The sequence below is a fragment of the Amycolatopsis ultiminotia genome (assembly GCF_039536925.1).
Taxonomy (GTDB): Bacteria; Actinomycetota; Actinomycetes; order Mycobacteriales; family Pseudonocardiaceae; genus Amycolatopsis; species Amycolatopsis ultiminotia.
In genome coordinates this window covers 1-115,343 of record NZ_BAAAZN010000006.1, presented here as the reverse complement: position 1 = coordinate 115,343, position 115,343 = coordinate 1, and the positions used below count along the sequence as shown (strand labels likewise).

Below are 115,343 nucleotides of genomic sequence, written 5' to 3'. Positions count from 1 at the left end.
ATCGCACTGGTCACGCCCTATCTTCGGCCGCTCGCCGAACAGGTCGTGGCCTACCTCGATGCCGAAGGGTTCGCCGTCGTCGACTGGGCCGCACTCGAGGTCGGGGACAACGCCGAGGTCGGCTGCATTCCCGGGGACCGGGTCATGGCGGCCGCCAGAGGGCTCGACCTCAGCGGTGCCGACGCGCTGGTCATCTCCGCCTGCGTCCAGATGCCGTCGCTGGACCTGATCGCGCCTGCCGAAGCGGAGTTCGGGCTCCCGGTGCTCTCCGCGGCCACCGCCGGTGCCTACGCACTGCTGGCCAGTCTCGGACTCGACCCGGTGCTGCCGGGAGCAGGCCGGCTGCTCGACGGAACGCGCTGAGCACCTTCGCGGATGAGCGACACCGAGAGCGGACGCGCCAGGCAGGCGTTGCGCGGCGTCCTCGACCGCTGAGCGCCGCTGCCTTCGGGTGGTCGCCACGCTTTCGTGCAGTGCAGTGCAGTGCAGTGCAGTGCAGTGCAGTGCAGACACCGAATCATCGCAAGCGTCAAACTGTTGACCTATTCGTCAATTCACGCGTAGGGTCGGAAGTGCGAAACCGACCGAGATTGTTCCCTGGAGGCCTGTGATGACCGAGCTGGAGCACCGGGTGCAGGGGGTCGACCACGTCGCGTTCCCGACGTTCGACCCCGCGGCCACCGTGCACTTCTACCGTGACGTGCTGGGGTTCCCCGTCGTGCACTCCATCTGCGCGGCAGGCTGGGGTCCCGAGGACCACCCGGATTTCATCCACTTCTTCTTCGACATCGGCAACGACGACCGGATCGCGTTCTTCTACTACTTCGGCACCGAGCAGAGTGTCGGCGGTGCACCGGGCGCGAAGGGTGACGTCTACGCGCGCTTCGGCGCGGACGTGCCCGAGTTCTTCGTCCGCTCACGCCACCTCGCGATCCACGTCGACAACGAGGCGGACCTGCTCGAGTACCGGCGTCGCCTCGATGCGAGCCAATGGCCGGTGGAGATGCAGATCCAGCACGAGACCATCGAGTCGATCTACACCCACGACCCGAACGGCTACATGTTCGAGATCACCCGCGCGATGCGCCCGGTGACGCCGCAGGAGGACCTCGACGCGAACCTCACCATCGACGCCTTGCTCGACGTCGTCGGCGAACCCGAGCCGAGCTTCGGGAAACTGCTGGCGCGCAAGGCCGAACTGATCGTCGGACGGGCCGCCGACTGGGAGCCCGCGCGATGACCACCCTGTTCGTCCTCGACGTCCCCGAGAACACGTCCGTGGCCAAGGTCGCGGCCGAGGACCCGGCCGTCACGGTCGGGCAGATCGGGCCGTACTTCCGGATCCACGCCGAAGAGGCGATCGTGATCGACCGCAGGGCGACCGGATGCCGGCACGCCGTCTGGTACTCGTGCATCGCCGGCGTCGCCCGCGACAGCCGGATCACCCAGCACGACAAGAACGCGCTGCGCGTGGAGCCCGGGTGAGCGCGCCCGGCCGGGCCACCGGGCTGGGTGCGGGCCGCTACCTCGCCGCGGGGCAGCGGCCCGGGTCCACCGTCACGACTGTGCCCGAACTGTCCACAGCGGACGGTGCGACCGTTCGCGGGGTACTGGCCACGGTGCCCGGTGCGCGCACCGTCGTGTGCCTCATGCACCCGCGCCAGGACCTGACCCACCATCCGCTGGTCCCGCTGCTGCTGCAGGCGGGCGTCGCGGTGTGGACGCAGCACACCCGCTCGGTCAACAACGACCTGACGCTGGTGCACGAACAAGCCCTGCACGACGTCGCCGCCGGACAGGTCTTCCTGCGGGACCGGGGTTTCGAGTCCGTCGTCGTACTGGGTCACTCGGGTGGCGGCACGCTCTACGCCTTTTACCTCCAGCAGGCCGCGCTCGCCCCGGCCGACCGGATCGCCAGCACCCCCGGCGGCCGTCCGACGAGGCTGGCCGAAGCCGTCATGCCGGTCGCCGACGGCGCGGTCTTCCTCGCCCCGCACCCCGGTCCGGGCAGGCTGCTGCTGGGCTGCATCGATCCGTCGGTCGCCGACGAAAGCGACCCGCTGTCGGTCGTTCCGGAGCTGGATCCGTTCTCGCCGGCCAACGGCTTCGCCGCACCACCCGCCAGCTCCGGCTATTCGGCGGAGTTCGTGCAGCGTTATCGTGCCGCGCAACGGGATCGCGTCGCCCGCATCGACGCGGTGGCCCGCGGGCACCTCGCCCGCACGGCGGAGGCACGCGCAGCGTTCAAGAAGACGGGCGACGCGGCGGATCGTCGTCGTTCGCTCGACCCGCGGATCATCACCGTGTACCGCACCGACGCCGACCTCCGCACGGTCGACCTCACCCTCGACCCGAGCGAACGGCCGTACGGATCGCTGTTCGGCAAGCGCCCCGACCTGATCAACTACGGCCGGACCGGCTTCGGCCGCTTCACCACGCCCGAAGCCTGGCTGTCCACCTGGTCCGGGCTGAGCACCAACGCGGACTTCGTGCGCTGTGCGCCGGGTGTCACGGTGCCGACCCTGTTCCTCGAGCTCACCGGCGACCAGGGCGCTTTCCCCTCCGACACCCGCCGGATGATCGCTGCGCTGGGAGCCGGTGACGTCACCGTCGCCACCGTCCACGGCCTGCACTTCGGCAACGCCATCGCCGAGGGAGAACCGACCGGCAACGAACTCGCCGCCGCCGACATCGCCCGGTGGCTGGAGCAGCGCTTCCCGCTCGCACCTGCGGTTTGAGGTGCCGGGAACGCCACGCGGGCAGAGACGATGCACGGGCGATCGTGCGGTCCCGCCGGGTTCAGGCGGCCGGCGGCGCGGCGAGGTGCCCGTCCGGCCGGACGAGTCCTGCTTCGGTCTTCACGTGCTCTCCGGTGCGCAGCTGCTCGAAGAGGGTGGTGCCCTCCGGTAGCGGCAGGTTTCGGACGCGCTTGCCGGTCGCGTAGGCGACGCTGAGTCCGGAGAGCCGCTCGGCGAGGTGCCGGGACATGTCCGGCGCCGTGGCGATGAGTCTGCTCAGTACCGCGCGCAGCGCCTGCCCTTCCGGGGAATACGTCGTCATCAGCGCGGTCTGTGCCCTGGTGTGTTCGAGCAGCTCCGCGCCGACGGGATGGCGTTCCTCGTGGTAGGTGTCGAGCAGTGCTTCGTCCGCGCGCCCGGTGACCACGGCGGCGAGCTTCCAGCCGAGGTTGTGCGCATCCTGGATGCCGACGTTCATACCGACGCCACCGGTCGGGAAGTGCATGTGCGCGGCGTCCCCGGCCAGCAGCACGGGGCCCGCCCGGTAGGCCACCGCCTGCCGGGTCGCGTTGCCGAAGCGGGAAAGCCACACCGGATCGCGCATGCCGAAGTCGGTGCCGGCGATCCGGCCGACCGTCGCCCGCAACTCGTCGAGCGTGAGCTCCCCGGGCCATCCGGGACGGTTGGTGGCGGGATCCCCGCCGACCAGACGGTGGATCCCACCGGGCAGCGGCACGATCATCAGGCCGCCCTCGGCGGTGGCGACGTTGGCGAAGCCGTGTTCCGGCGGTTCGTCGAGCCGCACGTCGCCGAGCCAGCCCCACGTCGTGGCGTCGGTGCCGGGGAACTCGATGCCCGCCGCCGCCCGCACGGTGCTCCGGGTCCCGTCGCAGCCGACCACGTAGCGAGCTGTGACGACTTCTCCTTCCGCCAGCTCGACACCGTTGTGCGTCCGGCCGGCCACCCGGCAGCCTCGCCGGATCGTCGCGCCCATCCGCCGGGCTCGCGCCTCGAGCAGCTGTTCCGTACGGGCTTGCAGCAACGCGAGGGTGAACGGGTACGGCGTGTCCAGCGCGGAGAAATCCATCCGGTCCGGCAGCCCGCCGAAGTGCCCGTTCGGAATGCGGATGCCCTCGGCGAGGAACGGCTCCGCGACGCCCCGGCAGGCGAAGATCTCGATCGTGCGCGGATGGATGGTGAGCGCCTTGGAATTCGGATCCCGATCCGGTCTGGCCTCCAGCACCGTGACCGATGCCCCGCCCAGCCGCAGCTCGCCGGCGAGCCACAGTCCGGTGGGCCCGGCGCCTGCGATGACGACGTCTTCCATACCGCCTCCCTTGGTCACTGACCAACTACACTGCCCGAGTACACTAGGTCAGTGACCAATAGTCAAGCCGATGTGCTGCGGGCCGCCCTGGAGATCCTCGACGAGCGCGGTGCCGGCGGGGTTTCCCTGCGCACCATCGCGCAGCGGCTCGGGGTCCGGATGAACACCGTCCTCTGGCACGCCAAAAGCAAGGCCAGGCTGGAAGAGCTGATGGCAGACGCGATCGTCGCCGGTGCCTCGCTCGACGAACTGCCCCGGCACTGGCGCGAACGGGCGACCGAGATCGCCCGCCGCTACCGGGCCGCCCTGCTGGCCCACCGCGACGGCGCCACGGTCGTGGCCGGCACCTACGCTGCCGAGCCGGCCACTTTGGACCTGGCCGAGGTGCTCGCCGGGGCACTGCTCGACGGCGGGATGTCCGCGCGCGAGGCCGCCTGGACCTGCTGGAGCCTCATCTATTTCATTCTCGGGCTGGCCCAGGAGGAACAGGCACTGCCCGACCGGGCACTGCCCGGACTCTCCGTGGGACAGCGTCCCGCACTGCAGCGGGTGTTTCCGTTCTTGGCCGAGGATTCCTTCGAAGAACGATTCGAGTTCGGCGTCGCGAAGCTGCTGGCGAAACCCGCAGGGAACCGGAAGCGCTCAGCTGCCCGCGGTTGATCACCCGGAATTTCCGCGGTAATGCCGGACGAGTTCGGCGAGGCCGTCGCGGTAAGTGGGAAACCGTGGTACCCAGCCCAGTTCGTGTTTTGCCTTGGCATTGGCCACCCGGAGTCCGCCGGTCAGCATTGCCTTGGCGTACGGCATGGGCGTGAGCAACCAGGGCGGGACCGCCCGCGGCTGTGCTGTACCGAGTTCCGCGGCCAGCGTCCTGACCAATTCGGAAAAACTCACCGGCTCGTCGTCGGCGATGTTGTAGGCCGAATCGGCCGTCCCGCTTTCCAGTGCGGAGACGGTTGCCGCAGCAGCGTCGTCGACCTGTACCCACGGCTGCACTCCACCACCGTTGAGCACCGGGAGGCGGCGCCGGCGCAAACCGTCCACCATGGTGTCCCCGGCCGGGCCCGGCCCGTAGAACAGGCCGTACCGCAGCGCAATTGCCTCGACGTGCGAAGCTTCGAACACCTGCTGCTCGGCGGAGCGCATTCCGGCGAGGTGTTCCTCGAAACGGCCATGGCCCGCCGGGGCGAACGGATCGTGCTCGGTGAGCACCCGGCCACCGAAATCGCCGTATCCGTACCCGAAAACCATCGACTGGGTCACGAACCGGCCGGCGCCGATCCGTTCGGCCGCGGCCAGCAGGGCGGCGGTTCCCTCGATCCGGAGCCGGTTGGTCGCCGCCATGTCCTGATGCCGCAGCGGTGTCTTCTTCATCGCGGTCAGCTGCGAGATCACCGCGTCACACCGCAGCCCGGCAACGGCTGCGCGCAGCCCGTCCGGATCGAGCACGTCGACCTGCAGTGGCGTCGCACCTGCGGTGCGCAGGATTTCCCCGCCCGCCGCGGCACGATGGATGGCCACCACCCGGTGCCCGGCCGCCCGCAACTGCCGCACCACGGGCAACCCGATCGCGCCGGAACCGCCTGCCAGCAAAACCTTCATCGCGCCCTGCCCTGGTCGTTGCCGGACGAGCCGGCCCACCGGTACCCGGCGGCAACCGTGCCGACCCGGGCACGCTGCTCACCGCGTTTTCCGTACCACGCACTCCACCAGATGGCCAGGCAGATGCTCAACGGCAACATGATCGTGGACGCCGGGACGGCCGCGTCCATCGGCAGCAGGTAGATCAGCGGCAGGCGCAGTGCCGATTCACCCAGCAGGACCGCTCCCCAGACGGCGGTCATCACGACGTAGACCCGCCGGAACGCGGGGGCGCTCCGGTAGAGCCGATCCCAGCTTTGGCGCTCCTGCTCTTCGCGGGCACCGAACCGCTTGGCCGCCCCGAACGCGGCGGGCCTGCCGACGGCGACACTGCCGAGAAGCACCACCCCCAGTACCGCGGTGACCACCGATTTCGTGGCCAGCAACAGTTTTTCGTCACCGGTGACGAAGGACAGGGCCAGGCCGGCGCCGAAGACGAGGCACATCGTCGCGGAGAACCCGTCGAACGATCGGCGGCGGATCATGACGTATCCGGTGCGCAGCAGTGCCACGCTGGTTGCCGCGACCAGCGCGAGATAGTCGCCCGCTCCGGCCAGCCGGGAGCCGAAGTAGGCGAGCAGCACGAGGCCGACGTCCCACAGGGCGATGGCGGCCATCGGGTGCAGTCGAGCATTAGACATGGTTTCCTCCCCAGGAAAGCGTGTGGTCGAGCCAGTCGGAGACCGCGCTCATGGTCAGCCGTGCGGCGCCCGCCTGGCAGTGTTCGCCCGCGCCGAGTTCGTCGGTGAATTCGAGGAAGGTTTTCCGGCAGGTGAGCCGCTGGTAGAGCGTTTCGGGCTGTCCGGAGAACAGCCGGTCGCTCGCGCCGGAGCAGACGAGCGTCGGGCAGCCGATCTGCTCGGCGACGCCGTCGGCCAGCCGGAAATCGAGCAGTCGTGCGGCGAATTCCGCGGGTGAGGGGGTGCCGGTCGCCCAGGGGCCGTGCCCGAGTGCCCACCGGACGGTCGGGTTCCGCTCGGCCTGTGCGGCGAGTTGTCCGGCCACCACCGGGTTGTTGCGCAGGGCGTGCTGCACCTCGGTCCGGCTGTGGCCCTGCTCGAGCACGAGTGCGCCCATGTCGGTGACGCCGTCGAGTGCGACCAGTGCGGCGATGCGTTGTTCGAAGGCTGCCGCGCGAGGTGCGAGCAGTCCGCCCATGCTGTTGCCGAGCAACGCGATCCGGCTGCCGTCGACGCCGGAACGGGACAGTGCGAAGTCGAGCACCGGCGTGACGACGTGTTCCCAATCCGGCCGGAACACCAGGCCGTGGTCGTGCCTCGCGCCCGGCTGGCCGGGGCCGTCGAAACTCAGCACGTGATAACCACGTTCGACGAGTGCGGCCGCGGCGACGAAGTGCATCTCCTCGGCGGAGCCGTCGAACCCGTTGTGCACCAGCACGGTCGGCCGCAGCCCCGGGCCGGCCCGATAGAAGTAGCCGGGCAGTGCCGTGGCTTCGTAGGGAATCCGCACCGGCGAGACCTCGACGTCCAGCAGCCGCGCCGCTTGCCGGAAGCTGCCGACGCTCGCCCGGTAGGCAGCCTCGACCCGGGGATCGTCCGGATCGGCGTGCAGGAAGAACTCCGCGTTGCGGTAGTAGTTGGACGCGCGCAGGTAGCCGTCCCGTGCGCTGACCCGGTGCCCGCCGGCGAGGCTGCGATGTGCCCGCGTCGCGACCCGGTCCGCGGTCAGCAGCCACTCGTCGTGCCAGCTGTCGTAGTCACCGCTGACGATCCGGCCGGCCGTGGTCACCACCTCGCCGAAATCCGCGCCGCCATAGGCGATGTGCCCCAGCGAACGCAATGTCTCGTACCAGAACGCCGGGTCCTTCTCGAACAGGAGCCGCTGCACAGTCCCCCCACTCATGACAGTCGCCACTAATGCGAAATTTTTCGTGTCTGGCCAGATTAGCCATCCTGGATGGCTAATGCAAGCCCGTTCGCGTTAGAGTGCGGTATGGCCGATCCGCAACCCGCCCGGCGACCCGGTGGCCGAACCGCCAGGGTCCGCGGCGCCGTGCACCGGGCGGTCACCGAACTGCTGGCCGAGAAGGCTCCGGACGAGGTGACGATCGCCGCGGTCGCCGAGCGTTCCGGTGTGCACCAGGCCACGCTGTACCGCCGGTGGGGCACGATGACCGGGCTGGTGGAGGACGTGGTGGCCGAGGTGCTCAACCGCGGTTCACCGATCCCCGACACCGGCTCGCTGCGCGGTGATCTGAGCGCGTTCGCGGTCAACGCGGCGGCTGGCCTGGCGAGCCCGATGGGCACCGTCTACCTGCGCGCGATCGCTCTCGGGGTCGGGCCCGCCGAGGGGGCACCGGACGGCGGCCATCCCGGCTTCGATGCCAGGGCGCAGCAGCTGCAAGAGATGCTGGACCGGGCCACCGCCCGCGGTGAGCCCGTACCGACACTGCCGGACCTGCTCGAAGTCGTGCTCGCACCGATGTACTTCCGCGCCCTGCTGCTCAAGCAGCCACCGGACGAGGAACAGGCGCACGCCGTGGTCGACCGCCTGCTTGCCCTCACTCGGGGCTGAGCGGCCGTGCCGCCGGGATGGATCGGCACGTCTCGGATCTTGGCGCCGGCCTGGCATTCGGCGAAGGAGACGCCGAGCAGGCCGTTGAGCTTCCCGCCGTGGCCGAGCGCAGCGCCTGCCGGTCCCGTCGGCGCCGGCTGCGATGACGAGTGTGTTCACTTCGCCTCCCGGAGACCGGCGGGCGAACCGGCCGGGGCCGGGCGGCCGGGGATCAGCGGGCTCACCAGCAGGGTCACCGTCAGCGCGGCCACGATCCACCAGTACGCGGTCCGGAATCCGGTCAGCGGGGATGCGGCGTTCTGCACGATCAGCGCGACCAGTGCGATGCCGATCGAGGCGCCGAGCTGGTTGAGCATGTAGAGCACCGAACTGCCCTGGGCAACCTGCGCGGGTGGCAGGGTGCGGTAGAGCGAGCCGATCGTCGGTGCGCCGACGGAGCCGAGGCCGAATCCGAGGGCGAATGCGAGGACCGCGAGCCACGCGTGGTTCGTGTCGGCGGTGAGCCGGCCGAAGCCGATCGAGCTCAGCAGTGCGATGCCGGCGCCGATCCGCACCGGCACGCGGGAACCGAACCGGTCCGACAGCCGTCCGGACAGCGGCATCGAGATCGCCGAGCCCACGCCGAGCGGGGCGAGCAGCAATCCGGCCGCGAACACGCCGTGGCCGCGGACCTGCTGGTAGTACAGCGGGATCAGGAACAGGCTGGCGAACGTGGCCAGGCCGGACAGCGCGCCGGTGCCGACGCTGGCACTGAACGCGCGGCTCGCGAACATGCGCAGCTCGATCAACGGGGGAGCGGACCGGCGGCGCAGGGCGTGTACCGCGTAACCGCCGAGCAGTACCACGGCGGCCGTCAGCGACAGCAGAACCGGCCAGGCCGCGAACGTCCCGCGCTGGGCGCTCTCGGACAGTGCCAGCACTCCGGCCGCCACGCCGGGCCCGACGAGCGCGACGCCCAGCACGTCCAGCGGCGTCACCGTCCGCCCGGCCGCCGCGTCCGGGGGCAGGATTCGCCGGGAGAGCGCGAAAGCGGCGACCACGATCGGGACGTTGACCAGGAACATCCAGCGCCAGTCCAGGTACTGCAGGATCATCCCGCCCAGGACGGGGCCGAGTACCGGTCCGGACGAGCCGGCCACTCCCATCACCCCCATCACCCGGCCCACCCGCGCCGGACCGGCAGCGCGCGCCAGCAGTGTGAGCATGAGCGGATCGAGGATGCCGGCCCCGATGCCCTGTACGACCCGGAAAACGATGAGGCTGCCGATGCCCGGGGACAGCCCGGAGGCGACCGAGCCGATGAGGAACAGCACGAGCCCGGCCAGCCACAGCCGGCGCGCGCCCATCCGGTCGACCGCCCACGCGGTGACCGGGATGGTCACGGTGAGCGCCAGCAGATAACCGGTGGAAACCCAGCTGATCGTGGCGAGCGAGCTGTGGAAGGTGTGGCGGAGGGCGTCGATGGCCACCGCGGCCATCGAACCGTCGAGGATGCCCATGATCCCGCCGAGCAGGAGTACCGCGATGAGCCGCCGCAGTGCGGGGTCCAGCCCGTTCTCCGATGGATGCTGCGTCATTCCGGTCTCCCCGGTCAACGTCTGATTGAACTTGCCGGTTCAAAGTAGTGGTCTGCTGGATAAAGTTACAAGCGGGTTCACCATGCTGGACCGGTGAGTTCAAAAGCGGGGTGCTCGGGTACCCTGCGACGGTGACCGGAATGACGGACTCGGCCGGGCGGGCGACGGCCCGTGGGCGGATCGACAAGCGACAGGCCATCCTGTCGGCGGCCTTCGACGTGTTCGCCCGCCGCGGGTACGCGCCGGCGAACGTCGCCGAGGTCGCCGAGGTCGCCGGCGTCGCCAAGCCGACCGTCTACAACCACCTCGGGGACAAGGAAAACCTCTTCCGCCGGGCGATGGAGGCCGCGGCCGACACCGTGATGGAGCGGAACCTGCGTGACGTCGAACGCCTGCGCACGCTGGAGGGGGACCTGCGTGCCGGTCTCGGCGACGTTGCCTACCGGATGGTGCAGACCTGCTGCGGCGAACCGTCGCGCGCGCTGCGGCGGCTCGTGCACGCCGAGGTCGGGCAGTTCCCCGAGCTGGTCGAGCTGGTCCAAGCGCGTACCGCCGGGCGGCTGGCCGAGGCACTGGCCGACCGGCTGGCGCGGTTGTCGCTGGAAGGCCGCCTGCGTGCGGCCGATCCGGCCGTCGCGGCGGAGCAGTTCCTGTCGCTGCTGACCGGACCCGCGGAGGCGCGATCGCGGCTGGGCACCAGGAAACTGCCCGCGGCCGAGTTGCGGGCGATCGCCGAAGCAGCCACCGACACGTTTGTGCGCGCCTACGCCGCCTGATTACCCGGGCCGCCGCGAGGGGAGGTTCGCGGCCGGACGCCTCGTGCACCGAACTGCTCGAGCGCCCGGCGTGCTCCGGGAATCACGCGGAATGTGCGGGAAGCACCGGTTGTGCCCGCGACGCTCGGCAATCCGCCGGCCCGCCTGCGTGCGGACCCAGCCATCGTGTCCGTAGCCGGCCCGCGAACGTGCTGCCCGGCCTTTCCCGGTTGGTGTGCACGTGCGGGGGTCCCATTCCTGGTGACCCCGGGGTGGGATTCGGCTACCGTGGAGATCGTGCCGGAGTTCAAGATGCCGCTCTACGGAGCTGACCCCGATCGTGGCGACCTCGCTCCCTGAGCCGCCGCGGTTTTCCGTTCGTCCGTCACCTTTTTCCCGATCAGGGAGTACCCCGTGCCCAGCGAAAGCCTGCGCGCCTTCATCCATGCCCTGCCCAAGGTCGAATTGCACGTTCACCTGGTCGGCTCAGCGGGAATCGAAACCGTTCTCGCGCTTGCCCGGCGTCATCGGGAAGCCGGTGTGCCCACCGGCCGTGCCGAGCTGGAACGGTTCTTCACGTTCCGCGACTTCGACCACTTCCTCCGGGTTTACTGGGCGGTGCAGTCGATGCTGAAAGACCGCCACGACATCCGCACGCTCGTCACCGGACTGGCCGCCGAGCTCGCCCGGCAGAACGTCCGCTACGCCGAAGTGACCGTCACTCCCTACAACCACATCCTCGACGGCATGCCCGGCGATGAGCTGCTGGCCGGGCTCGCCGAGGGCCGAGCTGCCGCCGCCGAACGCGGTGTCGAATTGGCCTGGTGCTTCGACATCCCCGGCGAGAAGGGGGTACGGGCCGGACGGGAGACCGTGGTGTTCGCCGTGCGGGAGCGGCCGGAAGGGCTGGTCGGCTTCGGACTCGGCGGACCGGAGGTCGGCGTCGGCAGGGCGCAGTTCGAACCGTTCTTCACCGCCGCCAGGGAAGCCGGCCTGCACAGCGTGCCGCATGCCGGGGAAACCACCGGCCCGGCCACGATCTGGTCCGCCGTGCACGACCTCGGCGCGGCGCGGATCGGCCACGGCACCAGCTGCACCGCCGATCCGGCGCTGCTGGACTATCTTGCCGGACAACGCATCCCGCTCGAAGTGTGCCCGACCTCCAACGTCCGTACCCGGCAGGTCGGCTCGATCGCCGCGCACCCCGTCCGGCGCATGCTCGACCACGGTCTCGTGGTCACTCTCAACACCGACGATCCACCCATGTTCGGCGCAACCCTCGAAGGCGAATACCTCGCGGTGGCCACCACGCTCGGCCTGCAGCCGCCCGAACTGGCCCGGCTGGCGAAGAACGCGGTGCACTCCTCGTTCCTGGACACCGCGGGAAAATCCGCCCTGCTCGCCGAAATCGATTCGATCACCCGCGGCGACACCGCCGCTGTGCCAAGGAATGGCGTGCAGGCCGAATAGGGTCGTCGGGCCGGTTCCTGCCCAGGAGTACGCCGGCCGCACCAGCGGAAAGGATCAGCATGCCGGCGGCAGCCAGACCCGCGACGGCCAACCCCTGGGCGAAGGCTTGTTGTGCGGCATACCGGACCGGCTCCGCGCGCGTCCCGAGGGTGTCCGCGAAGTCCAGGGTGGCGCCGAGTGAATCGCGAGCGCGGGCGTCGGCGCCGTCGGGCAGTCCCGGCAGCAGCAGGCGGTAGGCGACGGCCAGGACCGACCCGAGCACGGCGATACCCAGTCCGGAGCCGAGTTCGAAGGAGGTCTCCTGGATCGCCCCGGCCTGGCCCGCGCGGTCGGCGCTGGCCGTGGTCATGATGGCGTCGGCACCGAGAGCCATGACCATGCCTGCGCCGAGTCCGGCGAGGATCAGCAACGCCGCCGAGGCCGGGGCGCCGGGCCGGGCAGTGCTCAGGAGCGTGCCGGCCAGTCCGGCGAACGCCGCGGCGAACGCGGCCAGCGAACCGGCGATCACCCAACGATGGGTCCACCGGGCGGCCAGCCGTGGCGCGACGACAGCACCGAGTCCGCTGGCAACGGCGAGCGGCGCCAGCGCCAGGCCCGCACGCAGTGGCGAGTAACCCTCGACGAGTTGCAGCAACTGCGTGGCGAAGTACAACAGCGTCGCGTAGCACCCGAAGCAGACGAACACGGCCAAGGTGGCCGCAGAGAACCGCCGATCCGAGAACAGCGAGAGCTCGAGCAACGGGTGGGTCGAACGGCGTTGCCGCCGGATGAACCACCCGAGCAGAACCAGCCCCAGCACCCCGCTCGTGGTTCCCAAAGCGTCCGGCGTGCCCGGTTCGGCGAGCCGTTTGAGACCGAATACGAGCGCGCCCAGGCCGAGGATCGAGATCGCGGCACTGAGTCCGTCCCACCGGCGCGGCGCCGGGTCGCGGGATTCGGGGATGAGCCTGGCTCCGGCCGCGAGCGCGAGGACGACCACCGGCACGTTGACCAAGAACACCGCGCCCCACCACCAATAGCGCAGCAGTAGTCCGCCCAGCAGCGGGCCGAGCGCGGCACCGGCACTGTTGGCCGAAGTCCACAGGCCCAGCGCGAGGGTGCGCTCACGCCGGTCGGGGAACACGTTGCGGAGCACGGCCACGGTCGCTGCCATCATCATCGCCGCGCCGACGCCCAGCGCCGCCCGCGCCACGATCAGCTGGACCGTGGTGGCCGAGGCAGCCGCGCCTGCCGAGGCGAGCCCGAACACGGCGAAGCCGCCGAGGACCATGCGTTTGCGTCCCCAGCGATCGGCGAGAGTGCCGAAGGTGACCAGCAGGGCCGCGACGGTCAAGGGATAGCTGTCGACGATCCACAGCAGCTGCGTGGCGTCGGGGAGCAGTTGGCGACTGATCGTCGGCACCGCGATGTGCAGCACGGTCAGGTCGATGCCGACGAGCAGCAGGCTGGCACACAACACTGCCAGGACCGCCCAGCGCCGCGCCGTCGAATGCCCGTGCAGTGTCCTCGACGATGCTCCGGTACCCACGCGGGTCATGCTCGCCAGCCCCGGCCGACCACGGCAAGTAGGGTCTTTCTTGTGGCGTAGTACCACTTTGTATCCCTATCCAGCGCATCGGGCATCCGGCACGATGAGGCCATGCGCGAAGATGTCGAGCAGCTGCCGGACTACTGCGTCATCGAGGCGGTGCTGACCGTGCTCGGCGGCAAGTGGAAACTGGTCATCGTCAGGTACCTCTTCGCCGGGCCGATGCGCTTCGGGGAGCTGAAACGTGCGCTTCCCGGCGTCACCCAGCGCATGCTGACCCGGCAGCTGCGCGAGCTCGAGTCCGACGGTCTGGTGCTCCGGACGGTCTACCGCGAGGTCCCGTCGAAGGTCGAGTACTCCCTGACCGCCATCGGCCGGAGCCTTGAAACGATCGCCGACCAGCTCGACGCCTGGGGACGCTGGTACCGCGACATCCGGTCGGCGGACGCGTCCCCGTAGCCCGAGGCCGGCGTCCGCTACGACTGCGCCACGGCCGGTCGGGTTCGCAGGGTCCGGGCCGCCAGGGTGAGGACGGTGAGCACCAGGCTGACGCCGATCATGATCAAGGCGATGAGGTGTATGCCCTGGTCGCTGACCTGCCGGTGGAAGACCATGCCGGTGATGGCGGAGGACGCGATCGAGCCGACGTAGCCGAAGGTCCGCAGCAGCCCGGAGGCGGTGCCGAGCTGATCCGGCGGCGCGTGCGTGTAGAGCGCGGTCTGGTAGCCCGCAACGGCGAAACCGGTGGAGGCGCCGAACAGGAAGGTGAGGACGGCGACGAGCCCGATCCACACGCCGGAGTTGAGCAGGAGCACCCCGGCGGAGCCGGCCAGTGCGATGACCGCGGCGGCGATGACCGGGCCGCGCACCATGTTGCGGCGTGAGACCACCGCGATGACGACTCCGGAGACCAGCGTCATGGGCAGGAGCAGCAGGCCCGATTCCGACTCGCCGTAGCCGCGTACCGCTTCGATCCACTGGGTGACGCCGTAGAGCACCACGTACTGGCAGAGCATGACGAGCCCGAAGAGCACGTAGGTGTTCGCCAGCGCCGGGCGTGCGGCGAGCAGGCGTACGTCGAGGAACGGACTGGCCGCGCGCAGTTCCCAGAGGATGTCGGCGATCCACAGCGCGATCGAGAGCGCCAGGATCCACCAGTGGGCGGTGGGGAGCTCGAAGAGGAAGACCAGCAGGGCCAGCATCGCGGCGGCGAAGCCGGCGATCCCCGGCACGTCGAGACGGGCGGCGATCTCGCGGAGGCCGCGTCGGCGCAGTGGTCCGTCGGCTTCGACCCACCCCAGCGCTGCGACGAGCGTGAGGAGCGCGACCGGGAGGTTGACGAGGAAGACGGCTCGCCACCCGAAGCCGCTGACGAGCAGACCCCCGATGGGCAGGCCCAGCGACGCGGTCGCGACGCCGGCGATCTGGAGCCCGCCGAGCACGAGCCCCGGCGGTTGCTGCATACCTGCTGCGCGGGCGCGCTTGCGGATCAGCAGCATCGCGGTCGGGTAGGCGCACGAGGTGCCCAGTCCGATCAGCACGCGGCTGATCAGCAGGGTGAGCAGATCGTGCGCGACCCCGCCGACCACTCCGCCCGCAGCCACCGCCACGGCGCCGAGGACGAGCACCCGGCGCGGACCGAAGACCTCGGCCGCCTTTCCCGCGGTGGGCTGAGCCACCGCGCTGGCCAGGTAGAGCGCCGTCACCAGGGTGGCGGTCTGCCCGATCGACACTCCGATGCCGTGCGCGATCGGCACCAGTGCGGTGGCGATCAGCGAGCTGTTGATCGGGTTGAGGATCGAGGCGAGATACAGCGGGGTGGTGAACCGCCACGAGAACGGGCGTTCGCGCACCGTCCCGTCCGGCGTCGTCGCCGTCACCGGGGGGTCGCGGCGAGCAGCGTCAAGAGGTCTTCGGTGCTGCCGGTCTCCGCGCGCTGCGGGAAGTGGCGGGTCACCGAGAATTCGTGGCGGTCCGGATCGGGATCGCTCATCGCGTCGATCGGGGTCGTCACGTGGAAACCGAGTTCGAAGGCCTGCTGGACGGTGGCGGCCACGCCGTCGCCGGTCGCGGCACCGGTGACGATCACCTGCGTGACGCCCTGGCCGCGGAGGTAGTCCTCGAGGTCGGTACCGGTGAACGCGCCCGGTGTGCGCTTGGTGATCAGCTTGTCGGCCGCGCCCAGCTCGGGCACGATCGGCAACGCCTGTTCGGGCAACGCGAAGGGCGTGCCGTCCGGGTTCCGGTCAGTGCGCAGGCCGGGTGCGGCGGCAACGTTGACCAGGACGACCGGCAGGCCACGGCTGCGGAAGGCGTCGGCGAGCCGGGCGGAGCGGGCCACGACGTCCGCGGCGGTGTGCGGTGCCAGGTCGATCCCGACGACGCCGGCCTGCAGATCGATGACGATCAGGGCGGTAGTGGGGTCGACGGTGGTGATGGGCATGGGGCTCCTTAGGGAAAAAGCCGATCGAGCAGCGCGTGCGCCTCGGCGAGGGTCTGCTGCTCGGCGGGTGTGAGCGTTTCGAGCTGCTTCGCGAGCCAATCGGTGCGGAGGCTGCGGCCCTCCTCGACGAGGGCACTGGCCTCGTCCGTGCCGGCGACGACCTTCTGCCTGCCGTCGCGGGGGTCGGGTGTGACCGTCACCAGCCCTTGTTCGAGCAGGACGCCGACCGTGGCGCCCATGGACTGGGAACGGACGTGTTGCCGGTTCGCGAGCGCGGTGATCGTCATCGGGCCCTCCCTGAGGACGTAGCCCAGCGTTTCGGTCTGGCTGGCGGTCAAACCCCGCCGGCCGCCCTGTTCACGCAGTGCGCGCTGGGCTCGCCCGAGTACCTCGCGCAGTGATTGGGCCAGGTCCGCAGTGTCGGTCACGCACTCCACGCTAGCAGATACGAAGGTAACCTACAAAGTTTTACTTCGTATTCGGGTCGCCAGGCCCGGTGCGCGCGGGACCGCCCGGCCGCGAGCCCGGGTGCCGGTCGTTTCGTCGGCCTGCCGGTAAGAACCGCCTCGCCGTACCGAAGCCGGTTGTCGCCGCCGCTCTCGACGTCCAGGGGTTGGCGGTCGGCGAGCTCAGGATGCCGGCACCGGCCGGCCGGCTGCCCGGTGCGCTGGCCGAAATCCGGACGCGGCCGCGCGGTTGCCGGGAACCGATGTCGCGTCACCGTTGCCGGGCTTCGGGCGGTTGCCGCGGGGAGAACGTCATTCGGCGGCACGGACGGCGTGGTCGGCGCGGTACTCGTGGATCCAGCCGATTCGCCGTGGGATGTCCGCCAGGTCGCGGTCGCGTCGCGGCACGGCCGGGCCGCCGAGTTTGATCAGCTTGCCCGACATCCGGGAGTAGTGCTGCACCCGGCGGGTGCGCTTTCTGCGCAGCCGCCGGTAGGTGTCGAACGCGCGCTGGTAGCCGTCCGGCCCGGCCGCGGCTCCAGCTGCTCAGCCCCGGCAAGTCCTGCAACGCCCGGAAATGCATGTCGCCCTCGACGGTGCGGATGAGATCGAGCATCGGGTCCGCCCATCCGGCGCCGGAGAACACCGCGAGTGCTTCGGCGCGGCTCGCGGGCACCCGGCTGACCGAGCAGGTCCACTCCGGAATCTCGTCGGGTACCGACACGGCCGGCAGGTTGATCAGCCTGCCGTCGTCCACGCCGTAGGTGATCGCATGTGTGCCGGGACCGCACCACACCTGCATCGACCTCGGATGGGGCAGATTCGGTGAGACGTCCGCCGGGATCACCCCGCGGAACCCGATTTCCCCCGAGCAGACCGGGGACACCGCACCGGCAACGTGGCGGCGGACCGCCGAACGGATGCCGTCGACGCCGACCACGACCTTGGCCGGCACCTCCGGCGCGCAGGCGCACCGCACCGCGTTCCTGGACGAGATCGACCAGCTGGTGGCCGAGGCGGACGTGCGCATCCGGCACTTGCCCGGCGAGCATCCGCTGCAGCGTGCCCCGGTGCATGGTGACGATCGGTGCCCCATGCGGTCCTCGTACCGGCGCCCGAGTTCGTGCGCGGAGATCAACCCGGCGTCGTTCCAGCGGCGGAACTCCAGATGTGGCGGGATGTTCCCGGCGGCGGCCGGCTCGACCCCCAGTTCCCGCAGCAACCGGGTCGCGTTGGCCGCGATCGCGACACCGGCGCCGATTTCGCGCGGTTCGGCGGATTGTTCGGATACCTGCACCGAAACGGATCGGCGCAGCAAGCCGATCGCAAGGGTCAATCCGCCCAGCCCGCCCCCGATGACCGCGATGTCCACATCTGTGTGCATGGTTGTGCACCCCGCCCGGGAGCGTACTCGTCGACGCGGCCCGCAGATGCCTCGAATTCGCCCCGCTGGACACGACGACAGACCGGCCATAGGGTCGGCGATATTCGAGCACGTCAAGCGAAACGGGGAGGGGCTGTGCCGACCTTCCGCGAGGCCGTCGAAGCACACGACCTGGCTGCGATCGATGCTCTGCTGGCCGAGGACGTGGTGTTCCGCAGCCCGGTCGCGTTCAAGCCCTACCCGGGCAAGGCGATCACCTCGGCCATTCTCCGCGAGGTGATCGAGGTGCTGGAGGGCCTGCACTACATCCGCGAGATCCGCGATCCGAACGGCGTCGACCACGCACTGGTCTTCGAGGCCAAGGTCGAAGGACTCGACGTCACCGGCTGCGATTTCCTGCAGTACAACGCCGACGGCCGGATCGCCGACTTCATGGTGATGGTCCGCCCGCTGCGCGCGGCCGAGGCGCTGGCACGGCAGATGGGCGCCCGGTTCGAGCAGATCAAGGCAGCCGCCGACGGCGCGCACTGAGGCGGTTCACCGCCGGGTCACGGGGAGCCCAGCGGAGTTGTGCACCAGGCGAACCTGCGCACTGGGCGGAACCGGGCCTTCAGGCGCCGTCGAACCGCCGCGCGAGTCCTCGGAGACCGCTGGTGAGAATATTGTCGCGAAAGGATGTCGTGAGTGCCTCGGTGTCGTCGGGATCGCAGTCGAAGGTGATCGACCACCTGACGAGCGCGCAGGCCGGTGTGCCGGTTGTGACGACGTGGAGGGTGCCGCGGTAGAAGCGCACGGGGTGGGGCGAGTCCACGATCTCGTAGACCAGTTTCCGCGTATGGTCGTCGAGCACGGTGAGCACTTCCGCGACAGCCGACCCATCGGCCATGCCGAGGTGCCGGATCGCGCCGGGCCGGTCGGCAGCGCCGCCTTCGAGCGCGGAGGTGGTGACCGCGGGCTGCCAGCCGGGCAAGCCGTCGAAATCGCGGACCACGGCCCAGACTGCTTCGGCCGGGGCGGGGATGCTGGAACTAGCGAACGTTTCGGGCACGTACCGAGCATCACCCGCTCCGCCGGCCGGTGGGAGGGAGCACTGCACCCATCCACTTCGCGTCCGGCCGCGCTTATCGTGGCTGCCGTGGACGATCGCAACGAACTCGGTGACTACCTGCGGGCTCGCCGCAACGCCGTGACGCCGGCCGTGGCCGGGCTGCCCCACGACGGGCTGCGGCGGGTGCCGGGGCTGCGCCGGGACGAGGTGGCGTTGCTGGCCGGGGTCAGCACCGACTACTACCTCCGCCTGGAACAAGGCCGGGAGCGTCGTCCGTCCGAGCAGGTGCTGCGCGCGATCGCCAGGGCACTGCTGCTCGACGAGGATGCCGCCGCGCATCTGTACCGGCTCGGCAAACCCGAGTTGATCACGGGTCCCGCGCCGGTGGTGGAGGTGGCGCCGGAGCTGGTGCGGCTGATGGCAGGCCTGCGTGACGTTCCTGCGTTCGTGGTCGGCGCGGCACAGGACGTGCTCGCGGCGAACGCGCTGGCGGAAGCGCTGTACTCCGGTTTCCGCCGGTTCGAAAACCTGGTGCAGATGATCTTCCTCGACCCGTTCGCGCGGAACTTCTACGGCGATTGGGACCGGGCGGCGCAGACGGCCGTGGCCAACCTCCGTGCGTCGGCGGCGCAGTTTCCCGGCCACCCGCGCCTGGAAACCGTGCTGGGCGGGCTCAGCGCACGCAGCCCGGTGTTCGCGTCGTTGTGGGCGGAGTACGAAATTTCCCCGCGCACGCAGGAGGACAAGCACTTCCGCCATCCGCGCGTCGGGGAGCTGCATCTGCACTTCGAGGCGCTGGCCGTGACCTCGGCGCCCGGACAGCATCTGTCCGTGTACACCGCCGAACCGGGCAGTGCGAGCGCCGACGGACTGGTCCTGCTGCGCCGGCTCGCCGCCGCTCCGGCGGCCGAACATCCTGATATCGAAGGGAAAACCCATCCGTGACCGGATCCGCAGACACATTGGAAATCGCCGGGAAGCAGGTGTCCCGGCTCGGCTTCGGCGCGATGCGCCTGACCGGGCCGGGGATCTGGGGTGAACCGGCCGACCGCGCCGAATGCGTGCGCGTCGTGCGCCGCGCCGTGGAACTGGGCGTGCAGTTCATCGATACGGCCGATTCCTACGGTCCGCACGTCAGCGAGGAGATCATCCGGGAGGCCATCCACCCCTACCCCGGCGATGTCCTGATCGCGACCAAGGCAGGACTGACCCGCAACGGTCCCGACGTGCTCGACACCGCGGCGGGCCGGGTCCGGCTCGGGCCGAAGGCGTGGCCGCCGGTGGGCAGGCCGGAATACCTGCGCCAGCAGGCGGAACTCAGCCTCCGTCGGCTCGGGCTCGACCGGATCGACCTGTTCCAGCTGCACCGGGTCGACCCCGCGGTGCCGCTCGCAGACCAGATCGGCGAGCTCAGGGACCTGCACGACGAGGGCAAGATCGGTGCGATCGGACTGTCCCAGGTGGACATCGGGCAGATCGGGCAAGCGCGTGCGATCACCCCGATCAGCACCGTGCAGAACCGCTACAACCTGACCGACCGCACCTCCGCCGGGGTGCTCGAGTACTGCGCGCGGGAGGGTATCGGATTCATTCCCTGGGCCCCGGTCGCCGCCGGTGACCTCGCCGCGCCCGGCGGAGTGCTGGACCGGATCGCCACCGCGCACGACGCGACCCCCGCGCAGGCCGCGCTCGCCTGGCTGCTGGCCCGTTCACCGGTGATGCTGCCCATTCCGGGGACGGCCCGCGTGCCGCACCTGGAGGAGAACCTGGCCGCCGCCGGGCTGGCGCTGTCCCAGTCCGAAGTGGACGAACTCACCGCGGTTGCCTGACCGGCTTTCCGGGCTGATCCTGACCGGGTACCGGCCGCAGTCGCCGGCCTTGGCCGCAGCACGGGAGTGCGCTCGCTTCGTCCGATGAGGACGGTGCGATGGCGACAGGCGCCGAGGCTCAGCTGGCGCGGCACCGGAGGCCAAGGCGTACCTGCGGGAGATGCAGCGCGCCAATCCGGCGCGCCGGAAGGAAAGCGACGGCCCCCGTCCGCCCCACGGACTGTCGCGGCAAGCCTTGCGGGGATTGACTGTCCCGTCGCTCGTCGGAGTGGGGCTGGAGCAGCCCGGAGCTAATTGATAGATGACTACCGTTTTGGTGGTACGGTCGTCCTCGTCCGGCACCAGTCGATGACGAGACGAGGCGAGTGATGACCGAGGCACCTGAGATGCCGCTGCACATGCAGCGGGTCCGGTTCGATCCGATCGAGGAGCTCGCGCAGGTGCGGGAGAAGGAGGGCATCACCCGGGTGCGGACTCCGTTCGGCGCCTCCGCGTATCTCGTGACCAGGTACGACGACGTTCGCGAGGTGCTGGCCGATTCGGCGCGGTTCAGCAACGCGGCCACCGGACGGAACCGGCCGCCCGGGATGGCCGAGCTCAGCGACGAGGAGCTCGAGCAGCTGCGGGCCGGTCAGATGCTCAACTTCGATCCGCCCGAACACAGTCGCCTGCGCAAGATGCTGACCTCGGAGTTCACCGTCAAGCGGATGCGCAGGCTGGAGCCGCGGATCGTCGAGATCGTCGACGCGGCGCTGGACGAGCTGGAAGCCGCGGGCACACCGGGCGACCTCGTGTCGTCCTTCGCGCTGCCGGTGCCGTCCCTGGTCATCTGCGAGTTGCTGGGTGTGCCCTACGCCGACCGGGCGGATTTCCAGCATCGCACCGGCCGCCTGCTCGACGCTTCCCTGCCGGTTGAACAGAGGTTGGCGCTGCAGCGCGAAAGCCGTGAGTACATGGGCGCGCTGGTGGCGGAGGCGATGGCCGCACCGGGTGAGGACATGCTGGGCATGCTGGTGCGCGAGCACGGGCACGACCTCAGCGCGGCCGAGCTCGCCGGTGTCGCGTCGCTGTTGCTGCTGGCCGGCCACGAGACGACGTCGAACATGCTCGGGCTCGGTACGCTGGCGCTGCTGCGCCACCCCGAGCAGCTCGCGCTGCTGCGGGACGATCCGGCTGCGGTCGAACCCGCGGTGGAGGAACTGCTGCGCTGGCTCTCGATCGTGCATTCCGGTGTGCCCCGCACGACCACGACCGAGGTGGAGATCGCCGGGCACACCATTCCCGCGGGCGAACTGCTCGTACTGGCGCTGCCCGCGGCCAACCGGGACCCGGCGTTGCTCGAGCATCCCGAGCGGCTCGACATCACCCGGGAGGCGGTGCGGCACGTCGCGTTCGGGCACGGCGTGCACCACTGCCTCGGCGCGCCGCTCGCACGGATGGAGATGCGGATCGCGTTTCCCGCGCTGCTGCGGCGGTTTCCGGAGCTCGCGCTCGCGGTGCCGTACGAGGAGATCGGCTTCCGCGCGTTCCACCTCGTCTACGGACTGCACGCGCTGCCGGTCACCTGGTGAACCGGTTTGTTAGCGTGCCGGGATGACGGTGCGTGCACAGGGCTTGCGGGGCGACGCGGCACGGAACTACGAGCGCATCGTTGCTGCGGCGGGCCGGACCTTCGAGGAGACCGGGCCCGCTGCCACGCTCGAAGACGTCGCGAAACGGGCGGGCGTCGGCGTCGCCACGGTGTACCGGCGCTTCCGCAACCGTGACCAGCTCGTGCGTGCGGTCTTCGAGCAGATCCTGACCACCGTGACCGAACCCAGGGAGACCGGCGATCCGTGGCGGGATCTGACCGGTTCGCTGGAAGCCACCGTCGACCTGCTCGCCCGGCGGCAGGTCGTACTGGCGCTGGCCCGCGAGACCGACGCCATCGACGTCGAATCAGTGCAGCGCTACCTGGCGGCGGGCGACCGGCTGCTCGGCCGCGCGATCGACGCCGGAGTGGTACGTCCCGAACTGCGGGGCCGCGATCTGGCGGCGGTGATCGTGATGGCTCTGGCCACCGTGCACCCCGGAGACCGGAAAGGTGCCGACCGCAAGCGGTACCTCGCCCTGCTCATCGACGGACTTCGCCCCGGGCCCGCCGCACTTCCGCCGTTGCCGGCAAACCCGTCCGAGGCACCGTGCTCGTGAACCCCGGCTCCCGGCCCGGTCGGTGATCACCGCGGCAGGCCTTGTCCGGACTGAACAACTGCGACGGATCCGCTGCCGTCCAGCTGGGGCGTGTCTGGCAAAGCCCTGGTCCAGATGGTGACGGCGTGCAGGACGACTGCGGAGCGGTAGACGGTGGTGAGGTTGCTGTGGCGGGTGGCCGAGTGGCGCCGTTGCTTGAGCAGGGTGAAGCCGCGTTCGACGACGCTTGTGGCTGCGATAGTTGAGCGGGTCGAACACGGGTGGGGCGGCAGCTGCGCGGGCTCCGGTGTGCGATGCCCGGTCTGATCGGCTGGTTCGGGGAGCACGGCGGTGAGCGCGCACATGTCGGCGGATCGCGGGTGAGGAGCAGTCCGGTGAGCAGACCCGTGTCGTTCGCCCCAGCCCTCGGTGACGCTCCTGATAGTGATGGCGTGCCGATACGCCCGCGCGATCGTGGAGTCCACCGACACCGCCCAGACGATCTTCCCAGCCGCATCCGCTGCAGCCAACAGCCGTTGCAGCACCGTGTCCCACTGGCCGAAGCCGGACTGGTCAACTGAGTGTTGCTGCTCGCCACGACCACGGTGACGTGCGGTATCGGCTGTTGCCGGAGAGCTAGTGTCGCGTGTCTGACAATGCCTTGGTCTAAGCGGCCACGGTGTGGAGGATGACCGTTGATCGGTAGATGATGGCGAGTTTGTCGTAGCGGGTAGCCAGGCCTTGTCATTGCTTGAGCAGGGTGAGGCGGTGTTCGACGGCGTTGGGGCGGTGGTAGTCGACCGGGTCGAAGGCGGGTGGCCGACCGCCGCGGGAACCGTGGTGTCTGCGGTGCCCTGCCTGATCGGCAGGTTCGGGTAGCACAGCGGTGATGCCGTGGTTGCGCGGATGTCCGCGGGTCGCGTTCGAGGAGTAGGCCTTGTCGTCGCGGACACGCTCCGGCCGGGCTCGGCCACGTCCACAGCGAGCGACGTGCGGATGCCGCATCACGTGCGGGAACATCGGTGCGTCCCCGGCCTGACTGGGACCGACCAGAGTCACCAGTGGTCGGCCGTTCCCGTCGGCGAGGTGGTGCACGTTGGTGCTCCGCCCGCCGCGGGAGCGGCCGATCGCGTGGTCAGGCGGCTCGTTTCGTAGCTCTGTGTAGTTCGACCCAGCCCCCTTGTGGGGCGGGTGATGTTCGTGGCGTGCTGATGCGCCCGTGCGGTCGTCGAGTCCGCCGACACCGACCAGTCGAGCAGCCCTGCCGCGTCCGTGGCCGTGAGCAGGCGTTGCAGCACGGTGTCCCCGGTTCCGTCGCCGGCCATCCGCCGGTGCCAGGTCCAGATCGTCTGCCACGGACCGAATACCGCCGGCACGTCCCGTCAGGCGATCCCGCATCGATACCGGTAGATGATCCCTTCCACCATCGATCGGGCATCGGAGAACGGCCGGCCTTGTTTACCGGTGCGGACCGGCGGCAGGTCTTCGATCAAGGTCCACCGATCGTCTGACAGCAACTGAAACCGCGACACACCCGGCAGCATCTCAACCGCCAGCAGAAACCTTTGCCAGCCACGCCCCTAGGTGGTCCGCATGATGCGGACGCCGCCGTCGGCGAACCAGTCGTCGTCGGTGGCCGGACCTGTCTCCGGCGGGGGGATCGGTGGCACGAGGTCGTATCCGGGCGCCGATCGGTCTTTCAGGTACTCGTTGTGCGCATCGCGCGCAGTGCGCGACATCCGGTGCGCCCCCTGCGTTCGCGTCGGTGCCGGCTCCGATGCGGGCTGGGGAGTGAACTCCGCCCGCCAGCGCAATCGATCGATGACGTACCCACGTACTCCCAACGGCGCCAGCAGCTCGGCGGTGCGCAGGGCGGCGTCCTGCTGGGCCTGGTTGTAGGTGCGCAGCACCGCATTGGCGATCTCGGCGGGACTCATCCGGGTCACCTCGGCACCGAGCCGTAGCCGGGTGAGGACGCCGTCGGTGTTCACCGAAACCGCGACCGCACCGTCTGCTGACTGCTGGTCCAGCGACAACGCGGACAGTGCGGCCACCGCGCGTTCCTGTTCGGTATTCGGCTCCCCGCGGGCCTTCCGGGCCGCGCCGGGCCGTTCGGCTGTCATGCTCCCCCCCGGTTGCTCAGAACTTCCGGTCGCCCTGCGCGTCGTCCGACTGTCCGCCGTCTGCGGCGGGCCGCGGAATGTCCTTGCCGGAATGGCGTACCCGGTTCTCGGTTTCCTTCGGCATGTCCGGTGTGCCGAAGTTGTTCGGGTCGAACGTCTTGCCCGGACTGACATCGGGCGGGTCCTTCAGCTTGGGCAGCTCGAGCTCGTCGATTTTGTGAACGAGTTCGTCGGCGGCGTCGTCGACATTTTTCTTGATGTCTTCGATACCACCCCGGTAGTCATCCCAGATCTCCGCAGGGTGCTTTCCCTCGATCTTCTGGTGCTCGGTGGCCGAGACTGCCAGCGAGCCCGCGACGTTCTTCGCGATGGTGACCCCGGCGGCCACTGCGCCCAGCGCGGGGTCAACGGTGAGCAGGCCGGTGACGGCACCGGCGAAGGCGGCCGAAAGCACATCGGAGACGCTGATCTGTGCGGCCTCCTTGGCGCGCTTGTATTCTTTGGCGGCGTCGTTGAACGACGAGGACAGGTTGATCAGGTCGTTGCGCGCCTTGCCGACCAGTTCCCGGCCGGCCACCACGTCGCTTTCCAGTACGCTGATCTGCGACTTCACCTCCTGGTACTTGTTCTTGAGATAGGTGAGGTGGAATTTCGCGTCGTCCGCGGCCGGCCCTCGCCAGGGATCGAGCATGGTTCGGGCGTGTTCCAGATCGGACGCGCAGTCGGAGTGCTCGTCGAGTTTTCCCCAGGTGTGGTGCAGCCCGTCGATGATGCTTTGCAGTCCGTTCGGCGTGTTCGGATCGATGTCCGCTTCGGAGAAATCCAGAAAGTATTGCCGGATATCCTGTTTGACGTTGCTGCCCCATTGGATGGCGTCATCGTAGAAGTACAGGCCTTTCATGGTGTCCACTGCGGACAAGGCGTCGGTTGCGGCGTCTCGCAGGGTCTCGGTGATCCCGTCCAGCAGTTTGTCGTTCGGGTCATCATCGTCGTCGCCGGACAGTGCGAAGTAGTCGTCCATGAAATCCCCCGATATTACTGGATTCGCCGCAGCCGCGACTGGGTATCGGATTCGTGCTGTTCGTACAGGCGCGCGACTCTGGCGAGTGCGGTACCGGTCGCCTCGGTGTTGTCGTGCAGTCGTTCGTCGTACCGAATGCGTTGTCCGCAGGCAGGGGCTGGACGTACCCGAGCTGCCGGTGCACCGTCCTCGTTACGTCAGCGGCTTTCGGCAGGTATTTGCTCGATAGCCGACCGGTGGAGGCGCTCCGGACGAGGGGAGGTGCAGGCCGCGGACCGGAACCGGGCACCGTGCCTGGTGCGAAGCCGGCTTGCGCGATCGGACGCAGCGGTTCGGCGGTACCCGGCACCGTCCTGCGCCGGATCGGCTCAGGGATGCAGGGCGTCGGTCAGTTCGGCGAGGGTGCTCAGCTGCAGGTCGAACCGATCCCCGGCGGCGGGCGGGTCGCCGGCGGGGCGATCGAGGTAGGCAGTGCGCAGGCCGGCCGCCTGCGCGCCGCGCAGGTCCCAGGCGTGCGCGGCAACCATCAGCATCCGCTCCGGCGGCCTGCCCGCACAGTCGATCGCCAGCCGGTACACGGCAGGGTCGGGCTTGTAGCTGCCGACGGCCTGCGTGGACAGCGCGGTGTGCCAGCGCAGACCGGCGGATGCGTTCATCCGCAACAGTTCCGTCGCATCGGCGTTGGACAGGCCGATCAGCTCGTGGCCGTCGCCGAGCCGGGCCAGTGCGTCGGGGGAGCCGGGCCAGGCGGGCCGCTGCCGGGCTGCGCGGACCAGTACGTCGACGGCTGCCGGGTCGGACAGGCCCGCGGCGTCGACGACCGTCTGCGCGGCCTCGCGATCCAGCACCGAGCCGGGCACGTAGGCCCGCTCGCGGTCGACGATCCGGCGGTGCTCGGCGGAAAGTCGCCGGCCCCAGAGCGCGACCAGGTCGTCGGCCCGTCCGGGGGCGAGCTCGGCCAGCGCGGTGCGCAGTCCGGCGGTGTCGTCCACCAGGGTGCCCAGGATGTCGAAGACGATCGTGTCGACGTCGTGCAGGGGCGGCATGGCTCTCCCGAATTCGTCACCGGTTCAGGGGGTGATTCTGCGTCCTCCGACGTCACCGGTCAAGATGGTGATGTGACCTTCGTGTTCGTCAGCGGCAACGTCGCGCTCGACCTCGCCGGGACGTTGCAGTGGCGCCGGACGACCCCGCGCGACCAGCTCACCTGCGCTGCCGACCTGCGCCGGTGGATCGACGAGGCCGGGCTGCTGACCGGCGGACCGGACGACGTCGGCCCGGCCGGGTTCGCCAGAGCCGTCGAACTGCGGGAAGCGCTGCACCGGCTGGCCCTCGACCGGATCGCGGGACGCAGCTTCGACCGGCGCGCCCTGGCCGTCGTGAACGAGGCCGCCGCCGTCCCCGGCAGGCGGATCACGCTCACCGACACCGGAACCCGGATTCACGGCGACACCGCGGCGGTGCTGGCCGACGTTGCCGCTGCGGCGATCGCCTTGTTCGCGGACCGCCGTGCCGTGCTCAAGGAGTGCGGGCGCGAGAGCTGCACGCGGCTCTACGTCGACCGGTCCCGGGGCGCCCGCCGCACCTGGTGCGGTATGGACGAGTGCGGGAACCGGGTCAAGGCCGCCGCCTACCGCGCGCGTCGCCGCGGTGACCTGGCAAAGCCTTCCTGAGCAGCCGTACCGTGCGTGGGAAAGCCTTCCTGACCCGGCCTGCACCGTGCGCGGGAAAGCGGGCGCAAAATCGGTCGCGCCGCACCGCTATGCTTCACCTGGACCGTGACTCGGCACCGGGAGGTGAGACCCATGAACGCTGTTTCGATGTGGGTGCTCTCCTCGTCGTCACGGTCGGGCGGCTGACGTAGGGGTCGCCGGGAGCGCCTCGATCAGGCACTCCCGAAAGGTGACCACCATGAACACTCTGCGTTTCACTGCGGGCGAACCCGCGGTGGAGATCATCCGCGTCGGCCCGGGACTGTGGCACGCGCTGGACGACGACCGGGTGGCCGGGCGCGGCGAGGCCACCACCCGGCCCGACGGACGGGTTTTCCTCAGCGTCGACGCCTGGCACCGCTCCGTCTTCGACCGGCTCGCGCACGCGATGCTGGCTGCGCTGACCGGAGCGCTCCACACCGTGGTCGAGGAAGCCGACCACGAACTGCTGGCAGGCTGGCGACAGGCCGGTCTGACGATCCGGCGGCGCGAGTGGGAGTACCTCGTGCCCACCGATCCACGCGGCACCGCGCCGGTTCTCCCACCGGCGGGCGTCACGATCGTGCCTGCCGAAGACGGCCCGCTGCGGGAGCTGGACCGCGTCGTCCGCACCGAGGTCGAAGCCGCCGTCGGCTGGGCGGAGATGCCGGCCGAGGTACTGCCCCGGCCGGACGGCGACACCATCGGGGACCCGGCGGAGTACGCGGTGGCGATCGCGGACGGCGAGTACGCGGGTCTGGTCAGGATGGTCCAGGTATCGCGCCTGCCCCGGATCGGGCTGGTCGCCGTCCGCGCCGCCCGGCAGCGTCGCGGGATCGCCCGCGCGCTGCTGGCCCACCGGCTCGGCGTACTGCACCGGACGGGGATCGAGACGGCGTCGGCCGAGGTGAACGAGGCCAACGAAGCGGCGACGGCGTTGTTCGAGGGGTTCGGTGCCCGACGGGGCACCAGCACCGTGGAGCTGATGCGCGATGGCCGGTAAGGGGCGAACCGTAGTCCGGCACCCGGTTCGAGTTGCCGAACGTCGTCACGCGCTCGCCTGCCGCAACTTCGCGGACGAGGACTGGTCTACGTCTTGCCGGATCAGCCGGGCAGCGCCGAGCAGCGGTCTTCCGGCGCCGTACGGAACGCCGACATGGCTTCCTCGACAGACAGTCGTGCGCCTTGTTCGAAGGCCTGGGCAAAGGCGGGCTCACCGAGAGCAGATCGTGCGGACTCGGTGATGCGGTCCACGTCGCCGCGCTCGGCGGGGGGAAGGGGCGCGTGCACCCCGCGCCGTGCCGAATCGGCGGCGCCCAGCAGCAGTGCCGCTTGTCCGTGCTGGGTCGCCGCTCCGGCCAGGCCTTCGAGAGAGAGCGCCAGAGCGCGTGGTTCGTCGAGCGATCGGGCGATGTCCAGGCCGCGCAGGTGGTATGTCGCTGCCTGTTCCGCATCCCCACGGAGTTCGGCGACGAAACCGAGTTCCGCGAAGAGCAGGTGGTCGCCTGCCAGGGAGGACAGACCCGCGTAGCCGGCACGGATGTGGCGCAGGTGGCTTTCGGCGGTGTCGAGGTCACCTGCGCGGCGTGCGCCCAGCGCAAGGCCCATTTCCGCGTGGATCCGGCCGTAGGCGTAGCCGTGTTCGGTGGCGATGCGGTGCGCCTGGCGATGCAGGTCACGGGCTCGTTCCCAGTCGCGTTCGAGCAGCGCGAGCCTGCCGAGCCCGGAAAGGCGGGCGGCCACTTCCGCCTGCAGGCCGAGCTCGCGGGCGATGGCGAGTCCGTCGTGCTGGCGCACCGCCGCTTCCCGGTACTCGCCCTTGATTTCGGCGAGCGCGGCGAGCGGCGGGATCGTCTGCATCTCGCCCCAGCGGTCGCCGAGGCCGCGAAAGATCTCCGCGCTGCGCAGGCCGTCCCGGCCGAGTCCGGCGAGATCCCCGCGGGCCAGTGCGAGCATCGCCCGCAGCCCGAGCGCCGCCGCGACGCCCCACTGATCGTCCTCGGCGGTGAACAGGTCGAGGGCGAGGGCGTTCGTCTCTTCGCTGGCGACGGCGTGGCCGACGCTGAACAAACTGTAGGCGCGCAGCCACAGTGCCCGGCCGCGCCGCACCGGATCACCGATGGCGTCCGCGTCCGCCGGTGTCGCGGCCCGATCTCCGGTCAACAGGGCGAACGCGTGATGCAGGACAGCGAGTTCCGGAGCCGCTTCCGGAGAAACGGTACCGAGAACGGTGGACAGGACACGAGCGCCCTCGGTGAGGCGGCCCCGAAGCAGCCACCACCAGGAGAGTGCGGTGGCCAGCCGGACGGCCTCGTCGGCCGTCCCCGCTCGGGTGGGGCGAAGCGCCTCGTCGAGTGCGACGCGCAGGTTCCCGGCCTCGGCATCCAGGCGGGCGAGCCAAATCCGTTGCCCGGCGCCGCGCAGACCGGGTTCGGCGTCTTCGGCGACCGCGAGGTAATGCTGCAGCTGGCGCTCGCGCACGGCGTCGGCATCCGTCATCTCGTGCAACCGTTCCGCGGCGTAGGCCGCGACCGATTCCAGCAGCCGGTAGCGAATTCCGGCCGGTCCGTCCGCGACGACGACGAGGGAACGGTCCACGAGCCGGGTCACCAGGTCGGGCACCTGCTCCGGGGCGACACCGTCCCCCGCGCACACCGCTTCGGCGGCGGCCAGGTCGCAGCCGTCACGGTGGACGGCGAGCCGGCACAGCACGGTGCGCTCCGGTGCGCTCAGCAGCCCCCAGCTCCAGTCGATCACCGCCCGCAGGGTCTGCTGCCTGCCGGGCGCACCGCGCCTGCCCTTGGTCAGCAGGGAAAACCGGGCATCGAGACGGGCCGCGAGCTCGCGGACCCCGATGCCGCGCACCCGGGTGGCCGCGAGCTCCAGCGCGAGCGGGATGCCGTCGAGCCGGTCGCAGATCTCCGTGACGGCCGCGAGTTCGGCGGGGTCCGGATGCCGCGGGAAGCCGGGCGCCGACGCGGCGGCACGGTCGATGAACAACTTCACCGCTTCGGCGGTCGCCAACGGTTCCACCGCGAATACGCCCTCGCCCGGCAGCCCGAGAGGTTCCTGGCTGGTGGCCAGGATGCCCAGGCCGTGCCCGGTGCGCAGGAGAAGCTCGGTGAGCTCCGCCGCGGCATCGACGACGTGCTCGCAGTTGTCCAGCACGAGCAGCGCACGCCGGTCGCGCAGGGCGGCCGCCAGGCGCTGCGCCGGTGCGGCGCCGGCGCACGGCGGTATCGCGGCGGAATCGTCCCGGATGCCGAACGCGGCGGCGGCGACTTCGGCGAGGTCGTCCGCCGTGCCGTCCCGCACCCCGGCGAGCTCGACGAGCCGGACGCCGTCCGGGAACTGCGCCGGCGTGGTTTCGGCAGCGGCCGCCACGGCCAGCCGCGATTTGCCGACACCGCCGGGACCGGTGAGGGTGACCAGCTTCGTCGTGCCCAGCAATCCGGTCAGCTGGGTGAGTGCGTGCTCCCGGCCGATCAGCGCCGTGAGTGCGTGGGGCAGATTGCCGTGCGGTACTTGTCCGGCGGCGAGCCGTGGGTCCTGGCGGAGCATCGATTCGTGCAGGGTGCGCAGGTCCCGGCTCGGATCGGCGCCCAGCTCCTCGGCGAGCCGAGCGCGGAGATCCGCGTACGAGGTGAGCGCGTCGCCCTGCCTGCCGCTCAGGTACAGAGCGCGCATCTGCACTGCCCGCAAGCTCTCCCGCAGCGGATGCTCTCCCACGACGGCGGCCAGCTCCTCGGCGGCGAGCGGGTGGTCTCCGGCCTCGAGCCGGGCCTTCGCCCGTTCCTCTACGGCAGCGAGCCGTTGCTCGGTGAGCCGGTGTGCGGCAGGCTGCGTGAACTCCTCGTCCGCGAAATCCGCGTATGCCGCTCCCCGCCACAAGTCCAGTGCTTCGGTGAGCAGCGCCGCCCGTGCCCGCGGATCCGGTGTCTCGCGGGCCCGGGTGACGAGGCTGCGGAACTGCCCGGTGTCGAGGTCTTCGGGGTGCTCGATCCGCAGCCGGTATCCCGCGGGCCGGCGCTCCAGCCGGTCCCTGCCGACGATCCGGCGCAGCTGGGACACCTTCGCCTGCAGTGCACCCGCCGGTTTGCCCGGCAGCGCGTCGCCCCAGAGGTCGTGGATGAGCCGGTCCGCAGTGACCGGCCCGCCGTCGTTCGCCAGCAACGCCGCGAGCAGTGCCCGCACCTTGAGTTCGGGCACGGTGACCGGTGCTCCCTGCTTGTCCCACACCGCCAGCGGGCCGAGCACCCCGAACCGCATGCATCGCTCCTGTGTGCCGTCGTCGAGTCGTCCTCAGCCGATCGTAAGCAATTCCGAAGCCCGGTCCGCACAGTTGTCCCACCAGGGGAGAAGAAGCGGCCACCACTCGTGGTCCCGCCACCCACGGACCCAGGAGAACCAGAACATGAGCACCACACCGGAACCCGCCGTGGCAACAGCGGTGCAGGAGAGCACGGGCGAACAACGGTTTCCGCTGTCCGCGCTGCTGGCACTCGCCACCGCCGTGTTCATCACCAGCCTGACCGAAACGCTGCCGGCCGGCCTGCTCCCGGCGATAAGCGGCTCGCTCGGGGTAAGCGAGTCCGCCACCGGGCAGACCGTCACCAGTTACGCGCTCGGCACCGTACTGACTGCGATTCCGCTGTCCGCAGCCACCGCGGGCCGGCGGCGGAAGCCGTTGTTGCTGACCGCCATGGCCGGTTTCGCGGTGGCCAACACCGTCACGGCGGTGTCGTCGGCGTACGCGCTGACGATGGTCGCGCGTTTCGTCGCAGGTGTCGCCGCCGGTCTGGCTTGGGCGCTGCTGGCCGGGTACGCGCGACGGATGGTCGCAACCCACTTGCAGGGCAAGGCAATCGCGATCGCCATGGCAGGCATTCCCGTCGCACTGTGCCTCGGCGTGCCTGCCGGCACGTTCCTCGGCCAGGCCACCGGCTGGCGCACAGCGTTCTTTGCGATGACGGCGCTGACCGCGGTGCTGCTGGGGTGGCTCGCCGCCGCCGTACCGGATTATCCGGGACAGGCGAGTGGTGAGCGGCCGAAGCTGCTGCCCACCCTGCGTATCCCGGGCGTGTTCCCGGTACTGTTCGTCACCCTGGTTTTCGTGCTGGCGCACACCATCCTCTACGCCTACATCGCCACTTTCCTCACCGGGCTGGGCATGGGCAGGGACACCGATCTGGTGCTGCTCACCTTCGGTATCGCCTCGATCGCGAGCATCGGGGTCGTCGGTGCGCAGATCCACCGGCGGCTGCGCGTGCTCACCGTCGTCAGCGCACTGCTGGTTGCCGTGGCCGCGGTACTGCTGGCCACCGTCGCCCACGACGCGCCGCTGGTCTACGTCGCCGCTGCGCTTTGGGGCCTCGGCTGGGGTGGGGTGCCCACGCTGCTGCAGACCGCGGCCGGCGACGCGGGTGGCGAGTCCGCCGACGCGGCGCAGGCGATGCTCGTGACGCTGTGGAACGTGGCCATGGCGGCCGGCGGTGTCGTCGGCGGGGTTCTGCTCGATCTGACCGGCAGCGGTTCGTTCCCGTGGAGCGTGCTGGTCCTCATGCTGCCGGTCCTGGCGGTCATCGGGTTCGCCCAGCGGCACGGCTTTCCGGCCCGGCGCGCGAGCAATTAGCACCCGGCCACCGAAAGGACCGTCCCCACCGTCGGACCGGAGACCATGGCTGACCATTCCCTCCACCACATCGAGCACGGCTCCCGGACCCCGGTCCTGCTCTTGCCCGGCCACACCGTCGACCACCGGCTGCTGCGGCTGGAGCCGGTTTTCGCCGTACGGCGCGGATGGCGCCGGCGGCATGCTCGCCCGGCACCTGGCGGCCGAGCGCGGTCCGCAGGTGCTGAGCGCGGCATTGCTGGCGCCGCAGGTCAAACCGAGCGGTCGGCGCACCGTGCCGGAGCGGGAAGTGCTCGTCCGTGACGACGAGCTGCTGGCGTCCCTCGATCCGGCCGGCCGAAACGTCTTCACCGCGATCGCGGTGCACCAGGACGAACCCGGCTGGACGGCCTTTCGCGACCACGTGCTGCCCGGCATCCGGGCCCACCACCGGGAGGACGCCGCGGAACTGCGCAAGGCCGATCCGGTGAGCAGGACACCGGAATCGGTCTTCGGCGCGCACCTCGACCGCCCGGCCGCGGTGCGCAGCCTGCTGGGCGGCTGGCTGGACACCCTGGCCAATCGCGGCTGACCCCCACGGCAGCACCGACGGACAGCGGTCTGGTCGGTCCGCAGTCCGATCCCGCGCGGCCTTCTTCGTCGGAATACTGGCAAGAACGCCGTCGCAACGGCCGCGGCGGACCAGGTCGTCACGAGCCGTTCGCGGCGAAAAGGATCAACGGGCACCAAGGTTACCTGTTGTTACCACGCGGATACCAGTGGCGGTCGGTGGCCGGTATCGTCTCGCCTTGCTTACCGGGGCGGCGGAGAGGTGGCGGGATGGCGGACTCGTCCGCGGGATCGGAGCGCTTCATTCGCGGCGAGGCGGCGATGCGCCGGCTGACCGGCGGGGATCCCGCGCTGTCGCGTGCCATGGCGCAAGCGGACGAGGTCACGCCCGACCTCGCGCGCTTGGTCGTGGAGTTCGTCTTCGGCGAGCTCTACTCCCGCCCCGGCCTCGACCCGCAGCGCCGCCATCTGGTGACCCTGTCCTGTCTGATCAGCCTCGGGGAAACCGAGGAACTGCGCGTGCACTTGGGCCTGGCGCTCAACACCGGGCTCTCGCCGGACGAAATCGTCGAGGCGATCCTGCACACGGCCGCGTATGTCGGGTTCCCGAGAGCCGTGGCCGCCACCCGCGTCGCACGGGAGGTCTTCATCGACAAGGGGATCATCGGCTCCGGCGACCAGTGAAGCGCTACGACAGCCGCAGAGAGAAGACCATGTCGCCAATGGCAGTAACACCGACCGAGACGGCAGCCGACGCGATCGTCCGGGCGCTCGGAGAAGTGCGCGCCGAGCACGTTTTCACGATTCCGGGCGGGGCGGTGACACCGCTGCTGTTCGCGGCGGAATCGGCAGGCCTGCGCGTGGTCCTCGCCAAACACGAGACCGGCGCGGCGTTCATGGCGATGGGCTACGCCCAGGCAGGCCACCGGCTCGGGGTGTGTGCGGTGACCTCGGGACCGGGCGCCACCAATGCCGTGACGGGGGTCGCGGCCGCATGGCACGACTGCGCACCGGTCCTGGTGCTCACCGGCCAGGTCGCGGTCGGCCAGTTCGGCCGCGGCGCGTTCCAGGACAGCAGTCCCGGCGGACCGCTGGACGTCGTGGGCCTGTACCGGCACCTCACGAAGCGCTCCGAGCTGGTCATGACTCCCGATGAGGCTGGTCCGACGACGCGGGATCTGGTGCGGGAAGCGCTTGCCGGACGGCCCGGCCCGGTGCACCTGAGCGTGCCGAACAACGTCGCGATCGCGTCCTGTCCGGTGGTGTCGCGTGTGGACGGTGCGGCTGTGCCGCCGACGGTGGACCAGGCCGCGATGAGCACCGTCGCACGCATCCTCGCCACGGCCCGGCGCCCGGCGATTCTCGCCGGCCACGGCGTATACGTCGCGGACGCCTGTGCTGCCTTGCGTGCGGTGGCGGAGCAGTTCCGGGTTCCGGTGGCCACCACCCCCAAAGGCAAGGGTGTTTTCCCCGAAGACCACCCGCTTTCGCTGGGTGTCTTCGGCTTCGGCGGCGACGCCCCCGCCGAGTCGTATCTGCTCGGTGCGAACGTCGACGTGCTCGTCGTGGTGGGCAGCAGCCTGGGTGAGTTCCAGACGGGCGGCTACGCCCCGGCGCTCGGAGCCGGCCGCACCGTGGTGCAGATCGACATCGACGCGACCGTCCTCGGCCGCGCCTACCGGACCGACATCGCGGTGACCGCGGATGCCCGCGCGGCGCTCGAGAGCCTGGCGTCGATCGGTGGCGACGTGGCGCCGCCTCGGGATTACGAGCCATTGCCCGTTGCGGTGCGCGGCGATGCCGACCGCATGGAGGGCCTGCTGTCACCCCGCGCCGCGGTCGAGACAGTGTGCGAAGCACTGTCGCCGGACACTCTGCTGTTCGTCGACATCGGCAACTGCATGGGCCTGGCGAGCGAATGCCACCGGGTACGGGAGACCGGCACGTACTTCGTCGGACTGGGGCTGGGGTCGATGGGATACGCGGGGCCTGCTTCGATCGGCGCGAAGCTCGCCCGCCCGGACCGCCCGGTCGTGGCATTGCTGGGAGACGGCGCGTTTGCGATGACCGGCGCGGAGATCCACACCGCGGTGGACAACGACATCCCGGTGATCTGGGTGGTGCTCAACAACGGCGGCCACGGCATGGTCCACGCGGGCGAGGTCATCGTCTTCGGCGAATCCAAGCCGTGGAACCTGTTCGGCCAGAGCATCGACGTCGGCAGCGTGGCCGCCGGTCTCGGGGCGGTGGCCCGGACCGTGAAGTCCGTCGACGACCTGCGCGCGGCGGTCGAAGAGGCCACGGCAGCACAGCTGCCCACGGTCATCGACGTGCGGGTGGACCCGGACGAGACCGCCGCCGTGGTCCGGAAGCGAGCCGAGGTGCTCCGCGACAAGATCGCCGGCCCGGCCTGAACGGCGGACGTGTCCCGCCCTGTACGGGCAAGTTGCTCTGTATAACTACGGTAGTTCACTCGGGCGAGCAAGGATCCTCCACGGTACGGGAATATCCCAGGACAAATATCCGCTGTACCAGGGTATTCCGTATACCTACGATCAGGAGGACGGTCATGGAGTTGCGTGATGTCGAGAAGCACGGCGACCTGGCGAAGGTGGTGAACCTGAACGAACAGGTCATCGCCGATTTCCGGGCCAACGAGGGTCGCGTCGGCGGTCCCTTCGCGGGGGCGCGGGTCGTCCTCGTGCACCACCTCGGGGCGAAAACGGGGCGCGAGCGGGTCACGCCCATGACCTACTTCCCGCAGGCGGACGGGAGCATGGTGGTCGTCGCGTCCAACCAGGGTGCTGCCGCGAATCCGGCCTGGTACCACAATCTGATGGCCCATCCCCGGGTCACCGTCGAGGTGGGGGCGGAGACCTTCGAGGTCGTGGCGCAGGAGATCGCGGGCGCGGCAAGGGAAGCGGTGTGGCAGCGCGTCATCGCCGAGATCCCGGCCGTCGACGGCTACCGGGAGCAGGCGGGCCGGGTGATCCCGCTGGTACGGCTGGAACGGACCCGGTGACCTGCCGCTTCGTGACCACGGGTTGCGGGGCGGTGCCCGGTTACGATGGTCGTGGTCGTCCGTGGGAGGGAGCACTTCGGTGAGGGCGCACACCACCGGCCGGTCCCCGGGCTGTGCGGCCGGCCCGGCGCCCCTGGCGTCGGTCCCCGGCGATCTGATCCGCCGCAGCCAGCGGGTGCACGGCAGGCTGTGGGGAGAACTGGTCTCCGGGGAGCTGACCGGGCCGCAATACGCGGTACTGGCCGTGCTCGGGAAGGTTCCGGACGCCGAACAGCAGGTGGTGGCGGAGCTGACGTCGTTGGACAAGTCCTCCACGGCGGACGTGGTGGCCCGGTTGATGCGCAAGGCGTGGATCGCGCGGGCACGGGACCCCGCGGACAGCCGCCGTTACCTGCTCTCGCTCACCTCGGCTGCCGCGCTCGCGCTGCCGACGATCACCCCGCAGGTCAGTGCGGTCCAGGACGCACTGCTCGCCCCGGTGCCCGCGGCACGGCGGGAGGCGTTCGCGGCCGAACTCGCCGCCGTCGCACGGCTGGCCGAATGCCGGCCCTTCACCCACCGGGAGGACCGGATCCCGGTGCTCGCGTTGACTGCTCCGGGTCACCTGATCCGGTGCGCGCAGCAGGTGCACACCGCGTTCTGGGCCGAGGAGCTGGCAGACCGGCTCACCGGCCCGCAGTACGCGGTGCTGCACGTGGTCGCCGCGCATCCGGGGATCAACCAGCGGCGGCTCGGGGAGCTGGCCGCGTTGGACAAGTCCACCACCGCGGACGTCGTGCGCAGGCTGGCCGGCAAGGGCAGGCTCGACCGGGAGCGCGACCCCGGGGACGGGCGCGGGCGGATCCTGCGGCTCACCGGCAATGCCGTGCAGTGGCTGGCGGAGATCCATCCCCGGGTGGCGGCGGTGCAGCAACGGCTGCTCGACGTCCTGCCGCCGGACGACCGCGCGGCGTTCGTCGGCGACCTGGCCCGGGTGGCGTTCGGGGGCGAACCGACCGCCGGGCCGGACCGGGTTTCCGCGGCTTTTCCCGCACGCGCGTAGGTTCGCCCCGACGGGCGGCGTTCAGCGGGTGGTGGTCGCGTCGGTGCCGAGTGCGCCGAGGAAGGCGAGGTTCTCCGCGGCGGTGCTGCCGGGTGGTGCGGTGTAGAGCACGAGGTACTGGTCGTGTTCGGCGAGGTGGAGGGTGTCGCAGTCGAGGGTGATGTCGCCGACGATCGCGTGCTGGAAGGTCTTGGTGAGCATGGGTGCCGGTTGTACGTCGTGGCGTTCCCAGAGCCGGGCGAATTCGCCGCTGGTGGTGCACAGGTCGTCGACGAGTCCGGTGATGGCGGGGTCGTCGGGGTAACGGGCGAGCGCGGAGCGCAGTTCGATGACGGCTTGTTGCCGGAACTCGGCGGCGTCGGAGACCCCGTACAGGGGCTTGCCGGTGGCAGCGGGCTGGAACGCACGGCGGGCGAGATTGCGGTCATCCGGGGTGCGGTCGGCGAAGTTCTCCATGAGTGCTGCGGCGAGGTCGTTCCAGGCGAGCACCTCGAACGCCGCGGACATCACCAACCCGGCGGTGTCCGGGATCCGGTCCAACAGCGCGAGGATGCTCGGGCGGACGTCTCGCGAGTGCACGCCGCGGCGGTTCGGTGCGGTGCCGGCGAGGAGGTGCAGATGGTCGGATTCGGCGTTGGTGAGCCGGAGCGCCCCGGCGATCCCGGCCAGCACGTCCGCGGACGGGCGGGGTGCGCGGCCCTGTTCGAGGCGCACGTAGTACTCGGTGGAGATGTGCGCGAGGACGGCGACCTCTTCACGGCGCAGTCCTGGGGTGCGTCGCCGGGAGCCGGAGGGCAGGCCGACGTCCTCGGGGTGCAGCCGTTCGCGCCGGCTGCGGAGGAAGGTACCCAGATCCTGCTTGTCCATGGTCGCCAGTATGCGCGTGCCACCGCGAGGGATCCTGGTACTGACTGTGCCTGAATCCGGGCGGCGGCCGGCCGGAGGCTGGTGTCATGACGAACCAGAACACCAGCACCCCGGTCGGGCTACTGGCCGGCAAGGTCATCTTCATCACCGGCGCAAGCCGCGGGATCGGCGCGGCCGCTGCCCGGCTCTTCACCGACGAAGGAGCCGCCGTCGTACTTGCTGCCCGTACCACGGACGCCCTCGACCGCATAGTTGCCGACATCCGTGCCGATGGCGGTACCGCCGACGCGGTCACCGTGGACCTCGCCGACTCGGCCGGTATCCGGGCGGCGGTGGCGAAAGCAGGCGAACTGCACGGGCGGCTCGACGGCGCCTTCAACAACGGCGCCACCGGGCAACAGCCCGGCCCGCTCGACGCCACCAGTGCCACCGACCTCGAGGACCAGTTCGCGGTGAACTTCCGCGCGCAGTGGACTGCGATGAACGCCGAGGCGGCGCTGATGCTTGCCGGTGGTGGCGGGGCGATCGTGAACACCTCCAGCATCGGCAGCCGGCGAGCCAATCCGTTCCTTCCCGCCTACGGTGCCATGAAGCGGGCGTTGAACAGCATCACCGAGTCGGCCGCGGTCAGCTGGGCGCCGGACGGGATCCGGGTGAACGGCATCACCCCGGGCGGGACCGCCACGGAGATGATGCTGGAGTGGGACAAGCTCACCCCGGGCGTGATCGAGGCGAACAACGCCGCCACCCCGATGGGCCGGATGGCCGAGCCCCGCGAAGTCGCGGAGGCCGCCGCATGGCTGCTCAGCGACCGAGCCTCGATGGTCACCGGTGCAATCGTCCCGGTCGACGGCGGTGCCGGTGCCTGACCGGCCACCGCGGACCTGCCTACGCCGGGTTTTTCGCAGTCCGGCCGGACTTCTTCGAAAAAGGCAGTGGCGGCGGTAGCCGTCTCCCGCCGGTACTGCCGGGACGGGGCGGTCGGAGCGCCATGCCGGTACTCCGACCGCCCCGGCGGCGGATCGTCACCGCTGATCAGCAGGTGCTGGCCGCTCACCCAGGACGACAGATCGTTCGCGAAGTACTCCGCGGCGTCGGCCACGTCCTCGGGCTTGTCCATCCGGCCGCCGAGCGGGCGGGCCTGGTTGCTCACCTTGAGCGGATCGTCGTCGGCGATATCGGTGAACACGCCTGCGCCCTCGATCACCGTCGGCAGAATGGTGTTGACCGTGATGCCGTGCGCACCGACCTCGAGTGCGAGCACCTGCACCGCATACCGGCACGCCATCTTGCTCGAACCGTACAGGCCGACGCCCGGGTACGGCCCGCAGGTCGAGCTCGAGCCGACGTGGATGATCCGGCCGTTGTCGGCGACGTGCTCGGCGGCTTCCAGCAAGGTGAAGAACGTGCCCTTGGTGTTGATGCCGAACAGCCGGTCGAACTGTTCCTCGGTCGCCGCCGGTATCGGCGCGTCGATGATCTCGACACCGGCGTTCGCCACCGCGACGTCGATCTTGCCGAAACGGTCGAGCGCGCCCAGGAAGAGCCGGCGCCGAACGTTCGCTGCCCCGAGCCGCATTCGATCACTGAGGGAAGAAGAACGCGATGACGTCCGAGCTTGCTGCGCGTGATCCGGGGCTGGGCATCGACCTGGACCGGGTCCCGGCCCTCGACGATCTCCAGATCGGCCACCTGCGTCATGTGGAGAATCTTGTGAACCAGTTACCGGGGGACTGGTCGAAGATGGGCGGCGTCGATCCCGGGCAGGAGCTGTTCGACGCCTATCGCTACCAGCTCGCATATATGGCCTACACCCTGGGTCTTGCGCATTATCACTGGTTGCCCGCTGCGCCCTCGGCGGTCAAGCCGACCTTCGAGAAAACGGTCGAGAAGATGCTGCGCCGCGACGTCTGGGGTTATTGGAAGGAAACCAGCGGTGGCGCCCGCGTGCTGGACCCGGAGATCGAGGAGCTGCGCAAACCGTGGACCGATCCGGTGGTCAAGGAAAACATCATGTACAGCGGCCACCTGTACATGGATCCGGTTTTCCAGGGGCTGGCGCCGGAAAGCCATGTCTATCAGCGGTCGAGCCTCGGCGAGGTCATTTACTGGCAGATGGTGGAGAACGGGTGGCTGGGCGTGGCCTGTGAACCCAACTGCATCTTCATCGTCTGCAACCAGTTCCCGATGGTGGGGTTCCGGTTCGAGGACCTCCGCACCGGTACGGCCCGCGCCGAGGAGGCGACCGGTGCCTACGCGGCGGCCTGGCAGCGGCGGGGGATGTATGCCGACAACGGCTCCTTCCAGCCGTTCCTGATGGTGAAGCAGAACCGGCTGGCCCCGCCGGTCGGCATCGCGAGCGACGCTTGGGTGGCGTCGGTGATGAACACCTGGAACCGGGAAGCCTTCCCCCGGCAGCTGCGGGGTACGTTGAAAACCGGCCCGGACGGCACTGTCTCGCACTACTCGCCGTCGGTCGTCCCGAAGGTCCGGGCCGCCCTGGACGCAGGCGAGCCCGCGGACCTGCCCCAGGACACCACCGATCTGTCGACGGATCCGACGTTCGGTTTCGTCGCGGCCGCCTTGTCCGAGCTCGGTGACGAACGGCTGCCGGGGGCTGCTCGCCCACGCCGACCGTTTCATGAACCCCACCTGGGAAAAGGGCGGACTGTACTACCCTCGCAACGACCGGGCGTGGGACGGCGAGGGCAACCGGACCGGCGTGGACACCATGACCGGCAACATCATGCTGGGCTACTCCCGGCTCAACATCCCGGACGGCCTCTGGGCTCTCTACAACCGGCCGTGGACCGCCGAGCATTTCGCCGAACCGCACGTGGTCTCGCAGGAGGGCGTGTTCGACCTGCGCCGCGCCTACTACCACCGCGACAGCCACACGTTGCTGCTCACCGCGCGCCCCCGCGACGGCAAACCGTCCGACGTTTCGCTGACTGTCGCCAATGCACCGTCTCGGCCCTGGACGCTCAGCGTCGACGGAGTTGCGGTCGCCGGCAGCGACGGTCCGGAGCACTCCTCGGCGGCGCGTGTCGTCGCGGACGGGGACACGCTCCACCTCGGTACTGCACTCGACGCCGAGACGACACTTGCCCTGCGCTGGTCATGAACACGGAGATCTCTCGCATGCCAATCCCACACGCCCGCGTCGGCGGCCATTTCGAACTTACCGACCATCTCGGCGAGCGCGTCACTCCCGAGCGCTACCGGGGCCCCCTCTGTCCCGCGGTGCTGAGCCGAAACAGCCGGGCACTGGACCTGCTGGGACGGGACGCCGACGAAATCCGGCCGCTCTACATCACGGTCGACCCGGACCGCGATACGCCCGAGGTGCTCGCCGAATACCTCCGCGATCGGCACCCCCGCTACACCGGACTGACCGGCACCGCGGAGGAACTCGCCGCGGGCCTCACCGAGGAAATCGAACGTCGTCGCCGGAACGGCTGACTGCCGTGGCCTGACCGGTCGGGCCACGGCCACGCAGCACCGGGCGACAGGCCGCCCAGAGCGCCCGCGCCTCTGCGTAGTTCGCGGGCGCCTTCATCGGCTTGCCGACCGGTATCCGGCCTGGTCCACATTGAACGCGAGATCGATCGCCACCGGCGCCACGATGACCAGCGTGGCCAGTGGCTGCGGCAGGCGAGCGGACAACTCGAGCACGTACCGGCCGATGGCCTTGGAACTGTGCAACGGATGCCAGTGCGAGTAATTGCCCAGTTTGACGAACCGGCCGACGTCGTTTCCGGTGTGGTCGGTGATGTCGAACTGCTTCAGCCGGGTGCCCGTCGAGCGGAGCTTCCCGGCCTTCGTCCCTTGGCCGGTGAGCTCGAAGCTCACCCGGCCCAGCACGTTGGCCTGGGTGATGCGGCCGATTTCACTGCCGTTGCCACCGGTCACGGTGATCTTGCTCTTCCAGAGCTTGCGGTGCGTCACGCTGGCCAGGACCCGGCCGTCGTGATCGCGAAACTCCATGGTCTCGGCGTTGTTCTTGTTGACCGCCTCGCTCCATGACACCTCGTCGATGTGGTAGGAATCGATTTTCTCGGTGCATTCCGCAAGCTGGACGCCGGTGGTGGAAAACAGTTCGTATCGATATCCGGACCGGCTGTCCATCGAGGTCTGGTCGATGATGACGACCGGCTCGCCGAAGACGGTCCCGTCGCCGTGCCGCGGTTGGATCGAGCTCTCGGAAAGGATGGCCGCGATCTCCTCGCGATTGACCGCAGGCTGCCGGAACCCGGGACGGCCGGATTCGGCGCCGGTGCCCGGCTGCGCCCCGGCCTGCCGAGCCGGCGACGAAGCGTTCGCGGCCGGGTTTGGCTCTTGCGTCCCGTCGTCCTCGCCGACCTGGCCATTGGCGGCGACGTGACCGGTCCACTGCGCGCCGTCCCAATACCGGTGCTGGTAGCGACCGGCGGGATCGGGATACCAGCCGGCGGAGCTTTCCTGCATTGACCCCACGCTCTCTCGTCCTGTGCTCGGCTTCAGCCGGATGCTGAGGCGCCGGGCCAGTGTATAAGCGCGGGATCGGGTTCGGTCCGTGCTCGTGCGAGAACCGGGCCGGGTGACCCCATCGAGGTGCCGCCGCCGGCCGGTCAGCCGCCGGATTCCCATTGCCGGGGCCGGACGGGCACGCTCGCGATCGAGCCGGCCCGGCGCCGCTCGAGCTTGCCGCGCGCGGCCGGGGTCATCAGTGCGGGCGACCATACGGTGGCGGCGTCGATCTCCACGTGGACCTCGGTAACGCCGTCCACGGCGGCGACCTGCTTTTCGATCCCGGCGACAATGGAGCCGATCAGGATGCACGACGGCGCGGTGGGGCTGACGCTGATGTGCACGCAACCGTGGTCATCGAGCTGCCAGTCCCGGACCAGTCCGAGCTCGGTGACCGTCAGCGGTGCCTTCGCTGCGATGCTGCACGGGTCGTCGACGCGTTCGAAGGCGGCCTCGACGGCGCGCTCCAGGCGGGCCCGCTCGGCCGCGGCGGACGCGCTCATCGCCGCAGCCCCACCGGATCGTTCTCGAATTCCCGTTTCCAAGCGGCGTACGGTTCGGGCCTGCCCTTCTCCCCGGCCCGCTCGAACCGGTCTCCGGCGATCGCGGTCCTGGCGGCTTCGACGTCCAGCCCGACGACGCGTGCGTAGTTCAGCCCGAGAATCTTGGCCTTGTCCTCGCGGGTCAGCGGCGCGAGGCCAAGTCCGGCAAGCGTTTCCTCGGAGAACTGGAAGTCCACGAACCGTTCGAGGAACGCCTGCGTGTGCACGAACATGGTGCCGTCGGAGAAAATGGTCTTGTCCGGTCCGCCCCAGAGCATGAATTCGGCGAGGACCTCCTCGAACAGCTTCGGCGAATGCAGCAACAGCAGACTGGTGACCTCGAGATTGGCGTAGACGTTCGGGAAACGGGCGAGCGCCAGCGCGGTTTCCCTGGTGAACGCCATGCCCGCGTGGACGATCTCGAAGTTCATCTCCGGGTAGCGGCCTGCCGCGCCGTCGATATCGTCGATCCGGACGACACCGGCAGCCTGCTCGGCCCCGGCGAACGCGGCGAGATCGTTGTCCGCGGGCGTCTGGTGATCGGTGAGTACCTCGACCAGCCCGACGCCACCGCACAGGTGCAAGAGCACCGTTGGCATCACACCGGCGACATCGGCTACTTCGACGAGGACGGTTTCCTCTATGTTGTCGACCGCACGAAGGACCTGATCATCACCGGCGGTTTCAACGTTTTCTCCGCCGAGGTCGAGGCCACCATCGCCGCATTGCCCGGAGTGCGGGAATGCGCCGTCGTCGGGGTTCCCGACCGGAAGTGGGGTGAAATGGTCACTGCCGTGGTCGTGGCCGACCGTGGATACGAACTGAGCGAGGACACTGTGATCGCGTCGGTCAAGGCAGCCATCGGCAGTGTCCAGGCGCCCAAACGCGTTCACTTCGTCGATACGCTTCCCAAGACCACTGCGGGCAAGATCGACAAGAAAGTGATCCGAGCCGGTCGTTCGACCTGACGGAAAGGGGAACGAAATGGCAATCGGGGCAGCGGTGCGATTCGCGAGCGATCGCCGGGCGATCGGTCACCGGATCTCAGCCGGGGGAGCGGCCGCTCGTCGTGCGGGTGGTGTCCGCCGGACCGGGTAGCTCGCTTGCCTGTGCGACGAGCTCGTCCAGGGTTTCGGCTGCGTGGTCGCGGTAGCTTCGTTCGTCGGGGTCGGCGATCCAGCGGTGGTAGGTGATGTCGAGGGCGAGGAGACCGAGGGCGGACAGGAACCGGGCAGCGGTCTCGCCCCGGCCCTGCTTCCGCACCGCGTTTTCGATGGCGCTGGAGAGTTCCGCGCCCTTGAGCAGCTCACGTTCACGCAACTCGGCATGTGCGGCGACGACTGTCGCGCGCATGGTCGCGGCGGCGCGGATCTCCTCCGGGAAGAAGGTGCCGATCGCGTCGAGCACGGCCGCGAGCACGTCGGCAGGTGGTGTCTCCGGCGTGCTCGCGTGGACGGCTTCCGCCAGCCGGGCGGTCATGCCGTCCTGGCCGAGGAACAGGACTTCGCGTTTGTCGTTGCAGTGCCGGAAAAAAGTGCTCTTCGTCAGCCCGGCACGCTCGGAGATGTCGTTGACCGTTGTCGCGTCGTAGCCACGCTCGGCGAACAGCGTCAGCGCCGCCGACGCCAGCCGCTGTCCCGCATTGGGTTCCCATCGCGCCACGGCGACAGCATAGGTCACGGGGCAAAGTCCCGTCACGTGCTACGGTGATGGGACAAGCTCCCGTCGCTCGTGGTGCACACCGGCGGGTCGACTTCCGAAGGGACATCACATGAGCAGGGCAGTCAGGGTGGAAACGCTGGGCGGTCCCGAGGTTCTGCGCCTCGAGGACGTGGCCGACGAGCCGCACGCCGGCCCCGGGCAGGTACGGGTCAGGGTGAGGGCGGCGGGCCTCAACCCGATGGACTGGGTCATCATCTCGAACGAGGAGATCGCCGCTCGGTTCGGAATTTCGCTGCCGACCGGCTTCGGGTTCGACTTCGCCGGTGTCGTCGACGAGGTCGGGGAGGGGGCCGAGGGATTCGCGGTGGGTGACCGCGTTTTCGGCGGTGCGCTGTCCCGCGCGGTCGCCGACCACGTGGTGGTCACGCTCTCCGCCGACCAGTTGCTGCACACCCCGGACGCCGTGGACGACGTCACCGCTTCGACCCTGCCTGTCGCCGCGGCGACGGCTGCAGCGGCGCTCGCTGCAGCGCGGGTCGGCGACGGGGACACGGTGCTGATCGGCGGAGCGGCGGGCGGTGTCGGCGTCTTCGCGGTCCAGCTCGCCCGCCTTGCCGGTGCGCGCGTGCTGGCCACCTCCTCGGAGGGGTCGTTCGAGTTCCTGCGCGGTCTCGGAGCCGAACCGATCCGGTACGGCGAGGGTCTGGTGGACCGGGTCCGCGCCGCGGCCCCGGACGGCATCGACGCGGCGACCGACCTGTACGGCACCGAAACCGCGTATGCCGCGCTGGCCCTCGATGTCCCGGCGGAGCGGATTTCGACCATTGCCGCGCAGGATCCGGACCTGCACGTGCAGGCGACCGGCGGGACCGACGCCGAGCCCGGCACGCTGGACCACATCGCGTCGCTGGTGGCCGAGGGCCGGCTTGTCGTGCCGATCGCGGCGCAATACCCGGTCGAGCAGATTCGCGAGGCCGTCGAACTCCAGGCGGGCCGCCACGTCCGGGGCAAGGTCGTCGTGACCCTGTAACCTCGTTTCGCCGCCGTGAATCCTTTGTGGACCGAACGGCTCTTTGGTGAAACCCAGTGCTCCCCGAAGTCATCGTGCCGTCCGGCCTGCGTGACGGCACGCGGGGCGTGGCCGAGGTGTGGTTGCCCGAGGACGGTGCGCCACACCCGGCTGTGCTCCGGGAAGCACAGCTGCGTCCAGAGCGTCTCCACGTTTCCCGCGTGTCGAATTGGGCTAACGGGCCCGGGTTGCCTCGAACAGTTCGGGGCGTGCCGCGACTGTGGCCGCGCAAGGCCGGGTCCTTCGGGTGCGGAGTTCCGGGCGGCGAGCCGAATCCGGCGCTCAGGTGTCGAGCAGCTCGGGGGCGATGATTTCCTCGACCGTCCGGCGGCGGGCCGACAGGCCCTGTTCGTGGTGGTAGCGCAGGAAGGTGTCCAGCTCTGTCCGGTTCGCCGAGACGCCGTAGGGCCACCAGTCCTCGCCGAAGAGCCGGTCGTTTTCTTCGACCAGTGCGTTGACCCACGGCAGCATGACCGGTGCTTCGTAGAGGCGGCGGAATTTCCGGTAGCGTTCGGCGCCGGCTTCCTTGGCGTCGTGGAACGCGGTGTAAATTGCCCGCGCCAGCCCGGGGTTGGCCGCCAGCAGTTCCCGGCGCGCCACGACGGTGTGCATGATCGGGAAGTTCCCGGTCCGGCGGTAGTAGTCGCGTTCGAGTGGTTCGTAATCCGGGAACAGCCGGGTGATGTTCGGCGAGCCGTCCAGGAACGGCTGGGGGACGTTGGCGGTGAACAGCGCGTCGATCTCGCCGTTGTCGAGCATGTCCGACAACGGCGCGCCCTCCGGCGCGGTGGTGATGTCCAGGCCGGCGGGGTGCGGGTGGCTGGTGAACTCGAACGGCGGCGCGGGGTGGTCCAGCCCGCCGATCACCCACCGGTTGCGTTCGGGCCGGAAACCGTATTCGTCGGCAAGGATGCCCTTGATCCAGACACCGGGATCCTGGCCGTAGACGCCGAACTCGCCGATCGTGCGGTCCACGAGATCGGCAGGCCCGGTGATCCCGCTGCCGGCGTTGACGTACACGGCCGAATGCCGGAACAGCCGGACCGGAAAGACCGGGATGGCCACGAACGGCGCACCCTGGTCGAGCGCGCGCAGGAAGAACGTCAGCCCGAATTCGGACACGTCCACGTCCTCGCCGCGTACCAGGCGTGCGAAGACCTCGGGCAGGGTTGCCGCGGTGGACATCGTCGTGCTGCCGACGCCGTCCACCGTCACCGCCCCGGTGAACAGGGCCTCGGTGTTGTCGTACCGGAAACTCCCGATCCGCAGGTCCAACTCGTGCACGTGCCGCTCCCCTCGATGCCGGTGCCGGTGCCGCTGCCGCTGCCGGTGTGGACGCGGTGCCGATGCGCAGCCGGTGACCCTTCCGATCATCGCGCCGGGCACCGGCCCGAGGCCAACACCGATGCGGTTGGCTCGATACCGGCTCGGTATCGGGTGGCGGATCTGCCGGGTTGTCCGCAGCTGCCCGCGGTGGTCCGGCCGCACCATTGCGGACCGGGCGCGGTCGCTATACCGTGGGCAGAACTAGAACAGGTTATAGTATTTGGTGGCGACCCGGCGAGGAGCGGACATGGCGAAAAGGGCGGCGCGTGGGGTTGAGGCCGACTACGTGGTCGTCGGGTCGGGCAGTTCGGGAGCGGCGGTCGCCGGGCGTCTTGCGGAGGCCGGTGCCAGCGTAATCGTGCTCGAAGCCGGGAAGAGCGACGAGCAGCTGCTGGTGAAGAAGCCGGGCCTGGTCGCTCCGATGCATGCGGTGCCGCAGGTCAAGCAGATCGTCGACTGGGGCTACTACTCCGTCGAACAGAAACATGTTCTCGGTCGGCGGATGCCGGTGCCGCGGGGCAAGGTCGTCGGCGGGTCCAGTTCCGTCAACGGTATGGTCTACGTCCGCGGCAACCGCGCCAACTACGATTCCTGGGCCGCGCAGGGCAATACCGGCTGGGACGCGGAAAGCGTCAACGCCGCGTACAAGCGGATGGAAGACTTCGAGGACGGCGAAAGCGCATTCCGCGGCGCGGGCGGGCCGATCCGGATCACCCGCAACAAGATGCCGCAGGAAGGCACCCTGCAGTTCCTCGACGCCACCTCCGACGCGCTCGGCTGCGAGATCCTCGGCGACTACAACGCCGAATCCCAGGAGGGCGTCAGCCGGATGCAGCAGAACGCCGCCGAAGGCCTGCGGTACAGCGCTTCCCGCGGTTATCTGCACCATCTCGCGCCCCGGACGCTCGAGCTGCAATCCCGGGTGCTGGCCGAGAAAGTGGTCTTCGAGAACGGCCGCGCGGCCGGCGTCCGGGTCGTCGACGCCGACGGCAGCCGGCGCACCGTCCGGGCGGGCAAGGAGGTCATCCTCTCCGCCGGGTTCATCGGGTCCGCGCAGCTGCTCATGCTCTCCGGGATCGGGCACGCCGAGCACCTGAAGGAGCACGGCATCGACGTGCTCGCGGACCTGCCGGTCGGCGACAACCTGCACGACCACATGTTCCACGCGCTGACCTTCCGCGTGTCCTCGTGCCGGAACAAGGGCACCGCCCCGTATTTCGCGCGTGGTATGGCAAGGGAACTGCTGCGGCCCGGTTCGACCTTCCTCGCGAACTCGGTCTTCGAAGCGGTCGCGTTCCTCCGGACCTCGCAGGCCGAGGCGGTACCCGACCTGCAGCTGCACCTGCTGCCGTGGGCCTACGTCTCGCCGAACCAGGACGCGCCGATCCGGCACGCGGTCGACAAGCGCCCCGCGCTCACCGTGCTGAGCACGATGATCTACCCGAAGAGCCGGGGCACGTTGCGGCTGCGTTCGGCCGATCCCGCGGCGGCACCGTTGATCGACTTCCAGTACCTCGCCGATCCGGCCGATCTCGAGGTGCTCGCCGAGGGTTCGGAGATGGCGCGCGAGATCTTCGCGTCGAAGGCGTTCAAGGGGTCGATCAAGGAGGAGCTGCATCCGGGCACCACGCTGCGCGGACAGGAGCTGCGGGACGCGATCCTCAACCGCGCGACCTCGGTCTACCACGGTGTCGGCACCTGCCGGATGGGCGTCGACGAGCTGGCGGTCGTCGGCCCCGACCTCAAGGTCCGCGGGATCGAGGGGCTGCGCGTCTGCGACGCCTCGATCATGCCGTCGATCACCGGCGGCAACACCAACGCACCCGCCATCATGATCGGGGAGCGGGGCGCGCAGCTGGTCCTGTCCGGCAGCTGAGCCGACGTCACCGGTGCTCGGGACACACATCACTTGGACGTTTCGTCTACAGCTTGTACAGTCTGTCTGGTGACCACCGAGCACCCGTGCCGCGCCGCGCTCTTCGCCGATGTCTGAGCCGGACGCGATCCTTGCCGCGCTTGCCCCGGTGGCCGACGGCATCGCGGCGACCCTGGGCTCGTTCTGCGAAGTCGTCGTGCACGACTTCCGCCGTCCGGAGGCCTCGGTGGTGGCGATCGCCGGAGCGGTCACCGAGCGCAGTGTCGGCGGGTCGATGAGCGAAATCGGCATGGGCCTGCTGGCGCAGGGTGACGACGCCGAGGACCGGCTGAACTACGTGACCCGCACAGCTTCCGGGAAACTCGTGAAATCCTCGACGATGCTGCTGCGGGACGGCGGCGGTTCGGTGTTCGGCGCGCTGTGCGTGAACCTCGACGTGACGGCACTGGGGCAGCTGCAGACGCTGGTCGGCGAACTCGCCGACGTCGGGACGACCGCGCAAGCACCGACCACGACGTTCGGCGACGACGTCGACGCGGTGGTGGACGCGATCGTCGACGAACACCAGCTGCGGCTCGCCAAGCCCTGGACCGCGCTCAGCCGCGGCGAACGCCTCGACCTGTTCCGCAGCCTGCACCGGCGCGGGGTCTTCGCCGTACGGCGGGCGGTGCCCCAGGTCGCCGCGCGGATCGGCATTTCCCGCGCCTCCGCCTATCACTACCTCGCCGAAATCCGTGAGCAAGGAGCACCGTGACCCCGCCTGTGACCCTCGATGACGTCCGCGACGCTGCCGCCCGCCTGGCCGGTGTCGCGCACCGGACGCCGGTCGTGCGTTCCCGTACCCTCGACGACCTCGTCGGTGCCGAAGTCCTGCTGAAATGCGAGAACCTCCAGCGCATCGGGGCCTTCAAGTTCCGTGGTGCCTACAACGCGGCCTCCCGGCTTTCTCCGGAGCAGCTGGCCAGGGGCATCGCCGCGTACTCCTCGGGCAACCACGCCCAGGCCGTTGCGCTCGCCGCGCGGGAACTCGGGAGCAGTGCGGTGATCCTGGTCCCCGAAGACACCCCGAAGTCCAAAGTGGATGCCACGCGGGGGTACGGCGCCGAGGTCGTCACCTACGATCGCTACACCGGCGACCGGGTCGCGCTCGGCGAGGCGCTGGCGGCCGAACGGGGACTGGCGCTGATCCCGCCGTACGAGCACCCGCACGTGATCGCCGGACAGGGCACCGCGGCGCTGGAACTGCTCGAAGATTCCGGCCCGGTGGACACTCTGGTCGTTCCGGTCGGTGGTGGTGGTCTCATCGCGGGCAGTTCCACCGCGGCGAAGGCTGTGCAACCCGGTGTCCGCGTCGTCGGCGTCGAACCGGCGGAGGGCGATGACACCAAACGTTCGCTCGAGGCGGGCGAGCGCGTTTCGATTCCCGTGCCGCGGACCATTGCCGACGGTCAGGCCGCCTCGACCCCGGGCGAGCTGACCTTCTCGATCAACCGGAACCTGGTCGACGACATCGCATTGGTCACCGACGACGCGGTCCGTGACGCGATGCGGTTCGCCTTCGAGCGCCTCAAACTCGTCCTCGAACCCAGCGGGGCGACCGGTCTGGCCGCGGTGCTCGGCGGGCAGGCGCCGGTGTCCGGACGGGTCGGGGTGATCATCAGCGGCGGGAACGTCAGTCCGGAGCGTTTCGCGGAACTGATCGCCTCGTAGTGCCACCGGCCGCCGGTGGTTCGGGCTGAGCGGCCGTGCCGTCTCCGGCGACCAGCGCCCGCAACTCGTCGCGGACGGCGGTGAACGCGTCCAGGTTCCGTTCGACCCGGCTGATCGCGAGCGCGCCTTCCGCGGCGGTGATCGCCAGCGTGGCGATCCGGTCGGCGCGCTCGGCGGGCAGGCCGTGGGTGGTGAGGCCGCGCGCGAGGCTTTCGCGCCAGGCGCGGAAGAATCCGGCGCCGGTCTGCCGCAGCGGCGGTGACTGCGCGGCGCGCTCGATGGCGATCGGCACGACCGGGCAGCCGGTCAGGAAGCCGGACTCGGCGAACTCGGCGCCGATCCGGTCGATGCTCGTTTCCAGCAGCTGCGCCGCGGAGGTGCTCTCGGCCACGGCCTGTTCGACTGCTTCGAGCACCTGTGCCGTGCGCAGGGTGATGACCTCCGCGGCGATCTCGTCCTTGCCGCCCTTGAAGTGGAAGGTGACCGAACCGCGGGGCGCGCCGGAGCCCTCGACGATGTCGCTGATCGCGGTGGCGCTGTAACCCTTCTCCCGCATGGTCTTCAGCGACGCCCGGATGATGCGGTCGCGCGTGTCGGTCCGCTGACCCATGGTGGCCCTCCTCGTGCTCGTCGGTCGAAATAGTACGCATCGCCGACCCAGGCAATGCTAGTATGACCGTACGAGCTAGTTGTGGAGGAGTGGTTGATCATGGCCTACCCGTCGGACAGGACCGCGCTGGTTGTCGTCGACGCCACCAATGACTTCATTTCCGAGGGCGGCAAAGCGTGGCCGGGGGTGCGGGACGTGCTGGCCGAGGTCGGCACCGTGGCCACCATGAAGCGCGTGCTGGATGCGGCCCGCGCCGCCGGGATCCAGGTGCTGCACGCCCCGATGGAGACCCAGCCGTGGGACTACGGGCCGTGGAAGCACCGGACTCCCAGCCACGACGGGATGTTCGCAGCGCAGCTTTTCCGGGCCGGGACCTGGGGAGCCGAGTTCCACCCCGATTTCGTGCCCGCCGAGGGCGAGGTGGTCGCCACCCCGCACAAGACGTTCAACGCGTTCCACGGCACCGACCTGGACACCCAGTTGCGCCAGCGCGACCTCGACCACCTGATCCTTTGTGGACTGACCACCAACACCTGCGTGGACTCCACCGGTCGCGATGCCGTCGAGAGGGGCTACCACGTCACGTTCGTCTCCGACGCCGTCGCCACCTTCACCATGGAGATGCAGCAGGCGACGATCGAGCAGAACTGGCCCCGCTACGCCCACCGCATCCTGACCGGCGCCGAGCTCGTCACCGAACTGGGGTGAGACTCCCGGTGCTCAAGCGGCCGGTGCCTCCCATCGGGCCGCGTGCTCCTGGACGAACTCGGCGAAGCTGCGGGGAGGGCGGCCGGTCAGCTCGAGTACTGCAGTGCTGATCTCGTCTTCCCGGCCGGTTCGGACGCCGGCATCGGCGGCGGCGAGGATTGCCGCGAAGTCCGCGGGCATGCCCGCGGCCCGCAGCTCGGTCGCCTGCTCGTCCGCACTGGCGTGGACCACGCGCACCGGCCGTCCGGCGACGGCGGTGATGATCGCGGCCGCCTCCGGGTAGCTGAGCGCCTCCGGACCGGTGAGGAGGTGGTCACCCGCGTGGCCGGGGGTGTCGTCAGGATCAAGCAGCAGCGCCGCGGCGGTTGCCGCGATGTCCCGCGCGTCGATCCATCCCAGCCTGCCGTCACCGGCGGCGGTGCGGATCTCGCCGTCCCGCCGGATCCGCTCGCCCAGCGGGTGCGGGCTCAGGAAGTTCTGCATGAATCCGGACGCGCGCAGCACGGACCAGCCGGGCTGGGCCCGGACCTGGGCGGCCAGTTCCGGTGCGCGGGGAGCGAGCGGGATGGCGGAGTCGAGGAGCACCACCTTGCGCACGCCGAGACGCTGCGCCTCGGCCAGGAACGGACCGACCGTCGGCACCGGGTCCACGCTCTGCACCGGCGGTACCAGGAAAACCCGGTCCGGTCCCGCCAGTGCGGCCGGATGGGTGGCCGGGTCATCCCAGTCGAACCGGATCGCGTCCGGGTCGCCGGCGGCCGGGTTGCGGCTGGCCACCCGCACCGGCACGCCGCTTCCGCGCAGCAGCCGTACCAGCTCACGACCGGTCTTCCCGGTGCCGCCGGTCACGAGTACGCCGGTCACCGGGGCATCTCCACGGACGTGTTCGCCCGCGGCGTCCCCTTCGCCCGGGGTTGCCGTGACCGTGCCCTACTGTTCGATGCTTGTCGAATCATCACAGGATGCAACGGTAAGCTACGATTCGATGTCCGTCAAACGATTGAAGGGAGGCGGCGGATGCCGCGCGTACTGCCGGAGCCCTCGGCCGACTCCTTCGATCTCACGGTCATCCTCAGCGCGCTCGCCGAACCGGGCAGGCGCGCGTTGATGACCGAGCTGTACCGCAGCACGGATCCGGTCGACTGCGCGGTCGTCGTCGAGAAGGCCGACCTCGGCCTGAGCAACCCGACGATCTCCCACCACTACCGCGTCCTGCGGGAAGCCGGCCTGATCCGGACTGTCGCAGAAGGACGAAAGCGAATCGTGAAAGTCCGCCGCGACGACATGGATGCACGTTTTCCCGGCCTGCTGACCGCAGTTCTCGGGACGTAGCGGACGATGCGCGTGCCCGGCGGAGATACTGACCGTCGGCCATGGCTCGAAAGCTGGTTCATCCCAAGTCCTGGCTCCGAGAAGCTGATCATCTGCGCGCCTCGGACCGTGGATTCACGACACGATCGTCCAGCGGGACGGCTGCCGGTGGTACCAGTGCCACCGGAGCGGACTCCGGAGTTCGACGAGCACCTGACCCGGTGAGCAGCCGTAGCCGGGACGGGAGTGCCGGAGGACGTCCGAGCATTGCTGCCGGGTTGTTCGCCGCGCTATGCTCGGCGGCATGATTACCGGGACGGCATTGCGCCACACACGGATTGGCGACCCGGTGGCCTTCTGAGCGCCGTGCGGGCCGGTGCGGGCCTGCTTTTCATTCGAAGATCCTGCGCTGGTGCGCGGGCACCGCCTCCGTCGGGTTGATCACGAGATACCTCAACCACGACAGGAGAATTCATGCCCACTATGACGCTGCAGATTCCCACCGCGGACGGCCGGGCGGACGCTTTCGCCGCCTTTCCCGGGCACGCCCGGCGGTATCCCGGGGTGCTGATGTACCCGGACGGTTTCGGTATCCGGCCGGCCCTGCGGGAGATGGCCCGCGAGCTGGCCGGGCACGGGTACTACGTGCTCGTGCCCAACGTGTTCTACCGACACGGTCCGGCGCCGGTGATCGAACTTCCCGAATACCTCGGCGAAGAATCGCGGCCTGCGGTCTTCGCGCAGCTGATGCCCTTGATCGAGGCGCATACCGTCGAACGGGTCCGGAGTGACGCCGAAGCCTATCTCGGGTTCCTCGCCACCCGGCCCGAGGTCGGTGCCGGACCGGTCGGGGTGACCGGCTACTGCATCGGTGGTCTCCTGGCGATGCGCACCGCTGCCGCGTATCCCGCCCAGGTGGCCGCCGTCGCCGGATTCCACGCTCCCGTCGGCGCCGACGGGCCCGACAGCCTGCGCCACCTGACCGCGGAGGTCTACCTCGGCCACGCCGAAACCGACCTGACGCCCGAGTCCCTCCGCGAGCTGAACCAAGCGCTGGACGCCGCTGGCGTCGACTACACCTCCGAGATCTACCCCGGCACCATCCACGGCTTCACCATGTCCGACACCGACGCCTTCAACCCGTCTGCACTGCAGCGCCACTGGGACCGCCTGCTTTCCCTCCTCGGCCGCACCCTGGACGCCAGAACGGAAACTCGCTGACCAGCCAGGCACCGCCGCCCAAGAATGCTTTGGGGACAATGGAAACAGCGCGATCGGAGGTGCACGGCGAGGCGGACCGGTCATCGATGGCCGGTTTCGTCAGCAGCGTCGCGGCTGCACCGCGCTCTGCTTTCGCGTGCGGTGGACATCGGCCGAACGGCCACTCTTTCCCGGCTGCCCGGTCGTTCCGGAGTGCTGAATTCCCGTCCTAGGGTGCTCGCGGATCCCGGCTCCGGCCAGGCCGCCACGACATCACACGACGAGGAGAGACTCCCGGATGAGAGCACCGCACACCGCCCTCCGGCGCGGTCTGACGCTGGGTATCGTCACCGCGGTGGTCTCGGCAGGGCCGGCCACCGGAGCGGGCTTCGCGACGCCACTGGCCGGCCCGGATTCCGATCGCGCGGCCACTCCCGTGCTCGACTGGGGTCCTTGCCGGGAGGACACCGGCCCGCCGGGCTCCGAGTGCGCCACGGCCGGCGTGCCGCTGTCCTATCGGGACCCGACCGGTCCGCAGATCTCCTTGGCCCTGAACAAACGGCCCGCCACCGATCCGCAGCACAGGATCGGCACCGTGTTCACCAATCCCGGCGGTCCCGGCGGTGGCGGCCGGATCCCGCCGCGGCTTTCGCCGGCGATCGGCTCCCGCTTCGACATCGTCGGGTTCGACCCGCGCGGCACCAGCGCCTCCACCCCGGTCACCTGTTCCGGCGATCCGGCCGACGACGCGAAACTGAGCCCGGAATTCCCCGTCACCGCAGCCGAAGATGCCGCGGCGATCAAACAGGTCGGTGAAGTCACCGCGCGCTGCGCGCAGCACGCCGGGCCGCTGCTGGGGCACATGTCCACCGCCAACGTGGCCAGGGATCTGGATCTGCTGCGCCGCGCTGTCGGCGACCGCCGGCTGACCTATCAGGGAAGCTCTTACGGGACACATCTGGGCGAGGTGTACGCCAACCTTTACCCGCAGCGGGTGCGGGCCGTGGTGCTCGACGGCGTGCTGCAACCGCAAGAGTGGACCACCGGCCGTCCGTCGCAGAACCGCAGCGCGCCCTACCTCAACCGGACCGAGCCGTATCTCGGCGCGCAGACTGCGCTGAACACCCTGCTGCGGGAATGCGCGGCCCACACCGAGTGCAAGTTCGGCGAGCCCGGTGCCACCGAGCAGAGCCTGCACCGCAAGTACGACGAGGTGCTGGCCAAACTGCGCGAGGGACCGGTCAGCTACCCGGATCCGGACGGTGGCACGCAGCAGATCACCTACCAGGAACTGGTCAACCGGATGCTGACCGGGCTCTACAACCCGGACGCCGCCGAAGCGCTGACGCCGCTCCTGCAGACGGTGTACCTCGGCTCCCGCAATTCCGCGGCCGCGGCGCCCGCGAAGGCCGCTGTGCCGCCACGGTTCTCCGGTGCCGGCGAAACCGGCGCGGAGTCCGACGAGCCGCCGAACGCGTTCAACACCTGGTTCAACGCCGTCGCCTGCACGGACTCGGACAATCCTCGCGATCCGCAGGCGGTCGGCCGCTACGCCCGGCTGGCCGAGCCGTCCGCTCCCGGGTTCGCCTCGGCCTGGGGCTACCGCGCATTGCCGTGCGCGAGCTGGCCGGTGACCGACCCCGACCGCTACACCGGCCCGTGGAACCGGCCGACCGCCAACCCGGTACTGCTCGTGGGCGACCGGCTGGGCGACCCGGCGACGCCGTATGAAGACGCGGTCTCCACCAGCCACCTGCTCGGCCGGGCTCGCCTGCTCACCGCGGACACCGCCGGGCACGGCGTCGCCTACGACGGCCGGAACCAGTGCGTGGACCAGTGGCTGGACGGCTACCTGACCGATCTGAAACTGCCACCGGCAGGCACGGTCTGCGCCGCGGACCGCGGGCCCTTCGACCCGCAACCCGCGTCGCGCTGACTCCTTCCGGGCCGGCCTGAGGTCCGAGCAGCGGAACCGCCCCGGTCGGGCAGCCACGACCGTTGTCCGCATTCCGCCGAAGGACTTTGTGGCGGGGGACCGTCCGGAAGCCGATCCGTGCCGCACACCACATCGGCGTCGAGCCTCGGATCGGATCGGGCGAGTTCGGGCGCCGCCGGGACGCGGTCACCGAACCTCGCGCGCCGGTCTTCGGTACCCGGCTGCCACTGAGCGGCAACCAGCACTGGCGTCTCCCCGTCGCCGCGTTCCACTGTGGTGGTGGAAGCACCCCAGCGCCGCAGGGTGCGTGAATCCGTTGTTGTTGAGGAGAAAACCTTCATGCACCACGACTTTCCGACGCTCGGCCTGACGCCGGAAGAGCTGTTGACCACCACCCGTGCGGTCCGGTACCGGCTCGATCTGGACCGGACGGTCGACCCCGAACTGCTGCGCCGCTGCGTGGAACTCGCGACCCAGGCGCCGACCGGACGGCACGAACAGGGCTGGGGCTTCGTCGTCGTGACCGATCCGCAGCGCCGGGCGGCGCTCGCCCGGTTGTGGCGCAAGGGGCTCGGCCAGGGCGACAGTCCGATGTCCGAGGAAGCGCTGCGCCGCGCCTACGTCCGGCCCGGGTCGATGGACCGGGTGTGGAGCGGCCTGCGGTATCTCGCCGAGAACCTGCATCAGGTGCCCGCGCTCGTCGTTCCCTGTATCCAGGGCCGCACCGACGGGCTCGGCGCCGACCGGCAGGCGGGCAAGTGGGCCTCGCTCTACCCCGCCGTGTGGAGCTTCATGCTTGCCGCCCGGTTGCACGGACTCGGCACGGTCATGACGCTCGGCAACATGGCCGTCGAGGAGGAAGTGGCCGAACTGCTGGGCATTCCGTACGACAGCGTGATGCAGGGCGCGGTGATCCCGGTGGCGCACACCATCGGCACGGATTTCCGGCCGGCCCCCAGGATCGCTGTCGACGAGGTGGTGCATTGGGACAACTGGTGATCGTGGCGCAGTTGTCCGGCGAACGCGGGCAGGTGCGCGACGCGGCCCGGTGAAGGTGCGCACCTTCACCGGGCCGCGCACCGGGAGGACTACCCGGTCAGCGTGCCTGCTCGCGGGTCGTCGTCCAGTCCGGTGCGGTGAACCCGGCGCGCTCCAGCGTCTTGACGCCTGCGTCGAAGGCGAGCCGGGCGGCTTCCGCGGGTGGCTGCGCGTCGAGTTCGTCGGAGAACAGTTCCACCGAAACCGGTGCGGTCATTCCGTTGTCCCGCAAGGAATTCAGTGCGGTCATCAGGTCGCCGGTGCCGTGCCCGGGAAGCTGCCGCCGGTGCCTGCCCTCCTCGGTCAGGTCGGGCTCCGGCTCGGCGAGCACGTCGCACAGCTGCACCGTCGTGATCGCGGACGCGGGAAGCCCGGCCAGGTCACCGGGCCGGGCGCCGGACCGGAACCAGTGCCACAGATCGAGGGTGATCCCGCCGTTCGGCCGGTCCGCCGCGGCGACGACCTCCCGGACTTCGCCGATGGTGCGGATCCGGCTGTAGGGCATGAACTCGAAGCCGACCAGCACGCCGTGTTCAGCGGCCCGGTCGCACAACGCGCCGAACGGATCGACCAGACCCGACAGCGGGTGCTCGGCGAACATCGGCACGTTGAGGTGGCGAATCCCGATCTGGTCGGCGAAGCCGAAGATCGTCTTTTCGACCGGATCCTCGCCAAGGGCCCAATCCCAGTTGTGCTCCATTTCCAGCACCCGCACACCGTGCCGGTCGAGCAGTTCGCGAATTTCCCGGTCGGGAATTCCCGCCTCGAGGTAGTCGGATGCGCGCAGGCCGATCCCGGCGAACCCGGCGCCGGCTGCCGCGGACACGCGGGTGCGCAGATCGGCAAAGCGCAGGGTGCTCGCACTGCAGTTCAAGGTTGTCACGGTCACTCCTTCATTGAATTGTCGGCGCCGGTGGCCGACCCAGCCCATTTCCGGGCTACCTGTAACGGTGCTGAAACGGTGTGTTCCGTCGCGAACTCAACGATTGTCCGCGCCACGGATTCCGGCATCGACAGCATCGGGGAATGGCTCGATTCGAGTTCGGTGGCCGAGCCCGTCCGGGTCGCCATCTTGCGCTGGACTTCGGGTGTGCAGGCGCGGTCCTGGGTGCAGATGACGAAATGCGACGGGACAGTCCGCCAGGCGGCGTTGGTGACCGCCGTCGTCCGGGTGCTCGGGTGTTCCGGGGTGAGCCGCTCGGCCGCGCGCGCCGCGTCGGCAGGGGCGCAGTCGTGGTAAAACCCGTGCCGCGCGGTCTCCGGGTCGACCACCAGATAGCCCTCGACCAGCCGGATGGTGTCTTCGCCGAGCTGCGAACCCGGCACCGCGTCGTTGGCCGCCGAGACCGATTCGCCGGGTTCGAGGCAGAACGCGCTGAGGTAGACCAGCGCACGCACCCGGGGCGCGGCGCCGACCTCGGTCAGCAGGGCGCCGCCGTAGGAGTGCCCGACGAGCACGACGTCGCCGGGAATTTCGGCCAGGATACGGCTGAGCTGGTCGCAGTGGCCCCGGAAGGTGAAGTCGCCGGGGGCACGGTCTTTGCCGGGCAAGGTGACCGGTACGCAGGGGTAGCCCTCCGCCTCGAGCAGTTTCGCGACGTGCTCCCACGCCCAGCCGCCGTGCCACATCCCCGGCACGAGAACGATGGTGGGACGAGCGCTCATGATGCGGTCCTTTCCGCCAGGTTGCGGTCTGCTGCGGAGGTTTCCGGTTTCCCGGCGACGTCGATGGTTCCGCCGAACCCCGTGCCGCCGGAATGCTGCGGTCCGGCCGTGGCCGAACGCCAGGGTTCGCTGCCACTGAGCGGCATCTGCGAGGGGATTCGGGTGTGATGGGTGCCACGGACCTGCTTCCGGCGATGGGCGAGCGCCGCTCAGTGGCAGTCGGCGCTTGTGTCCCGGCGTTCGGCGCGATGACACTCCGGGCGAAGGAACGCACAGATCGGGAGGCCTTTCGTTGATGGCAGGACACGACGCGCAGTGCAGGTTGGGACTGATCGGGGCAGGCACATTCGGCCTGCGGCACAGCCGTTTCATCGCGCGCTCGGATCGGGCCGACCTGGTGGCCGCGGCCGATCCCGCGTTCGGTCCGGACCGGCCCGTGCCCGACGAGCTGCACGACCTCGCCCGCTACTGCGACCACCGGGAGATGCTCGCGCGGGGCGACCTCGACGGTGTCATCGTGGCGAGCCCGAGTGAAATGCACGTCTCGCACGCCCTCGACTGTCTCGATGCGGGCGTCGCGGTCCTCGTCGAGAAACCGGTGGCCGTCGACCGCGAGCAGGCGCGCCCGTTGCTCGACCGGGTTGCCGCCGACTCGCGGGCGCGGGTCCTCGTCGGGCATCACCGGCGCCACCATCCCGCGGTCGCCGCGGCCCGGGAGCTGATCGGCCAGGGGCGGCTCGGCGAGATCCGTACCATTGCCGCCGTCTGGGCCACCCACAAATCGGATGCCTACTTCGAGGTCGAATGGCGACGGCGGCAGCCAGGGGGCGGCATGCTGCTGATCAATCTGATCCACGAGGTGGACCTGCTCCGTCATCTGGTGGGGGAGATCGCCTCGGTGGAGGCAATCGCCTCGAACCAGGCCCGCGGGCTCGAGGTCGAGGACACCGCGGGGCTCGTCCTGCGCTTCGCCAACGGTGCGATCGGCACTCTGGTCGGCTCCGACTCCGCGGTCTCGCCGTGGGGATGGGACCAGGCCACTGAGGACGATCCCACCTTCCCGTACCACCCCGGGCAGCCCTGTCTGCTGATCGCGGGCTCGCGAGGCGCTGTCTCGGTGCCGGACATGACGGTGTTCACGCAGCCGGCGCCGTCCTGGCTCGAACCGGTTACGCAGAACCAGATCCCGGTCGAAGGCGCCGATGCGTTCGCGCGCCAGCTGGCGCATTTCGCGGACGTCGCGGCCGGCCGGGCCCGGCCGCTCGTCACGGCCGAGGATGCGCTGCGCAGCTTCGAGGTGGTCCGCACCGCGGCCCGATCACGGGTCAGCTGAGCAGCGGTGCGCTGCCGGAGCACCGCCTTCGTCCTGCCGGACGCGCACGACGTCCTGGTCGCGAACCCGTTCTCGTCGCCCCAGCTGACCCGAGGCGTGCAGGTGGGCTGGTCTGCGGAACGAGGACACGTACCGTGTGACCGTGCTCGTGTCGACGGCTCCGGACCTGAGGAACTCGGTCATGCCCGGCGAATGCCGAGTCGTGGCCGAGGCGTGGCAGCAGTGCGCCGGCGCACGTCGCATCCCTCCCACGGATGGTCGTGATGGCCGGTAATTCCGCCGTTGCGGGGCAGAGCGTCTCCGGGCGGCTCCTTGCGGTGCTGGACTGTTTCGACGTGGCGCACTCCGTGCTCACCCTCACCGAGATCGCTGCCAGGGCCGAGCTGCCCCTCTCCACCGCGCGACGGCTGATCAGCGAGCTGGTGGACTGGGGCGGGCTCGAACGCGTTCCCGGCGGCAGGCATTTCCGGATCGGCATCCGGCTCTGGCGGATCGGCTCGCTCGCGCCTCGGCAACGGGTGCTCAGCGAGGCGGCGTTGCCGTTCATCCAGGACCTGTGCGAGGCCACCCAGGAGAATGTCCAGCTCGCGGTGCTCGACGACGGTGCGGCGCTGTGCATCGAGAAGATCTCGAGCCAGCGGGCGGTCCCGACCGCCACCCTGGTGGGCGGCAGGTTGCCGTTGCACGCCACCGCGGTCGGCAAGGTGCTGCTCGCCTTCTCCCCGCCGCAGGTGTGGCGCGATCTGGCCGCGGCCGGACTGACCGTGCTCACCCGCAACACGATCGTCCAGCCGGGGACGCTGGCCGCCGCGCTGGACGCAGCGGTGGAACAAGGCATTGCCTACTCCTACGAGGAGATGACGCTGGGCGCGGTGTCGGTGGCCGCACCCGTCCACGACTGCTCCGGCGTGTTGCAGGGTGCCCTCGGCATCGTGACGCACTCGCATCTGCGGGTGGAGCAGCTCGGGCCCGCGGTGCGCACGGCCGCGCTCGGGATCTCCCGACGGCTCAGCTGAGGATCGAGTGCCCTCGGGCGCATCCCCGTCGTGCCGCTCGGCGGCAGCTGCCACTGGATGGCACACCACGCTGGCGGCCGCCGCTCGGGACCGGCGATCATCCCGTTGCCCGGCGAACGGGCACCACCCGAGTTCCCACCGCTGCGAGGTCTCCCTCGGCGAGGCCGGTGGACGGCTCGGCTCCGCTTACCGCCACGAAGGAAGGGTGATCAGATGTCCGGGACTCCCGTGGAGTTCGAACACGTGGTGAAGGAGGTGGCCGACGGTGTGCGGCTGCACGCGGTGGTCGCGGGATCCGGGCCCGCGGTCGTGCTGGTGCACGGCTGGCCGCAGACCTGGTACGAATGGCGGCACGTCATGCTCGAACTGGCGCGCACGCACACCGTGATCGCGGTGGATCTCAAGGGTGCCGGTCATTCGTCGAAGCCGCTGACCGGCTACGACAAGGTCACCATGGCGTACGAACTCGACCAGCTGCGCGAGGCGCTCGGCTTCGACCGGGTGCAGGTGGTCGGGCACGACATCGGGGCGATGGTGGCCTACGCGTGGGCGGCCACGCACCGCGACACCGTCACCCACCTCGGCTTCCTCGACGCGCCACTGCCCGGTGCTTCGCTGTGGGACGGCATCTACGCGGATCCGAAGGTGTGGCATTTCGCCTTTCACCTGCACCGGGACATGCCGGAGTTCCTCATCCAGGGCCGTGAATACGGCTACGTCGAGGCGTTCTTCCGCGATCGCGGCACCAACCACGGCGCGTTCACCGACGAGGAAATCGGCGTCTACGCCCGCGCACTGGCCCAGCCGGGCGCCCTCCGGAGCAGCCTCGAGTGGTACCGCGCTTTCCCGCAGGACTCCGTCGACAACCGGCGGCTTGCCCAGGAACCCCTCGCCATCCCGGTTCTCGCCCTCGGCGGCGAGGACCGCTGGGGACCCCGCATCGTGTCCATGCTCCGGGAGTTCGCCACGGACGTCACCGGCGGGTCGATCCCGGACTGCGGGCACTGGGTCGCCGAGGAGCGCCCCGCCGCCGTCCTGGCCGCCCTCGATACCTTCCTGGCCTCCTGATGGCCACGCCGAGCGCGGCCGAGGACCGGACCGCGATCCGCCAGCTGACCGAGAATTGGGTGCTCTGGCGGGATGCGGGTGACTGGGACCGCTTCGCCACCGTCTGGCATCCCACCGACGGATGGATGACCGCGACCTGGTTCCAGGGCCGTGCCGCGGATTTCGTCGAGGCGTCCCGTGCGGGCTTCGAACGGGGCGTCTCGATCCTGCACTTCCTCGGCGGGCACACCGCCGATGTCGTGGGCGATCGGGCCGTCGCGCAGACGAAGATGACGATCAGCCAGCGCGCGGAGGTCGACGGGGTGCTGGTCGATGTGGTGTGCACCGGACGGTTCTACGACTTCTGCGCCCGGGACGAGGGCGGGTGGACGATCGTGCGCAGGCAGCCGGTCTACGAGAAGGACCGGCTCGACGTCGTCGACCCCGGCACCAGGCTCACGCTCGATCCGGTGCTGCTCGGCCGGTTTCCGGTCGGCTACCGGCATCTCGGCTACCTGCAGACGAAGGCGGGCTTCACGGTACGGACCGGGCTGCCGGGTTTGACCGGGCCGGCGGTGCGGCGGCTCTACGACGAGGGCGCGCGCTGGCTGGCCGGCTCGGCGACCGCAGGCGACCCACCCGGCGCGGAGCAAGGAGCCCGCTGACTGGATGACCGCTGACCTGCCGTGCAAGCGGCCGGCTGGCACGTTCACCTCGCGGCAGCCGTCCGACGTCGCGGAGCCCGCTCCGGCGACGGCATCCGGCACCCAGCGGAACGAACCAGCCGGCACCACCTCCGATGCGGGACACTGGCGGGTGTTCGCACCTGATCTCGAGGAGGCTGGATGTTCGCGCGGGTGATCACCGTCGAGACCGGCACCGAAGGGTTCGGCGACCTGGTCGAGGTTGCCGAACACCAGCTCCCGGACGCCCGGCGGCGGCCGGGGTTCCGGGGGTTCTTCCTGCTCACCGACGAGGAAACCGGGAAGCTCATGACCATCTCGCTGTGGGAGACCCGCGAGCAGATGGCGGAGGTCGCTCGAGGTACCGCGGACGGCATCCACGACCGGGGCATCGAGACGACGGGCCGCACCGCACCACGCCTCGAAACCTATGAAGTCAAGATGCAGGCCTGAGCGACCGTGCCGGGGCCTCGTGCGCCGCGGTGTTGTCCGCGGTGCGAGGTACCTCCCTGCCCGGCGGCGTCGAAACGGTAACGGTGCGGGCGCCCGCGCTGGGCCGGGCCGTCCGGGTGACTACGTTCGGGACATGCTGCTCGCCGAGGTTGCCGGGCACCGCCGGGACCTCACCTGCGGCACGCTTCGCACCGCGCGATCCGCGGGACCTGCTGCAGGGTGCGCTGACCCCCGGGCCACGGGCGTTGCTCAGCCGCGACAACGACGACCACCGAAACGTGTCCTTTGTGGACATGACCGGCCGCGGCACAGCGCGCCGCGGGTGTTCCTTCCCCGTCCCCAGGAGGCCTGTTGTCCCGCATTCCGGTCAGCGACGTCGATCTCTACACCGAGCAGGCGCGCGCCGATCCGTACCGGATCTACGCCGGGTTCCGCTCCCTCGGTCCCGTCGTGCACCTTTCCCGTCACGATCTCTACGCGTTGCCCCGCTACGACGAGGTCCGCGCCGCACTGACGGACTGGCAGACTTTCTCGTCGGCGCGCGGGGTGTTCGTGGATCCGGAGGTGAACGCCCAGCTGGAGGGGATCACGTTGTGCAGTGATCCGCCCGAGCACACCGCGATGCGCTCGGTGCTGGGACGGCCGCTGCGCCAGGACCGGATGCGCGAGGTCGCCCCGCGGATCGAGGCCGAGGCCGACCGGGTCGTCGAGCGGCTGGTCGGCAGGGGCGGGTTCGAGGTCGTCACCGAACTGGCGGAGTACCTGCCGATGACCGTGGTGTCGGATCTGGTCGGTCTTCCCGATCAGGGCCGCGAGAAGATGCTGGAGTGGGCCGAGGCGATCTGGAACACCCAGGGCCCCGCCGACGGCCGGGCCGCCGCGGCCGGCCCTGCGGTCGAGGAGTTCATGGCGTTCGCCGCCACCGGCGCCGTGCCGGGGAAAATCGATCCCGGCGGCTGGGCGGCACAGCTTTACGAGGCCGCCGACCGCGGCGAGATCCCGCAGGACAAGTGCCCGGTGATGATGCTCGACTACGTCACCCCCAGTCTCGATACGACGATCCTGGCGATCGCCAACGTGGTGGCGCTGTTCGCCGAGAACCCGGACCAGTGGAACCTGCTGCGCGAGGATCGCTCGTTGCTCCCGCATGCGATCAACGAGTCGTTGCGGCTGGAATCCCCGGTGCCCCAGTTCAGCCGGGTGCTCACTGAGGACCACGAGATCGGCGGCGTCCCGCTGTCCGCAGGCAGCCGGGTGGCACTGCTGTACGCGTCGGCGAACCGCGACGAACGCCACTACCCGGATCCGGAGCGCTTCGACATCACCCGCCGTCCCTCGGACCACCTCGCCTTCGGACGCGGCGAGCACGTGTGCCCCGGAATGCACCTCGCCCGGCTGGAAATGGGCGTACTGCTGGAAAGGCTGGCCGATCGGGTGGCCAGGTTCGAGATCAGGCAGCGCCGGCCGATGATCAACAACGGTCTGCGCGGCCTCGACTACCTGGAGGTGGCGGTCGAACCCGCGACGTGATCGGGTCACGCGGGAGACGGCGCGCCGGACGGGTCTGTGGCAGCTACTGCCAGGTGGCAGCATTAGGCTGGCGAGCCTGAACCGAGGACGGTGCCATGACACTGCGCGAGACCAAAATGGAGCGCACCCGGGAGCTGATCGCCGAAGTCGCCTTGGCGCTGTTCCGGGAGAGGGGATACGCGGACACGACCGTGGAGCAGGTCGCGGCCGCAGCCGAGGTGGGCACGCGCACGGTGTACCGCTATTACCCGACGAAGGAATCGCTCGTATTCGGCTTCTACGCGAAAATGCTCGACACCGCACGGCGCGAACTCCGGACACATCCGGACGAGACCCCCGTTCCGGAACTGCTCGGTGCCGTTCTCGACAGCGTTGTGCGTTCGCACCAGGAAAAGCCGGAGGAGATGCTGGCGGCATTTTCGCTCGCGCAGGAGACGCCGACCGTCATGGCCCACCTCGCGCATCTGCTTTACACCTGGCGACAGGATCTGGTCGCCGATATCGCCGACCGGATCGGCGGTCGATCCGTGGACCTCGTCGCGGGGCTTGCCGTGGAACAGACCGCCACCGTGTTCACCCTTGCGTTCCGGAAGTGGGCGGAGGACGGCGGACGGGCCGATTTGCGACAGCTGACGTCCACGACGTTGAAGCTGCTGCATTCGGATGCGGTGCCGCTGCCCCCCTTGCCGCACTGAACCGGCACTGAACCGGCACTGAACCGGCGCTGAGCTGGCACTGAACCGGCGCCGGGCAGGCATCCGGCAAGCGCTGACCATTCGTACCCGCAAGTGAGACGGGTATCACTGCGATCTTCGCCGTGGCGGCATGCGCCAAGTGGCACACTATGCCGTGTGGCATAAACTGCCATGACGAATCGAGTGAGGTGAAGATGGCTGCCGTAAACGCCGTGTCGACCGAGAAGGTTCCGGTGCTGATCGTGGGTGGTGCCTACACCGGGCTGAGCACCGCGCTCGGGCTGGCGTCGCGTGGTGTGACACCGATGCTGGTGGAGCGCCGGGAAACGACTGCCACGCTGCCGAAGGCCTGGGGGCTCAACGCCCGGACGCACGAACTGCTCAGCACCGTTCCGGGGGTCGCCGCGGCACTGCAGGAAGCGCAGGTCGGCTCGTACCTGCCGCAGATCAAGTCCGGCCCCAGCGTGCGCGAGGCTCAGGCGGCCGAGGCTCCGGAGGAGCTGCTCGCCAGGCACCGCATGCTGACCCCGGCGCCGCCGTGCTGGCTCCCGCAGGCGACCGTCGAGAAGATTCTCCGGGCGCAAGCCGAGGAATTGGGCGCAGACCTGCGGTTCGGCACCGAAATGGTGTCCTGGACGCAGGACGCGGACGGGGTGACCGCGGTGCTGCGCGAGGGCAGCGGCGGGCGCGAATACCCGGTCCGTGCCGACTACCTGGTCGCGGCGGACGGGTACACCAGTCCGATCCGCACCAGCCTCGGCATCGGCGTGACAGGCGGCGGCCGGATCGGCCACGTCTACGTGATCACCTTCGACGCCGACCTCGACGCCTACGTCGACAAGGACCGGTTCAGCGTGACGGGCATCCCGGGCAGCGGGATGAGCATGATCTACGACGGCATGGGCACCTACACACTGTGGGTCGACTACTTTCCCGAGCAAGGGCAGAGCGACGACGACTTCACCGAGGACCGGTGCCGGGACCGGATCCGGCGAGCCGTCGGTGATCCCGGCCTGGAGTGCCGGATCCGCAATGCCCGCCCGTTCGCACTGAACCATCAGCTCGCCGAACGGTTCCTCGCCGGCCGGGTGATCCTGGCAGGCGATGCGGCGCACGCCTGCCCGCCGGTCGGCGGGCAGGGCGGGAACCTGGCCATCCAGGACGGCTACGACCTCGCCTGGCGGCTGGCACTGGTGCTCGGCGGTCAGGCCGGTGCGGCGCTGCTGGACACCTACCAGACCGAGCGGCGCCCGGTCGTCACCATCACCCTGGACCGCGAGGTCGCCCTCCAGGAGGTGGCCGAGGGGCGCATCCTGTCCAGTTTCGACCAGACCCAGCCGGTGCCCACGCCCCGGGAGATCCTGGGATTCCGGTATCACTCCCCGGCCGTGCGCACCGAAGCCGGCGATGACCGGAGCCTCCAGGAGGACCCCGAAAACCCGACCGGACGGCCCGGCTGCCGCGCTCCGCACGTGCGCCTCGAGCGGGACGGGCGGACGCTGTCCACGCACGACCTGTTCGGACCCGGTTTCGTGCTGCTCACCGATGCGGAAGGGACCGGGTGGGCCGAGGCCGCGGCCGAGGTCGCCCGGCACCTCGGCATCACGCTGACCGCGCACCGGATCGGCGACCGGCTCCACGACGTCGAGGGCGGCTGGCGCCGGCGCTACGGAATCGAGCCCGCAGGTGCCGTCCTCGTCCGCCCGGACGCGGTCATCGCCTGGCGGAGCCGGACCGCCGCAGCCGGTCCGGAACACGAACTCGAACGGGCACTGAAGGCGATCCTCGCGCGTTGACCCGGTGCACGACCCGGGACCGGGCCGGCGAAGCTGCCCCGGCCCAGCTCAGAAAGGACGAAACATCCATGCCACTGACCAAAGTCCGCCTCGGTGAGCTGACGTTCGACGTCGCCGATTCCGGCCCCGCCGACGGACCCGTGGTCGTGCTGCTGCACGGCTTTCCGCAATCCCACCACTGCTGGGACCAGGTCGCCGAAGAACTCAACGCCAACGGATACCGCACGATCGCACCCGATCAGCGTGGCTACTCGCCGGGTGCGCGCCCGGCGGCGGTCCGCGACTACGAGATCCCGCTGCTGGTGGCCGACGTGATCGGCCTCCTCGACGCACTCGGTGTGCACAAGGCCCACATCGTCGGCCACGACTGGGGTGCGATCGTGGCCTGGCACCTCGCCGTCCGCCATCCCGAGCGCACGCAGACCCTCACCGCAGTGTCCGTGCCACATCCGGCCGCGTTCACCTGGGCCCGCAACCATGACCCCGACCAGCAAAAGCGCTCCGGATACATCGACCTGTTCCGCCGCGAGGGCGAAGCCGAGGACGCGCTGCTCGGTGCCGAGTCCGGCCTGCGCGCCGCCTTCGTGCCACCGCTCACCGAGGCGCAGGCCGCACCGCACGTCGCACTGCTGTCCACGCGCGCCGCGTTGACCGCAGCGCTGAACTGGTACCGGGCAATGACCGACGAAACCGGTGAGCTGGGGCCCTCCACGGTGCCGACCACTTACGTCTGGAGCACCGAAGACCAGGCGCTGGGCCGGGCCGGGGCGGAGCGCTGCGCACAGCACGTCACCGGAACGTACCGATTCGTCCAGCTCGACGGGATCACCCACTGGATCCCCGAGCAGGCACCGGAAGCCGTCACCCGGGAGATCCTGGCCCGCGCAGCCTCGGCACAGTAGCGGGAGTGCAGCTCCGCCGTCGCCGGCCGGTCCGCACCCCGGCGCGACAACGCGGGTTCACCTCGCGTCGATGCCGGCCAGTCTCAGGTAGGCGTCACCGATCTGTTGTGCCTGGGCCGACGCCTGCTGTGGGTTTTCCGCGACGATTTCCGCGGCGCGGGCGACGATTCCGGTCACTGCGCGGGAGAAATCCGCCGGTGCCACGGCGGGATCGGCCAGTCCGGCCGCCACCAGCCGCTCGACGAACTTCGCGTTGCGGCGCTCGACGCGGGCGAGGATCTCCCTGCGCAGTGTCCGGACCGCCGGGTCGGCCAGTGCCTGGTGGGCGATCACGGTGAGCATGCCGTGGTGGCGGACCCAGGCGGCGAGGAAGGCGGTGACGCCCTCGCGCGCGGTGCGCTCCGGCGAGCTGGTGTCGACCCGTTCCTGCAGATCGAGGAACTCGCGCCGGACCCGGTCCGCGACGGCACGGAAAACGTCGTCCTTGGAGGTGAAGTAGGCGTAGACGGTCGGGCGGGTCACCCCTGCCTCGACGGCGAGGACGGTGATCGTGGTCCCTTCGTAGCCGTGTGCGCAGAAGGCGGCTTCGGCGACATCGAGGAGCCGATCGCGCTTGTCCTCGGCAGTCCGCGTCCGGCCGCCCAGCCCGATACTTGACACGAATGTAAAGTAGCACACATGGCCCTTCCTCCGGTCGAGCAACGGACCCTGCGTGCTGCCTACGACCGTGCCCTTGCCGAGGTGCCCGACGAGCTCGCCCAGCTCGACCGGGCCGCTCGCTACACCACGGCCGAGAGCCACGACCGCTCGCTGCGGATCGCGGCCGGATTCGGCGCACTCGGCGTCGCGCGTCAGGAACCGGTCGCCGCACTGCTGGACAATTCGCTCGACGCCGCGCACGTGTGGTCCGGTCTCGGGCTCGGCGGGATGGTCGAGGTGCCGGTCAACACCGCCTACCAGGGCGCGTTCCTGGCCCACGTGCTCAACGATTCGGCGGCGGCGACGCTGGTGGTCGACGAGTCCTATGTGGAGCGAATCGCGCGGATTGCCGGCGAGCTCACTGCGTTGCGCACGCTGGTCGTGCGCGGTGACACCGCGGCCGCCGACGGGCTCGGCCTGCGCGTGGTCGCCTTCGACGAGCTGACCGCGGCGGACCCGGCGCCCGCGGCGCCGGTCGGTGCGGGCGAACTGATGGCCTACATGTACACCTCCGGCACGACCGGGCGGTCGAAGGGCGTTCTGGTCACCCACGCACACGCCTACACCTACGGTTCGCGGGAGGACCAGGAACGGCCGAGCCGCGGCGACCGCCTGCTGGTCACCTTGCCGATGTTCCACCTGACCGGTCTCTGGTACGGCGTCTACCAGGGGATCATCCACCGTTGCCCGGTCGTGCTGGAGCCTTCGTTCTCGGTCCGCCGGTTCTGGCCGGTGATCCGGGAGCACGGCATCACCGTCACCGTGCTGCTCGGGGCGATGGCCGAGCTGCTCCAGCAGGCCGCGCCGTCCCCGGACGACGCCGGGAATCCGCTCGAACTGGCCGTGATGGCGCCGTTGGCCAGTGACGTGGCCGGGTTCCGCGATCGGTTCGGCCTCGACCTGGCCGCCGTCTACGGGATGAGCGAGATCGGTGTGGTGCTGAACGGGCCGCCGGACACCGTGCTCGGCGGTGAATGCGGATTCGCCCGCGACGGCTACACCTTGCGGCTGGTGGACGAATCGGGCACGGACGTGTCGACGGGTGAGGTCGGCGAACTGTGGGTGCGGCCCGACGACCCGCGGCTGGTGATGCAGGGCTACCACGGGCTGCCGGAGAAAACCGCGGAGTCCCTGGTCGAGGGCTGGGTGCACACCGGTGACGCGTTCCGCCAGGACGGCGAGGGCCGCTACTACTTCGCCGACCGGATGAAGGACGCGTTGCGCCGCCGGGGTGAGAACGTCTCCAGCTTCGAGGTGGAGCGGGTGCTCAACGAACACCCCGACGTGTACGAGAGTGCCGTCGTCGCAGTGCCTTCCGAGCTCACCGAGGACGACATCAAGGCCGTCGTGGTGCCGCGGCCGGGCCGGACGATCGATCCACGGGAGCTCACCGGGTTCCTGATCGACCGGCTGCCCTACTTCATGGTGCCGCGTTACCTGGACTTCCTGCCCGAACTGCCGAAGACCCCCACCCAGAAGGTGCACAAGCACGTGCTGCGTGAGTCCGGAACGACCGGCTGGGACCGCGAGGCGGCCGGGATCTTCGTCCGCCGCGACGGTTCCGGGAGCCCGCGGTGAAACTGCTCGTCGCCAACCGGGGCGAGATCGCGGTCCGCATTGTCGAAACCGCCGCGGTGCGGGGGATCGCCACCGTTGCCGTGCATCCCGACGACGACGCCGACTGCCTGCACGTCACCCGGGCTGAGGAGGCGCTGCGGCTGCCGGGCACCGGGGCGGCGGCGTACCTGGATGTCGCGGAGATCGTGGGAGCGGCGGTGAAGAGCGGCTGCGACGCACTGCATCCCGGTTACGGGTTCCTGTCGGAGAACCCCGCGCTGGCCGCGGCCTGCGCCGAGCACGGGATCGCGTTCGTGGGTCCGTCGGTGGCCGCACTGGAGCTGTTCGGGGACAAGTCCGCGGCCCGGGAAAGGGCCCGGCAACTCGGAATTCCGGTGCTGGACGGGACCGACGGGCCTACCGGTCTCGGGTCCGCGCGCGCGTTCATGGCCGAGCACGGCGCGGTCATGGTGAAGGCGCTCGCCGGCGGCGGCGGACGCGGGATGCGCCCGGTGACCACCCTCGACGCGCTCGCCGACACGATGCGCGAGTGCTCGTCCGAAGCGCGGGCCGCGTTCGGCGACGGAGCGGTGTACCTCGAGCGGTACCTGCCCCACGCCCGGCACGTCGAGGTGCAGATCGTCGGCGACGGGGAGCATGTGCTCGCGGTGGGCGACCGGGACTGCAGCGCGCAGCGGCGCCGGCAGAAACTCGTCGAGATCGCTCCGGCGCCGGAGCTGCCTGATCGCGCGCGGCTGCACGACATGGCGGTGCGGCTGGTCGGGGCGTACTCCGGGCTGGCGACCGTCGAGTTCCTGGTGTCCGGTGCCGAGGTGGCTTTTCTTGAGGTCAACCCGAGGATCCAGGTGGAGCACACGGTCACCGAGGAGGTCACGGGGCTGGATCTGGTGGAGGTCGGCCTGCGGATCGCGGGCGGGGAGCGGCTCGCCGCGCTCGGGTTGACCGAGCCGCCCGCCGCCACCGGGACCGCCGTGCAGGTTCGGGTGAACACCGAGACGATCGGCGCGGACGGCACCGTGGTGGCGCAGGCAGGCAAGCTCACGCGCTTCCGTCCGCCCACCGGCCGCGGCCTGCGGGTGGACACCCATGGCTACGACGGCTACGAGGTCAGCCCGCGTTACGACTCGTTGCTGGCGAAGGTCATCGCTACCGGTCCGGATCTCGCGACGGCCGCGCGGCGCGCCGGGCGCGCCCTGACTGAGCTCTTCGTCGACGGTGTCGTGACCAACACCGGACTGCTGCGTGCGTTGCTCGACCGGCCGGAACTCGGCGGCATGGACACCGGGTTCGTCGATGCCCACCTCGCCGAGCTTTGTGCGCAGGCAGGCGATGCCGTCACTGCACCGTTGACGGGCACCGACGTGGACGCACCCGAGGGCGCCGAACCGGTCCGCTCGCCCCAGCACGCGGTGGTCGTCGCGGTCCCGGTCGCCGAGGGAGACGTTGTTGCCGCGGGGACCGAACTGGTTGTCGTGGAGGCGATGAAGATGCAGCACGCGGTGCGCAGCGAGCGCGCCGGGATCATCGCGGCGCTGCCGGTCGCCGTCGGGGATGCGGTGGCGCCCGGCGCTGCGCTGGCGTGGCTGCGTGATTCCGCGGCTGCGCAGGAGCTGGCTGCGCAGGATGTCGCACCCGATCCCGGCCACATCCGCGCCGACCTCGCCGAGAGCATCGAACGGCATCGGGTCGGACTCGACGACGCCCGGCCCGAGATCGTCGGGCGCACGCATGCGAAAGGCCGGCGGACCGTCCGGGAGAATCTCGCGGACCTGCTCGATCCCGGCAGCCTGGTCGAATACGGCGCGTTGACGATCGCGGCGCAGCGTCGACGGCGCAGCGTCGAGGACCTCATCGCCCGCACCCCGGCGGACGGCCTGATCACCGGCACCGGCACCGTCGACGGGCAGCCGGTGGCCGTGCTCGCCTACGACTATTCGGTGCTGGCCGGCACACAAGGGATCCACAACCACGCCAAGACCGATCGGCTCTACACACTCGCCTTGCGCGAACGGCTGCCGCTGGTGGTCTTCGCCGAGGGCGGCGGCGGGCGTCCCGGCGACACCGACACGTCGGCCGTGGCTCAGCTCGACGTGCCGTCCTTCCGGCTCGCGGCGCAGCTCAACGGAACTGTCCCGACGATCGCCGTGGTGTCGGGCTACTGCTTCGCGGGCAACGCCGCACTGGCGGGTGCCTGCGACACGATCATCGCCACCGAAGGCAGCAGCCTCGGCATGGGCGGGCCCGCGATGATCGAAGGTGGCGGACTCGGCGTGGTTGCGGCCGGCGACGTCGGCCCGATGGACGTGCAGTGGGCCAACGGCGTGGTCGACGTCCTCGTCCCCGACGACGCCGCTGCCGTCGCAGCGACCCGGCGCCACCTCGGGTACTTTGCCGGCCCGCAGGACGGGGGTGCGCACGCGGATCAGCGCACGCTTCGCCATCTGGTCCCGGAGAACCGCTTGCGTTCCTACGCCGTGCGGCCGGTGCTCGAAACGCTGTTCGACACCGGCTCGGTGCTGGAGCTGCGCGGTGGTTTCGGCGCCGGGATCGTCACCGCGCTGGCCCGGATCGACGGACGGCCGGTCGGGGTGCTCGCCAGCAATCCGGAGCACCTGGGCGGCGCGATCGACGGTGACGGCGCGGACAAGGCCGCCCGGTTCCTGCAGCTGTGCCAATCCTGGCAGATCCCGGTCGTCTCGCTCTGCGACACCCCCGGGTTCATGGTCGGGCCGGACGCCGAGCGCACCGCGACCGTCCGCCGGTTCGGCGCGATGTTCGTCGCGGGTGCCCGGCTGAGTGTGCCGCTGGTGACGGTCGTGCTGCGCAAGGGCTACGGGCTCGGCGCGATGGCGATGGCAGGCGGCGACCTCAAGACCCCGGCGCTGACCGTCGCCTGGCCGTCCGGGGAGTTCGGCGGCATGGGCCTGGAGGGAGCCGTCCGGCTGGGCTACCGCAAGGAACTCGAAGCAATCGACGACCCCGCCGCCCGCCGCGCCCGCTACGACGAACTCATCGAGAGCTACTACGAGGCAGGCAAGGCGATCAGCGTCGCTTCGGTGTTCGAAGTGGACGATGTGATCGACCCGGCCGAAACCCGCTCCGTGCTCCGGCGGGTGCTGGCCAGGCGGTAGGTGACGGAGCGGCTTTCAGGGCGACAAGCGCAGATCACGCACGCCTCGGCAGACGTGGCCGCCTGGATCGCCAAGACCGCCCCCGGCTGCTACCGGAAACCCACCTACCGAGACCTGGCCCCAGCGTCCAGCCGGCGTTGTTGTGCCACGGCCAGGATGCGGCCGCGCCTGCGGTACCAGCCGAGGACGAGCAGTACGACGAGCACGGCCAGTACCACCATGGTGTAGGTCCCGGTCGGGTAGTCGCAGGCGATCAGGATCAGCACGGCGGCGAGGAAGGCAAGCGTCAGCCACGCCGTGCCGGGGGCGCCGAACAGCCGGAAGGCGGGACGCGGCAGCCTGCCCTGCCGTGCCCAGCGGCGCAGCCGCATCTGGCACAGCACGATGGTCGCCCAGCTGCTGATGACGCCGAGCGAGGTGGCGTTGAGCGCGATTTCGAAGGCCTGTGAGGGGGCGACGTAGTTCAGCACGACGCCGAGCAGCCCGATCACTCCGGTGAGCAGGATGCCGCCGTAGGGCACGCCGCGCCGGTTCATCCGGCCGAATGCGGGCGGGGCGGCGCCGGAGTGCGAGAGCGAATGCAGGATGCGGCCGGTGGAGTACAGGCCGGCGTTCAGGCTGGAAAGGACGGCGGTCAGTACGACGAAGTTCATCACCGTGCCGGCCACCGCACTGACCCGCGGTCCGCCGAAGTGGCTGAAGAACGTGACGAACGGGCTCTCGCTCGCCGAGTACCGGCCCGAGGGCAGCAGCAATGCCAGCAGCAGCACGGATCCGCAGTAGAAGACGGCAATGCGCACGATGGTGCTGTTGATCGCGCGGGGCATCACCTTCTGCAGGTTCGAGGTCTCGCCGGCGGCGATACCGAGCAGCTCGATGCCGGCGTAGGCGAGGACGACGCCCTGGGTCAGCACCAGTGCCGCGCCGACGGTGGCGGCACCGCCGGGCAGCAGGCCGCCGTTGGCGTTGAGCATCGCGATCCCGGTCGGGCCGGCATCCGTGGGCCAGCCTGCCGCCAGCACGACGATGCCGATGATCAGGAACACCACCAGTGCGCCGACCTTGACCAGCGCGAACCAGAACTCCGCCTCGCCGAAGATCCGCACCGAGATCAGGTTCAGCCCGACCACGAGCGGAAGTGCGATCAGCGACAGAACCCATTGCGGGACAGCGGAGAACGCGGACCAGTACTTCACGTACAGGGCCACCGCGGTGCAGTCCACGATCGCGGTCATCGACCAGTGGAAGAAGTACATCCAGCCGGTCACGAACGCCATCTTCTCGCCGTAGAACTCGCGGGCGTAGGAGACGAACGAGCCGCTGGACGAACGATGCAGCACCAGTTCACCCAGTGCGCGCAGCACCAGGAAGGCGAAGAAGCCGCACACCGCGTAGATCACCACCAGGAACGGGCCGCCCTGGTGCAACCGCCCTCCCGCGCCGAGGAACAGACCGGTGCCGATGGCGCCGCCGATCGCGATCATCTGCACGTGGCGTGCGGTCAGCCCGCTGCGGTATCCGGACTGCTCCCGGGCGAAGTCGTCGCCGGAGCCGGCCGGTTCGGCACCGGGCTGCGGTGCGCCACCGGTCTCCTCGTGCGAGGTCGTCATGGGCGTTCCTTCCGTTCATTCGGAAAAGCCGGACCCGGTTGCCTGCCGGGTTCCGCAACGCGCAGGTGCGACCGGAACGTCTCCGGCAGGGCGAGCAGGCAACCGCAGCTGAGGGCACAGGAACCGAGCAGATAGATCGTCACGCCGGCGAGGCCGAGAGAAGAGGCGACCAGAGTCGTGGCGACGAACGGGGCGAGTGCGCCGCCGAAGATGCCGGCGAGCTGGAAGCTGAACGAGGCGCCGGTGTAGCGCTCCTGGGTGCGGAAGAGTTCGGGGTAGAGCGAGCCCATGATGCCCCAGGTGCCGGCGTGGCCGAGGCCGAGCGCGACGGCGAAGGCGAGGATCACCAGTGCCGGTGATCCGGAGCCGACGAGCGGGAAGAACACGAACGACCAGAGGGCGAACACGGCAAGGCCGCCGAGGAACACCTTCTTCCGGCCGATCCGGTCGGAAAGCGCACCCATCAACGGGATCAGCACGATCTCGCAGGCGGCACCCACCGCGAGCGCAGTGATGCCGACGTTCGTCCGCAGGTGCAGGTTCGCCGTCAGATAACTGAGGCTGTAGGTCGCGAAGGTGTAATAGGCGACGTCCACGCCGATGCGCGAACCGGCTGCCAGCAACAGGTTCTTCGTGTCGTGACGGAACAGGGACAGCAGCGGGAAACGGGCGGTCTGCCCCTCCTGCTTGATTTTCCGGAATGCCGGGCTGTCGGAGACGGTCAGCCGCAGCACGACGCCGATCAGGAGCAGCACCGCACCGGCAAGGAACGGGATGCGCCAGCCCCACTGGAGGAAGGCATCCCCGCTGACCGCGGCGGCCAGGGCCATCATCCCGCTGGCACACAGGTTTGCGGCGGGGCTGCCGATCTGCGGCAGGGATCCCCAGAGCCCGCGGCGGCGCTCGCCCGCGTGTTCGGTGGTGAGCAGTACTCCGCCACCCCATTCGCCGCCGAGCGCAACCCCTTGGACGATGCGGAACAGCACGAGCAGCAGTGGCGCGGCAGGGCCGATGGTGTCCGCAGCCGGGATGAGTCCGATCAGGACGGTGGCGGCCCCCATCATCAGCAGGGTCACCAGCAGCGAGGTCTTCCGGCCGTAACGATCGCCGAAATGCCCGAAGACCAGTGCGCCGACCGGGCGGAGCACGAACGATGCCGCGAAGGTCGCGAACGACTCCATTGCGCCCACGAACGGTGTGGCGTGCGGGAAGAACACCGACGGGAAGACCACGGCGGCGCTCGTCGCGAAGATGTTGTAGTCGTACCACTCGACAACCGAGCCGATGGTGCTCGAGGCGAGGACACCGGCCATCCGGTGTCGTGGCGGAGCCTGTGCGGTGACGGTGATTCTGCTGTTCATGGTGCGACTTCCTCGTCGGTACCGGCCGGCTCGAACCCGGGAAAACCGGGGGTTCACAAGAAATTGATCAGCCGCTCGAGGTCCGAACGGTCGTTGTAGAGGTGCAGACTGGCGCGCACCGTGCCGCGCCGGAGCGAGACGCGGACGCCGTGTGCGGCCAGGCGCGCGACCAGCGCTTCGGGATCAGGCGCGGCGAACGACACGATCCCCGACTGTGCGCGGCCGAGCGACGGCGACATGCCCGCTCCGGGGAGGGCGCGGGTGAGCTCGTCGGCCAGGCCGAGCACATGACGCTCGATCTCCGCGATCCCGGCCTCCTCGAGCAGCGAGAGGGAGGCGTCGAAGGCGAACAGCCCGGCGAAGTTGTGGTTGCCGACCTCGAAACGGGCCGCGGATTCGAGGACCGCGGCGTTTTCGAAGTCGCCGAGGTCGGATTCGTGCAGGCCCGCGCGGTCGACGCCGGCGACGGAGAGGAACGGCGGCCGCAGCCGGTGGAACCACTCCGCACGGCAGTACAGGACACCGAGTCCGTACATGCCGAGCAAGCCCTTCTGGGTTGCGGCGGCCAGTGCGTCGACACCGTCGCGGTGCACGTCGATGTCCACCACGCCGAGTGCCTGGGCGGCGTCGACGAGGAAGAACACGCCGTGCTCGTGACAGACGCGGGCGATGGCGGCCAGGTCCGGTCGTGCGCCGGTCCAGGAGGACACCGCGGAGAGTGTCACGAGGCGAGTGCTCCGGTCGATGACGGCGGCGATGTCCTCGGGCCGGACCACCCCGTCCGGACCGACCGGCACGGTGCGCACCGAGACACCCCGGTCACGCAGATGCACCCACGGGTACACGTTGTTGGCATGTTCGAATTCCGGGCTCACCAGGATGCTGTCGCCGGGGGCGAGCCGCAGCGCGGCGCCGATCGAGTTCAGCCCGTCGGAGGTGTTCTTCATGAAGGCGACCTCCGCGGTATCCGCGCCGAGGAAGGCCGCGGTGCGCGCACGGAGCTGCTCGACGCGGGCGAACCACGCCTCCTTGTCGGCACCGCGGGTGCGGCAGACCTCCAGGTAGTCGAGCATCGCGCGGTGGACGCGGTCGGCCATCGGCGCTCGCCCGGCGACGTCGAGGTACGTCATCCGTTCGAGCACCCGGAATTCGCGCCGGGCGCGCTGGAAGGCCGTGGTTTCGCCGAGGGTCGTGCTCATCGCGGCGCCTCCCCGTAGCCGGCGCCTCCTGGTGTCTCGACGCGCAGCACGTCACCGGCGTGCAGCAGCACGTCCCGCGCTATCCGTGGCAACTCGGTCTCCGTCTCTTCTCCGGGGTTCAGCACGAAATGGCCGGGCGCACCGTCTTCGCCGCCGTGCACACCGCGCGCGGGCTCCACGTGGCGCTCACCGGTCAGGCTGATCTGTGCGGTATCGGACAGAATCCGATAGTCGCGACGGATGCCCCGGCCGCCGCGTCGCTGTCCGTCGCCGCCCGAACCGTCGCGTAGTTCGTAGCGCTCCACCCGCAACGGGAAAGCCCGTTCGAGTGCTTCCACCGGCAGGTTCGCCGCACCGGAGGCATAGACGCGTACCGCGTCGAGTCCATCGTGGACAGCCGTCGCACCCAGTGCACCGGCGATGGTCTCGTAGTTGACGAAGTAGTCGTCGGTGCGTTCGTCGAGCCCGGCGAACACCACGAGCTGGTGCGGACCGGAGCCGGCGACCATGCGGTCGGGAGCCGCGAGCGAGAGCACGCCCGCGATCGCGTCGGCGAGCACACCGCAGCTGAGCGCGCGGGCGCCGACCGGCGCGGGCTCGACCGGGTGCACGATCGTGCCCTCCGGCGCGACGATCTCGACGCTGCGGTAGAAGCCGTCGTTGGTCGCGATGGCGGGATCGAGCAGAGTCTTGACCACGCAGAACACGGTGGCGGCGAGCGCGTGGTACGGGATGTTGCGTGCGTAGGGCAGCTGGCGGCCGGAGCCGGTGAAATCGAAGGACAGCCTGCCGTCGCGCACTTCCAGCCGGACGTGGATCCGCAGCGGGGTGCCGTCCGGCAGCGGGTCCAGGTATTCGTCGTGCTCGTGGCTGCCCGGCCCGATTTCCGCGTAGCGGGCGCGAATGCGCCGCTCGGTCGCCTGCAGGAGCGCGTCGACGCAGTCCTGCAGAAGGTCCGGGCCGTAGCGCCGGTCGAGTTCGGCGAGCCGCTCCTGCCCGACCCGGTTGGCCGCGATCTGGGCGCGCAGGTCACCGCCGCGGTCGCCGGGGACGCGCGAGTTGAGGGAGACGATCGCGATCACGTCCTCGACCACCCGCCCGGCGTCCACGAGCTTGACCGGCGGCAGCCGCAGCCCTTCTTGGAACACCTCACGGCAGTCGGCGGATTCACTGCCGGCGACCGTGCCGCCGACGTCCGAATGGTGTGCGGTGCTCGCCGCGTAGCCGATCAGCCTGCCGCCGGAAAAGATCGGGGCGACCACGTTGACGTCCGGCAGATGCGAGCCGCCGCCGTGGTAGGGGTCGTTGGCCACGAACATGTCGCCGGGGCGCAGCGTCTCGGCGGGGAAGCGCTCGTGCGCGGCACGCACGGAACCGAGCAGCGAGCCCATGTGCAGCGGCAAGCGCTGGGACTGCGCGAGTACGCGCCCCTGCGCGTCGAACAGACCGGTGGAGCAGTCCCCGCGCTCGCGGATGTTCGGCGAGTAGGCCGTGCGCATGAGCGCGCCGCTCATCTCCTCGGTGATGGCGAACAAGGCGCTGCCGATCACTTCGGTGGTGATCGGGTCGGGCCCGGTGGCGGTCATCGTGCCTCCTCGATGATCAGGTTCGAGAACTCGTCGATGCGGGCGGTCTGGCCGGGCAGGACGACGGTCGTGGCGTCCAGCTGCCCGACGATCGCCGCGCCGGAGCAGCTCCAGCCGGCCGGGAGCGTCTCGCGGCGGTAGACCGCAGCCGACGTCCAAGCGCCGTCCACGAAGATGTCGCGCACCGCCGGGACCGGGTCGCCCGCGGGCGAGGGCGGTGCACTCCACGAGCGCTCGGCGGGCGCGATCACGGTGAGCCGCACGGCCACGACCCGCACCGGCTCGCCGGGCTGCGCGTAGCCGTAGCGTTCTTCGTAACGGCGGTGGAAGTCGGCGACCGCCTGCCGCAGGGACTCCACGCCCGGTTCACCCTCGAACGGCACCGCGAGAGCGTGGCTTTGGTTGGCGTAGTGCAGGTCGATGTGCCGCTCGGTGATCACCGCACCGGTGACCGACTCGGTGTGGGCCCACTCCGCGGCGCGCTCGTCGAGACGCTTGTAGGCGGCGGTGACGTCGGAAAGTCCGGCCTCGGTGGACTCTGCCACGCAGGTGGCGCCGAAGTCGCCGCGCACGTCGGCGCTCAGCGCGCCATAGGCGCACAGGATGCCGGGCGCCGGCGGTACGAGCACGCGGCGGATACCGAGTTCGCGGGCGAGAGCCGAGGCGTGCAGCGGTCCGGCGCCGCCGTACGGGACGAGGGTGAACTCGCGCGGATCGGTGCCACGGGCGACCGAGACGGCGCGCACGGCACGGACGAGATCGGCTTGCAGGACACGGAGAACGCCGTCGGCGGCGGCGACCGCGTCGAGGCCGAGCTGTCCGCCCACCTCGGCCTCGAGCTGCCGCGTTGCGGCGGGCGTGTCGACGCGCAGGGTGCCGGCCAGCGGAGCGTCCGGATGCAGGTAGCCGAGCACGCAATCGGCGTCGGTGACGGTGGGGCGAATGCCACCGCGGCCGTAGGCGACCGGTCCGGGGGCGGCGCCGGCGCTGCGTGGCCCGACTTTCAGCAACCCGCCGTCATCGACCCAGGCGATGGATCCGCCGCCGGAGCCGACCGAGACGACGTCGGCCATCGCTCCCATGATCGGACGGCCGTCCATCTCCCGTTCGTGCCGGATCGGGATCCGCCCGTCGCGCACCAGGCAGACGTCGGTGCTGGTGCCGCCCATGTCGAAGGTGATGAGGTCGCGGACCCCGGCTTCGGTGGCCAGCTGGACGGCGCCGAGCACGCCTGCGCTCGGCCCGGAGAACAGGGTGGAGACCGGGAGTTCGCCGGTCGTCGTGGTGGATGCGAGGCCTCCGTTGGACTGCACGACGCGCACCGGCGGGGCGATGCCTGCCGCGGCGACGCGATCGGAAAGGCGGCCGAGGTAGCGGCGCATCACCGGCACGAGAGACGCGTTGACCACGGTCGTGCTGAAGCGCTCGTATTCGCGGTATTCGGGGTGCACGGCGCTGGACACCGAGACGGGAACGCCGGGGAGTGCCCGGTGCAGGAACCGGCGGACCTCCTCCTCGTGTGTGCCGTTGGTGTAGGAGTGCAGGAGGCACACCGCGATCGCATCGACCTCTGCCTCGCGCAGCGCGGCGACCGCCGCTTCGAGACTTTCTTCGTCCACCGGGGAAACTTCTGTGCCGTCGACGGCCACTCGGCCGCCGACCTCGAAACGCAGCTCCCGCGGGACGACCGGCTCGGGTTTGCGTACCGACATGTCGTACAGCTGCGGCCTCCGCTGCCGGGCGAGCTCGAGCACGTCGCGGAAACCGGTGGTGGTCAGCAGTGCGGTGCGGGCCGTCGCTCCCTCGAGCACCGCGTTGACCGCGACGGTCGTGCCGTGGTTGAAGCAGCTGATCGCGTCGTGCGGGACGCCGTGTTCGGCGAGCAGGCCGAGGACGCCGGTGAGGATCGCCGAGGAGGGATCTGCCTTGCTGGAGGGGACCTTGCGGACGGCGACGAGGCCTCGCCGCTCGTCCACCAGCGCGACGTCGGTGAACGTTCCTCCGGTGTCTACTCCGACCCGCCACGACATGCGCTCTCCTCTTCGAGACGTTGATGCCGAGGAGGCTAGCCAGCCGACGCCCGCTGTTGCAATAGATATTGCTGAATTTGGCTATCTGCAATGAAGCTTGCAATCGTTGCAGTGGTGCGGCATGATCGTCTCGATCGTCGAAGACCCGAGGAGCAGGTGATGGCCGAACCCGAAGAGCTGCGTACGCAGCTCGCCACGCTGGCGCCCACGCTGGGCAAAGCGCAACGTCAGGCCGCTCGGGCGATGCTCGAGGACCTCGACGCCGTCGCCTACCTTCCCGCGGCCGAACTCGCCGAACGCGCGGACGTGCACACCGCCACCGTCGTGCGGCTGGCGCAACGGCTGGGCTTCGAGGGCTACCCGCACCTGCAGCGCTCCCTGCGCTCGACGCTCTCGAAATACCCGCACTTCCTGCAGGAACTCAGCAGCGGCCCGGAGACCGGCGACGGGGCGGCAATGGTCGAGGGAGTGCTTGCACAGGCGCGGCGCAACCTCGATCAGCTGGCCCGGACCGCCTCGCCGGCGAACCTCGCCGCCGCTGCGGAAACGCTGGCCGGGGCCCGCCGGGTGCTCGTGCTGGGGTTCGGCGTCGCGGGCCCGGTCGCCACTCATCTGGCGTCTTCACTGCGCTTGCTCGGCGTCGCCGCCGACCAGCCGGCGGACCTCGTCTCCACAGTCCAGCAACTCGGCCTGCTCGGGCCGGAAGATGTGCTGGTCGCCGTCGACTTCCATCGTTATTACCGGGCAACCGTGGACGCCGCCGCGGCGGCCGCTGCCGCCGGTGTCCGCGTGCTCGCGCTGACCGACAGCGCGGTCTCGCCACTTGCGTCGTCCGCGCAGCTCACGCTCATCGCCCCGTCGGAGAGCCCGGCTCCCCGCACCTCGCTCGCACCGGCGCTGACCGTCGTGGAGGCACTCATCGCGCTGACCGCACGTGCCGATCCCGCCCGAGCCGAAGACGCGATGCGGCGGATCGACACCTCCTACACCGATCTGAGGATCTTCGTCGGCGAATAGCGGGCGCGGTGCGAGTTCGTTGAGGTACGCAGAGATCGGCGACCGAAATACCCGTCCCGGCATCCGCAGTAGCACGGAGTTCACCAAGTGCCGTTGGCGAAGTCTCCGTCGCGTGCATTCGCCTCGATCGCCTCGCGGGTGGTGGCGAGTTGTCCATGATGGACGGTCGCGGTCAGCGTTCGGCCGGGTGGCCCGTGCCCCGGAACGATCGCCGGTAGGCGCCCGGGGTGGTGCCCACCTGGGTGCGGAAGCGGCGGCGCAGGTTGACCGCCGAGGTGAGACCGACGCGTGCCGCTATTGCCTCCACCGGCAGGTCGGTTTCCTCCAGCAGGGTGCGTGCCTGCGCCACCCGGCGGGACAGCAGCCACGCACCCGGGCTCATGCCGAGCTGATCGGCGAAGCGCCGGGCCAGCGTGCGGGGCGAGACGTTGAGTTGCGCGGCGAGGTCGCTCACCGGCAATGGTGCCCCGAGGCGGGCGCCGGCCCATTCGAGAAGGCCGTCCAGTGCGTCCGCGGTCGGTGGTGGTGGTGCGTACTGCGCCTGGCCGCCCTCGCGGTGGGGCGGCATCACCATGTGCCGCGCGATCAGGGCAGCGTGGGTGCTCCCGTGGTCCTGCCGGGCAAGGTGCAGGCACAGGTCGATACCCGCGCCCGCCCCGGCGCTGGTGGCGACGTCGCCGTGGTCCACGTAGAGCTTGTCCGGTTCGACCTGCACCTGGGGGAACTCCCGGCGCAGCTGTGCAGCGCGCGCCCAGTGCGTGGTGGCCGAGCGACCGTCCAGCAGCCCCGTGCGGGCCAGTGCGAACACCCCGGAACAGATCGTGACGAGCCGCGCTCCACGGGCGTGCGCCCGTAGCAGCGCACGCCGCACCGGGGCGGAAAGCGGCGCCTCCACCGGCGCCCAGCCCGGGATGAGCACGGTGTCCGCGGATGCGAGTGCCGAAAGGCCCCGCGACACGGACATCGCGTAGCCGGCCGACGTCGCCACCGGACCGGGCGTTTCCGTGCACACCTCGAACTCGTAGTGCTGCGGCACGCCGGCCCGGTGCGTGCCGAAGACCTCGGCAGCGCAGCCGAGTTCGAACGTCGATTGCACTGGCCGCACCAGCGCCACTACCCGATGCATGGCAGAAAAATACCCTGCCGTGTCTTTTCCGACACTGTCCGGACCCGGCCCGCGGACGGCACCGTGGCGGATATGCATCCCGAGATCCTCGCCCAGGAGGGCTACACCGGCGTCTCCGTCACCGAATCCCCGGTCCGCGAACTCTTTCCCGGGATCCGGCTACGTCCACTGTGGAAAGGACCGGGCGGCGCGCACGCCAACGTGCTGGAAATGGACCCGGGCACGACGTGGCCGCACCGCGACGTCCACGAGCCCGGCCCGGAAGAGGTGTACGTGGTCGAGGGCACGTTCCACGACGGCGCACGCGACTACCCGGCCGGAACGTTCCTGCACGCCCCGGCCGGAACGTGGCACGTGCCCTCGACCACCACGGGCTGCACGCTGTTCCTCTTCTACCCGGAGGGCTAGGTGATGACAGCGGGCAGGACGACGGCTGGTTGGTCGTAGCGCGTGGCCGGCCCGCATGATCAGCATGCAGTGATCGGCGGAAAGCAACTGAACCGCGACACGACCGGCAAGCATGGCAGGCACCGGCCGAAACCGTTGTCGGACCATGCCCAGGGTGTCAGCCGTGCTCTGGTACCGGGAGCGGGACCTGTTCCGGGTCATCCGCGGACGGGGGTTGCGATTCCGGCCCCGAGGTTTCCCCCGGCGGTGCGGCCAGCAGGTCTTTCGCCACCGCGGTGACGGCGGCGAGGGTGGGCTTGCGGACCAGACGCGGCAGTTCGGCCGTGATCAGGTCGTGCCGGGTTTCGCCGAGCAGGTCGCGGGTGAGGGCGGCGAGCATTGCCAGCAGCAGCAGCGAATTGCCGCCCAGTTCGTGGAAATCCGCGGTGGGCGCGATGCGTTCGGCGGCGGTGCCAAGCAGCCCGGCCCAGATCTCGGCGACCCGGGCGGTCAGCGGATCGTGGGTGACTGCCTCGGCGGTGCCGGGGAACGGGTTTGGCAACGCGCCCGGGTCGGCCTTGCCGTTGAGCGTGCGGGGGATGTCGTCGACGAACACCGTCGCGGCGGGGAGCATGTAGCGGGGCAGCCGGTCGGCGAGGTGGGCCAGCAACGCGTCGGTGCCGACGGGGTCGCCGACGACGTAAGCGCACAGCACCTTCTGCTCACCGGTGGCCCGCGGCACCACCACGGCCTGGCGCACCGCCGGGTGGGCTTCCAGCGCCGCGACGATCTCCGCCGGTTCGATCCGGTGGCCCAGCACCTTCACCTGATCGTCCGTGCGGGCAAGGAATTCCAGCTCACCGCTGGGCAGGATGCGGGCCAGATCACCGGTGCGGTAATAGCGCTGCCCGTCGGCGAGGGTGACGAAGCGTTCGGCGGTCAGGTCCGGGCGACCGCGATAACGGCGGGCCAGCTGCCGCCCGCCGATGAGCAGCTCTCCGGAGCGCGACGGCCGCCCGTGCGGATCGAGCAGCACCACCGTGTTGTTGTCGACCGGCACGCCGATCGGCACCGCCGCGTCGGTGTCGGTGGTGGCGTCGAAGCGGTGCACGGTCATCATGACCGTCGCCTCGGTGGGGCCATAGCTGTTGACCACCACGCACTCCGGGCCGAACACCTCCTGCGCGCGCCGGGCCACCGCGGTCGTGAGCTGTTCGCCGATCACCACGAGGGTGCGGAAACCGGAGGCCGTGACGCCGAGCCGGTTGATCAGCGCGAGGTGTGAGGGGGTCAGGGAGAGCGTGGTGGCGCCGGACGTGGTCAGCAGCCGCTCCAGCAGCTCGTTGCTGATCTCGCCGGGGCAGGTGACGATCGCACCGCCGGCCAGCAGCGGCGGGAAAAGCGTGTTGCCGGCCAGATCGAAGCCGAGGGACACGAGCAACGGCGCCCGGGTGGTCGCGTCCAGCGCGAACTCGCGCACGGCCCAGTGCGCGTAGTTCCGCAGCGCCCCGTGGTCGATCTCGACGCCCTTCGGCTTCCCGGTGGAGCCGGAGGTGTAGATGACGTAGGCCAGCTGGTCGTCGGCGGGCGCCGGTTCGGGGACCTCCGGGTCCGCGGTGTAGTCGAGGTCCTCGATGACCACGGTGGCACAGCCGGGTGGCGCGAAACCGCGGTCGTGGGCGCGTTCGACGAGGCACACCGGTGCACCGGAATCCTCGAGGAGGCCCCGGATCCGGGCGTCGGGGTGGTGCGCGTCGATCGGCAGGTACGCCGCGCCTGCACGCAGTACGCCCCACAGCGCGGTGACCGCGGCGCTCGAGCGATCGCCGACGACCCCGACGAGCGTCTCCCGGCCGGCGCCAAGATCGCGCAGCGCCGCGGCGATCACCTTGGCACGGTGGGTGAATTCGCGATAGCCGAGGTCACCGTCCGGTCCGGACACCGCAATCGCGTGCGGGGTCAGCTCGGCCTGGCGCAGCACCCGCGTGACCACGTCGGTCTGCACGTCCTGCACGACCGCGGTTTCGTTGCCGGGCCAGTGCCGTTCCGGCGAAAGCCCGTCGACGACACGGTCGAGCAGGTCTTCGATCCGGTCCGCGGTGTCCGGTCCGTCCCACCAGGACAGGGTGATTTCGGTGCGGTCGCCGACTTCCAGGATGTTGAAGTCGGGCGCACCACCGGGGGCGGGCCGGGCCATCAGGTAGCCGGTGCGACCGGCGAACTCCGGGCTCCACCAGGTGTCCGCGCCGACCCGGCCGGCGTGCGAAATCGATGCGTGAGAAGGAAAAGCGTCCCGCTCACGGGCTCGCCGGTCGATCGTGGTGAGTACCTCGCCGAGTTGCTCCAGCGGCATCTCCAGCAGGCTCACCGGTGGTGCCTTGCCCGTCGCGGCACCCGCGGCGAGTTCGGCGAGCAGTCTCGAGTGGACACTGTCGGCGTCCTCGTCCGCGCGCACTGCCAAGGCGAACCCTGCCGAGAGGTTCGCCGTACTGCGCGTGTCCGGGATGAGGTGGCGCAGATCGACCGGGATGTGGAACACCGCCGATTCCCGTCCGGTGGCGGAAACCAGCACCGTCGCCAGCTTTGCCGCCAGGCCGGGATGGGTGCCCTGCACACTGCGGCGTCCGGTGACCGCGCGGGAGTGGTCGGTCGGTTCGAGTGCGCCGAGCACCGGCGCGCACGCGTATTCCGGGATCGTGAGGTCGTCGATTTCCGGGAGGTCGTCGAAAACCTCCTTGTCACTCACCGGATCCGGTGCGCCGAGCGGTTCCTCGCCGCGCAGTGCGCGGAACACGTCACGAGACCAGGTCAGTACGCCGTTGGCGTCCATCACCGCGTGGTCGGCGCGGAACACGATCGACCGCGGGCTGCCGTCGAGCACCAGCACCTCGCAGGTACTGCCGGACAACGGTGCCAGCAGTTCCGCGCGGTCGGCCTCCCGCACCGGTGGCGTCACCCCGCTGTCGATCCACTGCCTGCCCTCCCGTACCAGCCGCGAGCCGGGGCAGGCTGCCGAGGCGATCGCCACGGCTTCGCCGAGCTGTGCCACGGTCAGCGGCCCGGTGCCCTCCACCACGATCTGCACGGCGGCGGAGAGCTCGGGCGGATGCCCGAGGAACCACCATTCGGTGGGTGAGACGGGGCGCTGGAAACGAGCCTGTGCCATGGCGGTTCCTCGGGGCAGGGGAGGGAGGGGATCAGCCGAGCTGCTGGGCGAACTCCAGCCACATTTCCGCGTAGTGCCGCGCCAGCCCGTGGACCACCTCGGTGCAGTGCGAGGGCACCGCGGTGGCGAGCGTGGACAGCTCGTTCTTGGCTGCCGCGTCCCGGTGCAGCAGCCGCAACAGCTGGCGGCCGTCCTCCCTGCTGCGCAAGGACGGATCGCGCACCAGCTTCGCCAGCAGCGGGCCGGGGTCCGGACGCCGGAGGTCGGGCATCGGCACCGGGGCGGGTGCCGGTGCCGGGGGAGGCGGTGCGGGCATGGGCGCGGTGTTCCCCGGTGCGGGCGCGGTGGTCCCGGCGGGCGGAGCACCGCAGGCCAAGCGCTTGCGCACGTCGCTGACCGTTGCCGGGGAAACGCCGGCCCGGCGGGCGATCTCGCGCAGGGAAGCGTCCGGGTACTCGCCGATCAGGGCGGCGGCGCGATTGCGGCCGGCGGCCTTGTCGAGCGGGTGCAGCTTGCCGTCACGGCCGACGCGGGCGGCCGGCTGGCCGGCGGCGTCGCCGAGGCCGCGCCGCACGATCGCGACCGTCTTCGCACTCAGTCCGGCGACGTGCGCGATGGCCCGGTCGGACAGGTGCGGATGGGTCGACACGATGCGCCCCGCGGCTGCGCGCCGGTCCTCTTGGGACAGCGGGAGGCCGTGGGTCACGTTGGCCCGCACCGCGCGCAGGAACGCGTCTTCGGCGGTGCCGTCGAAGAACTCGGCCTCGATCGTGGCGTGCCCGTTCGCGGCCGCGGCGAGCAGCCGGTGCGTGCCGTCGATGACGCACATCGTGCGGCGGTCCACCAGGATCGGCGGCAGCGGGCCGTCGATCGCGGCGAGCCGTGCGACGTGCTCAGGGTCGGCTCCGCTGCGGCGTGGCGAGTCGGCGGGCAACAGGGTGGCAACGGGCACCTGCGCGCGGGCGGCGGTGACGCCGGTCAGGCGCACCGGCCGCGGGTGTCCGGGCGGGACGAAATCATGAGCGCTGGTCACGCGGTTCAACTCCCCAGAAAAAGTCGGATCGGGTGTGCCCGCCGCGCCGCGGGCAGGAAAACGGCACCGCTTGCGCCGATGACAGGCAGCGGAACAAGCGGTGAAAAAAAGCGAACAACAGGAAGTGGCTAAGGTTTCCCGGCCGGGGCCGGACCCGGCTCGTCCGCACTGCGGTGCGCGTTCCCCGTATACTGCTCGAACCGACCGTTTTTGGTGGTGGCACGGGGAATAACCCGAAGAGGAGTCGACGATTTCATGCTGCCCGCCGGGCGGCATCGAGCCCGGCGTGGTGGTGACGGATACGGGCGCAGAGCCCGTAGTGCAGCCGTATCGGCCGCAAAAAACCGCTTAGCCATATGTCCCCCAGAACAGTTGGCCAGAAGGTTCGGCAGTGCTGCCGCTCGCGAATTCAGAATTACCGATTCACCCAGTTGTGTCAAGGGTTCACCAGGAGCAACCTCGGCAAGTCAAACAATCTCCATTATGTCCGTTTTGCCCCAGTGTCGAGGGTGCCGGGTGCCCGTGGTCCCGGTCACAACCACCCCCGTTCCTCGGCGACCCGCAGGGCCTCGATCCGGTTACGAGTACCCGTTTTGGTAGTTGCGGCCGAGACATAGTTGCGTACCGTGCCCTCCGACAAATACAGCCGGGTGGCGATCTGCGCGATATTCGCCCCCGACCGGGCCGCGATGAGCACGTCGCGCTCCCGGGCGGTCAGCGGGGACTCGCCCGCTGCGAGGGTGGCCACGGCCAGCGCCGGGTCGACGACGCGTTCACCGTCGCGCACCCGGCGGATGGCGTCGGCGAGCACGTCGGCCGGCGAGTCCTTGACCACGAAACCGACCGCGCCCGCCTCGATCGCCCGGCGCAGGTAGCCCGCGCGGCCGAACGTCGTGAGCATGATGATCCGGCAGCCCGGCATCCGCTCGTGCAGTACCGCGGCCGCGGCCAGTCCGTCCAGGCCGGGCATCTCGATGTCCAGCAGTGCCACGTCCGGATCGCGCTCGGTCGCCGCGGCCACGATCTCGTCCCCGCGGCCGACCGCGGCGACCACCTCGAAATCGTCCTCCTGGCCCAGCAACGAGCACAGCGCCTCACGGACCAGTTCCTGGTCGTCGGCGAGCAGCAGCCTGATGGTCATGCCGGGGTCGCCGCCTTCCGCTCCAGCGACACCCGCAGCCGCCAGCCGGCTCCGGTCGGTCCCGCGTGGACAGTGCCGCCGGCGAGTGCCACGCGTTCGCGCAGCATCGCCAGCCCGTTGCCGTGCTCGGGCGCACCGGTCGCCGCGCCGTCGTCGAGCACCTCGACCGCCGACGGCGACAGCACGACCGCGCACCGGCTCGCGTGCGCGTGGCGAACGACGTTGGTCAGGCCTTCGCGTACCGCCCAGCCGAAGAGCTCCTGCTGGGCGGTGTCGAGTACCTCGGTCGCGGTGGGCAGGTCGGCCGCGATGCCGGAGGCCCGCAGCAGTTCCTTGCCGCGGGCCAGTTCCGTCGTCAGCGTCACGTCGCGGTAGCCGGACACGGCCGCGCGCACGTCGGTCAGCGCCTGCCTCGAAAGTTTGCCGATTGCGTCGATCTCCGCGACCGCACCGGATTCCTCCTTGGTCGCGATGCGGTGCGCCAGATCGGTCTTGATGGCGATGGCGGTGAGCGAGTGGCCCAGCAGATCGTGCAGGTCGCGGGCGATCCGGGCCCGTTCGGACACGGACGCGAGCCGGGCGACTTCGGCGCGCGCCTCCAGCAGTGCGCCGTTGGCGCGCACCGTCTCGGAGAACGCGTGCACGATCAGCACGGTGCTGGCCATCATGATGCCCTCGAGCCAGCCCGGACCGCTGTGCCACGGCCGGACCGCCCACGGGACGACGACCGCGGCCACCGTCGCGACGGCGGCGTAGGGCAGCGCGCGCCTGCCGAGGAAGTACGTGGCGACGGCGATGACGACCGCGCCGAGGAAGAAGGCTTCGGCTTGGGCGAAGGGCAGCGCCGCGAGGAACAGCGCCGCGGTCCCGGCCTGCAGCCACCGGAATCGTCGCCACGCCAGGTGGGCGGCGGCGAGTGCGGCCAGTACGTAGCAGACGCAGAAGCACGCCACGATCAGCAGGCCGAGCGCTTCGTCCCGGGGGCTGCCGGCGTGCTGGGTCACCGCGACGGCGGCCACCACGGGGTAGATGAGCATGCCCGAGGCGAGTGCGAGGCGCCGCCAGCCCTGCGCCCACCGCGGCGTGACACCGCCGGGCCGGCGCTGCGCGCGCACCTCGTCTTCGTCGGGCACGGTGCTCCCTCCGGGTCTGCTGCGGAGCCCATCGTGCCCGGGTACCGGAGCGTCCTGTAGTGAGCAGGCACATCGTTGCGGCCATGACTTTTGTCATGGTCCGAAAGGCCCAGCGGTGCGGCGCGGCCGCCGGGCGTTCAGCCGGACCGGCGCCGGGGTGTGATCTGTGCGATATTCTCGCCGGCCTGAGGGGAATTGTTTCGCACTGGGTGGAGAAACTATCCAAGGAGTTTTCGTCATGACGGATGTCGGCCAGGAAAACGCGACGGAGAGTACGGTTTCCGGCACCCTCGAAGGGGGTCCGGAAAGCATTCCCGGTGCCGCCAGAGCCTGTGTGGTGACCGCGTCGCAGGACAAGGTCAAGGTGGCGCACCTCGGTGGCTACGAGCACTTCGAGCGGGTCCCCGGACCACGCTCCGAGCCGGTTTTCCGCTGGACGATGCGCACGAAAGCGGCCGAGTAGGTGGCCGCGCCTCTCGCGCCGGGTCCGGGCGCGAGAGGCGTTCAGCCGCGGCCGTGACGCACTTGGACACCCGGTTCAGCAGGGTGCCGATGCACCGGAGAAATGCGTGTCGAGCAGATCGATGATCTTCGGCATCTCGGCGGTGAGGAAGAAATGCCCGCCGGGGTGCACGCGCAGGGTGAAATCGCCGGTGGTGTGGTGTTCCCATTCCTGTGCGTCGGCGACCGGCGTTTTCGGGTCGGCGTCGCCGGTGAGCGCGACGATCGGGCAGGACACGGTGTCCCCTGCAGCGCAGCGGTAGGTCTCGACCGCCCGGTAGTCCGCACGCAGCGCGGGCAGCGCCGCCTGCAGCAGGTCCGGGTCCTCCAGCACGAGCGCGGCCGAACCGTCGAGCCGCTTGATCTCGGCGAGGATCGCCTCGTCCCCACCCCGGTGCACGACCTCCGCACCGCCGGTCGCCGGGCCGCGGCGGCCGGAGACGAACAACCCGGCGACCGGCCTGCCCTCGGCCTCGAACCGCCGGGCCACTTCGAACGCGACGACCGCACCCATGCTGTGCCCGAACAGGGTCAGCGGCAGGTCGGGTTCGGCGCGCAGCACCTCGTGCAGGCGGTCGGCGAGCACGCCGAGGTCGTCGATCGCCGGTTCGCCGCGGCGGTCCTGGCGACCCGGGTACTGGATCGCGACGACGTCGACGGCCGAGCGCAGCGCGAACGGGACCGGGCGGTAGAAGGGTGCCGTGCCGCCGGCGTGCGGGAAGCAGACCAGCCGCGCCGCGGCGTCCGGGCGCTCGCGGTACCGGCGGCACCACAGGCCGTCGTCGGATCGGGGTGCGGACATGGGTTCTCCGTTCCGGGCGGGGTTTTCCCGGGAACGTACCGGTGTTCAGCTGCGGACCGGCCCCGGCTGGACGGGCTGCTTGCGCGGCCGCGGGGACGGTGGCTAGCGTCCGTCCCCGCCGGCCGAACGACCATTGTCCAGCAGTGACGGAATTGAGGTGGGCAGCGATGGGGTACAAGTTTTCCCTGGTCCTGAACCGCGAGCTGACCGACGAGGAATCGGTGGCGCTCAAGAGTGCCATCCGGGCCGACGTGTCCTTCGGTGACGACACGCTCCCGACCGACGCCGCGGTCCCGGTGGCGAAGCTCGACATCGACGACGAGGTCACGCCGACGCTCGCGGAGTCGATCGAAGCTGCTTTCGAGGCGGTGCGCGGTATCGAGGGGCTCAGCGTGCCGGGCCTGAGTGTGCCGGCCCAGCCGGCCGGCCCGGTGTCCGAGGATGCGCCTGCGGGCAGCGAAACGGCAGGCTCCGCGGCATGAGCGAGCGGGATCCGTTGCGGCACGAGGATCTCGTGCCGATCCCGGAGGCACAGCGCGTCGGGCACTACCGTGCCACGGTGCCACCGCAGTTCGACGATCCGGCGGTGGAACGCAGGCACCGCAAGGAACGCCTCGCCGCCGCATTGCGGATCTTCGGCCGGTTCGGCTTCGAGGAGGGGGTGGCCGGGCACATCACCGCACGCGATCCGGAGTTCCCGGACTACTTCTGGGTCAACCCGTTCGGTGTGCCGTTCAAGCACGTCAAGGTGAGCAACCTGCTGCTGGTCGACCGGGACGGGCAGGTCGTGCAGGGTGAGTACCTGCTCAACGAGGCAGCGTTCGTCATTCATTCGACAGTGCACCAGGCCCGTCCGGAGGTGGTGGGCGCGGCGCACGCGCATTCGGTGTACGGCAAGGCGCTTTCGGCCACCGGACAGGAGCTCGAGCCGCTCACCCAGGACGCGTGCGTGTTCCACGACGACCACGCCGTGTTCGAGGATTACACCGGGCTGGTCACCGATCTGGAGGAGGGCCGGCGCATCGCGCGCACGCTCGGTTCGCACAAGGCGGTCATCCTCCGCAACCACGGCCTGCTCACCGTCGGCACCACGGTCGACGCGGCGGCGTGGTGGTTCATCACCATGGAGCGCTCGGCACAGGCGCAGCTCGCGGCGAAGGCCGCCGGCCCGGTGCAGCAGATCTCGCCGGAGAACGCGAAGCTGACCCACGAGCAGTCCGGGCACGACTACGCGGGCTGGATCCAGTTCCAGCCGCTGTTCGAGCAGATCGCGGCCGCCGAGCCGGACCTGTTCGACTGATCCGCCACGCGCAGGGCGCCGCCACGGGGACCACCCGGGGCGGCGCCCTGCGCGTGTCTTGACAGGCCGGTCCGGCTGTGGTGACCTCAGGGGGAACCCTGAGCGGCCTGCATTACAAATGTCACGGCGGACCGATGAAGGAACTCACTGCCGGGTGAACGGCTCCCTCCACGACACTGGTTTCGGTCAAGATACCGACGGCAGTCGGAACCACTTTCGAAGGAGGAGGCACGGTGAACGCCAAGACCGCCACCCGCACCGCCGTCACACCGGATGCGAAGTCCGCCCTCGGCACGGCAAAATCGCTCGTCGTCGTCTACACGGTGATCAGCGTGCTCACCCTCGGTGCGATCGTGCTGCTGCGCAATCACCCCGACCTCGTCACCGACGCGGTCTGGATCCGCGGCGGGATCGTCGCGGTGACCGCGTTCCTGATGCTGTCGTTCGCGGTCGGCGCCGGTAAGGGCAACCCGCGCGCGCTGCTGCGGCTGCGGCTCGTCTCGGCGATCATGGTCGTGGTGATCGTGGTGATCATCGCGCTGCCGGGCGGTTTCCCGACCTGGATGAAGATCGAGCAGGCCGTCTGCGGTGTGGTGCTGCTGGGCGTCGTCCTGCTGGTCAACGGACGCAAGGTCCGCGCCTCGTTCGCGCGCTGACCGGCCCGGCCGGTCTGCCCTGGGGGAACCTGTCCGAGAAGCGCACCGTCCCGCTCCGCCGCATCCGGCGGAGCCGGGACATCCCGGGAAGGGTCCGCTACCGTGTTCACCGCCGTCCAGGTCACCTCGTGGCTGTGGCTGCTGCTGGAAATCTCCCTCGTGATCCGCGATCGGGTGCGCGGCACCGGTTCCGCCGGCGCCGACCGCGGCACCCGCTGGGTTGTCGTCGGATTGACGCTCTCGGCCACGCTGGCCGCCACCGTCTTCGAGTTCCTGCTGCCCGCCGGCAGCGCGTTGCGCTTCTCCTCGCCGGGAATCCCGGGCTGGGCGCAGGTTACGGGGCTCGGGGTGATGTGCGCCGGGCTGGTGCTGCGCGGCTGCTCCGTGCTGGTGCTGGGCAAGGCTTTCCGCACCACGGTCGAGGTCGACCGCGGCCAGCGGGTGGTCACCCGCGGGCCGTACCGGTGGGTGCGGCACCCGAGCTACACCGGAGTGCTCCTGCTGGCTGCCGGCTACGGCCTGGCCGCGGGCAACTGGCTCTCCTTCGCGCTGACGGTCGTGCTGCCGCTGGTGTCGGTGCTCGTGCGCGTCACCGTGGAGGAGCAGGCACTCGTGCGGGTACTGGGCCGTCCGTACGAGACCTACCGCGCCGGCACGAAACGGCTCGTGCCCGGCGTGTGGTGAGCCGTCGAGGCCCTCACGAACGGCCGCTGGAGAGACCCCAGACTCTCCGGCGGCCTTCCCCTTTCCCGCTGTGTCAACGGTTCCCGCCGCTGTTCAGCTGCTGCCGGTAGGCGGCTGAACACGGCCCCCGCCACCGTCTCCCCGTAGTAGCGTCCCGATTCGCCACGGGTGCCTCGGGGTCCCTCGCGGCCTTCCTCGGACAGAGCGTTCCGGTACCCGGGAAACGGTGGGGACATGGCGAACGAAGACAAACTCCGCGACTACCTGAAGCTCGTGACCGCCAACCTGCGGACGGCGCGCAGGCAGCTGCGTGAGCTCTCCGGCCGGGGCCAGGAGCCGGTGGCCGTGGTCGGCATCGGCTGCCGTTTCCCCGGCGGGGTGCGCAGCCCGGAACAGCTGTGGGAGCTGGTCGATCGCGGTACCGACGCAGTGGCCGGCTTCCCCGGTGACCGCGGGTGGGACCTGGAGAACCTCTACGACCGCGGCACCCCTGGCGACGCGACGACCCGGCACGGCGGGTTTCTGCACGATGCCACCGAGTTCGACGCGGGGTTCTTCGGTATCTCGCCGCGCGAGGCGCTCGCGATGGATCCGCAGCAGCGGGTCGTCCTGGAGGTCGCCTGGGAGGCATTGGAGCGCGCGGGTGTGGATCCGCTGTCGCTCAAGGGTTCTCGCACGGGGGTCTTCGCGGGCGTCTACTCCTCCGGTTACGGCACGACGCTGCCGATGAGCTCCGAGGAGGTGAAGGGACACTTGCTGACCGGCACCGCGAACAGCGTGCTGTCCGGGCGGGTGTCCTTTGTGCTCGGGCTCGAAGGTCCCTCGGTGTCGGTGGACACCGCGTGCTCTTCTTCGCTGGTCTCGGTGCACCTGGCCACTCAGGCGCTGCGCGGCGGCGAGTGTGACCTGGCGCTCGCAGGCGGCGTGACGGTGATGTCCGCACCGACGTTGTTCGCCGAGTTCTCGCGGCAGCAGGGCCTCGCCGCGGACGGGCGTTGCAAGGCGTTCTCCGCCGAGGCCGACGGTACGGGCTGGGGCGAGGGCGCCGGGATGCTCGTGCTGGAAAGGCTTTCCGACGCGCGGCGCAACGGGCACCGGGTGCTCGCGGTGGTGCGCGGCAGCGCGGTGAACTCCGACGGTGCGTCCAACGGCCTCACCGCGCCGAACGGCCCCTCGCAGCAGCGCGTGATCGAGGCGGCACTGGCGTCGGCGCGGTTGACTCCGGCCGACGTCGATGTCGTCGAGGCCCACGGCACCGGCACGGCGCTGGGGGACCCGATCGAGGCGAAGGCGCTGCTGGAGGTCTACGGCCGGAACCGGCCGGAGGACCGTCCACTGTGGCTCGGCTCGGTGAAGTCCAACATCGGGCACACGCAGGCCGCGGCCGGGGTCGCGGGCCTGGTCAAGATGGTCATGGCACTCCAGCACGAGGCGTTGCCGCGCACGCTGCACGCCTCGAACGCGTCACCGCACGTGGACTGGAGCGCCGGGGAGGTCCGGTTGCTCACCGAGGCCGTGGCCTGGCCGTCCGGCGAAAGGCCGCGCTGCGCCGGGGTTTCCGGGTTCGGCATCAGTGGCACCAACGCGCACGTGCTGATCTCGGAGGCACCGCCGGTCGTCGAGGACGAGGAGGCCGAGGAGCCGGAGACGCAGCCGCGGGTGAAGGCGCTCGACGGTGCGCAGGCCTGGCTGGTTTCCGGCCGCAGCACCGAAGGGCTGGCCGCACAGGCTGCCGAACTGGGGCAGCACCTCGGCGGACGGCCGGCGGACCTGCAGTGGTCGCTGGCGACCACGCGGGCGGCGCTGGAACACCGTGCGGTGGTCGCCGCGGCGGACCCGACCGCCGGGTTGGCGGCGCTCACCCACGGTCTGCCCGCTGCCGAGCTGGTCACCGGGGTGGCCGGAGAGCCGGGCCGGATCACGTTCGTCTTCCCCGGGCAGGGTGGGCAGTGGCTCGGCATGGGCCGGGAGCTGGCCGAGGTGTCCCCGGTGTTCGCGGCGCGGCTGGCCGAATGCCGTGTGGCACTGGCCCCGTATCTCGATCTGGACGAGGCACTGGCCGGCGAGCTGCAGACCGCGGACGTGGTGCAGCCTGCGTTGTGGGCGGTGATGGTTTCGCTCGCCGCGGTGTGGGAATCCGCAGGTGTCCGGCCGGATGCGGTCCTGGGTCACTCACAGGGGGAGATTGCTGCGGCTGCAGTGGCGGGTCACCTCTCGCTCGAGGACGCCGCGAAGGTGGTGGCGCTCCGGAGCAAGGCACTCACGGCGCTGGCCGGTCGTGGCGGGATGCTGTCGATCGCGGAGTCCGTCGATGCGGTGCGGACGCGGATCGCGCCGTGGGGCGAGCGGGTTTCGGTGGCGGCGGTGAACGGTCCGCAGTCCACTGTGGTCAGCGGGGAACCGGATGCGCTGCAGGAAATCGGGGCGCGCGCGGAGGTCCGGACCCGGCTGATCCCGGTGGATTACGCGTCGCACTCCGCGCAGGTCGACGAGCTGCGCGACGAGATCCTGGACGTGTTGCAGGGAATCGAGCCGCGGGAAGCCGCCGTGCCGTTGATCTCGTCGATGAGTGGCGAGTGGAATCCGCACCTGGACGCCGGGTACTGGTATGCGAGTCTGCGCGAGCCGGTGGAGTTCGAGCGCGCCGTCCGGCTGCTCGGTGCCGAGGGTTACCGGACGTTCCTGGAGAGCTCGCCACATCCGGTGCTGAGCACGGCGATCGGTGACAGTCTCGACGACGTTCTCGCTCTCGGCACGCTACGGCGTGACGAGGGCGGCGCGCAGCGGCTCGTGCTCTCCTTGGCCGAGGCTCACGTGCAGGGTGTGCCGGTCGACTGGACTGCGGTGCTCGAGGAAGCCGAGATCGTCGATCTTCCGACTTACGCGTTCCAGCGTCGCCGTTTCTGGCCGGAGCCGGTCGCACGCCTGGAGCGCGACCGCACCGATGACTGGCGTTACCGCGTCACCTGGACCCCCGCGGATCCGGCTCCGGCGACGCTCTCGGGTACCTGGTTGCTCGTCACCGGCAGCGCCGACCCGGCGCAGTACGCCGAAGTGCTGAGCGCTGCGGGCGCCGAGGTCGTCACGCTGCGAATCGACGAGACCGACCGCAACGCGTTCGGCGCGCAGCTGCCCGAGGGCGAGTTCGCCGGGGTGCTCTCCTTGCTGGCTCTCGACGAACAGCCGATGGCGGACCGTCCCGACGTGCCGCAGGGCACTGCCGCGACGCTGGCGCTGGTGCAGTCGCTGGGTGACGCCGGGATCGACGCGCCGTTGTGGGTGCTGACCAACGGTGCCGTGGTGGCGGTGCCGGGTGAGACGCCGTCGCCGGTGCAGGCACAGGCATGGGGACTCGGCCGCGTGATCGGCCTGGAGCACCCGGACCGCTGGGGTGGGCTGGTCGACTTCGCGCTGGACGCCGGTTTCGCGCTGCTGCCCGCTGTGCTGATGGGCCGGGAGGACGAGGTCGCCGTGCGTGCGCACGGCGTACTGGCGCGCCGGCTGGAGCGCGCGCCGCGGTTGCGGACCGACGACGTGACGTGGACGCCGCGCGGGAGTGTGCTGGTCACCGGCGGTACCGGTTCGATCGGGTTGCACATCGGGCCGTGGCTGGCCGAGCGTGGCGCGAGCCGGATCGTGCTGCCGAGCAGGTCCGGGCCGTCGGCCGGACTGGCGGAACTGGCTGCCGGGCTCGCCGAGGCGGGGACCGCGGTGGACTTCGTGACCTGCGACATCGGCGACCGCGACGCGTTGGCCGCGCTGCTGGCGCGGGTGCCCGAGCTGAGCACGGTGATCCATGCGGCGAACGTCTTCGACCTCACGCGGCTGGACGAGACCGGTCCGCAGGGACTGGAAACCGCGCTCGCCGCGAAGGTGACCGGCGCCGAAAACCTCGCTGAGTTCGCGACGGACGTGGACGAGTTCGTGCTGTTCTCCTCGATCGCCGCCGCGTGGGGCAGCAACGAGCACGGTGCGTACGCGGCCGCCAACGCCCACCTCGACGCGCTCGCCCAGTCCCGTCGTGAACGCGGCCTGCCGGCAACGTCGATTGCCTGGGGCGTCTGGGACACGCGTGACTGGGACGCGCTGAACGCCGCCGCCGCGCACGAGCCCGGCAGCGTGACCCCGGCTCGCTTGCTGCGCCAGGGCATGAACTTCCTGCCGCCTGCGCCGGCACTCACCGCGATGGGTCGCGTGCTCGCCGACGGTGATACCTACCTTGCGCTGGCCGACCTGGACTGGACCCGCTTCGCACCGGTGTTCACCGCCGTCCGGCCTCGGCCGCTGCTCGACCGCATCGCCGACGCACAGACCACAGTGGACGCTCCCGAAGCGCCGGTGAACGACCTCGCGCGCCGGCTCGCCACGCTGGCGCCGGGCGAGCGTCTCCGCACGGTCACCGACCTCGTCCGCACGCACGCCGCCGCCACGCTCGGCCACTCGTCGGCGCAGGAGGTCCCGGCCGCGCGTGCGTTCCGCGACCTCGGCTTCGACTCGCTGACCGCGGTGGAGCTGCGGCGGAAGCTGGCGGCCGCGACCGGGTTGAAGCTGCCGTCGTCGGTGGTGTTCGACTACCCGACGCCGTCCGCGCTGGCCGAGCAGCTCATCGGGCAGCTGCTCGGCACGGCTGCCCCGGCGGAAACCGCGCCGGTCCGCACGGCCGATCCGGCGGAGCCGATCGCGATCGTCGGCCTCGGCTGCCGGTTCCCCGGCGGGGTCCGCACGCCCGAGCAGTACTGGGAGCTGCTGGCGTCCGGGGTCGACGCGGTCTCCGGGTTCCCGGCCGACCGCGGCTGGGACCCGGCACTGTACGACCCGGACCCGGACCACCAGGGCAAGTCCTATACGCGTTCGGGCGGTTTCCTGCACGATGCCGGGGAGTTCGACGCGGGCTTCTTCGGTATCAACCCGCGCGAGGCGCTGGCGATGGATCCGCAGCAGCGGCTGCTGCTGGAAGTCAGCTGGGAGGCGCTGGAGCGCGCCGGGATCGACCCGGAGACGGTGCGTGGTTCGCGCACCGGCGTGTTCACCGGCGGCGCGCTGACCGGGTACGGCGCCGGCCTGGCCGAGGGCGACGGCGGCGCGGAGGGGTACCTCGTCACCGGGCACTCCGGCAGCATCATGTCCGGTCGCGTCGCCTACACGCTCGGGCTGGAGGGCCCGGCGGTCACCATCGACACGGCGTGCTCGTCGTCGCTGGTCGCGCTGCAGATGGCGGTGCGGGCACTGCGGTCGGGAGAGTGCGACCTCGCACTCACCGGTGGCGTGATGGTGATGGCCACCCCGGGGCAGTTCATCGGCTTCTCCCGCCAGCGCGGACTGTCGGCCGACGGCCGGTGCAAGGCGTTCGGTGCCGGGGCCGACGGCATGGGTATGTCCGAGGGCGCCGGGATGATCGCGGTGGAGCGGCTTTCCGACGCGCGCCGCAACGGCCACCCCGTTCTCGCTGTGGTCCGTGGCATCGCGACCAACCAGGACGGCGCGTCGAACGGCCTGACCGCGCCGAACGGACCGTCGCAGCAGCGGGTGATCCGCGCCGCGCTCGCCGACGCCGGACTGACGAGCGCGGACATCGACGCTGTCGAGGCGCACGGCACCGGCACGAGGCTGGGTGATCCGATCGAGGCACACGCACTGCTCGCCACCTACGGCCGGGACCGGGACCGGCCACTGTGGCTGGGGTCGGCGAAGTCGAACATCGGGCACACGCAGACCGCTGCGGGGGTGGCCGGGCTGTTGAAGATGGTGCTCGCGCTGCGGCACCGCACGCTTCCGAAGACCCTGCACGCCGAGGTCGCATCGCCCGAGATCGACTGGGCGTCCGGCCGGGTGCAGCTGCTGACCGAGCAGCGGCCGTGGGAGACCACGGGCGGGCCGCGCCGCGCGGGCGTGTCCGCGTTCGGCATGAGCGGCACCAATGCGCACGTCATCCTCGAAGAAGCACCGGCCGGTGACCCGGCCGAGCCGAAGGCGCCGCACGTGCTGGCTCCGGCCGGCACGGCGTGGCCTTTGTCCGCACGCACTCCGGAAGCGCTGGCCGCGCAAGCCGGTCGCCTGCGGGAGTTCGCACTGGCGAACCCGGAGCTGGACCCGGCCGACGTGGGCTGGTCGCTTGCCACCGGCCGCACGCGGTTCGACCACCGCGCGGTGGTCGTGGGCGCCGGGATGGAGGAGCTGGCCGCGGGACTGGCGTCCGTCGCGACGGGGCAGCCCGGTGCGGGCAGCTTCACCGGCAGCGTGACCGACGGCGCTACCACCGGCAGCGTGACCGATGGCAAGGTCGTGTTCGTCTTTCCGGGTCAGGGCAGCCAGTGGGCCGGGATGGGACGGCAGCTGCTCGCCGAATCGCCGGTGTTCGCCGCCCGGTTCGCCGAGTGCTCGCGTGCCCTCGAGTCCGTTGTGGACTTCTCGCCTGCGGACGTGCTCGCCGGTGCGGAAGGCGCACCGGGCCTGGACACCGCGGACGTGATGCAGCCGGTGCTGTGGGCGGTGATGGTGTCGCTGGCGCAGGTGTGGCGGGCGTGCGGGATCGAGCCGGACGCTGTGCTCGGCCACAGCCAGGGCGAGATCGCGGCCGCGGTCGTCGCCGGGATCCTCTCCGTCGAGGACGGGGCGCGCGTGGTTGCGGTGCGGTCGAAAGCATTGCGGGACCTGGACACCGAGGGCGGGATGCTGTCGGTGGTCATGCCTGCCGAAGCGGTGCGGGAGCTGCTGGCACCGTGGGGCGAGCGGCTGGCTGTCGCTGCGGAGAACGGCCCGGCCACCACCGTCGTCTCCGGTGAGCCGGGGGCGTTGACCGAGTTCGAGCGGGAGCTGCGTTCGCGGCGGGTGCTGCGGTGGCGCATCCCGGCGACGGACTTCGTGGCGCACTCCAAGCTCGTCGAGCCGCTTGCCACGACGTTGCCCGCCGAACTGGCGGAGCTCTGTCCGGAACCGGGCACGGTGCCGTTCTTCTCGACCGTGCGGTTGTCCTGGCTCGACGGCACGGAACTCGACGGAGATTACTGGTACGCCAACGTGCGTGAGCCGGTTCGCTTCGCCGACTCCGTGCGTGCGCTGGCCGGGACGGGGCACCACTTCTTCGTGGAGGTTTCCGCGCATCCCGTGCTGACCGCGGCAATCGCCGAAACCGCCGAGGCGGCGGGTCTGCCCGCACCGGTGGTCACCGGCACCATCGAGCGGGAGCGCGGCGGCGCGGATCGGGTGCTCGAGGCACTCGCCGTGCCGGCTGTGCACGGAGCGTCGGTCGACTGGACTGCAGTGCTGCGTGGCCGTCCGGTCGAGCTGCCGACGTACGCGTTCCAGCGAACGCATTACTGGCCGTTGCCGAAGCCGTCTGTGCCTTCCGGCGGGAGCGCCGCGGAAGCACGGTTCTGGCAGGCTGTGGAAGAGGGCGACCTCACCGGGCTCGCCGACACGCTCGCCGTCGAGGACCGGGCGCGGCTCGACGGTGTGCTGCCGGCGCTGGCTTCGTGGCGCCGCCGGGAACGGGGCGACTCGGCGGTGGCGGACTGGCGGTTCCGGGCCGAGTGGCGTCCGGTCGCGGAACCCACCGCAGGGAAACCTGCCGCCGGGGAACTCACCGGCACCTGGCTCGTCGTGACCCCTGATGATTCGCCGGTACACCCCTGCGTGCCGGCTCTCGAGGGACACGGCGCCCGGGTCGTCGCCGTCGGAACCGGCGGCGGCGACCCGGATCGAGAAGCGCTGGCCTTCCGGATCGCGGAGGCGGTGTCGGGCGAGCGCATCACCGGGGTCGTTTCCCTGTGCGGGCTCGACGAAACGCCGCTGGCGGCGTTCCCCGCGGTGCCTGCCGGGCTGGCCGCGACGCTCGCGCTGGTACAGGCACTGGGCGACGTGGGGCTGGAAGCGCCGTTGTGGGTGCTGACCCGCGGTGCGGTCGTGACGGCCGGTGGCGAAGAGCTGCACAGCCCGGTGCAGGCGCAGATCTGGGGCCTCGGCCGCACTGCCGCGGTGGAGGTGCCGGGACGCTGGGGTGGGCTGATCGACCTGCCGCAGGTGTGGGACGAGCGGTCCGCCGGCCGGTTCCGCGCGGTGCTCGCGGCGCGGGAGGAGGACCAGGTCGCGTTGCGTGGCACCGGAATTCTCGCGCGCCGCCTGGTCCGTGCTCCGCAGCCGGCCGCTGTCCGGGAGCGATACGCGCCGCACGGCACCGCGCTGATCACCGGCGGTACCGGTGCGATCGGCGGGCACGTCGGGCGGTGGCTGAGCGAGCGGGACGCTCGACGCGTGGTGCTGACCAGCCGGTCCGGTCCAGGCGCCGGCGGAGTGCCCGATCTGGCCGCAGGTCTCGCCGATGCGGGTACCGCGGTCGACGTCGTCGCCTGCGACACCGGCTCCCGCGACGACTTGGCGAACCTCGTGGACCGCATCGGTCCCGACCTCTCGACCGTGATGCACGCGGCGGGTGCGCTGGACGACGGAGTGCTGGACCGGCTGTCGACCGAGCGGCTCGCCAGCACGCTCACCGGCAAGGCCGCCGGTGCGGTCCACCTCGACGAGCTGACCGCGGACCTGGACCTCGACGCGTTCGTGCTGTTCTCGTCCACGTCGGCCACGTTCGGCAACGGCGGCCAGGGCAACTACGCCGCCGCCAACGCCTTCCTCGACGCGCTCGCGGAGCAGCGCCGGGCGCGCGGTCTGCCGGGTCTTTCGCTGGCGTGGGGTCCGTGGGACGGCGGCGGCGTCGGCCAGGCCAGCGAAGGTGCCCGGCAGCGGCTCGCGCGCAACAAGTGGGAGGTCCTGATGGACCCGGCGCTCGCCGTGCGGGCGCTGGCGCAGGCAGTGGAGGACCCGACGCACGCGACGTTGACGCTGATGGAGGTCGACTTCGCGGCGCTGGCCACCGAACGCGGTGCCGACGAGCTGCGGCGCGCGCCGTTCATGCGGGAGCTGCCGGAGATCCACGCGGTCCCGGCTGTGCCGGAAGCCGAGGAAGAAGCCGAGTTCGCGCAGCGCTTGCCCGGGTTGCCCGGCGCCGAGCAAGAACGGCTGCTGGTCGAGCTGATCCGCACCGAGGCCGCCTGGGTGATGGGCTACCGCGACGCGGCGGTGATCGACCCGGCGCGCGCGTTCAGCGAGATGGGCCTGGATTCCCTGACCTCGGTCGAGCTGCGCAACCGGCTCGGCGCGGCCACCGGGCTGAAGCTGCCGACGACGTTGCTGTTCGACCACCCGGATCCGGTGGCCCTGGCCGGGTTCCTGCGTGCGGAGCTGACCGGTGCGGCCGGCCCCGCGACGGCTGGTCCGGCGCTCACCCGGCCGATCGAGGAGCCGCTTGCGATCGTCGCGATGGGCTGCCGGTTCCCCGGTGGGGTGACCTCGCCGGAGGAGCTGTGGTCCCTTTTGGACGCCGGCGGCGATGCGATCAGCGGCCTGCCCGCCGACCGCGGCTGGGACCTCGACGCGCTCTACGACGAGGACCCGGACCGGCCCGGCACGGCGTACGTGCGGGAAGGCGGGTTCGTCCAGGGTGTCGCCGATTTCGACGCCGGGTTCTTCGGGATCTCCCCGCGCGAGGCGCTGGCGATGGACCCGCAGCAGCGGTTGCTGCTGGAAGTCAGCTGGGAGGCGCTGGAGCGCGGCGGGATCGATCCGGCGACCTTGCGCGGCTCGCGGACCGGTGTGTTCATCGGCGGCTACGTCTCCGGCTACGACCAGCTCGGCAGCGCCGAACTGGAGGGCCACCTGCTGACCGGCAACGCGACCAGTGTGCTGTCCGGGCGGCTTTCCTACCTGCTCGGGCTGGAAGGGCCGGCGCTCACCGTCGACACGGCGTGTTCGTCCTCGCTGGTCGCACTGCACATGGCGGCCAAGGCGCTGCGAGGCGGCGAGTGCGAACTGGCGCTGGTCGGCGGTGTCACGGTGATGGCGACCCCCCGTGACCTGGTCGGCTTCTCGCGTCAGCGCGGGCTTGCCGCTGATGGTCGTTGCAAGGCGTTCGGCGCTGGTGCGGACGGCATGGGCATGTCCGAAGGCGCCGGGGTGATCGCCGTGGAGCGACTGTCCGACGCGCACCGCCACGGGCACGAAGTGCTCGCCGTCGTGCGGGGCAGTGCGGTGAACCAGGACGGCGCGTCGAACGGCTTGACCGCACCGAACGGACCGTCACAGCAGCGGGTGATCCGTGCGGCGCTGGCCGACGCCGGGCTGTCGGCTGCGGACGTCGACGCCGTGGAAGCGCACGGAACCGGCACGCCGCTCGGCGACCCGATCGAGGTCCAGGCGCTGCAGGCGACCTACGGGCAGGACCGGCCGAACCCGTTGTGGCTCGGCTCGGTGAAGTCGAACCTCGGCCACATGCAGGCCGCGGCCGGGGTCGGCGGTGTGCTGAAGGTGTTGCTGGCGCTGCGGAACCGGCGTCTGCCGGTGACTCTGCACGCCGACGATCCCTCGTCGCACATCGACTGGGACACCAGGACGGTGCGGCTGCTTACCGAGCCGGTCGCGTGGGAGCCCATCGGGCGGCCGCGCCGGGCCGGGGTGTCCGGGTTCGGTATGAGCGGCACCAACGCGCACGTGATCCTCGAAGAAGCGCCGGAGCCGCCACGCGCCGAGTTGCCTGCCGAGACGGTTCCGGTGGTGACCGGGCTGGTGGCGTGGCCGGTTTCGGCGCGCGACGCGGAATCGCTGGCCGCGCAGGCCGGACGGCTCCGGGAGCACGTCACCGCGCACGCCCCGGATGTCCGCGACGTCGCGTGGTCGCTGGTCACCACGCGATCCGCGTTCGACCATCGGGCGCTGGTACTCGGTGCGGACGCCGAGGAGCTGTCGGCCGGGCTCGCCGCACTGGCCACCGGGGGCACGTCGCCGGGACTGGTGACCGGGTCCGTCGCGCGCGGCGGGGCAGGCAAGACCGCGTTCGTCTTTCCCGGACAGGGGAGTCAATGGCTCGGTATGGGCCGGGACCTGGCGGCGGCGTCGCCGGTGTTCGCCGCCCGGCTGGCGGAGTGCGCTGCCGCGCTGGCGCCGTACCTCGATCTGAACGAGGTGCTGGCCGGCGTGCACGGCTTCGAGGCCGCCGACGTGGTCCAGCCGGCGTTGTGGGCCGTGCTGGTGTCGCTGGCCGAGGTGTGGCGTGCGGCCGGGGTCGCACCTGCCGCGGTGGTGGGACACAGTCAGGGCGAGATCGCTGCGGCGGTCGTCGCGGGTGCACTGTCCCTTGAGGATGGTGCGCGAGTGGTGGCGTTGCGGAGCAAGGCGTTGACGGCGCTGGCCGGGCGTGGCGGGATGCTGTCGCTCGCGGAGCCGGCCGAAGCGGTGCGTGAGCGGATTGCTCCGTGGGACGTTTCGATCGCTGCGGTCAACGGTCCACACGCGACGGTCGTCTCGGGCGCTCCGGAGGAGTTGCGCGAGATCGCGGAAGCCGCCGACGTGCGTACGCGGATGATCCCGGTCGACTACGCGTCGCACTCGGCACAGGTCGACGAGCTGCGGGAGGAAATCCTCACTGCGCTCGCCGGGATCACGCCGCGCCGGGCCGAGCTGACCATGGTGTCGGCGCTGACCGGTGAGGTGCTCGCCGGGCCCGAGCTGGATGCCGAGTACTGGTTCCGCAGCCTGCGTGAGCCGGTCGAGTTCGAGCGTGCGGTGCGCAAGCTGAGCGATGACGGGCACGGCGTGTTCGTGGAGACCTCGCCGCATCCGGTGCTCACTTCGGCCATCGAAGACACCGTCGACGCGGTCGTCACCGGTACTCTGCGCCGGGACGAGGGCGGGGCCTGGCGGCTGCTGCGCTCGTTCGGCGTCGCGGCCGTGCAGGGTGTGGCGGTGGACTGGCCGGCCGTGCTCGGCCGTGCCGCGAAGGTCGACTTGCCGACGTATGCCTTCCGGCATCAGCGTTTCTGGCCGCAGCCCGTGACCGAGGCGGACGGATCCGACTCCGGCTTCTGGGCCGCAGTCGACCGTGGTGATACCCGGGAGCTGGCCGACACACTGTCGCTCGACGACGGCCGCATCGGCGATCTGCTGCCCGCACTCGCGGCGTACCGGCAGCGGGAACGCGTGTCGGACTGGCGGTACCGGGTCACCTGGGCGCCGGTTGCGGAACCTGCGACGACAACGCTCTCCGGTCCCTGGCTGGTCGTCGGCGATCCGGCCGAGACTGCGCCGATCGCCGCCGCGCTGTCGGCCCGCGGTGCCGAGGTGACGGTGGACGTCACCGGGCTCTCTCGCGAGGGCGAGTTCACCGGCGTCGTGTCCGTGGCGGCGATGGGCGGTGCCGGCTTGGCATCGACACTGCGCTTGGTGCAGCACGGGATCGACGCACCGCTGTGGGTGCTGACCCGCGGCGCGGTCGCGACCGGCGCCGGTGAGGGCGCGATTCCGGAACAGGCGCAGGTGTGGGGCTTCGGCCGGGTAGTCGCGCTGGAGCATCCGCAACGCTGGGGCGGCCTGGTGGACCTACCGTCCACTTGGGACGAGCGCGTGGCCGCACGGCTGTGTGCAGTGCTGACCGGCAGCGAGGATCAGGTCGCGCTGCGGCGCTCCGGCATCCTCGCCCGCCGCCTCACCCGCGCGGACCGGCCGCGTGTCCGGCAGACTTGGCAGCCGCGCGGCACGGTGCTCGTCACCGGCGGACACGGCGCGCTCGGCCGGCACACCGCGCGATGGCTCGCTGACCGCGGCGCTGAGCGTGTGGTGCTCACTGCACCGGAGATCAACCCCAGCACCGCTGCCGAGATCGCCGACGGGGGTGCCGATGTCTTCGTGTCCACTTGCGACACCACTGACCGCGCCTCGCTCGCCGCGCTGCTTGCCCGGACCGCCCCGACCGCGGTGGTGCACGCCGACGGTGCGGGGCAGGCGACGCCGGTCGCGGAGACCGGGGTGGAAGAACTGGCCGCCATCGCCGCGGCCAAGGCAGCGGGCGCGAAGCACCTGGACGAGTTGACCGACGACCTCGACGCGTTCGTGGTGTTCTCGTCGATCGCCGCGACCTGGGGCAGCGCACTGGTCGGTGGTTATGCGGCGGGTAACGCGTCTGCCGAGGCCGTGGCCGAGCGCCGCCGGGCGCGGGGACTGCCCGCGACGACGGTGGCGTGGGGCCCGTGGACCGGTGGGGCCGAGGCAGGTCAGTCGGTCCGGCACGGCCTGCGGACGCTGGACCCGGCAGCTGCGGTGCGGGCGCTCGCGCAGGTGCTCGACGCCGGTGAGCAGGCCGTGACGATCGCGGACGTCGATTGGGCGCGGTTCGCCCCGGCGTTCACGCTGCGGCGGCCGAGCCCGCTGGTCGAGGCGCTGCCCGAGGCTGCGGCGGCGCTCGCCGAGCCCGAACCGGAGCCGACCGGCGGGGCCGGGCGGCTGGCCGCGCTGCCGCGGGCGCAGCGCGAGCAGGAGCTGACCGAACTGGTCCGCACCGAAGCGGCACGGGTGCTCGACCACACCGGGCCTGCCGACGTCGACCGCGACCGTGCGTTCAGCGCACTCGGGTTCGATTCGCTGACCTCGGTCGAGCTGCGCAACCGGCTCACCGCCGTGACCGGGGTGAAGCTGCCGTCCACCGTGGTCTTCCAGTATCCGACCCCGGCCGAGCTCGCGGCCCGGCTGGCCGAGCTGCTCGGCGCCGACGACGGTGCCGCCGGCGCGCTGGCCGGACTGGACCGGCTCGACGCCGCGCTGGCCGGCGCCGCGGACGCGGAGGACGCCGGTCGCGTGACCGCACGGCTGGAGGCGGTCGTGGCGCGCTGGCGCGAGCTGCGCGGTGAACGGCCGGGGATCGCCGAAACCCTGGCCGACGCGGGTGACGACGAGGTCTTCGACTTCATCGGCTCCGAGTTCGGCATCCAGTAGCAGGCCCTTTCCCTGTCCGGCGCGCAATCGACGAGGTGTGGCGTAGGTGAGCGAAGAGAAGCTCCGGTACTTCCTCAAGCAGGTCACCGCGAACCTGCACGAGACCCGCGGCCGGTTGCGTGAGCTGGAGGCGGCGGCCGGGGAGCCGATCGCGATCGTCGGGCTCGGCTGCCGTTACCCCGGCGGGGTGCGCGGGCCGGAGGACCTGTGGCGGGTCGTCGCCGACGGGGTCGACGCGGTCGGTCCGTTCCCTGCCGATCGCGGTTGGGACACCGCCGGTCTCGGCTCCGGTGCCGAGCGCCAGGGCGGGTTCGTGCCCGAGGTACCGGAGTTCGACGCGGACTTCTTCGGTATCTCACCGCGTGAAGCGCTGGCGATGGACCCGCAGCAGCGGCTGCTGCTGGAAGTGGCCTGGGAAACGCTGGAGCACGCGGGCGTCGACCCGTTGGGGATCAAGGGTTCCCGCACCGGTGTGTTCGTCGGCGCCACCGCTTCGGGGTATGACTGGTTCTCCCGCGAACACGGCGGCGCGGAGGGCCATCTGGTGGCGGGCAACGCGATCAGCGTGCTGTCCGGGCGTCTCGCCTACACCCTCGGGCTCACCGGCCCGGCGGTCACCATCGACACCGCGTGCTCGTCTTCGCTGCTGGCAATCCACCTCGCGGTCCGCTCGCTGCGCTCCGGCGAATGCTCGATGGCGCTCGCGGGCGGGGTCATGGTCATGGTCACGCCGGGCATGTTCGGCGAGTTCGCGCGCCAGGGCGGACTTGCGGCCGACGGCCGCTGCAAGGCGTTCGGCGCGGATGCCGACGGCACCGGCTGGGGCGAGGGCGCGGGCCTGGTCGCACTGGAGCGGCTGTCCGACGCGCAGCGGCTCGGCCACGAAGTGCTCGCCGTGATCCGTGGCGGTGCGGCGAACCAGGACGGTGCGTCCAACGGCCTGACCGCGCCGAGCGGCCCCGCGCAGCGCCGCGTGATCCGCGCCGCGCTCGCCGATGCACGGCTGACCGCGGCGGAGGTGGACGTCGTCGAGGCGCATGGCACGGGTACCGAGCTGGGCGACCCGATCGAGGCTGACGCCGTGCTCGCCACCTATGGGCAAGACCGTGCGGAGCCGCTGTGGTTCGGCTCGCTCAAGTCCAACCTGGGGCACACGCAGACCGCGGCGGGTGTCGCGGCCGTGCTCAAGATGGTGCTCGCATTGCGGCACGAGGTGCTGCCGGCCACGCTGCACGCCGCGGAGCCGACCCCGCACGTCGACTGGACTGCGGGCAAAGTCGCACTGCTGCAGGAGAACGTCGCGTGGCCGGCAGGCGAGCGGCCGCGCCGTGCCGGGGTGTCGGCGTTCGGCGCGAGCGGCACGAACACGCACCTGATCCTCGAAGAAGCACCTGCCGTCGAAGAAGCCGCTCCCCGTGAGTCCACTGTGGATGAACTGGTCTGGCCACTGTCCGGCCGGACCGCCGAGGCGGTCACGGCGCAGGCCCGGCGGTTGCGGGACCACCTGAGCGCACACCCGGAGCTGGACCCGGCCGACGTCGGGTTCTCCCTCGCCACTGCCCGCGCCGCGCTGGAGCACCGTGCGGTGCTCACCGGCACCGCGGCCGATCTGCGCACGGGGTTGGACCGGCTCGCGGACGGTGACGTGTCTGCGGCGGTCACCGGTGTGGCGCGGACGGGCCGGGTCGGCTTCGTCTTCGCCGGGCAAGGCAGCCAGAAAGCCGGGATGGGACGCGCCCTGCACGCGTCGAACCCGGTGTTCGCGGCCGCGTTCGACGAGGCATGCGACCTCGTCGAGGCCGAGCTGGGGCAGCCGGTCCGCGAGGTCGTTCTCAGCGAGGGCGAAGACGACCGCGCGGACCGGACGCTCTACGCGCAGACCGGGTTGTTCGCCGTCGAGGTCGGGCTAGTGGCGTTGCTGGCAGCGCACGGTATCCGGCCGGACGCCGTGGCCGGGCACTCCGTCGGCGAGATCGCCGCAGCGCATGCAGCCGGTGTGCTGTCCCTGGCGGACGCCGCGAAGCTGGTCGCGCATCGGGCACGGCTGATGGAGGCGCTGCCGGAGGGCGGCGCGATGGCGGCCATCGAAGCCACCGAAGCGGAAATCGCCGGCGAGCCGGTGTCGCTGGCCTCGCTGAACGGCCCGCGGTCGGTGGTCGTGTCGGGCGCGGCCGACGCCGTGGACGCGGTGCTGGAGCGGTGGCGCGAGCGCGGGCGGCGGGTGCGGAAGCTGCGGGTGAGTCACGCGTTCCACTCGGACCTGATGGAGCCGGTCCTCCCCGAGCTGGCGCAGGTCGCGGGCGGGTTGACGTTCTCCGCGCCGGGCGTGCCGTGGGCGGGTGCGCTGACCGGTGAACTGATCAACGAGCCGGAAGCCGGGTACTGGCCGGCTCAGGCGCGTGGCGCGGTCCGCTTCGCCGACGCGGTGGAAACCCTGGCCGCACAAGGCGTTTCGGTGTTCATCGAGATCGGTCCGGACGGCACGCTGTCGTCGATGGGTGCCGGGGTGCTGCCGGACGCCGTGTTCGTCCCGCTGTTGCGCGGTACCGTCGCCGAGGCGCTGGCCAAGGCGCACGCGCACGGCGTCAAGGTGGAGTGGTCGACAGTGCTCGGCGGTCGCCGGGTCGACTTGCCGACGTACGCGTTCCAGCGCCGCCGCTACTGGCCGGACACGTCGAAGCGCCGCACTGCCCCGTCGAGCCCGCTGGCCGACCTGCGGTACCGGATCTCGTGGACCCCACTGCCCGAGGCCGACGGGCCGAAGCTCGACGGCACCTGGCTGGTCGTCGGCGGTTCGGCGGAGGTCGAGAACGCACTGCGCGCGCACGGCGCCGAGGTCGTTGCCAGCGAGGATGCCGCTTCGTTGCCGGAGGGCAGCTTCACCGGGATCGTGCTGGAGTTCGACGAGACACCGCATCCGGACTTCCCGGAGCTGCCGGTCGGGATCACCGAGGCGCTGCATCTGGCGCAGCACGTTTCGAGTCCGTTGTGGATTGTCACCCGTGGCGCGGTCGTCGATGGCCTGCGGCCGGCGCAGGCGCAGGCGTGGGGGCTCGGCCGGGTGGTCGGCCTGGAGCACCCGCAGCGCTGGGGCGGGCTCGTCGATCTTCCGTCCGATTGGGACGAACGCACGGCGGATCGGCTGTGCGCGGTGCTCACCGGCGCCGAGGACCAGGTGGCCGTGCGCCCCGCGGGTGTTCTCGCTCGGCGGCTGGATCGTGCGCCGGAGCCGTCGACCACGACCTGGACGCCGCGGGGCAGCGTGCTCGTCACCGGCGGCACCGGCGCGATCGGCGGCCACACCGCGCGCTGGCTCGCCACCCGGGGCGCCGAGCGGATCGTGCTGACCAGCCGGTCCGGTCCGGTTGCCGGGATCGAGTCGGCCGCCGAACTCGCCGAAGCGGGCGCGGCGGTGGACGTGTTCGCGTCCGACATTGCCGAGCGCACCGAGGTTTCCGCACTACTGCAACGGATTCCGGACCTGCGATCGGTGGTGCACGCCGCCGGGGTCGGCCAGGCGACGGCGCTGGACGACGCAACGGTCGAGGAGCAGGCCGCGGTCACGCGCGCGAAGGTGGCCGGTGCAACGCACCTGGACGAGCTGACCGGTGACCTCGACGCGTTTGTGCTGTTCTCGTCGATCTCGGCAACGTGGGGCAGCGCGTGGCAACCCGGGTACGCGGCCGCCAACGCCCACCTCGACGCACTAGCCGAAGCCCGCCGTGCCCGCGGCGCAGCGGCGACCTCGATCGCCTGGGGCTTGTGGGATGGGGATGGTCTCGGCGCCGGGGACGGCGGTGCGCAGGCGCGACGCCGTGGGTTGCGGCCGATGGACCCGCAGGTCGCGATCAGTGCGCTCGCCCAGGCACTCGATGGCGGCGAAGACCTGCTGACCGTCGCTGACGTCGACTGGGACACCTTCGGACCGGCGTTCACCCTGCGCCGCCCGAGCCCCCTGCTGTCGGCGCTGCTGCCCGCGCCGGAAGAGCCTCCGGCGCAGCTCGGCCGCCTACCCCAGGTGCCTGACCTGGTCGAGCTGGTGCGGGAGCGCACGGCGGCGCTGCTCGGCCACTCCTCGGCCGCCGACGTCGACCCGGCCCGCGCGTTCAAGGACCTCGGTTTCGATTCGCTGCTGTCGATGGAGCTGCGCGACCGCGTCTCGAGCGCGGTCGGGCTGCGGCTGCCCGCGACGCTGGTGTTCGACCATCCGACCCCGGCCGCATTGGCCGCGTTCCTGCGCGGTGAGCTGGCGGGGGACACGCCGGAGCCGGGCACCGTCGTGGTCGCCGCGCCGGACAGCGAGCCGCTCGCGATCGTCGGTCTGGGGATGCGGCTGCCCGGTGACGTGCGCACCCCCGAACAGCTGTGGGATTTGCTGGTCAGTGGCACCGACGCGGTGGGCGCATTCCCCGCCGACCGCGGGTGGGACACGCCCGGCGCCGACTACGCGCGCGTCGGCGGCTTCCTCGCCGACGCCGCCGAGTTCGACCCGGGCTTCTTCGGGATCTCGCCGCGTGAGGCACTGGCGATGGATCCGCAGCAACGTCTGCTGCTCGAAGTTGCGTGGGAAGCGTTGGAGCGTGCGGGCATCGACCCGACGACGTTGCGTGGCTCGCGCACGGGTGTGTTCGCCGGCGCCGCGGCCTCGGGCTACGGCACGGGCACGGTGCTGGAAAACGACAGCCACTTGCTGATGGGCACGGCGACCAGCATCCTGTCCGGCCGCATCGCGTACGCGCTCGGCCTGGAGGGACCGGCGATCACGGTCGACACGGCGTGCTCGTCGTCGCTGGTCGCGCTGCACCTCGCCGTGCAGGCCCTGCGCTCCGGCGAGTGCACGCTGGCGCTGGCCGGTGGTGTGACGGTGATGTCGGATCCGGAGGTGTTCGCCGAGTTCGCGCGGCAGCAGGGGCTCGCGTCGGACGGCCGGTGCAAGGCGTTCGCTGCGGGCGCGGACGGCACCGGCTGGGCCGAGGGCGCGGGGATGATCGCCGTCGAGCGGCTTTCCGACGCGCAGCGCAACGGCCACCAGGTGCTCGCCGTGGTCCGGGGCAGTGCGACGAACTCCGATGGTGCGTCGAACGGCTTGACGGCGCCGAACGGACCTTCTCAGCAACGGGTGATCCGCGCGGCACTGGCCGATGCGCGACTGTCCACTTCGGATGTCGATGTGGTCGAGGCGCACGGAACCGGTACTGCACTGGGTGATCCGATCGAGGCGCAGGCGTTGCTGGCGACGTACGGGCAGGATCGTGCGGAGCCGTTGTGGCTGGGTTCGGTGAAGTCGAATCTCGGCCACGCACAGCAGGCCGCCGGGGTTGCCGGCGTGCTGAAGATGGTGCTCGCGCTGCGGAACGGGGTGCTCCCGGCGACGCTGCACGCTTCGGAACCTTCGCCGCACGTCGACTGGGCCGCGGGCAAGGTCGCACTGCTGCAGGACCGGGTCGAGTGGCCCGCCGGTGACCGGCCGCGCCGCGCCGCGGTGTCCGCGTTCGGGATCAGCGGGACCAACGCACATGTGATCCTGGAAGAGGCGCCGATCTTCGACGCACCCGGCCGGCCGGGTGCGCAAAGTCCGGTGTGGACGGTCTCCGGCCGGGACGCCGAGACGCTCGCCGCACAGGCTGCCAAACTGCGTGACCACGTGGTGGCGCACCCGGAGCTGGACCCCGCGGACCTCGGTTGGTCGCTGGCCACCACCCGCACCGCATTCGACCACCGCGCCGTCGTGCACGGTACCGACCTGCTCGCCGGGCTCACCGCCGTCGCGGCCGGGAAGACCGCACCGGGCGTGGTGACGGGGTCCGTGCGGCCGGGTCGGGTCGGGTTTTTGTTTGCTGGTCAGGGTAGTCAGCGGGCGGGGATGGGGCGTGCGTTGTATGCGTCGAGTTCGGTGTTTGCGGGGGCGTTTGATGAGGCGTGTGGTTTGGTTGAGGC

General features: G+C 70.5%; 91 protein-coding genes and 2 pseudogenes (1 of these 93 running past the window's edge). 54 read left to right on the top strand and 39 right to left on the bottom strand.

The genetic code is table 11. From position 1 onward, the window contains the following. The 4 genes from ABD793_RS15730 to ABD793_RS15715 form a co-directional block, all read left to right on the top strand. On the top strand, positions 1–363 hold the final stretch of the coding sequence (locus ABD793_RS15730) for a maleate cis-trans isomerase family protein (RefSeq protein ID WP_344860429.1). 363 nt of this gene lie to the left of the window's left edge; 363 of the gene's 726 nt are visible here — the last part of the coding sequence; the start codon falls outside the window, past its left edge; its stop codon occupies positions 361–363. Between the two features lie 247 nt (positions 364–610). After that, the gene (locus ABD793_RS15725) at positions 611–1,240 is read left to right on the top strand and encodes a VOC family protein (RefSeq protein ID WP_344860427.1); all 630 of its coding nucleotides are present in this window, start codon (positions 611–613) and stop codon (positions 1,238–1,240) included. Next, positions 1,237–1,485 (top strand): hypothetical protein, encoded by a 249-nt coding sequence (locus ABD793_RS15720; RefSeq protein WP_344860424.1) that lies wholly within the window; start codon positions 1,237–1,239, stop codon positions 1,483–1,485. Before ABD793_RS15725 ends, ABD793_RS15720 begins: the two co-directional genes overlap by 4 nt. After that, entirely contained in the window at positions 1,482–2,738 is a 1,257-nt protein-coding gene (locus tag ABD793_RS15715; protein ID WP_344860422.1) for an alpha/beta fold hydrolase, read from the top strand. The genes ABD793_RS15720 and ABD793_RS15715 overlap by 4 nt, the downstream gene beginning before the upstream one ends. A 61-nt stretch (positions 2,739–2,799) precedes the next feature. On the opposite strand, the gene ABD793_RS15710 is transcribed toward ABD793_RS15715, so the two are convergent. Next, the gene (locus ABD793_RS15710) at positions 2,800–4,065 is read right to left on the bottom strand and encodes an FAD-dependent monooxygenase (RefSeq protein WP_344860419.1); all 1,266 of its coding nucleotides are present in this window, start codon (positions 4,063–4,065) and stop codon (positions 2,800–2,802) included. A 51-nt stretch (positions 4,066–4,116) separates the two neighbouring features. Between ABD793_RS15710 and ABD793_RS15705 the strand changes: the two genes are divergently transcribed. Then, positions 4,117–4,725, top strand: coding sequence for a TetR/AcrR family transcriptional regulator C-terminal domain-containing protein (locus tag ABD793_RS15705; protein WP_344860418.1), 609 nt, complete (start codon positions 4,117–4,119; stop codon positions 4,723–4,725). Here ABD793_RS15705 and ABD793_RS15700 read toward each other — a convergent pair whose 3' ends face one another. From ABD793_RS15700 to ABD793_RS15690, 3 genes are read right to left on the bottom strand one after another with little or no spacing between them, the layout of a single operon-like run. Continuing rightward, positions 4,726–5,667 (bottom strand): NAD-dependent epimerase/dehydratase family protein, encoded by a 942-nt coding sequence (locus ABD793_RS15700; protein ID WP_344860416.1) that lies wholly within the window; start codon positions 5,665–5,667, stop codon positions 4,726–4,728. It abuts the gene before it with no gap. Further along, a complete protein-coding gene (locus ABD793_RS15695) occupies positions 5,664–6,347 on the bottom strand; it encodes a VC0807 family protein (RefSeq protein ID WP_344860414.1) in 684 nt (227 codons plus the stop codon). Before ABD793_RS15695 ends, ABD793_RS15700 begins: the two co-directional genes overlap by 4 nt. Beyond that, a complete protein-coding gene (locus tag ABD793_RS15690) occupies positions 6,340–7,569 on the bottom strand; it encodes an alpha/beta hydrolase family protein (RefSeq protein ID WP_344860412.1) in 1,230 nt (409 codons plus the stop codon). Before ABD793_RS15690 ends, ABD793_RS15695 begins: the two co-directional genes overlap by 8 nt. A gap of 90 nt (positions 7,570–7,659) precedes the next feature. On the opposite strand from ABD793_RS15690, the gene ABD793_RS15685 reads away from it, so the two are divergent. Continuing rightward, positions 7,660–8,241, top strand: coding sequence for a TetR/AcrR family transcriptional regulator (locus ABD793_RS15685; protein WP_344860409.1), 582 nt, complete (start codon positions 7,660–7,662; stop codon positions 8,239–8,241). A gap of 155 nt (positions 8,242–8,396) precedes the next feature. Here the strand turns inward: ABD793_RS15685 and ABD793_RS15680 are convergent, their stop codons facing one another. Further along, the gene (locus ABD793_RS15680) at positions 8,397–9,818 is read right to left on the bottom strand and encodes a DHA2 family efflux MFS transporter permease subunit (RefSeq protein WP_344860407.1); all 1,422 of its coding nucleotides are present in this window, start codon (positions 9,816–9,818) and stop codon (positions 8,397–8,399) included. A gap of 140 nt (positions 9,819–9,958) precedes the next feature. Here ABD793_RS15680 and ABD793_RS15675 point away from each other — a divergent pair, with 140 nt between their 5' ends. Continuing rightward, complete coding sequence (locus tag ABD793_RS15675; RefSeq protein ID WP_344861042.1) at positions 9,959–10,594, top strand: TetR/AcrR family transcriptional regulator; 636 nt, start codon at positions 9,959–9,961, stop codon at positions 10,592–10,594. Positions 10,595–10,987: 393 nt separating this feature from the next. After that, a complete protein-coding gene (gene add / locus ABD793_RS15670; RefSeq protein ID WP_344860405.1) occupies positions 10,988–12,043 on the top strand; it encodes an adenosine deaminase in 1,056 nt (351 codons plus the stop codon). On the opposite strand, the gene ABD793_RS15665 is transcribed toward add, so the two are convergent. Next, positions 11,991–13,571, bottom strand: coding sequence for an MFS transporter (locus ABD793_RS15665; protein ID WP_344860402.1), 1,581 nt, complete (start codon positions 13,569–13,571; stop codon positions 11,991–11,993). The two genes, add and ABD793_RS15665, sit on opposite strands and share 53 nt — an antisense overlap. A gap of 111 nt (positions 13,572–13,682) precedes the next feature. Here ABD793_RS15665 and ABD793_RS15660 point away from each other — a divergent pair, with 111 nt between their 5' ends. Continuing rightward, on the top strand, positions 13,683–14,030 hold the full coding sequence (locus ABD793_RS15660) for a winged helix-turn-helix transcriptional regulator (RefSeq protein ID WP_344860399.1): 348 nt from the start codon (positions 13,683–13,685) through the stop codon (positions 14,028–14,030). Positions 14,031–14,047: 17 nt separating this feature from the next. On the opposite strand, the gene ABD793_RS15655 is transcribed toward ABD793_RS15660, so the two are convergent. The 4 genes from ABD793_RS15655 to ABD793_RS15640 form a co-directional block, all read right to left on the bottom strand. Then, positions 14,048–15,451: an MFS transporter gene (locus ABD793_RS15655; protein ID WP_344860397.1), complete on the bottom strand. Its 1,404-nt coding sequence runs from the start codon at positions 15,449–15,451 to the stop codon at positions 14,048–14,050. Then, positions 15,448–16,014 carry an isochorismatase family protein gene (locus tag ABD793_RS15650; protein ID WP_344860395.1) on the bottom strand — a complete coding sequence of 189 codons (567 nt, stop codon included), beginning with the start codon at positions 16,012–16,014 and terminating at the stop codon, positions 15,448–15,450. The genes ABD793_RS15655 and ABD793_RS15650 overlap by 4 nt, the downstream gene beginning before the upstream one ends. Before the next feature lie 8 nt (positions 16,015–16,022). Continuing rightward, a complete protein-coding gene (locus ABD793_RS15645; protein ID WP_344860393.1) occupies positions 16,023–16,442 on the bottom strand; it encodes a MarR family winged helix-turn-helix transcriptional regulator in 420 nt (139 codons plus the stop codon). 289 nt (positions 16,443–16,731) lie between these two features. Next, the gene (locus ABD793_RS15640) at positions 16,732–17,844 is read right to left on the bottom strand and encodes an FAD-dependent monooxygenase (protein ID WP_344860391.1); all 1,113 of its coding nucleotides are present in this window, start codon (positions 17,842–17,844) and stop codon (positions 16,732–16,734) included. A 135-nt stretch (positions 17,845–17,979) separates the two neighbouring features. On the opposite strand from ABD793_RS15640, the gene ABD793_RS15635 reads away from it, so the two are divergent. Next, the gene (locus ABD793_RS15635) at positions 17,980–18,375 is read left to right on the top strand and encodes a nuclear transport factor 2 family protein (protein WP_344860389.1); all 396 of its coding nucleotides are present in this window, start codon (positions 17,980–17,982) and stop codon (positions 18,373–18,375) included. A 79-nt stretch (positions 18,376–18,454) separates the two neighbouring features. Here the strand turns inward: ABD793_RS15635 and ABD793_RS15630 are convergent, their stop codons facing one another. Continuing rightward, on the bottom strand, positions 18,455–18,892 hold the full coding sequence (locus ABD793_RS15630) for an SRPBCC family protein (RefSeq protein ID WP_344860387.1): 438 nt from the start codon (positions 18,890–18,892) through the stop codon (positions 18,455–18,457). An 87-nt stretch (positions 18,893–18,979) separates the two neighbouring features. On the opposite strand from ABD793_RS15630, the gene ABD793_RS15625 reads away from it, so the two are divergent. The 4 genes from ABD793_RS15625 to ABD793_RS15610 all read left to right on the top strand — a co-directional run bounded on the left by ABD793_RS15625 (position 18,980) and on the right by ABD793_RS15610 (position 22,911). Next, positions 18,980–19,837: a helix-turn-helix transcriptional regulator gene (locus tag ABD793_RS15625; RefSeq protein ID WP_344860385.1), complete on the top strand. Its 858-nt coding sequence runs from the start codon at positions 18,980–18,982 to the stop codon at positions 19,835–19,837. Further along, entirely contained in the window at positions 19,834–20,721 is an 888-nt protein-coding gene (locus ABD793_RS15620; protein ID WP_344860383.1) for an aldo/keto reductase, read from the top strand. Before ABD793_RS15625 ends, ABD793_RS15620 begins: the two co-directional genes overlap by 4 nt. A 368-nt stretch (positions 20,722–21,089) precedes the next feature. After that, a complete protein-coding gene (locus ABD793_RS15615) occupies positions 21,090–22,292 on the top strand; it encodes a cytochrome P450 (protein ID WP_344860381.1) in 1,203 nt (400 codons plus the stop codon). A 22-nt stretch (positions 22,293–22,314) separates the two neighbouring features. Next, complete coding sequence (locus tag ABD793_RS15610; protein ID WP_344860379.1) at positions 22,315–22,911, top strand: TetR/AcrR family transcriptional regulator; 597 nt, start codon at positions 22,315–22,317, stop codon at positions 22,909–22,911. Positions 22,912–23,634: 723 nt separating this feature from the next. On the opposite strand, the gene ABD793_RS15605 is transcribed toward ABD793_RS15610, so the two are convergent. From ABD793_RS15605 to ABD793_RS15590, 4 genes are all read right to left on the bottom strand, one after another. Then, positions 23,635–23,910: a hypothetical protein gene (locus ABD793_RS15605; protein WP_344860377.1), complete on the bottom strand. Its 276-nt coding sequence runs from the start codon at positions 23,908–23,910 to the stop codon at positions 23,635–23,637. A gap of 560 nt (positions 23,911–24,470) precedes the next feature. Then, the gene (locus ABD793_RS15600) at positions 24,471–25,013 is read right to left on the bottom strand and encodes a YbaB/EbfC family nucleoid-associated protein (protein ID WP_344860375.1); all 543 of its coding nucleotides are present in this window, start codon (positions 25,011–25,013) and stop codon (positions 24,471–24,473) included. Between the two features lie 16 nt (positions 25,014–25,029). Next, positions 25,030–26,034 carry a hypothetical protein gene (locus tag ABD793_RS15595; protein ID WP_344860373.1) on the bottom strand — a complete coding sequence of 335 codons (1,005 nt, stop codon included), beginning with the start codon at positions 26,032–26,034 and terminating at the stop codon, positions 25,030–25,032. 368 nt (positions 26,035–26,402) lie between these two features. After that, positions 26,403–27,080, bottom strand: a complete 678-nt coding sequence (locus ABD793_RS15590) for a haloacid dehalogenase type II (RefSeq protein WP_344860371.1) — start codon at positions 27,078–27,080, stop codon at positions 26,403–26,405. Between the two features lie 72 nt (positions 27,081–27,152). Between ABD793_RS15590 and ABD793_RS15585 the strand changes: the two genes are divergently transcribed. Together ABD793_RS15585 and ABD793_RS15580 are read left to right on the top strand one after the other, a co-directional pair. Continuing rightward, positions 27,153–27,707 (top strand): CGNR zinc finger domain-containing protein, encoded by a 555-nt coding sequence (locus tag ABD793_RS15585; protein ID WP_344860368.1) that lies wholly within the window; start codon positions 27,153–27,155, stop codon positions 27,705–27,707. A 238-nt stretch (positions 27,708–27,945) separates the two neighbouring features. Continuing rightward, positions 27,946–28,728 (top strand): GNAT family N-acetyltransferase, encoded by a 783-nt coding sequence (locus ABD793_RS15580; protein ID WP_344860366.1) that lies wholly within the window; start codon positions 27,946–27,948, stop codon positions 28,726–28,728. 101 nt (positions 28,729–28,829) lie between these two features. Here ABD793_RS15580 and ABD793_RS15575 read toward each other — a convergent pair whose 3' ends face one another. Next, on the bottom strand, positions 28,830–31,994 hold the full coding sequence (locus ABD793_RS15575) for an ATP-binding protein (protein ID WP_344860364.1): 3,165 nt from the start codon (positions 31,992–31,994) through the stop codon (positions 28,830–28,832). A 145-nt stretch (positions 31,995–32,139) separates the two neighbouring features. Between ABD793_RS15575 and ABD793_RS15570 the strand changes: the two genes are divergently transcribed. From ABD793_RS15570 to ABD793_RS15545, 6 genes are all read left to right on the top strand, one after another. After that, the gene (locus ABD793_RS15570; RefSeq protein WP_344860362.1) at positions 32,140–33,357 is read left to right on the top strand and encodes an MFS transporter; all 1,218 of its coding nucleotides are present in this window, start codon (positions 32,140–32,142) and stop codon (positions 33,355–33,357) included. Between the two features lie 181 nt (positions 33,358–33,538). Then, complete coding sequence (locus ABD793_RS15565) at positions 33,539–33,928, top strand: hypothetical protein (protein ID WP_344860360.1); 390 nt, start codon at positions 33,539–33,541, stop codon at positions 33,926–33,928. A 248-nt stretch (positions 33,929–34,176) separates the two neighbouring features. After that, complete coding sequence (locus ABD793_RS15560; RefSeq protein ID WP_344860358.1) at positions 34,177–34,590, top strand: carboxymuconolactone decarboxylase family protein; 414 nt, start codon at positions 34,177–34,179, stop codon at positions 34,588–34,590. Positions 34,591–34,628: 38 nt separating this feature from the next. Beyond that, on the top strand, positions 34,629–36,320 hold the full coding sequence (locus ABD793_RS15555; protein WP_344860356.1) for a thiamine pyrophosphate-binding protein: 1,692 nt from the start codon (positions 34,629–34,631) through the stop codon (positions 36,318–36,320). Positions 36,321–36,475: 155 nt separating this feature from the next. Next, positions 36,476–36,928, top strand: a complete 453-nt coding sequence (locus ABD793_RS15550; protein WP_344860354.1) for a nitroreductase/quinone reductase family protein — start codon at positions 36,476–36,478, stop codon at positions 36,926–36,928. Positions 36,929–37,007: 79 nt separating this feature from the next. Further along, positions 37,008–37,970 (top strand): MarR family winged helix-turn-helix transcriptional regulator, encoded by a 963-nt coding sequence (locus ABD793_RS15545; protein ID WP_344860352.1) that lies wholly within the window; start codon positions 37,008–37,010, stop codon positions 37,968–37,970. 21 nt (positions 37,971–37,991) lie between these two features. On the opposite strand, the gene ABD793_RS15540 is transcribed toward ABD793_RS15545, so the two are convergent. Further along, entirely contained in the window at positions 37,992–38,837 is an 846-nt protein-coding gene (locus ABD793_RS15540) for a helix-turn-helix transcriptional regulator (RefSeq protein WP_344860349.1), read from the bottom strand. 86 nt (positions 38,838–38,923) lie between these two features. On the opposite strand from ABD793_RS15540, the gene ABD793_RS15535 reads away from it, so the two are divergent. After that, positions 38,924–39,706 carry an SDR family NAD(P)-dependent oxidoreductase gene (locus ABD793_RS15535; RefSeq protein ID WP_344860347.1) on the top strand — a complete coding sequence of 261 codons (783 nt, stop codon included), beginning with the start codon at positions 38,924–38,926 and terminating at the stop codon, positions 39,704–39,706. Positions 39,707–39,927: 221 nt separating this feature from the next. On the opposite strand, the pseudogene ABD793_RS42695 reads toward ABD793_RS15535, so the two are convergent. Next, positions 39,928–40,416, bottom strand: a pseudogene (locus ABD793_RS42695) (SDR family oxidoreductase); the annotation flags it as partial. Between the two features lie 26 nt (positions 40,417–40,442). On the opposite strand from ABD793_RS42695, the gene ABD793_RS15525 reads away from it, so the two are divergent. Further along, the gene (locus ABD793_RS15525; protein WP_344860342.1) at positions 40,443–42,299 is read left to right on the top strand and encodes a linalool dehydratase/isomerase domain-containing protein; all 1,857 of its coding nucleotides are present in this window, start codon (positions 40,443–40,445) and stop codon (positions 42,297–42,299) included. A gap of 93 nt (positions 42,300–42,392) precedes the next feature. On the opposite strand, the gene ABD793_RS15520 is transcribed toward ABD793_RS15525, so the two are convergent. From ABD793_RS15520 to ABD793_RS15510, 3 genes are all read right to left on the bottom strand, one after another. Beyond that, entirely contained in the window at positions 42,393–43,304 is a 912-nt protein-coding gene (locus tag ABD793_RS15520; RefSeq protein WP_344860339.1) for a DUF2510 domain-containing protein, read from the bottom strand. Between the two features lie 143 nt (positions 43,305–43,447). Next, entirely contained in the window at positions 43,448–43,849 is a 402-nt protein-coding gene (locus ABD793_RS15515) for a metal-sulfur cluster assembly factor (protein ID WP_344860336.1), read from the bottom strand. Continuing rightward, positions 43,846–44,487: an amidohydrolase family protein gene (locus ABD793_RS15510; RefSeq protein ID WP_344860333.1), complete on the bottom strand. Its 642-nt coding sequence runs from the start codon at positions 44,485–44,487 to the stop codon at positions 43,846–43,848. The genes ABD793_RS15515 and ABD793_RS15510 overlap by 4 nt, the downstream gene beginning before the upstream one ends. Between ABD793_RS15510 and ABD793_RS15505 the strand changes: the two genes are divergently transcribed. Next, positions 44,425–44,856: an AMP-binding enzyme gene (locus tag ABD793_RS15505; protein WP_344860331.1), complete on the top strand. Its 432-nt coding sequence runs from the start codon at positions 44,425–44,427 to the stop codon at positions 44,854–44,856. The genes ABD793_RS15510 and ABD793_RS15505 overlap by 63 nt on opposite strands. Positions 44,857–44,932: 76 nt before the next feature. Here ABD793_RS15505 and ABD793_RS15500 read toward each other — a convergent pair whose 3' ends face one another. Then, complete coding sequence (locus tag ABD793_RS15500) at positions 44,933–45,550, bottom strand: TetR/AcrR family transcriptional regulator (RefSeq protein ID WP_344860328.1); 618 nt, start codon at positions 45,548–45,550, stop codon at positions 44,933–44,935. A 109-nt stretch (positions 45,551–45,659) separates the two neighbouring features. On the opposite strand from ABD793_RS15500, the gene ABD793_RS15495 reads away from it, so the two are divergent. Next, entirely contained in the window at positions 45,660–46,580 is a 921-nt protein-coding gene (locus tag ABD793_RS15495) for an NADP-dependent oxidoreductase (protein ID WP_344860326.1), read from the top strand. A 321-nt stretch (positions 46,581–46,901) separates the two neighbouring features. Here ABD793_RS15495 and ABD793_RS15490 read toward each other — a convergent pair whose 3' ends face one another. After that, entirely contained in the window at positions 46,902–47,903 is a 1,002-nt protein-coding gene (locus ABD793_RS15490; protein WP_344860324.1) for a substrate-binding domain-containing protein, read from the bottom strand. 289 nt (positions 47,904–48,192) lie between these two features. On the opposite strand from ABD793_RS15490, the gene ABD793_RS15485 reads away from it, so the two are divergent. The 3 genes from ABD793_RS15485 to ABD793_RS15475 all read left to right on the top strand — a co-directional run bounded on the left by ABD793_RS15485 (position 48,193) and on the right by ABD793_RS15475 (position 51,531). Next, on the top strand, positions 48,193–49,821 hold the full coding sequence (locus ABD793_RS15485) for a GMC family oxidoreductase (RefSeq protein ID WP_344860321.1): 1,629 nt from the start codon (positions 48,193–48,195) through the stop codon (positions 49,819–49,821). 109 nt (positions 49,822–49,930) lie between these two features. Beyond that, entirely contained in the window at positions 49,931–50,575 is a 645-nt protein-coding gene (locus tag ABD793_RS15480) for a helix-turn-helix transcriptional regulator (protein WP_344860318.1), read from the top strand. After that, positions 50,572–51,531, top strand: coding sequence for a pyridoxal-phosphate dependent enzyme (locus ABD793_RS15475; RefSeq protein WP_344860315.1), 960 nt, complete (start codon positions 50,572–50,574; stop codon positions 51,529–51,531). Before ABD793_RS15480 ends, ABD793_RS15475 begins: the two co-directional genes overlap by 4 nt. Here ABD793_RS15475 and ABD793_RS15470 read toward each other — a convergent pair. Then, entirely contained in the window at positions 51,494–52,141 is a 648-nt protein-coding gene (locus ABD793_RS15470) for a TetR/AcrR family transcriptional regulator (RefSeq protein ID WP_344860313.1), read from the bottom strand. The genes ABD793_RS15475 and ABD793_RS15470 overlap by 38 nt on opposite strands. A gap of 99 nt (positions 52,142–52,240) precedes the next feature. On the opposite strand from ABD793_RS15470, the gene ABD793_RS15465 reads away from it, so the two are divergent. After that, entirely contained in the window at positions 52,241–52,849 is a 609-nt protein-coding gene (locus tag ABD793_RS15465) for a cysteine hydrolase family protein (RefSeq protein ID WP_344860311.1), read from the top strand. A gap of 12 nt (positions 52,850–52,861) precedes the next feature. Here ABD793_RS15465 and ABD793_RS15460 read toward each other — a convergent pair whose 3' ends face one another. Next, positions 52,862–53,713, bottom strand: coding sequence for an NmrA family NAD(P)-binding protein (locus tag ABD793_RS15460; RefSeq protein ID WP_344860309.1), 852 nt, complete (start codon positions 53,711–53,713; stop codon positions 52,862–52,864). A gap of 153 nt (positions 53,714–53,866) precedes the next feature. Here ABD793_RS15460 and ABD793_RS15455 point away from each other — a divergent pair, with 153 nt between their 5' ends. The 4 genes from ABD793_RS15455 to ABD793_RS15440 all read left to right on the top strand — a co-directional run bounded on the left by ABD793_RS15455 (position 53,867) and on the right by ABD793_RS15440 (position 58,295). Next, positions 53,867–54,181, top strand: a complete 315-nt coding sequence (locus ABD793_RS15455; RefSeq protein ID WP_344860307.1) for an ArsR/SmtB family transcription factor — start codon at positions 53,867–53,869, stop codon at positions 54,179–54,181. 453 nt (positions 54,182–54,634) lie between these two features. Next, on the top strand, positions 54,635–55,381 hold the full coding sequence (locus tag ABD793_RS15450) for a dienelactone hydrolase family protein (RefSeq protein ID WP_344860305.1): 747 nt from the start codon (positions 54,635–54,637) through the stop codon (positions 55,379–55,381). A gap of 277 nt (positions 55,382–55,658) precedes the next feature. Then, complete coding sequence (locus tag ABD793_RS15445) at positions 55,659–57,296, top strand: alpha/beta hydrolase (RefSeq protein ID WP_344860303.1); 1,638 nt, start codon at positions 55,659–55,661, stop codon at positions 57,294–57,296. Positions 57,297–57,635: 339 nt separating this feature from the next. Next, entirely contained in the window at positions 57,636–58,295 is a 660-nt protein-coding gene (locus ABD793_RS15440; RefSeq protein WP_344860301.1) for a nitroreductase family protein, read from the top strand. 97 nt (positions 58,296–58,392) lie between these two features. On the opposite strand, the gene ABD793_RS15435 is transcribed toward ABD793_RS15440, so the two are convergent. Together ABD793_RS15435 and ABD793_RS15430 are read right to left on the bottom strand one after the other, a co-directional pair. Continuing rightward, a complete protein-coding gene (locus ABD793_RS15435) occupies positions 58,393–59,217 on the bottom strand; it encodes a sugar phosphate isomerase/epimerase family protein (protein WP_344860299.1) in 825 nt (274 codons plus the stop codon). 2 nt (positions 59,218–59,219) lie between these two features. After that, a complete protein-coding gene (locus tag ABD793_RS15430) occupies positions 59,220–59,999 on the bottom strand; it encodes an alpha/beta fold hydrolase (protein WP_344860297.1) in 780 nt (259 codons plus the stop codon). 295 nt (positions 60,000–60,294) lie between these two features. On the opposite strand from ABD793_RS15430, the gene ABD793_RS15425 reads away from it, so the two are divergent. The 9 genes from ABD793_RS15425 (at position 60,295) to ABD793_RS15385 (ending at position 69,454) form a co-directional block, all read left to right on the top strand. Continuing rightward, positions 60,295–61,332: a Gfo/Idh/MocA family protein gene (locus tag ABD793_RS15425; RefSeq protein ID WP_344860293.1), complete on the top strand. Its 1,038-nt coding sequence runs from the start codon at positions 60,295–60,297 to the stop codon at positions 61,330–61,332. Between the two features lie 263 nt (positions 61,333–61,595). Continuing rightward, positions 61,596–62,348 (top strand): IclR family transcriptional regulator, encoded by a 753-nt coding sequence (locus ABD793_RS15420; protein ID WP_344860290.1) that lies wholly within the window; start codon positions 61,596–61,598, stop codon positions 62,346–62,348. 213 nt (positions 62,349–62,561) lie between these two features. Further along, positions 62,562–63,416, top strand: a complete 855-nt coding sequence (locus ABD793_RS15415) for an alpha/beta fold hydrolase (protein ID WP_344860287.1) — start codon at positions 62,562–62,564, stop codon at positions 63,414–63,416. After that, positions 63,416–64,060, top strand: coding sequence for a nuclear transport factor 2 family protein (locus ABD793_RS15410; RefSeq protein WP_344860282.1), 645 nt, complete (start codon positions 63,416–63,418; stop codon positions 64,058–64,060). The genes ABD793_RS15415 and ABD793_RS15410 overlap by 1 nt, the downstream gene beginning before the upstream one ends. A gap of 180 nt (positions 64,061–64,240) precedes the next feature. Beyond that, positions 64,241–64,531 (top strand): antibiotic biosynthesis monooxygenase family protein, encoded by a 291-nt coding sequence (locus ABD793_RS15405; RefSeq protein ID WP_344860278.1) that lies wholly within the window; start codon positions 64,241–64,243, stop codon positions 64,529–64,531. A gap of 351 nt (positions 64,532–64,882) precedes the next feature. Continuing rightward, the gene (locus tag ABD793_RS15400) at positions 64,883–66,061 is read left to right on the top strand and encodes a cytochrome P450 (protein ID WP_344860274.1); all 1,179 of its coding nucleotides are present in this window, start codon (positions 64,883–64,885) and stop codon (positions 66,059–66,061) included. Positions 66,062–66,156: 95 nt separating this feature from the next. Continuing rightward, a complete protein-coding gene (locus ABD793_RS15395; RefSeq protein WP_344860271.1) occupies positions 66,157–66,756 on the top strand; it encodes a TetR/AcrR family transcriptional regulator in 600 nt (199 codons plus the stop codon). 194 nt (positions 66,757–66,950) lie between these two features. Further along, a complete protein-coding gene (locus tag ABD793_RS15390) occupies positions 66,951–68,552 on the top strand; it encodes an FAD-dependent monooxygenase (RefSeq protein ID WP_344860269.1) in 1,602 nt (533 codons plus the stop codon). A gap of 68 nt (positions 68,553–68,620) precedes the next feature. Continuing rightward, positions 68,621–69,454 (top strand): alpha/beta fold hydrolase, encoded by an 834-nt coding sequence (locus tag ABD793_RS15385; protein WP_344860266.1) that lies wholly within the window; start codon positions 68,621–68,623, stop codon positions 69,452–69,454. A gap of 57 nt (positions 69,455–69,511) precedes the next feature. Here ABD793_RS15385 and ABD793_RS15380 read toward each other — a convergent pair whose 3' ends face one another. Then, entirely contained in the window at positions 69,512–70,114 is a 603-nt protein-coding gene (locus ABD793_RS15380) for a TetR/AcrR family transcriptional regulator (RefSeq protein WP_344860264.1), read from the bottom strand. Between the two features lie 18 nt (positions 70,115–70,132). Here ABD793_RS15380 and ABD793_RS15375 point away from each other — a divergent pair, with 18 nt between their 5' ends. Together ABD793_RS15375 and ABD793_RS15370 are read left to right on the top strand one after the other, a co-directional pair. Beyond that, positions 70,133–71,731, top strand: a complete 1,599-nt coding sequence (locus ABD793_RS15375) for an AMP-binding protein (protein WP_344860260.1) — start codon at positions 70,133–70,135, stop codon at positions 71,729–71,731. Continuing rightward, a complete protein-coding gene (locus tag ABD793_RS15370; RefSeq protein ID WP_344860258.1) occupies positions 71,728–74,862 on the top strand; it encodes an acetyl-CoA carboxylase family protein in 3,135 nt (1,044 codons plus the stop codon). The genes ABD793_RS15375 and ABD793_RS15370 overlap by 4 nt, the downstream gene beginning before the upstream one ends. Positions 74,863–74,966: 104 nt before the next feature. Here ABD793_RS15370 and ABD793_RS15365 read toward each other — a convergent pair whose 3' ends face one another. From ABD793_RS15365 to ABD793_RS15345, 5 genes are read right to left on the bottom strand one after another with little or no spacing between them, the layout of a single operon-like run. Beyond that, a complete protein-coding gene (locus ABD793_RS15365; RefSeq protein ID WP_344860256.1) occupies positions 74,967–76,472 on the bottom strand; it encodes an amino acid permease in 1,506 nt (501 codons plus the stop codon). After that, positions 76,469–77,833, bottom strand: a complete 1,365-nt coding sequence (locus ABD793_RS15360) for an MFS transporter (RefSeq protein ID WP_344860254.1) — start codon at positions 77,831–77,833, stop codon at positions 76,469–76,471. Before ABD793_RS15360 ends, ABD793_RS15365 begins: the two co-directional genes overlap by 4 nt. Positions 77,834–77,886: 53 nt before the next feature. Further along, positions 77,887–79,032: an aminotransferase class V-fold PLP-dependent enzyme gene (locus ABD793_RS15355; protein ID WP_344860251.1), complete on the bottom strand. Its 1,146-nt coding sequence runs from the start codon at positions 79,030–79,032 to the stop codon at positions 77,887–77,889. Then, positions 79,029–80,618: a hydantoinase B/oxoprolinase family protein gene (locus tag ABD793_RS15350; RefSeq protein ID WP_344860249.1), complete on the bottom strand. Its 1,590-nt coding sequence runs from the start codon at positions 80,616–80,618 to the stop codon at positions 79,029–79,031. Before ABD793_RS15350 ends, ABD793_RS15355 begins: the two co-directional genes overlap by 4 nt. Further along, a complete protein-coding gene (locus ABD793_RS15345; protein ID WP_344860247.1) occupies positions 80,615–82,648 on the bottom strand; it encodes a hydantoinase/oxoprolinase family protein in 2,034 nt (677 codons plus the stop codon). The genes ABD793_RS15350 and ABD793_RS15345 overlap by 4 nt, the downstream gene beginning before the upstream one ends. Positions 82,649–82,807: 159 nt before the next feature. Here ABD793_RS15345 and ABD793_RS15340 point away from each other — a divergent pair, with 159 nt between their 5' ends. Further along, positions 82,808–83,665 (top strand): MurR/RpiR family transcriptional regulator, encoded by an 858-nt coding sequence (locus ABD793_RS15340; RefSeq protein WP_344860246.1) that lies wholly within the window; start codon positions 82,808–82,810, stop codon positions 83,663–83,665. Positions 83,666–83,837: 172 nt separating this feature from the next. Here the strand turns inward: ABD793_RS15340 and ABD793_RS15335 are convergent, their stop codons facing one another. Then, the gene (locus ABD793_RS15335) at positions 83,838–84,791 is read right to left on the bottom strand and encodes a GlxA family transcriptional regulator (RefSeq protein WP_344860245.1); all 954 of its coding nucleotides are present in this window, start codon (positions 84,789–84,791) and stop codon (positions 83,838–83,840) included. 72 nt (positions 84,792–84,863) lie between these two features. On the opposite strand from ABD793_RS15335, the gene ABD793_RS15330 reads away from it, so the two are divergent. Next, on the top strand, positions 84,864–85,199 hold the full coding sequence (locus ABD793_RS15330; protein ID WP_344860243.1) for a cupin domain-containing protein: 336 nt from the start codon (positions 84,864–84,866) through the stop codon (positions 85,197–85,199). Between the two features lie 157 nt (positions 85,200–85,356). Here ABD793_RS15330 and ABD793_RS15325 read toward each other — a convergent pair whose 3' ends face one another. The 4 genes from ABD793_RS15325 to ABD793_RS15310 form a co-directional block, all read right to left on the bottom strand. Beyond that, positions 85,357–88,344, bottom strand: a complete 2,988-nt coding sequence (locus ABD793_RS15325) for an amino acid adenylation domain-containing protein (RefSeq protein ID WP_344860242.1) — start codon at positions 88,342–88,344, stop codon at positions 85,357–85,359. A 31-nt stretch (positions 88,345–88,375) separates the two neighbouring features. Beyond that, positions 88,376–89,377, bottom strand: a complete 1,002-nt coding sequence (locus ABD793_RS15320; protein ID WP_344860240.1) for a transcriptional regulator — start codon at positions 89,375–89,377, stop codon at positions 88,376–88,378. Positions 89,378–89,909: 532 nt separating this feature from the next. Continuing rightward, positions 89,910–90,518, bottom strand: a complete 609-nt coding sequence (locus ABD793_RS15315; protein ID WP_344860238.1) for a response regulator transcription factor — start codon at positions 90,516–90,518, stop codon at positions 89,910–89,912. Then, complete coding sequence (locus ABD793_RS15310) at positions 90,515–91,651, bottom strand: sensor histidine kinase (protein ID WP_344860236.1); 1,137 nt, start codon at positions 91,649–91,651, stop codon at positions 90,515–90,517. The genes ABD793_RS15315 and ABD793_RS15310 overlap by 4 nt, the downstream gene beginning before the upstream one ends. Positions 91,652–91,889: 238 nt before the next feature. Between ABD793_RS15310 and ABD793_RS15305 the strand changes: the two genes are divergently transcribed. Then, positions 91,890–92,114, top strand: coding sequence for a DUF5988 family protein (locus ABD793_RS15305; RefSeq protein WP_344860234.1), 225 nt, complete (start codon positions 91,890–91,892; stop codon positions 92,112–92,114). 75 nt (positions 92,115–92,189) lie between these two features. Here ABD793_RS15305 and ABD793_RS15300 read toward each other — a convergent pair whose 3' ends face one another. Continuing rightward, positions 92,190–92,954: a thioesterase II family protein gene (locus ABD793_RS15300; RefSeq protein ID WP_344860232.1), complete on the bottom strand. Its 765-nt coding sequence runs from the start codon at positions 92,952–92,954 to the stop codon at positions 92,190–92,192. 167 nt (positions 92,955–93,121) lie between these two features. On the opposite strand from ABD793_RS15300, the gene ABD793_RS15295 reads away from it, so the two are divergent. The 6 genes and pseudogenes from ABD793_RS15295 to ABD793_RS15270 all read left to right on the top strand — a co-directional run. Beyond that, positions 93,122–93,436 carry a hypothetical protein gene (locus ABD793_RS15295; protein WP_344860230.1) on the top strand — a complete coding sequence of 105 codons (315 nt, stop codon included), beginning with the start codon at positions 93,122–93,124 and terminating at the stop codon, positions 93,434–93,436. After that, positions 93,433–94,254: a class II aldolase/adducin family protein gene (locus ABD793_RS15290; protein WP_344860229.1), complete on the top strand. Its 822-nt coding sequence runs from the start codon at positions 93,433–93,435 to the stop codon at positions 94,252–94,254. The genes ABD793_RS15295 and ABD793_RS15290 overlap by 4 nt, the downstream gene beginning before the upstream one ends. A gap of 233 nt (positions 94,255–94,487) precedes the next feature. Beyond that, positions 94,488–94,910: a hypothetical protein gene (locus tag ABD793_RS15285; RefSeq protein WP_344860227.1), complete on the top strand. Its 423-nt coding sequence runs from the start codon at positions 94,488–94,490 to the stop codon at positions 94,908–94,910. 102 nt (positions 94,911–95,012) lie between these two features. Next, a complete protein-coding gene (locus ABD793_RS15280) occupies positions 95,013–95,594 on the top strand; it encodes a methyltransferase family protein (protein WP_344860225.1) in 582 nt (193 codons plus the stop codon). A gap of 234 nt (positions 95,595–95,828) precedes the next feature. Continuing rightward, complete coding sequence (locus ABD793_RS15275; RefSeq protein WP_344860223.1) at positions 95,829–109,406, top strand: type I polyketide synthase; 13,578 nt, start codon at positions 95,829–95,831, stop codon at positions 109,404–109,406. A 49-nt stretch (positions 109,407–109,455) separates the two neighbouring features. Beyond that, a pseudogene (locus tag ABD793_RS15270) lies at positions 109,456–115,343 on the top strand (type I polyketide synthase); the annotation flags it as partial.

Coding starts and splice junctions, on each gene's coding strand:
- ABD793_RS15725 (WP_344860427.1), top strand. CDS start 611: ATGACCGAGCTGGAGCACCGGGTGCAGGGGGTCGACCACGTCGCGTTC.
- ABD793_RS15720 (WP_344860424.1), top strand. CDS start 1,237: ATGACCACCCTGTTCGTCCTCGACGTCCCCGAGAACACGTCCGTGGCC.
- ABD793_RS15710 (WP_344860419.1), bottom strand. CDS start 4,065: ATGGAAGACGTCGTCATCGCAGGCGCCGGGCCCACCGGACTGTGGCTC.
- ABD793_RS15700 (WP_344860416.1), bottom strand. CDS start 5,667: ATGAAGGTTTTGCTGGCAGGCGGTTCCGGCGCGATCGGGTTGCCCGTG.
- ABD793_RS15695 (WP_344860414.1), bottom strand. CDS start 6,347: ATGTCTAATGCTCGACTGCACCCGATGGCCGCCATCGCCCTGTGGGAC.
- ABD793_RS15690 (WP_344860412.1), bottom strand. CDS start 7,569: ATGAGTGGGGGGACTGTGCAGCGGCTCCTGTTCGAGAAGGACCCGGCG.
- ABD793_RS15685 (WP_344860409.1), top strand. CDS start 7,660: ATGGCCGATCCGCAACCCGCCCGGCGACCCGGTGGCCGAACCGCCAGG.
- ABD793_RS15680 (WP_344860407.1), bottom strand. CDS start 9,818: ATGACGCAGCATCCATCGGAGAACGGGCTGGACCCCGCACTGCGGCGG.
- ABD793_RS15675 (WP_344861042.1), top strand. CDS start 9,959: ATGACGGACTCGGCCGGGCGGGCGACGGCCCGTGGGCGGATCGACAAG.
- ABD793_RS15660 (WP_344860399.1), top strand. CDS start 13,683: ATGCGCGAAGATGTCGAGCAGCTGCCGGACTACTGCGTCATCGAGGCG.
- ABD793_RS15650 (WP_344860395.1), bottom strand. CDS start 16,014: ATGCCCATCACCACCGTCGACCCCACTACCGCCCTGATCGTCATCGAT.
- ABD793_RS15640 (WP_344860391.1), bottom strand. CDS start 17,844: ATGCACACAGATGTGGACATCGCGGTCATCGGGGGCGGGCTGGGCGGA.
- ABD793_RS15615 (WP_344860381.1), top strand. CDS start 21,090: ATGACCGAGGCACCTGAGATGCCGCTGCACATGCAGCGGGTCCGGTTC.
- ABD793_RS15610 (WP_344860379.1), top strand. CDS start 22,315: ATGACGGTGCGTGCACAGGGCTTGCGGGGCGACGCGGCACGGAACTAC.
- ABD793_RS15605 (WP_344860377.1), bottom strand. CDS start 23,910: ATGTTCCCGCACGTGATGCGGCATCCGCACGTCGCTCGCTGTGGACGT.
- ABD793_RS15600 (WP_344860375.1), bottom strand. CDS start 25,013: ATGACAGCCGAACGGCCCGGCGCGGCCCGGAAGGCCCGCGGGGAGCCG.
- ABD793_RS15595 (WP_344860373.1), bottom strand. CDS start 26,034: ATGGACGACTACTTCGCACTGTCCGGCGACGACGATGATGACCCGAAC.
- ABD793_RS15590 (WP_344860371.1), bottom strand. CDS start 27,080: ATGCCGCCCCTGCACGACGTCGACACGATCGTCTTCGACATCCTGGGC.
- ABD793_RS15580 (WP_344860366.1), top strand. CDS start 27,946: ATGAACACTCTGCGTTTCACTGCGGGCGAACCCGCGGTGGAGATCATC.
- ABD793_RS15575 (WP_344860364.1), bottom strand. CDS start 31,994: ATGCGGTTCGGGGTGCTCGGCCCGCTGGCGGTGTGGGACAAGCAGGGA.
- ABD793_RS15570 (WP_344860362.1), top strand. CDS start 32,140: ATGAGCACCACACCGGAACCCGCCGTGGCAACAGCGGTGCAGGAGAGC.
- ABD793_RS15565 (WP_344860360.1), top strand. CDS start 33,539: ATGCTCGCCCGGCACCTGGCGGCCGAGCGCGGTCCGCAGGTGCTGAGC.
- ABD793_RS15560 (WP_344860358.1), top strand. CDS start 34,177: ATGGCGGACTCGTCCGCGGGATCGGAGCGCTTCATTCGCGGCGAGGCG.
- ABD793_RS15555 (WP_344860356.1), top strand. CDS start 34,629: ATGGCAGTAACACCGACCGAGACGGCAGCCGACGCGATCGTCCGGGCG.
- ABD793_RS15550 (WP_344860354.1), top strand. CDS start 36,476: ATGGAGTTGCGTGATGTCGAGAAGCACGGCGACCTGGCGAAGGTGGTG.
- ABD793_RS15540 (WP_344860349.1), bottom strand. CDS start 38,837: ATGGACAAGCAGGATCTGGGTACCTTCCTCCGCAGCCGGCGCGAACGG.
- ABD793_RS15535 (WP_344860347.1), top strand. CDS start 38,924: ATGACGAACCAGAACACCAGCACCCCGGTCGGGCTACTGGCCGGCAAG.
- ABD793_RS15525 (WP_344860342.1), top strand. CDS start 40,443: ATGACGTCCGAGCTTGCTGCGCGTGATCCGGGGCTGGGCATCGACCTG.
- ABD793_RS15520 (WP_344860339.1), bottom strand. CDS start 43,304: ATGCAGGAAAGCTCCGCCGGCTGGTATCCCGATCCCGCCGGTCGCTAC.
- ABD793_RS15515 (WP_344860336.1), bottom strand. CDS start 43,849: ATGAGCGCGTCCGCCGCGGCCGAGCGGGCCCGCCTGGAGCGCGCCGTC.
- ABD793_RS15510 (WP_344860333.1), bottom strand. CDS start 44,487: ATGCCAACGGTGCTCTTGCACCTGTGCGGTGGCGTCGGGCTGGTCGAG.
- ABD793_RS15495 (WP_344860326.1), top strand. CDS start 45,660: ATGAGCAGGGCAGTCAGGGTGGAAACGCTGGGCGGTCCCGAGGTTCTG.
- ABD793_RS15485 (WP_344860321.1), top strand. CDS start 48,193: ATGGCGAAAAGGGCGGCGCGTGGGGTTGAGGCCGACTACGTGGTCGTC.
- ABD793_RS15480 (WP_344860318.1), top strand. CDS start 49,931: ATGTCTGAGCCGGACGCGATCCTTGCCGCGCTTGCCCCGGTGGCCGAC.
- ABD793_RS15470 (WP_344860313.1), bottom strand. CDS start 52,141: ATGGGTCAGCGGACCGACACGCGCGACCGCATCATCCGGGCGTCGCTG.
- ABD793_RS15465 (WP_344860311.1), top strand. CDS start 52,241: ATGGCCTACCCGTCGGACAGGACCGCGCTGGTTGTCGTCGACGCCACC.
- ABD793_RS15455 (WP_344860307.1), top strand. CDS start 53,867: ATGCCGCGCGTACTGCCGGAGCCCTCGGCCGACTCCTTCGATCTCACG.
- ABD793_RS15450 (WP_344860305.1), top strand. CDS start 54,635: ATGCCCACTATGACGCTGCAGATTCCCACCGCGGACGGCCGGGCGGAC.
- ABD793_RS15445 (WP_344860303.1), top strand. CDS start 55,659: ATGAGAGCACCGCACACCGCCCTCCGGCGCGGTCTGACGCTGGGTATC.
- ABD793_RS15440 (WP_344860301.1), top strand. CDS start 57,636: ATGCACCACGACTTTCCGACGCTCGGCCTGACGCCGGAAGAGCTGTTG.
- ABD793_RS15430 (WP_344860297.1), bottom strand. CDS start 59,999: ATGAGCGCTCGTCCCACCATCGTTCTCGTGCCGGGGATGTGGCACGGC.
- ABD793_RS15425 (WP_344860293.1), top strand. CDS start 60,295: ATGGCAGGACACGACGCGCAGTGCAGGTTGGGACTGATCGGGGCAGGC.
- ABD793_RS15420 (WP_344860290.1), top strand. CDS start 61,596: ATGGCCGGTAATTCCGCCGTTGCGGGGCAGAGCGTCTCCGGGCGGCTC.
- ABD793_RS15415 (WP_344860287.1), top strand. CDS start 62,562: ATGTCCGGGACTCCCGTGGAGTTCGAACACGTGGTGAAGGAGGTGGCC.
- ABD793_RS15410 (WP_344860282.1), top strand. CDS start 63,416: ATGGCCACGCCGAGCGCGGCCGAGGACCGGACCGCGATCCGCCAGCTG.
- ABD793_RS15405 (WP_344860278.1), top strand. CDS start 64,241: ATGTTCGCGCGGGTGATCACCGTCGAGACCGGCACCGAAGGGTTCGGC.
- ABD793_RS15395 (WP_344860271.1), top strand. CDS start 66,157: ATGACACTGCGCGAGACCAAAATGGAGCGCACCCGGGAGCTGATCGCC.
- ABD793_RS15390 (WP_344860269.1), top strand. CDS start 66,951: ATGGCTGCCGTAAACGCCGTGTCGACCGAGAAGGTTCCGGTGCTGATC.
- ABD793_RS15385 (WP_344860266.1), top strand. CDS start 68,621: ATGCCACTGACCAAAGTCCGCCTCGGTGAGCTGACGTTCGACGTCGCC.
- ABD793_RS15375 (WP_344860260.1), top strand. CDS start 70,133: ATGGCCCTTCCTCCGGTCGAGCAACGGACCCTGCGTGCTGCCTACGAC.
- ABD793_RS15365 (WP_344860256.1), bottom strand. CDS start 76,472: ATGACGACCTCGCACGAGGAGACCGGTGGCGCACCGCAGCCCGGTGCC.
- ABD793_RS15360 (WP_344860254.1), bottom strand. CDS start 77,833: ATGAACAGCAGAATCACCGTCACCGCACAGGCTCCGCCACGACACCGG.
- ABD793_RS15355 (WP_344860251.1), bottom strand. CDS start 79,032: ATGAGCACGACCCTCGGCGAAACCACGGCCTTCCAGCGCGCCCGGCGC.
- ABD793_RS15350 (WP_344860249.1), bottom strand. CDS start 80,618: ATGACCGCCACCGGGCCCGACCCGATCACCACCGAAGTGATCGGCAGC.
- ABD793_RS15345 (WP_344860247.1), bottom strand. CDS start 82,648: ATGTCGTGGCGGGTCGGAGTAGACACCGGAGGAACGTTCACCGACGTC.
- ABD793_RS15340 (WP_344860246.1), top strand. CDS start 82,808: ATGGCCGAACCCGAAGAGCTGCGTACGCAGCTCGCCACGCTGGCGCCC.
- ABD793_RS15335 (WP_344860245.1), bottom strand. CDS start 84,791: ATGCATCGGGTAGTGGCGCTGGTGCGGCCAGTGCAATCGACGTTCGAA.
- ABD793_RS15330 (WP_344860243.1), top strand. CDS start 84,864: ATGCATCCCGAGATCCTCGCCCAGGAGGGCTACACCGGCGTCTCCGTC.
- ABD793_RS15325 (WP_344860242.1), bottom strand. CDS start 88,344: ATGGCACAGGCTCGTTTCCAGCGCCCCGTCTCACCCACCGAATGGTGG.
- ABD793_RS15315 (WP_344860238.1), bottom strand. CDS start 90,518: ATGACCATCAGGCTGCTGCTCGCCGACGACCAGGAACTGGTCCGTGAG.
- ABD793_RS15305 (WP_344860234.1), top strand. CDS start 91,890: ATGACGGATGTCGGCCAGGAAAACGCGACGGAGAGTACGGTTTCCGGC.
- ABD793_RS15300 (WP_344860232.1), bottom strand. CDS start 92,954: ATGTCCGCACCCCGATCCGACGACGGCCTGTGGTGCCGCCGGTACCGC.
- ABD793_RS15295 (WP_344860230.1), top strand. CDS start 93,122: ATGGGGTACAAGTTTTCCCTGGTCCTGAACCGCGAGCTGACCGACGAG.
- ABD793_RS15290 (WP_344860229.1), top strand. CDS start 93,433: ATGAGCGAGCGGGATCCGTTGCGGCACGAGGATCTCGTGCCGATCCCG.
- ABD793_RS15275 (WP_344860223.1), top strand. CDS start 95,829: ATGGCGAACGAAGACAAACTCCGCGACTACCTGAAGCTCGTGACCGCC.